The following is an 82692-nucleotide window of genomic DNA, read 5'->3' as shown; positions in this document are numbered from 1 at the left end:
GACAACGCACTCGCCGAGTCGTTCTTCGCCACCATCAAGAGGGAACTGCTCGGCGCCAGCACCTGGCCCAGCCGGGCCGCCGCCCGCACCGCGATCTTCGATTTCATCGAAGGCTGGTACAACTTGCACCGTCTGCACAGCAGCCTCGGCTACCGCAGTCCCGCCGAATACGAGACCACACTCGCAGCCTGACCACCACACACCGATGGTGTCCGTCAAAGCGGAACAAGCTCACTCATAGGACCAGATCGTAAGCAAGTGCGGAAGGCTCGTGGTGCCCGTGTCCAGGACATCGGCCGGCAGGGTGGCCAGGGTGTCATCACGCGGTCGGGCGCGCGGGCGAGTGGTGTGGCGGGAGCTGACCGGGAAGCCCCCGATGCTTATGTACGGAAACAACGAACGTCCACGACGTCCATGCCGCCGGCCTCGGCCGCTTGTACGCCTTCGGTCGAGTCTTCGTAAACCAGGCAGCGGGCTGGTGTGACGGCGAGACGCGCCGAGGCGAGGAGGAACAGCCCCGGGTCCGGTTTGCCCCGAGGGGCGTCTTCGCCGGTGATGACGTCCGTGAACAGAGGGCGTAGCCCGGTGGCGCCGAGGCCGGCGTGGACGGCACGGCGTGCACCGCCCGAGGCGATTGCCATCGGAAGGCGGCCGTGCAGGGTCTTGGCAAGCTGAACCACTGGCCGGTATGTCTGCAGTTCGGCGATCTCGTCGAGGATCAGGTCGAGACACTGGGCGACAACGTCGCCGATCGGCACGTGGGTTCCCGTGGTGGCTGCCAGTTCACTGATCAGCTCTGCTCCGGAGGTCCCGATCCTGGACGTGTAGAACGACTCGTTCAGAGTGAGGCCCCAGCTGGCGCAGGCGCGGGAGAGGGCGCGGAAATTGAGCGGATGGCTGTTGACGAGCGTTCCGTCCCAGTCGAAGAGCACCGCGTCGTAGCGGTCCAGGTCCGGAAGATTCCCATGGTCGCAGGTGCCGGGCGCCAGGCATCTGGCGTCGGACGGCGAAGCGGTGCCGAGCGGGTCGCGTTCGAGTGGTGACGTGGGCGAGTGCTGGCCGGCCGGGGGACCGATGTGGGGGTCACGTGCCTGCATTTTGTCCTCGCTATCGCGTCGTCAGATGGTTTTCGTGATCAGGTCTTGTGCGTGTCGCTGGGCAGCCGCGGGGTCGGGCGGGGTTGCGGTGACCGCTGACATGAGACGTCCGAGCAGGTGTACGGAGCGGTAGGCGGCCAACGCGTCCTGCGAGTGCGCGATGCCGTGATCGGCGAGGAGTCGGCTCAGACGGACCGGATGGACAGCGAAGGCATGCGCGGCCCGCGCGTAGTCGAGGTTCGGATCCCCGTAGATCGCCAGCTCCCAGTCGAGGCCCGCCGTAGCGGCTGGCCCGAACAAGAAGTTCCCGGGCTCCGGATCGTTGTGCAGGAGACGAGGTGCGTCCGGCTCAGGCAGGGGCGCACCCGCCAGCGCCTCGGCTGTGGCGGCGGCTTCGCGGAATCCGCGGCGGGCGAGGGCAGCCTGATAGGAGACGAGTCGCTCGCGCAGGTATTCTCCCCAGCTTGTGGCCACCGGGTCGAAGAGACGACCGAAGCCGGGGCCGGTGATCTCGTGGACGCGGTGCAGGTAGGGGATGACTCGCCGTACGGCCTCCTCTCCACTGCCCGGCGCCGTGCCGCGCAGACGTCGCAGGACCAGCATCTGACGGCCCCGGATGGAGCCGTCCACAAGTACGGACGGGGCTCGTATACCGGCTTCGGACAGCCGCTGCAGAGCTGCCTTCTCGGTGTGTGCGCGCCAGGGTTCGCGGTAGATCTTGACCACGGCGCCGGGCAGGTGGAGAAGCCGGTTGAACGGGGGGATCACTGTGGCACTCATAGGCGTGCGGACGGGCTGGTGAGGGCCGCGCGCACGGTCTCGGTAACGGCGGCGTACGGGGTGCGGGTACCAAAGCGCAGGCTGACAGCTGGTCGGTCGGCGACGGCGTCGATAACACGGGCTCCGTTGCTCGCCAGGTCGTCGGTGTTGCTTGTGTGGATGTCGAGCCAGTCGCTGACGTAGACGTTGTCGCCCGGCGACATGCACTGGGCGCGCAGCAGATCCCGGACCGGTTCGGGGTGCGTCGCCTGCAGATGGAGGTCGTGGGAGCCCTGGATGACATGCGGGAAGACGACGAGATCCACGGTTGCGGACGCAGCCAGGGGCGTGCCGGTGCGCTCATGCCATTCGGAGGGGAGGATGTGAAGTTTGTTGGCGCCGCGGAAGTTCTGCCAGTCGGTGTCCGTCGTGGACTGGGGGCGCGTGAGGTCCCACCGCTCGGCGCTCGCGTAGCCGAGTGCTTGCAGGGTGCCGCCGTTGAGCCGGATCGGGCCCGGCATGGCGACAGCCCGGGGAGCCGCGCCTGGGGAAGCGGCCAGCATGGTGCGGTCGTTGGAGAGGAAAGCGCCCGTTGCGGTCGCGGCCAGCGCGAGCGCGAGCGTCGACTTGCCGGCGCCGGAGTCGCCGACGACCAGGATGCCGCGGCCGTTCATGGTGGCGGCCGACGCGTGCAGGCACACCCAGCCGTTGTCCTCGGCCCGGCGGTAGCCGATCTCCCTCAGATGCCGGGCGGCGTTCATCGTGGCATCGGTGTCGTCGCACGTGATGACGGTGAAACTACCTGGGTGGCGGACGACGATCTGCGGCGCGATCCCGGCATCAGGGTCGGTCAGGAGCACCGGGCCGCCCGGCATCTGGTGCCATGTTGCCGGGGCACCGACATGCATCCGTACGTGGCGTGGTGCTCCGGTGCCCCGTGAGCGGACACGTTCGGCAAGAGCGGCGACGCAGGCACGGGGCAGGGCGAGACAGCGCATCGTCGCGGTGATGTTGGTGGCTGCGGCGTCGGGGCGCACGACGTTCCACAGGTCGTTGGGCGGCGTGAACAGGCGCTGTACGTAGGTCGTTGCCGTGCTGGTCGACGCGAGTAGTTCGATCGTGAGACCGCTGAGCTGGACGGTGATCTTCTCGGTGCACCACGCGTCGAGGGAGGTCACATTGGCGTCGCCGTCGAGGAAGCCGGCCAGCACGGGTATGACCTGATCAGTCGCGGGCATCGGCGGCTCCGGCTGCGAGGAAGTATTCGATCTTGCTCCGGCCATTGCGGGAGTGCGGGATGTGGTGAGTCGTCAGGACGGCGGCGACGGTGTCGGCGGTCTCGGCCACGGACTGCCGGATCCGGGAGGCGGTCGCGGTGACAGGGGCGGCGGTGAAGCATGCCCCGTACTCGATCTCGACCTGCTGGAGGGTGCCGGGGTGCGGAGCCAGGGCGGTGGTGTCGACGGTGACAGTGGACCAGTGGCCGTCCGCGTCGGTCGGCGAGGGCAGGTCCCAGGTGGCGCGGTGGAGACTGCCGATATGAACGAGGCGCGGGTGGCCGAGGACTTCTGCCGCGTGGGCCAGGGCCTTCTCACGGGTGGCGGCGGGGCGGATGCTCTTGTGGAGACGGCCGTCCTTGAGGACTTTGGCCTTGGCCCACCAAGTTCCGTCGGAACGGGGGGTCAGGGCGGCGTACTCGCGCCGCCCGGTACCGGGCGGCAGAAAGATGTCCGAGCGTAGGACCCGCCGGTGGATGCTGAGGCCGAAGACCGGCGCACCGGTAGCGGGCAGATGATCGCGCAACAGACGTGCGACAGCGGCGGGATTGGCCGGGACGGTGAGGGTGATCTTCTCCTCGGCCTCCGGGCCTTGTCCGGAGCGATGGCCGGGGCGGGGCAGGGGGAAGTTCACCGCAGCACGCTCATCGGCGATGGCGCAGGCCCAGGCCGTGAAGTCTCCGGACGCGTCGGCGGGCGCTGTGGTGCGGTGGAAGGCGGCCAGGACGACGGCGTCTGGGCGCCATTCCACGGTGACGAAGAAGACGGCCTCACTGGTGGATTGGTCGATATGGCAGGCCCATAAGGGTACGTTGATCACCCCGGGGGCCGCCTGTTTCGGGCGACCGCTGTCGGGCCCGTGCCACAGCTGACGGCGCAGGGTCGGCTCGTCAAGGACGAGGGCGGGGCCGGCCATGGGGACGCTGAGGTGGGTATAGGCGACGCTCGAGTCGGTCGGCGAATCGGTGGTGGCCGCGACGAGAAGCACGAGTGGTCCCTTCAGATGAGCTACGGCCGGGTGAGGGTCGCGCGCCATACCGAGCGCTGCCCCGGGTCTCCCGGGCTGAGGTACTGCACGGCTTCCCCACCTGGGACGAGCCCTGAGGCATGGATGAAGCAGAGGAGGTCATCGGGGGAAATGAGCGTCATGTGCTGGCCGTTCGGCAGCGCGTACCGGTCGTTGCCGAGGGGAGCCAGGCACGGGTCGAGGTGACCAGCAGTGAAGAGGTTCAGCGACAGTGTTCCGCCGGGGACGAGGACTCGGTGCAGCTCGCGTAGCGCCCTGGCGAGAGCGTCACGGTGGTGGAGGTTATGCAGGACGCCGTGGCACACAACGAGGGACGCCCGCTGGTCGCCCACCGGGAGGCTGGTGACGTCGGCTTCGACGAAGATGGTCCGGGGCCCGGTGCGGCGGCGGGCCTCTTGCAGCATGCCGGGGTGCAGGTCGATCGCGAGCACCTGGTAGCCCGCTGCGGCCAGGGCGGGCAGGTTCCGGCCGGCACCGCAGCCCGCGTCGAGCGCGAGAGCGGCTTCGGGCACCGGGGCGGTGAGCAGCTCCGCGAGGTAGGGCGGTACGGCCAGCGCGGCGAAAGCGGTGACCGTGGCACGGTCGTTCCAGTATGTGCCGGTGGGGGCCGGTCCGGTGTGGGTCATTGTTCCTCCTGGCCGTGGAGCGTGTACCCGCTGTTCCACGGCTGGCAGCGCAGGGTCCGCAGTCCCGCGTCGGCGAATGCTTGCTCGCACCTTTCGGGGGTGCGGGTGAGGGCGGCGAAGGTGGGGCCGACGGAGGAGAGGGTGAGGACCTCGGCGAGGCGGTCGGTGAAGATGTGTTCGACCTTCTCGCCCGTGGCCAGCAAGTCGGGGTGGGAGAATGCGCAGTTGGCGAGGCTGCCCATCCGGAAGCGGTAGTCGAACAACAGGCTGCCGAGCGGGCGGAGGTCGCCGTCGATCAGGGCGGGCCAGGCGTCGTGCAGGAGCCGGTAGGCGATCTCGGGGCCGTACGTGCGGCCGGTTGCGGTGAAAGCGTCGAAGTGGCGGGCCTCGGCGGCAAGGCTGTCCCGGGCGTCCCAGATCACCGGGTCGTGGGGCATGCCGAGCACGATGTGCGTCTCCTCGGGCAAGGCGGCTTGCAGCAGCGGCACCTGCGCGCCGGCGACCACCTGGACCGCGCCTGTTATGAGCCCGGCCGCCGCGGATCCGCCCAGGCACTGGACCGGCAGAAGGTGACTGTCCTCGTGGTCGATTTCCTCACCGTGGTTGAGCGCCAGGAACTTGACGAGCTGACGGGCGGCGACGGGCCGCCCGTAGAGCTCGTTGACGGCCGCGGCCACGGCGGCGATCTGTCCACTGCTCGATCCGAGCCCGAGGTGCGCGGGCATGTCCGGGGCGCTCACGCGTACCCGCAGCCGCTCGTGGGTGCAGAGCGCCGCACGCATCAGCAGCGCGGCGTGCCGGGCCAGGACCGGGTGGTCGCAGTCCGGGGTGGTCTGCACGGCGGGGCCGTCGTCGACGATGTCGACCTCGACGCGGCGCATGAGGTCGCAGGTGAAAAGGAGTTCACCCGCTAGGTAGGCACCTTGGCCGGGAACGATCTTGCTGGAGTCCAGGGCCATGGCATTGATGCGGCTGGGGTAGGCCAGACGTACCTGGTCTGTAACCGGCTGCGGCGGCCTGCCGCTCGTAGGGGTGAGCGCGAGTGGGGAGCGTGGGGCGCCGAGCGGGAAGGGCGGAAAGTCGCTGTCGATGGAGGGGCTCATAGGGGGCTCCCGGGGCTGAGGAGGGCGCGGGCGCTGTCGGTGACGTCGAGCAGGTGGTCGAGGGCGCTGGTGGTGTAGCCGCCGCTGCCGAGGGATCCGTCGGCCCGGACGGCCATGTTGGCCCGGGCGAGTTGGCGGTGGGGCAGGCGGAAACGCAGCAGGTCGTCGATGAGCAGGGCAGCGGCCGGCCGCAGATGGGGACGACGGTGGGCGAGGCGGGCCAGACCTGGAGTTCGGCGTCCCGCGTCGACCAGGGCGCGGTGGTGCGGCGGCAGATACAGGACGTTGTCGGTGACGTACTGCTCGTACCAGGCGGCGAGTTCGCCGGTGGCCGCCTGGCTGAGGATCACCACATCGAGCACGAGCAGCGGCATCTGGGCACCGCCCGGCGCGTAGTAGGTCCGGCCGTCGATCTCGAGGGGCGGGTAGTACGGGCGCAGGAGACCGGTGAAGTAGTGCGGTGTCAGCGTGCGTTTGACCGTAAGCAAGCGGGCGGCGAAGTCTCGCAGCCGCTCATGGACGACAGCGGCGAGGGCGTCAGCTGTGTTCCGGTCGGCAGCAGCAGGAAGGCCGGAGCAGTGCCGGATCGCGTCGTCGAGCGCGTGGCTGGCAGCGGTGACCTCGTCGATGAATACGTGCTCGCCTGGGGTGTCGGTGAAGGAACGCCTTCGGGGACCGCGGGGGTTGCGGGTGGCGTAGGAGTACACCGTCTCCCGGGGTACCTCGTCGGCCGCGGCACCGAGGCGAAGCATGGCCGCTTGGACGGCGGGTGGCGGGACCGGGTGGCCGGTGTGGCGGGCGAGGGAGGCGGTGATCATGCCGAGGTCCCGTAACGCCGCCCGGGCGGGGGCGGCGTCGCGGATCGAGGCGGCGTGCCGGGAGAGGTGCTCGGCTCGGGTACGCAGCCAGGTGGTGTCAGCTGCGATGTTGGCCTGGGGCAGGGCCCTCATCACCGCGTCGGCGCCGAGCGGGTCGAGCGCGGCCGTGGTCGAGTCGAGGTCGCGGGTGAGCGTCATAGGTCCTCTCCCTGCCCCCCGGGGCTGGTGCCCCGGGCGCGGTTATTCGATGGGCTGGTCGTCCCGGTAGGACCACACGCGGCCGGCGCTGAGGCTGTCGAGGTAGTCCAGCAGGGGTTCGATCTCGGGTCGGGTCGCACTGGAGGACGCCAGGACGGACTTCGCCTGGTCCAGCGGCAGCAGGACCGCGCCGGTCACTTTGCCGTCCGGGTCGTGCACCGCGATCTCGCCGTCCCACTCGGCGCAGTCGAAGGTCGCGACCACCGTGGAGGGATACCGGGCGGTCGTGGTGTTGACGAGGTAGGCCAGTGGGCCCACCGTCGTCAGGTTTAGACCGGTCTCTTCCCTGACCTCGCGGACCAGAGCCTCGGCGAGGAGTTCGCCGCGCTCGACGCCGCCGCCGGGGATGGACCACATCTCCTTGCCGTCACGCTGTTCCTGGACCAGGACGATGTGGTCGCCGCGCCGCAGCAGTGCGGCGACGACCTGGACGCCGGGCCCGCTGACCGGTGCAGCCGGGGCGGCAGTGGCGGTTTCGCTGGCAGTCATGTTCGCTCCAGTTCGGTTTGCAGGGCCGTGATGCACCCGGGGAGCTGGGTGGGGTCACGGCCGTGCCAGTACAGGAAGTACGACAGGGTGATGACCAGGCGGTGGAAGGCGAGGCGCTGCTCGAACAACGGGTCGGCCGGCTCCCCGCGTTGCTGCCAGTAGGCGTCCAGCAGCTCTTGCCGGTCGGAGGCGGAGGGCAGGCACCAGCGGTCGAGTTTGACGAAGTCGCTGGCGGCCTCCGCCGGGGTGGCGTGGTCGAAGTCGAGCAGGGCGATCTTGCCGCCGGGTCGGATGAGGATGTTATCCGGGTGGATGTCCTGATGGGTATTCACGCACTCCTGATGTCTGAGCTGTTGGGCCAGCGGCAGACCGCGTCGGCGAGTGGCCTCGGCGAGCGCGGTGGGGATCAGCCGGTGTCGGCAAAGAGCGTCGACGAGGTCGGAGAGCTGGCGGGCACGGGAGGCCGGTGTCGCCGTGAGGGGGGAGGCCGGCTGGGTGGAGTGCAGCAGGGCGATCTGGTGTCCCAGCCGCGGCCACAGGTTTGTCCCGATGGCGTCGTCCTGGCGGGCTTCGGTGAAGGTGCGGCCGTCAAGCCATTCCTGGAGCATGAACGGGCCCAGGTCCGGGTCGGTGCCCACGCGTAGGACCTGCGGGACCGTGACCCCGCTTGCTGCCGCGTCGCTCATGGCCGCGGCCATCTGACGCAGATGGGCCTCGCCCTCACGGTCGTTGAGCTTGAGGAGGTAGGAGCGGCCGGCACCGGTCAGTTGCCAGCAGGTGTTGAAGCGGCCCTGGGGCAAGGGCCGGGCGGTGAGCGTTCCCGCGTCGGGGAGGAGACGGCTGACGGCGGCGTGATCAAGGACGGCTGTGGTCATTGGGCAGCTCCCGCGATGACGAGGCCGGAGGGCAGCCCGTCGCGCGTGAACACCTCATGGACCTGCTCGGCGAATTCGACGACCTGCTCGATGCCGAGCTGTAGCGGATCTCGGACGTCCAGGCGGGGCAGGGCATCGTGCAGATGCCGGCCGAGGTCGAAGGGAGCGGAGAGTTCGATGGCTTCGGTCCTCGGCTCGGACAGCGGGGTGAGTGCCAGGTGCAGGCCGCTGTCGCTGATCCTGCCGTCCACGGTGCACAGTCCGGCGGTGGCGGAGCGGGCCGCCAGGATGGTGCCGATGTCAGTGGGGGCGAGGAGTTCGGCCAGGTAGGCGGTGCCCTTCCAGGTCTGGCCGGCCTCAATGGCCAGTTCTGTGTCGAAGAACCGGTTCGGGAAGCGCCGGAACTGCTCGCGTCGAAGGTGCCTGCGGCGGGGCAGCAGCACATCGGCGTTGTGACGGGCGGTCAGGACGACGGGTGCGGCGGCGGTCTCGGTGCGGGCCACGCTGATCTCGGACGAGGTGTCGATGGAGAAGGAGTAGTCGTCGCTGTGGGGGCGGAGGAATCCCGCTGCGTACTTGCCGATCTTGGCGGTGATGGCGTCGGGGAAGATCTGCAGTTCATCGGCTCCCTGCTCACCGAGTGCCTTGTACTCGGCGGAGCGGAAGGTGCCGTCCGGCTCGAAGTTCAGCAGGACGCGCAGGGAGCCGGGCAGCAGCATCGTGGCGTGGATCGCGCCGACGAGGGACAGCTGCTGCTGGTGGAGGTCGAGGACTTCGAGGAAGTAGTGCTCGGTGCGTACACCCATCAGCTCGTTGGCGAAGGGGTTCTTCAGATCGGGGGCGTAGACCCACAAGTCGCCGCCGGCCCGTGCCGGGCCCCAGCGAGTGTCCTGTATCTGCTCGCCGGTGGTGCGCCGGTGGGTGAAGGTGTGGAAGGAGTAGCCCGAGATCTGCGGGTCGCGGCGGCCTTCGGGGTGGACGACGAAGTGACGGAAGCAGTCGGTGTGGGTGCGGGTGTCCGCGACCACTTCGGAGGTGATGCTCCGGCTGCTTCCAGGGCCGTCGGAAGCAATCGCGCGAGCTTGGGCTATGGCATCGGCCAGGTGGTCGGCGAATGCGGTGATCTGGGTTTCGGTCAGGGAGCCGGAGGCGTAGAAGTGGTAGAAGAGGCGTGTCCTTCCGTCCCCGCAGGGGTCCGGGAGGGTTAAGGGGACGAGCCGGTAGCGCTCGCACAACTCCGGCGGCAGCCGTCCGCCGGGGTGGCTGAAGGCGGCGGAGACGACGGGCGCGTGCAGGGCGGGCACCAGCAGGGCGCTGGGGTCGGCGGCCTGTACGGCCGCGGTGAGCTGGTCGCGGCGTTCGAGGCAGCGGGTGGTGAGGGCGGTGTAACCAGTGCGGCCCAGGGTGTGCAAGGTGGCCCACAGGGCAGCCGCGGTGGCGCCGGGACGGGAGCCCAGGACGGTCTCGTCGGGGATCCGGGTGTGGGGGTCGATGCGGGTGACGTGTTCGAGCAATCCCTTGCGGACGAGCAGGGCCCCGCACGCGTAGGGCATGAGGCCGGCCTTGTGAGGGTCGACGGCCATGGAGTGCACGCCGGGGCTGCGGAAGTCGAAGGGCAGATCGGGGGCGGTGAAGGGGAAGACGAATCCGCCGTGCGCAGCGTCTACGTGCAGGAAGCAGCCGACCTGTTCGGGGCGCTGCAAGGCGAGGTCGCGCAGGTCGGCGGCGATCTCTTCGACGGGGTCGGCGAAGCCGCTGTTGTAGTACCCGGCAGCGGCCACCACGATGATGCCGGTATCTCCGGCCGCGATGGCCTCATCGGCGGCCCTGTGGACTTGTTCGCGGGTCAGGGCCCAGGTGGGCCCGGCGGGAAGGCGTACCAGGTCGATGTCGAGGATCTCGGCAGCTTTGGCGACGGAGGCGTGGCACAGGTCCGAGGTGAGCACGCGTATCCGGTGGCCGTCGGTACGCAGCAGGTTGCGGGCGATACGCAGGGCGGCGAGGGTCGCTTCGCTGGCGCCGCTGGTCAGGTGCCCGTCGAGGGCTCCGCCGTGGTAAAGGTCAGCTAGGACGGCCAGGGCTTCCTTCTCCAGCCGCCGGGTGCCGGCCTTGCCCTCGCCGAAACGGGTATGGACCCCGACGTTGTTGGTGTTGACCGCCGACCAGTCGCCCAGGACACGTACGGCCTCCGGGTGGGGGGCGGCCATCGCGAAGCCGAGCCGGATCTGCTCGGGGTCCTCCCAGGCCGTTATCTCGCCCCGGGCCTCGGCAAGGTGCTGGTCGATGGACTCGCGGGTCCAGCCGGTTTCGGGGAACTCGGTGGGCACGGCCCAGCCGATGTCCAGATCACCCATGAAGCGTGCCTCCTCGGGGTTCGGGGGCGATCTCGCCCAGGTGCTCGGTCTTGGTGAACCGCAAGTCCCGGCCGGTGAGTTTGGCGGCGCTCGCGCGCAGGGCCAGCAGCCACGGGCCGAGCGCGCTCACCGCGGGCTGGGGCAGGAAGGTGGCGATGGCCGCGAAGGCCGGCGGCTGCTGCCAGCCGCCACGGGCCTGGCCGGGCGTCCGGAAATCCTCAAGGAGCCGGCCGCGCAGCCGGTACGCCACGACCGGCTCGATGACCCCCGCTGCCAGCGCGGCCACGGCCAGCGGTGAGAGCTGCCGCCGGGCGGCCAGATGCACGGCTGCGGCCGTCATCACCACTGGCCCCAGAGCCCAGGCGGCGCCGTCGGCGAGAGCCCGGGCTGCCAGCAGCCGCTGGCCGGTGCGCGAGAGCCGGGTGGGCCGGGCAGCGGCGAAACGGTAGTCGTGGCGGGTCGCGGCGTTCGCGAAAGCCACGCTGCTGAACGCGCGGGCCATGGCCCCAACGCTCTGGTACGGCTCGACGATGTTGACCGAGGGCAGGACCGCGATGGGCTCGCCGGCCATGCTCAGACGGTGGCCGACCGCGAGGTCGTCGTGCGGTTCCTGGAAGAACCCGATGTCCTCGATCTTGTCGCGGCGCACGATGAGCCCGGAGCCCACTCCGTAGACCATCGGGCGTGCCAGCGCGGTCAGCAGCCGGGGACGTCGTCCGGGAGCGCACAGGCAGGCCACCTTGATGCGCCGGTATTCGATGCCGAGGGTGCGGCGGAACGAGGCAAGGTCCTGACCGGACATCACTGCCGAGCGCCGCCCGCGGCCCGCGGGGAAGGCGGGCAGCATCGGCTGCTGGATCATCGCGGGCCGGCCAGCGGCGGCCTGGGCGAACTGGGAGCGCAGCCGGGCGTCGGGAACCGCGTCGGCGTCAAACACCGCGATGTAGTCGTCCGAGGGCGGCAGCAACACCTCCAGCGCCGCGACAGCATAGTTGAGCTGGGAAGCCCGGCGTCCCTGGCCCGGATAGGACACGACGTGGAAGACCTCCCTGGCCAGCCGCTCGTTGTGTCCCCGTGCGAGGTCCCGGCACAGGTCCTCGGTGGTCTGCCGGCCGCTGGGTGTCTCGGCCGACTCACGAGCGGCGGTGACCACCAGGACGCGCAGCTGCGGCCACTGGGCGGCGAGCTCCGCGAAATGCGCCAGCGAGCGGGGGATCACCGCCTGTTCGCGCAGCGCCGGGATGATCACCGTTAGACCGGTCGCCCCGCCGGGCGACGCATGTTCGGCCTGGTTGGCCTCGGAGCGCAGGCATCGGTAGGACAGGGCCATGGACGCGGTCATGTACAGGGACCGGACGGTGTAGGCGGCGGAGAGCAGGCGGCTGACACGGATCACGGCGACTCCTGTTCGGCTAAGCCCAGCTCGCGCAGGCACCGCTCGGCATCCTCGAAGTAGAGGGGACGGGCCTTGGGGCGACAGGTCAGGATGCGGTCGCGGGCGGTGGCGGGCTCCCATCCCCGCGCGCGCAGGATGGCGTAGGCGGCGGCCGGCGAGCGGTTGACTCCGGCCGCGCAGTGGCAGTACAGCCGGGCCCCGTCCTCGCGCGCAGCCAGCTCGGCGAAGGACACGCAGGCGGCGTACCAGTCGGCCCCCCGAGAGGCGCCGTCGTCCGCGGTGGGCGCCGTATGCCACACCAGGTCGGGGCATACGGCGGCGAGAGGCGGCACCGGGCGCGGGGTCCGGCAGTCCAGTACGTGTGTGACACCGAGTTCGAGAAGGGCCCGGACGGCGGGCGGGCCCTCCGGTGCGGCGCCGACCAGAAGCCACTCGGTCACCGGCTGGGCATCCAGCGCAGGTTCAGCGCGCATCGACGGCCCCCACAGTCGTACGGGGAGCCGTGTAGATCCGCTCGGGGGTGCCGTGCGCGAGCCGTCGGGCGATGTCCTGGCCCATGGTGACGGCGTGATCCATGTTGCCGATCTCGTAACGCCAGGTACCGAAGCGCCCGCGTGAGTAGATTCCGTGCCTCTCCAGCCACGGCTGGATGAGCGTCAGCGCCGCGTCCCGGCCTGTGGTCGGCACCGGGTAGGCGTAGGGGATCAGCTCCACGTGGCCGCTGACACGTTCGGCGCGCTCGGGGACCAGGCCGCAGCGACGCAGCGCCGTGTCGCAGTCCTCGACCAGTCCGGTCCGGTCCAGCAGGGTACCCGCGGACAGCGACGTTTCGGTCATCCAGGCCGAGTACCGGCTGGGGGCGGAGTCCGGGACATTGGCCGGCGCGTATCGGGAGAAGTTCGTCGCCCGGTAGAACGGTGCCTCCCCTCCGGGGAAGTACAGCCACGAGCGCCGGTCGGTCGTCGGTGACCGGTAGCCGAGTCCAGCCATCGCCACGGTGGTGTGGCGCAGGGTGCTGGCTGCGTGGCGCACGTCCTCTGGTGCTCCGGCTGTCATCGCAACGAGCCTGTCGAGCGCGCCGGTGGCGACCAGGTGGCCGTAGGTGAGTACGGTGCCGTCGGCTGTCAGCAGGGTCTTTGCGGCCTCATCGACGTGGACGACGCTCTGACCGGTGCGGACATCGCCGTCCAGGCAGGCGGCGAGCCGCTGCCAGATCGCGCCGGTGCCGCCCACGGCAGGGAACGCGAACTGCGCGTTGGGGCCCCACGCTTGCGTGCCGGTGGAGCCCGTCTTCAGCGCGTGCTGAAGCGCGCCGGTGTCGGCGGGCGCGACCCGTTCCGCAATCCATGAGGCGGACATCTCGCTCAGGCTGGTGGCCCAGATTTTCCGGTTGTAGGGGGCGAAGAACTCCTCCACCAGGGCCGGACCATAGGTCGCCTCCAGCCACGAGGCGAAGTCCGTCCCAGCGGGAGCGCGGCCTCGATCCTGTGCTGCGGTCAGATCGTCCAAACACCTCCGGGCTGTTGCCCGGCGCAGGTGGTGCAGGTGTTGCTGGAAGGGGTAGGGCACCCAGCTCCCGCCGTGCCGGATGAACGAGGAACGCTCGTGGTGCAGCAGCTCCTCCGGCTCGAACAACTCCGCAAGCAGCGCGTCGAAGCTCTTCAACTTGGAGAACACGACATGACCGCCGAGATCCCAAGTGAAGCCGGCCTCGTCGACGACCGAGGAGCCCAGGCCCCCGACCGTCGGCGCGGCTTCCAGCAGCATCCAGTCGCGGCGACCGAGACGCTGGAGTTCGTGCGCGCATGCCAGCCCGCAAGGCCCTGCCCCCAGGATCACCACCGGTACAACGGGACGTGCTCGGGTTGTGCTGTTCCTCACGACACCCTCCTCATCGCACAACGGCTGCGGCAGCTGATAACTGCGAGGTGCCGCCCCCGACTTCGGTGGGAACCGGCAGACCGGGCCGAAGTGGCCTCCCGGGCCGTAACGGGAGCCGCCTCATGTGGCCTGCAGGTGCAACTGGTACGTCTGGCGTGTGCCGTCGGCCGAGACTGAGTCTGTCGGCTCGAAGCCGAGACGTTCGTAGAAGCCCCGGGCACGTCGGCCTGGGTGGTCCGGCCCGAAGGTCGTCACCTCGACGGTTCCTGGAGCAGCAGTGAGGTCGTGCAGTGCGGACCGGACCAGGAGGGCCCCGATGCCTCTGCCCCGAAACGCGGTGCTGACGGCCAGCCAGCTGATCTCGTACCGTGGAGGGCGCACCGACATCAACAGGCCGCCGGCGAGCGCCGCTCCGGGCCCGCCCTCCGCATCCCGCACGCACAAAGCGGTGCCGCGCTCCACGTTGCGTTCCAAGGCCGCCCGGAACTCTGGATCGTCGACCAAGGGGCCGAACAGATCTTCGACCTGACCCGCGAGGCGTAGCCAAGCGGGAAGATCGGACCGGACGGCCAGGACAGCCTGCATGCATGTACTCCTGGAAGAGAGGGCGGACGATGCCACGTACTAGGCCGGACACACCGGATCTTCACCCCTCGCCGCTGTGACCTCCTGGAGTGGCCATGCCCGGGCGGGGATAAGGCGTCCAGGCGTCCCGGTAGGGCACCGTGGCCGGACTGGAGGATGTGCCTGGCTTCCCGCACGGCAGGCCCCCGATGCCCGGCGAATGCCTGAGTGTAGATATTGGGGCTGGAGGTCCCGCCAGTCCGGAATTGGCCGAACTGACTCACCGTTTCCGGGAGATGCGCCGTGCTCCGACGGCCGTTGGTCGGTCAGCATCGCCCCTCCTCGTTGGCGCCGGAGGAGGTGTGGCTGAGCCGGGACCACACCTGCTTGCCCCGGGTGAGCTGGTGGACTTCCAGCTCCTCGGCGAGCTGCGACAACAGGAACAGACCCCGCCCGCCTGTCCGGTCCTCCATGGGTTCCTTGACGACCGGTACCGCCCCCACCACGACACCGTCCGGCGCCTCACGCACCAGCAACTCACCGTTGCCGGCGCATGGACCAGGACGTTTGTCAGCAGCAGTGACACCGAGCTCGGCGGTGAGCGTGAGCTCCTCCACGGACCACAGCCGCAGGTGGATGCGGGTGACCTCGCGCTGGGCCGCGAGTGCCTCGGAGCCCAGGACCGTCAAGACCGTTTGGTAGCGCTCACCGGGCTGGTGACAGACATTGACCCCTCCAAACGGCACAGCAGGCAGGCACGACTGGGTGTTGGTGTCCTTGGCGGGCACGGTTGCCTCCCCGGGTGGGGTGCTGCGGTTCAGGTGTGCGTGATCAGGTAGGCGGGGCCCTCGCCGCGCCGGGCTCGTTCGATGGCGTCGAGGCGGGCGAAGGCGCGAGGCGCCATCAGTTCCTGCCAGGTCGCGAGGTCGTGGACGGCCCACATGTCGTGCTCGGCGGGATCGAGTCGGATCCGGCCGAGCTGGTCGGCGGTCAACTGGCCTCCGTCGAAGATGAGCCCCACCTTGTTCAGCGGCAGACGCGGCCCGGCGTGCAGGAAGTGCGTCAGGAGCAGCTTCGGCGTGTCCAGACCGAGTTCGAGGCCCGTTTCCTCGACGGCCTCTCGCCGTGCGGTCTGTAGCGGGTCCTCGCCTGGGGCGTCGAGGTTGCCGCCCGGGAACTGCCAAAGTCTCGAGCCGTAGACCGAGCGCAGTTGGACCGGCCGGTCGTGCTCGTCGCGGACGTAAAGGCAGCCGTACACCGTGTGGTGGGGGACGGTCTGCGCGTACTGCGTGGGCGTCATCGGCATAGGGCGGCCCGGTCGTGCAGGGCGGTGGTCGAACGCGAGGGCGAGAACGCCGAGGGCCTCCTTGGCGGGCGGGTAGATGCTGCGGAGGTTGGCGAGCAGCTCTCCGGGCGGCCCGTCCGGGTCGATGCGCGCGGCGTCCTCTGAGCTGAGCAGGTCCTGGAAGGAGTGGTACGGGCTGATCCGCTTAACAATGACGTCGAGTTCCCGCCCGGTGTCCCGGTCGTGGAAGACGACCGTGTCGCCGACCGCAACGGCGCGCTTCCGCGCGGTGGCCACCCTCACTTCGATCGTTTTGCGGCCTGCTTCCAGTTGGCGGTAGTACCGCCCGAGCAGGTGCATGTGGTGCTGTTGTGGTTCACCTCCGGTCGCTGGGTTCGGGACGGCTGGGATCGCCTGCTGGGTGTCGTCAGGCACGCGTGCCTCCGTTCGATGTGTTCCGTCCGTCGCTGCCTGGTCAGGGTGCGGTGGCCGCGCTCCTGTCCGTCGGGATCGGTGTGGATGGCGAGGAAGTGGACGAGGATGCCGGCGCGCTAAGGCAGCTCGATCGGTCCATAGCGCGCGTCCGGCTCCTGTCGCATCAGCGCGTCGTACCGGTCCGCTACCGAGAAGTGCCAGAACTCGGTCGCATAGTTGGTAAAGCCTGCGTTCTCCATGGCGTTGAGCAGCACTGTGCGGTGGTGGCGCGCGCCTGCGATCCTGCCCAGCAGGGCGATGTTGGCGCCGCGCGCGGTGTCGTGTTCTCTGAGCACGTTCCGGCGGATCACGTCCTGGCCCACGATCGCGATACCGCGGCCGTAGTGATCGCAGGCCCTGGGCCATGCTGGACTTGCCGGACGCCGAGTTGCCGCGGATCACCACCAGACGGGTGTTCTCACGACCGGCCGCAGTTTCAGTGGACAGACGACGGTGTGCGCCGCTCGGCGTGCCGGTCATGCGGGCCAGCCCGTCTCGCTGTACAGGTCCCCGCTCTGGATCTTCTCGATGGCCACCCGGGTGTAGGAAACGAGGTTGTCGGGCAAGGCGGCGGGGTCCCAGAACCTCCACTGGGTGCACTTGTCCGGCTCACGCAGTTCCGGCTCGCCGCTCCAGGCGCGAGCGCGGAAGAACAGGCCCACGCGGGGCCGGTCCCCGGCCTTGTCGATGTGGTGGACGACGTGGACGAGTTCGACGTCCTGGTGCTCGATGTGCAGGCCGGCTTCTTCCCGTGCCTCCCTGATCAGGCAGGTGATGGCGCTCTCCTGCTCGCAGTGGCCGGCCAGGGCGTGCCAGGTGGACGGCGCGAACGCGGAGTCGGGGTGACGCAGCCCGAGCAGCACCGTCCCGTCGGGCCGCTCCAGGTAGAGGTGGACGCCGATGACGTTGAGGACTGTGCCGTGCGGCGAAGCTGGGCGGCGCTCCTCGTGCGATGAGAGCCCGCTCCGCGGCGCGGTGCTGGACGCGATGGCCGGGCGGCTGGCGGCGTGACGCCGTACGAGGTCGCTGGTGGTGTCTGCGATGCGCAGGCGGTGGAGGTCGTCGGGGGCGAACCAGGCCAGCATCACCCCTTCCGTCAGGCGGAGTTCGCGGGGATCGCCGTTCCAGCGGCCGGCGTAGATGGCGATGGGCACGGTCGCGCCGGCGTCGTCAAAGGCGTACTCGGTGCCGAACGGGGTCAGGTCGGCAATGTCGAGGCCGGCTTCCTCGGCCAGTTCGCGCCGCACGGTGTGTTCCAGGGTGGCGTCCTGGGGCTCTCGGCCGCCGCCCAGCAGGGACCACATGCCCGGCTCCCAGATACGGCCGGGGAAGTAGTCGCGCAGGTGGAGCAGGTACTCGCCGCGGTCGTTGTAGATCAGGGCGGAGGCATTGGCGGTCTCCGGTTCGGTCTTGGGCGTGAGCTTGAGCAGCTTCTCGCGCAGGGAGGGGGAGGTCACCCTGTCCACGGGACGCCACTCGATGCCGCCGACCTCTTCTTCCTGCAGCACCACCGGCGCCTCGGTCGCGGTGTGCTGGCGGAAGAGGAACCGGAGGTCGAAGTGCTGGTGGCCGGGTTCGCCTTTGCCTGGGCGGGCGTCGATGTCGTGGGTGTCGATGTCGAACGGCACAGTCTCGTAGCCGGGCCACGGTGCCACGGCCTGGGGCGGGATCCCGGTCTCCTCGTGCAGCTCCCGCAGCGCCGCTGCTGCCAGGGACTCGTCGACGGACTCGGTGTGTCCGCCGGGGGCGAGGACCTTCCCGCTCGCCAGGTGCAGCACGTGCAGGACGCGGCCGAGCGGGTCGACGACGATCGCGCCGCAGGTGACGTGCCCGGTGAAGGTGGAGCGGCTGGCGATGTCGGTGGGCCGGTCGAGGGCATCCAGGAGACCGCCGAGCTGCATGCGCTCGTGAGGGTGGCGAGCGAGGTAGGTCTCGACGATGGTGCGGATGTGGTCGTGCGACAACGGCATGGGGCTACCTCAGAGGGGCGTGGTTCGGGACGAGTCGAGGCGGGGGATCGGTCGTGTCAGCTCAGCCGCATCCCCTCCGTAGGGATCTCCACGATGACGGCGGTGCGCGCGAGGGGCAGGCCCCACCGCTCGCGTGCCGTCTCCGCCGCGAGTTGGGCTTGCCGCGCTCCGGGCGGGCCCCATCCCAGCAGGGCGGCTGCCTGGGCGGGGGTGGCGAGCAGGCGGGCGAAGGGGTGACCGGTGGCGGGGTCGACGGCCGCCGGTCCGATGGCGGTGACCCGGGCGGCCAGGCGGAGCCGGGCGTTGGGGCCGATTCCGCCGTAGACCTCGCCGGTCTCGTCCAGCACCCAGCCCAGTCGTACCGTATCGGTCAGGGTGAGCTGGGCCTCCTCGGCGGCTTCGCGGTGCAAGGTGTCCTCGGGCGTCGCGTCGGTCGTCTCCACGGTGCCGCCGGGCAGCATCGGCAGTGCGCCCCGGGGTCCGGGGTCGGCCACGAGGACGACCCGGCCGTCGGGGACGAAGCACCACGCCCAGGCTTGCTGCACGGGGAGCCGCTCGGGGACGGGGCCGTGGTTGAGAGGGCTGTCCCACAGGGGCCGGTAGCGGACGTGGACGTCATGGCGGTCCAGCGCCGGGACGTCGAGGATGTGCCGGCCGTCGGCGAGGTGAGCGGTGGCGGTGTTTCCGAGCCGGGCACGGTAGGCGGCGAGCATGATCTGCCCGTCCACGGGGCGCAGCCGCTGCACCGCGTCCCGGGTTTCCAGGAAGGCGTACTCGGACAGCTCCTCGCGCGGCAGGCGGATCGCCTGCACCCGGTCGGGGGTGAGGGTCCCCCCGTCGAAGACGAACCGGACCTCTCCGGGGCAGGGCGTGCCGGGCTGAAGGTCGGGGTGGGACGGGGAGAAGGAGTGGACGGCGAGCACGGCCGACAGGGGCAGGTCCGACAGGCCCAGTTCCTCGGTGATCTCGCGCCGGCAGGTGACGTGCGGGTGTTCGCCGGGTTCGACGACGCCTCCGGGCAGCAGCCACGAGTCGTCCTTGCGGTAGGTGGGGTGCACCAGCAGGACCCGGCCGACCTCGTCGGTGATGATCGCGGCGGCGCCGAGCCACGCCGCATGCCGGGATGCGGCGTACTGCGCTGCGGGCAGATCGGCACACGGTGTGACGTGATCCGAAGGGGACATGGGAGAGGTCACGTAGTTGCCTTTCGCGTCGGTGGACGGGCGAGTGCGCAGCGCGGACCGGCCAGTGCTGATCAGGAGCCACCGCCGTTCATCCGGCGTCGCAGCTCCCGGGGTCGGTGAGCAGGGCAGCGCTGCCGGGCACGATCGGCCAGTCCACGGTGATACGGGTGTGCTTCTTGGCGAACACGTGCGGTTCGTGGTCCGTGCCCGCCGGAGCGCAGCCGGCTGCCGGGCGGGCGGTGATGACGGGGCAGCGGGCGCCGCGGTGGTTGCGCTGCCAGTGCTCGACCTGCTCGGCCATCTCCTGCGCGGCGAGGCGTCCTTGGTCGCCATAACCGTGGACGACGAACTCGTACAGGCCCTTGCCGTCGTCTCCGTCACTGATGCGTTCGGTGGCCAGCCGGGCGAGGGAGGCCCCGCGGACGATGGCGGCGCCGGGCCAATGCTGGGGCGGCGGGTTCAGGACTCCGTTGTCGCCGTCGGGGTCGACCTCTAGGCGGCAGAAGCCGGGCAGGGCGCCGGCGAGGTAGAGGGTCAAAGCATCGAAGGGCTCCTGACCGCCGACGGTGACGTGGGTGCGGGTGACGGTCGGCTCGCGGGTGAGGGCTGGGGCGAGTTGGCCGACGGGCAGCGGCGTGCCGTCTTCCCAGGACAAGTGGACGCCGGTGCCGGGGACGGTGCGACGGTTCGTCTCCCAGGCGCAGTCGCCCTGCATGGCGACGAAGCCGCAGACGATGAGCGGCTCGTCGCTGTGCAGTGCCCCCTTGACCTCGCTGAAGCCGATGGCCCAGTGGTAGCCGTGCAGACGCAGCGGTGCGACGAGACGGCCGCCCTCGGCCAGGGCGCGGATCCAGGGCAGGTCCCAGGTGTCGACGGTGACCACGATGGCGTCGAATCCGCCGTCCGGAACGACACTGGTGGGCAGGTGCTCGGCGTCCGCAGTGACGACGCGGACGCGGCCGTACCCGGCCTTGGTGAGGAAGCGGGTGGCCCTTTCGGTGACGGCAGGGTCGATGTCGAGGGTGGTGACGTGCCCGGCCGGGCCGACGAGTTCGGCCATGAGGGCGGCGTTGTAGCCGCCGGAGCCGATCTCCAGGACACGGTGGCCAGGCCGCATGCGAGCGGCTTCGAGCATGTCGGCCTGTAGCCACGGCGCGGAAACGGAGCTGATCACCCGGCCGTCGGGCGCGTGGCGGGTGGGGACGATGTCGTTGGCGTACGCCGCTTCCAACGCGGCGTCGGGAGCGAAGACGTGCCGGGGCACGGTGCGGAAGGCGCGCTCGACAGCGGCGGTGCGGATGTGGTTGTCGGCGCGGAGTTGCTCGACGAGCTGTTGGCGAAGCTCGCTCACGTCGCTGACTTCGGTAGCCGGTGGAGTCGTCACGGTATTCCTTCCGGGGCTAGTTGGGCGGGTTCGGACGTGGAGCGAGGGGAGCATCGGGAGCGGTCCTGCGTCTCTGCCTGGCGGAACGGTGGCCTCGCTCGGCTGGGTGATCAGGGGGTGTCGCCGCTCATCCGGCGCTGCAGCTCCCACAGGGTCCGGAAGAGACCTGGCTCCTGGGTGAGCTGGGCGTAGGTGCCCTTCTGGACGATCCGTCCTTCGTCCAGGACCACGATCCGGTCGGCGACGGCCACGTTGGTTAGCCGGTGCGTGATCAGCAGGATGGCGCGGTCCTTGGCCAGTTCGCGCAGACCGGCGAAGATCCGGTGCTCGGCCCGGGCGTCGAGGGCGGCCGTGGGCTCGTCCATCACCAGTAGCGCCGCCTGCCGGTGGAACGCGCGGGTGAGGACCAGACGCTGCCATTGCCCGCCGGAGAGCTGCTGCCCGCCGAACCACTCGCTGGTCAGGAGGGTGTTCAGGCCGGAGCGCAGGCCCGGCAACATCTCCGAGGCACCGGAAGCCTCGCAGGCGGCGAGCAGGGCCGCGTCACTGGTGTCGCCCTGCCCGAAGGTGATGTTGTCGCGCATCGTCAGCGGCAGGTAGGTGAACTTCTGCGGCACCAGCGCGACGTGCTCCCACGACCCCCACGGGTCCAGGTCCGCAGTGGAGGCGTGGTCCCAGGCCACGTTTCCCTCGGTGGGCAGAAGCAGCCCGCACAGCAAACGCGAGAGGGTCGTCTTGCCGGAGCCGTTCTCCCCGACCAGCGCCACGATCTCCCCGCGCCGCACGTGCAGGGAGACGTTGCTCAGGCTGTCCTTCGGGGCGCCGTCATAGCGGTAGGTGACGTCGCGGACCTCGAAACGCTCCGGGGCCGCGGTCACGGGCGCGGTGCCGCGTGAGTCGGTCATGGCTTGGCCGTGGGCGTTGTCGAGGAAGTTCTGCCAGTCCTGCACGTACCAGCCGGTGCGCACCAGGCGGGCCCCGCCGTTGATGATGCCGCGCACCGAGCCGGTGGCGGTCTGGAGAGCGAAGACGGCGCCGCCGCCAGCCGCCAGGCTCGTCCGACCGGAGGCCAGGAGCCACAGCAGCGCCGCCCACACCGCGGTCGAGGCGATCCCGCCAGCCACGGCTCCGGCCAGTCCCATCCAGGCACCAGTGTTTGCGGCCTTGCGTTCGGCCGCGTTGACCGAGGCGGCCAGCTTCCGATAGCGGCCGATCAGGAAGGGACCGGCCAGGCAGGCGCGCATCTCCTCGCTTGATTCCATGTAGGCCATGTGCCAGCGCAGTTTGCCCAGCATCCGGCGCCGCCCGGAGGTCTCCAGCGCGGCGAGGTAAAGCACGCGTGCGGAGCGGATGTAGGCGGCAGCTTGCGGCAGGCACGCGAGAAAGAGAAGGGGAAGGAGCAGCGGGTGCAGGACGGTCAGGACGGTGGCACCGGCCGTGAGCGTGGCGGTCGCCGCGAGGACGTCCTGCGCTTCTTCGACGAGGTCGGGGGTGACCTGGGCGCCGCGGTCGGCGATGTCGTAGGCGTCGTTGTAGCCGGGCTTGTTGTTGGCGGCCAGTTCCGCGCCGAGCGCGGCCTCGATCATCGTCAGCTCCGCGGCCCGGCCGAGCACCGGGCGTAGACGGCCGGTCAGCCAGACGACGGCGATGCCCAACAGTGCGCGCAGACCGGTGGCGCAGGCGATCACAGCCAGCTGCGGGGCGGCGTCCCATAGCCGCTCGGTGATGTCGCCCGAGGAGATCAGCGCGGTGATCGTGCCCGTGACGGCCAGGAGGCCCAGGGCCGCGAGGACGCCGGTCCCGATCTGGCACACCAGCAGGCCGATGGTCGCGCCGCGGTCCACGCGCCAGGCCATCTGCACCGAGCGCCGCACGAGCGAGGGCAGCCGCCGTGCCATGGTGCGGGAGGTCAGCAGGGAGCCGGCCTGGAGCCTCGACTCGTCGCGGTAGAGGTATTCCTCTTCTCGAACATCAGCTTCCTGCAGTTCGTCGTCCGGCGCGGTCCCCTTGGGTGGTTGCGGCGGCTGGTCCTGCGTAATGGCCGAGGTCATCGTTCCCCCTAGGACGGTCGCTGCGGCAGAGTCGTGAGGTCTAACGACACGACTGCGATATCGAACACACGTCATTCGGTCGTGCTGGGAAGCCCGCTATTCCCTGCGTCCGCGGACCCCGCAGGCGCCCGATCCCTGGTCTGGCTTGGAGCGGCTGCGAGCGGGAAATGGCCGAAACGCCGACACCGCCAAACCGCGTGGGGATGTACGGCCGGGCGCCACGGGTCGGCCCCTCCTAACCGGGATCCGGATCGGCCTGCAGCAGCCTTTCCAACTCCCTCTCGGCGTGGCCGACCGCGCCCGTCAGGGCCTCGTGGTCGTGGGCGGACAGGGCGCCGGCTCCCAGTCCGGCCGCGGCGATCACCGCGGTCAGCGCGACTGTCGCCTGGTCGTCCAGGGCTGACGCGGCGACGGGGTGGTGCAGAGCGTCGCGTGCTGCGTAGGCGTCGAGTCGGGCGACGCTGACGAGGGCGTCGAGTATCCGGGCGGCATGGCGGCCGGCTCGGTCCAGTTCCAGGGCCGACAGGCCCGTCCGGGTCTGGAAGGCGGCGGTCGGCGGTTCGGGGTGGGCAAGGAGCTGGACGGCTTCATCAAGGGTGCGGTCGAGGTCAGCTTCGGGTACGGGGGCGTCTGCGGGCTGACAGTGGGCGTGCAGGAGGAGGGCGACGGCTTCCTCCCAGGGCTCGGCGGGCTGGGTGGCGTCGATCAGGTCGCGGGCCTGCTGGTCCAGGCACTGCTCCATCAGGGCCATGATCTTGATCTGGCGGCCGTCGAGGAGTCGGTTGCCGATGCCGCGGTGCTGGGCCATGGCGTCGGCGGCCTCCGTCCATCGCCCGATCTGGGCGAGGGCGCGGGCGCCGTCCACGAGCAGGGTGACGTACAGCTCCTGGCACACCGTGCGGTGGTCCTCGTCCGTGCCAGTCAGGGCCGAGAGGTCGACGGTGCGGCCGTCGATCTCGGTCTTCTCCCGATGCCGCGCGACGTGGCTGAGACGGACCAGCAGGTCGTAGGCGGCTTCCCCTTGGCCGGCGCGAGTCTGCAGCCGGGAGAGGTTGACGAGCGGCATCAGCGACATGACGGCGATCCGTCCGCTGAGGCGTCCGGCGTTGGCGAAGACCTGGTGCTGGCGCCAGCACAGATCCTCGGCCAGATCGGGCAGGCCGACGTCGGAGGCGATGAGCGCGGCGTAGTTGAGGACCCCGCAGGCGCGGGCCACCAGGTCGTGGTGGCTCGCACCTGCGGGCGCGACGGTCAGCCCGCTGAGGTGGTTGATGCGCTCCTCCAAGGGGAGCGCGGGCGCCTTGGTGCGGCGGACCAGGGGAATGCGGCTGGCCATCGCAGGGATCATCGGCTCAGCCCTTGCGCGCCCAGTCGACGACCAGTCGGCTGTAGGGCTTGTCGACGACGAAGCGCGGGTCGTCCGCCGTCAGCCGGTCACGCGAGTCGGCGACGGCCATCCGGAAGCCCGGTTCGGGGGCGTCGTTGCCGCCGGTCGCGTCCCAGGCGCGGATCTCGCTCACGACGCGCTCGGCGATGTCGGCGCGACCCTCGCCGTGGCCGATCACACCGACCTCCCAGTACCGGCCCTGCTCGTCCTCGCCCTCCCGGATGGTCAGGTACGCCAGCGACCCGCCGTCGAGGGCGGCCATGGAACCCCACCCGAAGTGTGGGGTGAACCCGGGGCGCTGCCCCGGCAGCCGGGACAGGCCGTTGGGCAGCACGCAGGCCAGGTACAGGTACAGCCACTCCCACGCCGAGCCCTGCCGGAACTTCACCCCGGTGTAGATCTTGGTCTGCTGCTCGTCGAGGACGGAGCGCAGGGCCTCGCGGTCGACGTCCTGCTCGCTGAACGTCTCCAGGCGCACGTTGCCCTCGCCGGCCATCGGCACGAGGGTGTACACGTCGTCGCAGACGCCTTTGCGCAGCGGGATGAAGGTGGCCATCTCGCAGGAGACGGTCTTCCACGTGTCGCCGTCGCGTTCGAAGGCGAAGGAGCGGGAGATGCTGCCGCGGATGCGCATCGGCAGGACCAGGCGCCCGCCGGGGGCGAGCTGGTCAAGGATCTTCACGGGGACGTCGCCGGCGCCGACGGTGAAGATGATCCGGTCGTAAGGGGCGTGCTCGGGCAGCCCGGCCGCGCCGTCAGCCATCACCGCGGTGGCGTTGTCGACACCGGCTTTGGCGAGGTGCTTGCTCGCGCCGGCGACGAGGTCCTGGTCGACGTCGAGGGTCCACACCTGCCCGCCGGGGGAGACGATCTTGCCGAGGAGGGCGGCGTTGTAGCCGGTGGCGGCTCCGGCTTCCAGGACCTTGTGACCGGGCTGGGCGTCGAGCTGTTCGAGCTGGGTGGCGACGATGGACGGCGCGGAGATGCAGGAGATCATCTCCCCGTGTTCGTCGTGCTTGATCGGGACCGCGTCCTCCTTGTACGCGCTCTCCAGGTCGACGCCGGGCAGGAAGGCGTGCCGGTCGGTGCTGCGGAAGGCGTCGATGGCCGCCTGGCTGCTCAGGTGGCCGCTGTCGACGAGCCGCTGGACGAGGGCTTCGCGCAGCTGCTTGGGGTCGGTTACGGGTGTCACGGTGGTCTCCATCCGAGGGAGGCTAGGGTCCGCGGAGGCGGATTTGCAGGTAGACACGTCAGCTCCTTCTCCGGTGGAGAAGGCGACGTGACGGCCGAGCCACGCGGTGGCGGCCTGCACGCCAGCAGGCACGTCCGCGCGGTTGAACGCGAAGATCGCGTGATGGGCGATGACGCCCCGAAGCCCGCGTATCAGTCGGCCGTCGGCGGCGAGTCGGCGCAGGCGTCGGCCGGCGTCCTCGAACGTGGCGACGCGCTCGACCCAGCCCGCCTCCGGCCCCGGGCGCAGGGCGGCGTCCGCGTTCATCAGCCGCCGCATCGCGGATACGGCTTGCTCCAGCGCGGGCCCCTGGGGCGGGGTGACAGGGGGCCGCAGGGCGGCCCACCGCGCGTACACGTCTCCGGCTTCGAACGGGTCCAGCCCGGCCTCGCGGATCATGGCGGACAGCAACATCACGCTGCGCTCGCGGGCGCCGGCGGTGCCGGTCTCGGCGAGCGCGGCCGGGCTGTCGGCGCAGAACACGTCGTGCGCGACCTCCATACCTTCAGGGCCGCCGAAGGCATGGGTCTCCGGCTCGTAGATCCCGCCTGTCCAGCCGGTGATCACCCGGTCGGCGACGAGCTGGTCCAGCAGGTCGGGGAGGGGCTGTTCGGTGCGCAGGCGCACGCCGGCGTCCTTGCGTAAGAAGTGGAAGCGGCGCCCGGCCAGCGTGGTCGCCAGGGCCTGGGCGGCGTCCGAGTGCAGGTCGGGGAAGGCCACGGAGGCGTGCCACCAGGACGTGTCCGGGGGGATCGGCAGGTTCTCGTCGTCGAAGGCCATGGGCAGAAAACTCCTTGCGAGGTGGCGGGGAGAGGATCAGGTGAGCAGAAGGGCGCGGGTCCAGCCGGTGGTGTCGGTGGTGTGCAGGGCGAGTTGGGCTCCGGCGCGACCTTCCATGAATCCGGGTTTAGGCAGGTGCTCCCAATCGGCGGCCAGCCGTTGGCGCAGGTCCTGGATGATCGGGGTGAAGCGGGCGGGTGCGGGGCTGTCGGCGGCGACCGCGCGGGTGAGCATCAGCAGCCCGGCCCAGCCGTGGCAGAGGGTCGAGTCGGTGATGCGGGCGAGTCGCGCCGGGTCAGTCAGGATGGTCTCGACGGTGTCCTCGGCCGCTTGGCGCCGGGCGGTGTCGCTGAGGGCGAGCGCGGCGAGTTGCTGTGCGCGGGCGATGCCGGGCTGGCCGTAGCACCAGGATTGGCGGGCCGGTTCCGCCTCGGGTGGCTGCTCGGCGTCCAGGTGTGCTGCGGTGGACCAGTAGTGGATGCCGTGACGGTCCAGCCAGGTCGCGAACGTGCCGACGGCTTCCTCCTGACCGGGGACGCTGACTCCGGCGCGCAGGGCGAGGGAGAGCACGGCCAGGGGCCCCGCGATGCCGTGGGCCATGCCGTTGTTGCCGTGCCCGCCGACCATCTCCTTCCCGTCCGGGCCGACCGGCGACCACCACCCGGGCAGCATCCGGCCGTCACCGCGGGCGGGGTGTGCGAGCGTGACGAGGCAGGCGAGCACGTCGGGCAGCCGGGGCGCGAACGGGCGGCGGGACAGCAGCAGTGCGGCGAGTCCGGTCAGGCCGCGGATGAGGTCCCATTCGGCGAGGTGGGGCAGCGCGCCGGCCGCCTGGCGGCGGTGGGCGGCGGCGAGCCGGGCGTCCACGACCCGGTCAACGGCCGCGCGGACGTCGTCGCCAGCCCCACGGGCGCGGTCCAGGACGAACTCCAAGGCTGGTGCGCCGTGGAAGAGGCTGGCGTTGCTGCCGGTGCTCACCCCCCGGACGGTGGCCTGGGCCAGGTGGCGGCGGGCTGTGGACAGGTCACGGCGCTCGATGTCGAGCAGGGCCATCCCCAAGGCGCCCTCGGACAGGTCCTGCATACGGGGCACGGTCGTCGTGGTCATGAGCGCCTGGCCATGGGGACGACGATGCTGTGGGCCCGGCCGCCGATCCACCCGTCGGCGTCCGGCGGGGGCGCGTCGTGCAGGGTGGCGATGCCGAAGGGGCTGGCGTCCAGGTGCGCGCGCAGCAGGTCCAGGTCGACGTCGCGGGTCAGGTCGAGGGCGAGCTGCTGGTCGTCCTCGGCGAGCAGGACCCGATCCGGCACCCCGAACCGGGCACGCCAGCCATGGAGTTGGTCTGCCCACAGCTGGAGTGGGGCGGTGCGGGCAGGCATCATGCGGCTGCGGATCTTCCACCGGGCGGCGGTGAGGATGGTGCGCCGGTAGGAGAGGGCCGGGGTGAAGGGCAGGGTCCAGGCGGCGCCCCAGTCGAACCAGGTCACCTGCGGGGACACGGCCCGGCTGATCTCGCCGAGGAAGCGGGCCATCGGCGGGGTGTAGTTGTTCCACAGGAAGTTGATGGCGGTGGGGGCCAGCAGCTCCAGTGGCTTGCCCGTCGCGGACTCCACCAGCTGGGGGCGGCCGTCCGCGACGGTGACCGCAAGGTCGCGCGGGAAGAGGACATGCGGTTCGGGACGGCGAAATTCGCCGACGCTGACGATCCGGGGCAGGGCCTGGGGCGCGCGGGTGAGCAGGTCGGCTGGCACACGTCCGGCGTGGAAGGAGAGCTGCGCGAGTTCCGCCTCCGGATCGACGGTGGGCAGGTTCGCGTACGCCGCCTCGGTGCCGGGGAATAGGTGCCAGAACCGACCGGTCATCGATCCGGCCGAGCGGGAGACGGTCAGAACGCGCAGCCGGAAATCGCCCCGGTCCAGGGCCGGGACGGAGGTGGCGTGGACCTGTGCGGCCAGTTCGAGGTGGGGCGCAAGGTCGTGAGGCTTGTCGCCGGCCGCTGCTTCCAGTTCCTCGATCATCGCCCCGGTCACCGCGACGGTGCGGCTGCCCTCGGCGGCGGCGGTGCCGGCCAGCTCCAACAGCAGGCGGTCACGCCGGGACATGGGCCGGGGCGGTTCGCTCGCCGTGACGAACCCGGCCGGGAAGCCCACGCCCCGGTCGTGATCCGTGGCCACGTCCACCGGCACCGTGGTGTTCTCGCCGTAGCGCTCGGAGAACTGCTCGATCCACCGGTGCCAGGTTGGTGTCCCGGTCGGATGGGTGACCAGGCGGGCCAGGATGGTCGCCGCGGTCTCCGCTTCGGTCAGCACCTGCTCGGGCAGCCGCACGTCGGCGTCCAGCCGCAGGTCGCACGCGGTCCGCAGGCCGGCTGCCTGCTTGCGCGCCGCGGGCGGTAAGACGTCGGTGGGGTCGGCGACGGTGGCGGGCGCGCGCAGCGAGGAGCGCAGCAGCCGCACCCGCAGCAGTTCACCCAGAAGCCGGTCGCGCGCCGTGTCGCTCACGGCTGGGAACTCCGCGGCCAGCTTGGCGGACAACTGGCGGTACCCGATCGGCGAGCGTGCCAGGTCGAGTACGAGACGCAGTGCGGGGCTGAGGGCGAGGCGGAACTCGGCGTCGCCCTCGGAGGGCACGTGGATGTGCTGATCGCGCTGTCGGATCAGGGTGTTGACGCAAACCTCGGCGCCTACCATGCGGGCGGTGTCGCTCTCCCAGGCGCTGAGCATCTCCTCGAGCCCGACCGGATCGGGGCGGGCCACAGCCTGATGCTCCTCGCCGAAGCGGACGGACGTGGTCTGGTCGAAGCCGAGCGGGGCGACGCCGGCGAACAGGCCGTAGGGGGTAGAGCGGCGGGCGTAGCGGATCGCGTAGCGGGAGGTGGCCAGAGCCGCCCGGCGCATCCGGCGCACCTTCGGTGTGCGGCCGTCGATGATGGCCTGCACTTGGTCCGCCAGGTGAGGGCTCGCCTGCGACACGGTATGGCGGAAGTCGGTGTCGGACCACACCGTGCTCAGCCACGCGCGCCACTCTTCCACGGGCGCCGTGGTCGTCGGCCAGGGCGGCATGGCGGGCTCGGTCGTGTGGACCGCGGCGCGCAGCATGGCCTGTCCAGCGCCCTCGTACAGGCGGGGCCGTTGCCGTGTCATCAGGGCTCTCCTCATCTTCTGCGTGGCGGGCGTGGCGGGCGTGGCGGGCGTGGCGGGCGGGGCGGGCCGGATGGGGAGAGCCCCGTCCGGCCCACGCTGCTGGGATGCTCCGGCTTACGAGGTGGTGCAGGCGCTGGGGCAGGAGCTGCCGCAGGTGTCGCCCGTGCTGCACATCAGGACCGTCTCGGTCGCCGGCGTGCCCTCGATGAAGGTGATGTCGAGCCCGAAGGGGTCGTCGTCGGTCTTCGCGAGGTCCGCCTGTGCGGGAACGGTCGGCCTCTCGGCCTGGATGGCGGTCATGCATGCCTCCTAGGAGTGGTGGATGGTGCGGGATGCCGAGGCCCGGTCGGGCCCCGGGGTCTGCTGCCAGACGGCGGTGGCTGGGGGAGTCGCATGAGCGGTCGCGCGTCTGGGGGCTGGTGTGTGGTGTCGTCAGGCTCCTGCGGGCTGCGCCTGCGGGTGGTTCTTCGCGGCCTGGTCCAGCACGCGGGTGAAGTGCTCGGCCCGCTCGTCGCCCTGGGCCTCCTGAGCGCGGAGGTCGCCGAAGCGGTTCCAGTACCGTCGGCAGACGTCGCTTTCCATCAGCTTCGAGGCGTAGAACGGCAGTTGCCCGTTACGGACGAAGCCGAGGCGGTCACGCAGGCTGAGGGTGCAGATTTGCTGGTTGGCATGCAGCAGCTGCATGTACTCCTCGACGTCCATGTCCTCGGGTGCCCAGAGTTTGGCAAGGTCGGCGTTGGTGGACATCTGTGCCAGCCAGTCGAGCTGGTTCCGGGCGAGGACCGCCTCGTTCTGCGCAGCCTGGTGCCGCGCGTCCTGCCTGAGCCGGGCGGCTCCGACCAGGGCGGTGGTGAGGGAGACAGCGGCGCCGGCAGCGAGGATGGCGGTCGTGAGCTTCATGGGGCAACGTTCCTTCCGTAGCGCGGGGTTGCGGGCGAGCGTCTGGCTGATGGAGAGCCTGGGTTCTGCTTCTTCATGCGGCCTCCGCGAGCGCGCCGGTCAGGGCGTCTTCCGCTCTGTGATCCGAGGCGTAGCGGTGGTGCACCGAGCTCAAGGCGACGGCGACGGGAGGCAGCCCGACGCTGGCCCTGCGCTCGTCCAGCGATTCCGGGGCGCGCAGCGGACAAAGTTCGATACCGCTGGCGTGCAGGAGGAGTTGCGTTCCGTACTCCTGCTCAAGTCCGATGTTGATCAGGGCTCGGTCGTGCAGGTGCGCCCAGTGCTGGATGAGTGCATCGCCGGCCTGTACCGCCCGCTCCAGCAGAGTGGTGGCAGCACGCTGAAAGTCGGGTTCGTAGTCGCTGTGAAGAGCGATGCTCCAAGCGGCGCGGGCCCCGTCGGGGCCGACGAGGCTGTGGCCGGGCCAATCGTGCTCGGCCAGGATGCGGCGCAGCACCTTGGTGTTGGCGTGGTCGGCGTGACGGCCTTGGCCTAGTTGGACGGCATCGAGCTGGTTGCGTACTCGTTTGGCCCGGTGCTCGGCCGACTCGGCTGCGCGGGCGATCAGCTCGCGGGCGAGGTCGGGCCGCTGGGGTTCCACGATCGTCACGCGCTGCCCCGATCGTCCGAGGATGCCTGCGGCTCGTGGACGCGGCAGCCGATCAGTGCGCTCAGCCCGGACCGGCGCTCGGCGGCGAGTTCGAGGCGGGCGACCCGGTCACCCTCTCGCCCTGTGCCGGAACCCCGTACATCCCAGCCCATGTCAGTGAGCCGACACAGAAGGGCGGTGACGGGTTCGGCTTCGAGGACCTGGCGGGCCATGGCCTCAGTTCGTACGAGCGGGAGGTCAAGCCGGGCGGCAAAGTCGGATGCCCACAGGGTGATCAGCCGCGTGATGTCGTCGGGCTGGTCGGGCAGGGTGTGGACGCAGCCCAGGAAGAGGCACGGGCCCTCGCCCCATCCGAGGTCGGGGTCGCGCTCGGGGATCATGCAGGCCAGCAGCTTCCCGTCCTCGTACAGTCCGGCTGGCCTCATCTGCGAGTCGCGGAAGAGGACTGTGATGTCTGCTTGAGCGGGCACAAACAGTCCGCGCATGGTGAGCCAGCGTTGACGGTCCTGGACGAGGGTGGCAGCTTCCTCGCGCTCGGCGTCCGTGTGTAGCGTGCGCACTTCGTATATGGCGGTCAGGGGCGCCGGGGCGAACGAAGCCGAAGCCGGTCGCTCCTCGCGGGCTAGGGGAGTCGAGGGCCTGCTCACTGGCCCGCTCCGCTCCGCGTCGCGTGGGCCCGCTCGGCCGCCAGCAGCTTCCAGCCGTGCGCCAGAATCACCAGCTGGGTGGGGTCCTGTGCGTTCGTGTCGGCGAGGAGCTGGTCGAGCGCGGCGGGCAGGTCGGCCGGGGCGATCTTGGCGGCGACGGCGATGTTGCGGGTATCGCTGTGCTCAGCGACGGCTCGGAGCAGCAGCAACTGGTCCGGGCTGAGTTCCGGCGTTGGCCTGTCCGTCGTGGGGGAGGCCAACTGCTGGGTGGTGAACAGGCGGTGCACGATCACCGAGGGCTTGCAGCGGGGCGGGCAGTGGAGGCTCTCGCGGATGTCGCGGATGTACTGGCGGACGGTAGCGACCGACAGTCCGGTCTTCGTGGCGATCTCTGCGGGCGTGAGGCCGTCTGCTAGGTGTTGGGCGACGCGCTGCAGGGTCGGTGTCAGGGGGGTGATCGGTGCGCTGGTCGTCACGGGCGGGGTCACGGTGTCTCTTTCTCGGCTGGGATGGATGGTCACCGGGAGATGTGCCGCCGGTCCCCGCGGGGGACGGGGGCCGGCGACACGGGCCCGTGCACGGCGGTGTGGATTCACGGGGTGCCGCGCACGGGGGCTCATGCGGCGGTCGGGTCGGGGCGGGCCCACGCGGCTTCGGCGGCGAGGCGTTCGGACCACTGGATGTGGTTCTCGTCGAAGGCGGCGTCGGCCAGGCGTATGCGCTGGACTTCGCCGGTTCCGGCCGGTGGGTAAGTGTGCTGGATGTCGCGCCACAGGCGTTGAAGGACGTAGTCGCGGTCGAGGGCATGGGCGCCATGCAGTTCCATGGCGTCCTGGGTGGACTGCACGGCCCACTGGTGGCCGAGGTACTTGGCGTTGATCAGGTCGGCGTCGCAGGGCAGCCCCTGGTCGAGGAGGTGCACGGACTGGTAGGCGAGTATCCGGCCGGCGCGCAGGCGGGCTTCCATGCCACCGATGCGGTCCCGCAGTACGGGCAGGTCTGACAGGGTGCCTCGGTAGCGAGGACGGGTCTTGAGACGAGCAGTTGTGGTGGCCACGACCGCTTCGTGGATGCCGAGGCTGACGGCGGCCAGGTTGGGTCGGCCGTACAGGATGCTGCTGCTTTGGGCGACGCTCAGCCCTTGACCGATCTCTCCAACCACGTGGTCTTGGGGAACACGGACGTGGTCGAGGTCGAGTCGGCCGGCGGAGAAGCCGTGCAGGCCGAGGCCGGGGCGGTGGTCGGAGACGGAGAGCCCGGGGCGGTCGGCTTCGACCATGAATGCGGTCAGTGCCTGGGAGGTGCTCACGCCTGCCTCGGCGGTTCGGGCGACGACGAGGTGGGCTCCCGCGAGGTGGCTGTTGCCGATATGGATCTTGCTGCCGGTGACCACCCACTCGCTGCCGGCGCGCTCGGCGGTGGTTTCGATGCCGCCGATGTGTCCGCCAGCTCGAGGTTCGGTCACAGCGATCGACAACAGCAGTGAGCCGTCCGCGACTCGGGGCAGCCAGCGGCCCTTCTGCTCGTAGGTGGCGAAGTGCAGCAGGGCGCCGACGGGGATCAATGTGGCCTGCAGGATGGACGCGGCAGCCGCCGAGACGCAGGCGAGGCGGTGGACCAGGATGGTCTTGGCCACGTGTCCGGCACTCAGCCCGCCGAAGGCTGACGGGACGGTGACGGCGAACCAGCCCCGTGCGGCCATCAGATCGGCGACCTTGCGCTCTACCCTGCACGGAGCGGCCTCCATACGCGCGGTGCGCGGCGCGACGTGCTCGGCTGCGAAGGAGTCCGCCTCGTCCCACAGCAGTTCATGGCGGGCAGTGAGGTAGGGACGCAGCGCCGGTGGCGGTGTGGTGGGGGTGGCGGACATGGTCTCCCTCTCCCTGGGTGAAGGTCGCATCGTGGAGCGGCCGGGGATCGCCTACGGCTCCCGGGTGGGGGGTGTGGAACGGCCTAGCGGACGGAGGCGCGAACGATGTGGTCCATCACCTGCGCGCCGGCGTTGATGACGATGTCTCTGAGCCGTCGGGCTTCGCTGAGGGGCCGCTTTTCGGGGTCGATGACGCATACCGTGCCCAGCACGGTGCCGCTGTCGTGGATGAGCGGGGCGCCGAAGTAGGAGCGGATCCCGACCGCGTCGACCACATGGTTGCCGCTGAAGCGGGGGCTGGCGTGCACGTCGTGCAGGGGCAGGGCCTTCTTGCGGGCCATGACCTCTGGGCACCAGCCGTGGTTGCGGCTCATGGTGCGGCCGACGATGACGTATCCGGTGTCCGCCGACGGCTGGTGCAGTCCGACGAAGGTCTGCTCCTCCAGGAAGAGGTTGACGAACCCGTACAGGAACCCGGCATGTGTGGCCATGTCACGGGCCAGCTCGTCGAAGTCCTCGCTGGCCACGGTGGGCACGCCCAGGCGGTCGAGCAGCTCGTACCGCTGCGTCAGCTCCGATGGCTGCTGGGCCTGCGGACCGGTGATGGCGGTGGCGGGCGGGGTGATCGGCCCGCGGGCGGCGTCCCGCATGTCGCGCCGCGGTAAGGACAGGGCGGCTGGGGTGGTCGACGGTGCGAGGTATGGGGCGCTGGGGTGCTGTGACATCAGGCGTCCTGGAGGGTGGTAGGGGATGCGTGATGAACGCGGCTCGCGGATGCGTTCTTCACGGCGTGGTCGACGAGGGTCAGCAGGACGCCGGCGACGTGGATTGGGTCGCGGGCGTCGCAGGCGACCACCGGTACTGAGGTGGGCAGTTCGAGGGCGGTGCGGACCTGCTGGGGTTGGTAACGGTGCGCTCTGTCGAACTGGTTGATGGCGACGACGAAGGGCAGGCCGATGTCTTCCAAGAAGCTGACGGGGGTGAAGCTGCTTTCCAGACGGCGGGTGTCGACCAGGACGACCGCTCCGACGGCTCCCCGGGAGAGGTCGTACCAGAGGTCGACGAATCGATCCTGGCCGGGCGTGCCGAACAGGAACAGCTCCAGGGGCACTGGCGCGTCGGGCAGGCTGAGGCGGCCGAAGTCGAAGGCGACCGTAGTGGTCTGCTTCGCCTCGACGCCCGCCAGGCTGTCGAAGTCCGCGCTCGCCTCGGTCAGGTACTCCTCCGTGCTCAGCGGCGTGATCTCGCTGACCGCGCCCACAGCGGTGGTCTTGCCCGCGCCGAAGCCCCCAGCGATCACGATCTTCAGCACGGTCGGGGCACCCTTGTGCCGTGGCGGCGCAGTCCGCAGCACCACGGCCGGGTCATCCGGCCTGGGGGTAGGCAATGGCATCGGGCCACTTCCTCTTCAGGCCCGCCGAGAGGGCCGCCAGTAGCTGGGGGGAGGGACCGGCATCCGAGTCCGTGTCGGATGCGGCATAGGGGGCGGTGACGGGGACGACCAGGGCGTCGGTGTCCAGCAGGTCCGAGACAAGGATCTTCACGGCGGTGACGGGGCGGCGCAGTCGGCCCGCCAGTTCGGTCACCGAACGCCGACGCTCTCGGCACAGGGCGAGGATCTCCTCGCATTCCTCGGCCTGCGCCGGGCCGGGCCGCCCCGGTCCGGCGTCCAGCACGGTTTCCAGACCGAGCAGGTGCCGCGGCTTGGTGCGCCCGCGCGTCAAGGTGTAGGTCCGCACGAACGTCGACTCGTCGACCGCGCGGCCGTGTGTGCTCACCGGACTTCTCCGCTCGTGCCGACGCGGACGGGGATCAGCATGTAGGGGGCGAACTTCTGGACGAGGCGACCCATCTCGTACCCGACGGTGCCCGCGTCGGCGTCCGTGGTGGCGATGACGGCGAGGATCGTGTCCACCTCACCGCGTTGGTTGCCGGGGTGATTGTCGAAGGCCGCGCTGCGCCCGGCGCTCTGAACGAAGAACAGGCAGTCGTCTCGCTCGATGATGACCTGCCGGGCCGGCCTCTTCTCGTGGCTGGGGCCGGTGATGTTCGTCGCGAGGGAGGCAACTCCGCTGAGTGCGGCCGACAGTTCGTCTGCCCAGTCCTTATCGACGTCGCTGTCCAGCAGCCGCAGTCCGTCGCGCGACAACAGGACGGCGTGCGTGACGCCCGGGACGTCGGAGGCGAACTGCCGCAGCAGCCACGCCATGTTGTCCCGCTGTCCGCTTGCCGTCGTCTCGGTTGCGGGCGCGTCGCTGGATACGTTGTTCATCGCCGGGTGCGTGCTCATAGGTGTTGCTCCAGGAGGGGGAGGGGCCGGTGGATGTAATGGGTCACCGGGAACGTGGAAGGAAGGGGCGAGGTTCAGGGCCCGGACTGCTCTGGCGAAGCGGTGGGAGAACCGGCTCTCTCGCTGGCCTGGATGCCGTTGCGGAAGGCGGCTGCAAGCCCTGGCGTCGCTCCGGTCACGGGGGCTTGCTCTCGCTCGCGCGGTGGACGGAACGAGCCGTTCTGACGTCTACGCCTGGGAAGTGCGGGCGCATCAGCAGAGTGACCCGCTTCTGCGGCCTCCGGTGCCCCTACAGTGCCGGAGTGTGTGACCTGGCCTGCCGTCGCGATGGTAGGAGTCGCGGCAGCCAGCTGCTGCGGCGGCGCGGAGGGGAGGGTTCCCTTGGGCGACGCGTTCGCATCGTCGACGGAGGGAATCGCTACGAGGAGCCGTGCTGGGATGACGACCAGGGCAGTAGTGCCCCCCGTCACGTTCTCCTGCAGGAGAACGGACAGCCCGTGCGACTGGGCGATCTTCGCGGCGACCAGCAAGCCGAGCTGGCCAGCTCGGACTTGGCCGCTGACGTCGACCTCGTCGGGGGCTTTGAGCAGGTGGTTCATCTGTGCCCGCGTCCGTGGGTGCATGGGGATGGCTCGGTCCTCGACCTCGACCGCCAGCCCGTTCGCCACCCGCTGGGCACGCACCATCACCTTCGTCGCCGGATCGGAGCACTCACAGGCGTTCTCAATCAGCTCGGCCAGCAGGTGCGTCAGGTCCGGACCCACATGGCCGGGAAGACCCAGCTCGGCGCCCACGGATCCGGCCGCGACGGCCACACGCGGATACTGCACGACCTCGGAGACCGCGCCGCGCAGCGCCGTCGCGACGGGAACCGGGCGGCGCACGCTGCGCAAGGACTGCCCGCCCAGTACCGCCGTGCTCTCGACCTGGCGACGCATCCGCGTTACGAGATGATCGATCGCGAAGATCTTGGCCAGCAGCTCCGGGTCGTCGGTCAGCATCTCCAGCTGGCTCAGTGCCTGAAGCGCCTTGCCGACCAGGGCGTGCTCGCGCATGGCCAGGCGGCGCAGCACTTCCAGGAGGACTACGGACTGGGACTCGTCGTGCACCCGTAACAGCGACGCGATGGCCTGCACCTGGAGGGCGCTCAACGCCTTGTTGATCTCGGCATTCGGACCGGCCGATGGTGGTGCCTGCAAGTCCGGCAGCGGCGGGCGTCCCCCGCGGCACAGTTCGTCCGCCGACCACTGCACCGACTTCTCGACAGCTGCCGCTGCCCCCGCGATCGCTGCCAGTGCCGCTGACCGGTCTTCCTCCGCGGCCGTCTGCACGGCCCCTGCGACCGTGCGCGCTCCGCGAGCCGCCACCGTGGCGACCCCAGCCAGCCCGCATACCAGGCCGGCCAGGAGCCAGCCGGGGCCTACCGCGGACACCGACCAGAGAGGGGAGATGGCACCCAGCAGCGCGGCCAGGAGCACCAGGGGCAGTGCCACGGCGCGGCGGACATGGTGCAGCGTGAACGCGTCGACCGGATGCCGCCGTCTGCGGTGGCCGGTAGCGGCCGGCCGTGCCGGGAAGGCGCTGTCAGGCATGGGAATCCTCGTCAGGGTGGGTGGCTAAGCGTGCTGCGGCGAAAGGTCTGCGCAGGTCTGGCGTGTGCTGCGTGGGGTCGAGCGGGACGCCGGAACCGCGACCGCGCCGCGGTGGTGGGAGGACTGCGTCGACAGGAACTGAAGGAGCCGGGTGCTCTGGCCTCGCGGCGTCCTCGTCGGCTCCTGCAGGACCGGCCGCGCGCTCGCCGCGAAGAATCAGCCAGGCCATCGGCCCGAGGACCAACCCGATGATGACGGCCCCGGTCACGGTCATGTCCGCGGTACCGAAGCGGCGAAGACCAGACAGGCCAGGGCGACGACGAAAACCGCCGCGCGCAGCACGTTGATCTTCGGCTTCCACCAGCGCCGCTCGCGTTTCGATCGGATCGGCCCGGGACCGCCCCGTTCCAGGTGTGCCATCAGCTCCTTGGTGGCTTCGGCGAGCTTGACCAGGTGCACCCGGCTCGGCATGTAGCCCTCGGGAATGGCTTCGGAGGTGAGCTGTTGAGCTCGCATCAGAACAGGGCTGCCTATGGCAATCCGTGCTCCCAACTGGGCGACATGACCGCGCAGAAGTCGAACGAGGTCCTCCACATCGGCAGCGCTCTCGGGCAGCGGCGAATCCGCACCCAGCACGAGCGTTACCGTCTCCGACGCGGCCACCAGGTGATCGCGCTCTGACGACAGCGTTACGCTGACGGACTTTCGCCGCCCTCGCCCGTCTACGAGCTGGCTGTCGCCTCGGCGAGGGTCCAGCGGAAGACGCATGACACAACTCCTGTTTGGATCAAGCCAAAGTGAGCCCAAGTCGCCAAGTGACACCGGCCACTGGCGTGCGAAGTGAGTGACCTGGTCGCTACGTTGAGCGAACCGTGAATCACGGCCCAGCGGTATGCCCACACCGCCCGTAGGGCCGTCAAAGGCGTCAAAGATCATTTCGGAACCGAGGGGCAGTCCATGGCCCGTGAACGCAACGTCGCCCTCGCCGCACTTCTGCGCGAAGCAGGCTGGTCCCAGCCACAAGCAGCCGCTGCGGTGGCCCGCGTGGCCGCGGAGAGCGGAGTGCGCGAACTCGACGCGATCTCCCGCTCGCACATCGCCATGTGGGTCCAGGGCACAAAGCCCAGCGGCAGAGCGCCGCATATCCTGCGCGAGACGCTGTCCCGCAGACTCGGCCGCCGCCTCTCCCTGGCTGATCTCGGGCTGGAAGAAGCGCCAACAGGCACGACCGACACCGGATCCGACTGGAGCGTCGACCCTCTGACCGCACTGGCCGAGCTGGGAAGCGACGATCTCGATATGCACCGACGCAAGCTGCTGGCCACCGCCGCCTACTCCGCGGCTGGCCTTGCCCTGCCCACTAACTCGTGGTGGGCAGCCGCCCCCGCTGCAGCGGCGAACCGCCGACCGGCCTCCTCGCGCTCGGTGACTCAGGCGGACATCGACGACGTCCGCGATCTCACGGTCTACTACTCCGCGCGCGATCAGCAGCGAGGCGGCGCATCCGGCCGCAAGGCCCTCGCCAGCCACCTCCTCGATGGTGCGGTACCGCTGCTCGGCGGCCGATTCCGTACAGATCAGCTTCGCCGCGACACGTACTCCGCCGTGGCGGAGATGACTTACCTCGCTGGTTGGATGGCCTTCGACGCCAGTGAACACCGCACTGCTCAGCGCTATCTCACCATTGCCGCCCGCATTGCGGCGGAAGCTGGAGACGGACCGCTCGGTGGTCACGTCCTGCGCGCCCTCGCCCACCAGGCCGTGGACCTCGGGCATCCACGCCGGGCGCTGGCCCTGGCCGACACCTCGATGTCCCGCGACCGCTACGGCCAGGCCAGCCATCGTGAAAAGGCGCTGCTGGCGATCGTCCATGCACGCGCCCTCGCGTCCGATGGCGACCGGGTCGGCACCCTCGCGGCCATTAGCCGCGCGGAGCGGGACCTCGCCCGTGCTGACGCCACCGAGGCACCGGCCCGCGTCGGCTTTTTCCAGGAAGCCTCCCTCGCCCACGAGACGGCCTGCGCTCTGCGTGATATGGGCCAGCCTCGGGATGCGGAGATCCACTTCAAGCGCAGCGTGGCCACGCGCCGACGCCAGCAGTTCGCCCGTACCCACAGCGTGACGCTCGGCTACCTCGGCGCCGTCCAAGTCCAGCAGGGACGCCTCGACGAGGCATGCGCAACCTGGAACGAAGCACTCGACGCCATGGCCGGTATCCAGTCCGGGCGAGCCCGCGACGTCATCGTCCGAATGCAGAGTGATCTCTCGCCCGTCCGGCAGCGCGGTGGTCGCCAAGTCGCCGAACTGGACCGTCGCGCGCGAGACATGCTGCGCGCCATAGGCTGACCACAGAACAGATCCGCGGCGCCGACCGGAGGCCGCCGCACACGCTACGCCCAGGGAGAGGAACGAGCGCTGATGCCGACCTACGAGGTCAAGTCGATCGCAACGGTCGTCGGCGGCCACACCCGCGTACAGGACGACTACCAAGGCGGGGTCGAATCGATCATCAGGCTCGACGACGCGTACCCCCTCGAAACGCTGCAAGGAATCGAGGAGTTCTCCCACCTGACCGTGACCTGGCGCTTCCATCTGGCCCGACCCGAAGACGTCCAGCTCCACGCACGCAGTCCAAGGGGAAACCAGAACTGGCCGGCGACCGGTACGTTCGTCCACCGCAACCACCGGCGCCCCAACCAACTGGCGGTCAGCTACCCGCGGTTGCTCAAGGTCGAAGGCAGGGACCTCCTGGTCACCGATCTCGACGCCGTCGACGGGACGCCCGTGATCGACCTGGCACCGTACTTCGAACAGATGGGGCCTCAGGGCTTGATCCGTCAGCCCGCATGGCCTGGCGAGATGCTTGAACCGAACTATTGGGCGAAGGCAAGCGAACGGCCCTCGGAGCGTCCCTCGTAGGGGAAATGGTTGAGCTGCCCGACTCGTCAACCGCATGGCCGGGAACCAGTCGGAAGTCTCGCTCAACCCGCAGCCCTCGCGTACCGGAACTCACACCACGTCTCCTCGCCGCTGCTCTCCCACGCGTCTGAGATCGCATCGACAAGCCGGATCCCGCGACCGGATTCACCGCCGGGTCCGGTTTCCTTGAGTACAGCTGGGGCCGGATTGTGATCGGTGACCGAGACGCGCACCACGTCGACGGCCACCGTGATCCGGAGCACGACTTCTCCCTCACCGTGAACCACGGCGTTGGTGACCAGCTCCGAGACGGCCAGTACGACGACCCCCGCCACTGGCTCCGAAACACGGCACCGCCGCAGGAACGCCCCGGCTGTCTGCCGCATCTCCCCAACTTTCGCGAGATCAGGGAGAAAGGCGGCCTGACAGCCATGGGATGCCGCCGGTATGCCTGCCCTCGCCGATGTGCTGTGCCGGTCATCGTGAACCGACCTCGCGCATGACACGCCTGCCACGTCGGCAAAGCTACGGATGCCCCCGCCGGGCGGGGTCTCCTCTTGGAGCCTGGTCATGGGGGCTATCGCACCGTGTGGCGACGCCGTCGACCAGGGGAATCTAGAGGGGGAAATATCTGTCAAGGGGGAAAGCTGGAGGGGGAATCAAGGCCATGATTGGATTCCACCCACCAACAGAGGTCACACTCATGCCAGATCCGTTCGCCGACCTGCTCCTGCGGCTTCGGCAGGATGCGGGCCGCACGCAGGAGGAGCAGGCAGAGGCGATCAACGCTGTCTCCGGCCGGGACACCATGACCCGCCGAGAGATCAGCCGCTATGAGAACTTCGAGAACGTCCCTACCAATCACACAATCGGTCACATCGCGGCGGCCTGCGGTGTCCCCTTCGAGGAACTACAGCGGGAGGCCAAGGCTGCCCGCGCTCGGAAGAGAAAGGGGCATGCCAATGCAGGGGAGGACCAGGACGCCGTGAAGCGTCGCACGCTGCTGGGTGGCGCCGCTGTCGGCGTGAGCGCGGCTGCCGAGCCCTGGGGGCGCCTCGCCATTGCCCTCAGCAAGGGGTCCAAGATCGATTCGCCCTCCGCAGGCGCGCTCATCGACCGGGCTGCTGAACTGCATGTCCAGGAACTCAACCTCAGCGCCCGGCGGCTACAAAGCACAGTCGAATCGCATCTTGATGCGATCACCGCAGCTCTGCCGCGTGCTGGCGAACACGAGCGGGCTCTCACTATCGCCGCCGGAGAAACCGCCGCCCTGGCCGGTTGGGTGGCCTGGGACCTGGGTGAGCACGACAAAGCCGACGCCTACTACAAGGTCACGTCGCAGTGCGCGACGACCGCTGGGCACCCTCCGCTCCGAGCCCTGGCCCTGACCTACAGCAGCTACGGCGCCTCGACGCCGAAGGCGAAGTTGGAGTTTCTTTCCCAGGCGGCCAGCGATGTGCGAGGCCACGGCAACGCTACTGCTGCCGCCTGGGTCCTCGGCAGGCACGCGGAGGAGGCTGCGTCGGCCGGCGACGAGATGGGGGCGCTCCGGGCGTTGGAGCGAGCGCGCTTCGCCTACGACTTCGCGGATCACACCAGCGAGCAGGCGTGGGTCCGGTTCGTGACCCCGTACCGCATGGACTCGCTGGCCCTCTCCGTATATGGGCGGTTGGGGCGTCCTGAACTCACCGCTACTGCAGACACCGCAGTCGACCGCCTCGGAGACGAACTCCCGGACGGAGGCGTCGTGGTCCTGGGTGATCTCGCTTCGGCCCTGCTGCGTGGAGGTGACGTCGATCAAGGGGTCTACGTGTCACGCCAGTTCGCAGCAGCGGCACAGGCCAAGCCCAACACGATGGGCAAGGAGCGCGCATCGACAATCGCAGCGTCGCTCCCCGACAGCGAGCAGGAACTCAGTCACCATCTACGGCAGTTCGGATCCTGAGTTCCCGCGCGGCACGGACAAGCCCAGGACGCGAACGTAGTCGTAGGGCTGGTCCGCCGCTCCGCAGACCTATGCCGTCTCCTCGACAACCCAGGACAGGTACGCCTCCGAACCGCCTGAAACGGGCAGCGTGATCCACTGGGGGACGTCGTACGGGTGCTTCTCGTGCAGCCACGCCTCCAGTGCTGGCAAACGGTCCGTCGTCGTCATGTACGAAATGCGCCACTCCTGCGCCGTCGCAACCTCCCCCTTCCACCAATAGAAGGCGGTGATTGGCGCATCGATGTGAACTCCCGCTGCCAGCTTGCTCTCGACCGCGCCCCGGGCCAGCGCCTTCGCCTGATCCTCGTTGTCGCTGGTCGTCTGCGCGATCACAATCTCGTTGGCCATGCAATTACCTCTCCAGCTCGGGTACGGCTTCTGCCGCCTCCCCCTCGACCGCGCCAAGGACATGGGGATCGCCGCGATGTCCCGCAGCGCTATCCGTCGCCTGCTCGGCCGCTGTCAGAGCCACGCCTTCTGCGATGCCGGGCCCGTGGCCGGCCCCGCAACTCGAGCCCAGCCAGCAGCATGCGGGGAGCATCGTCAGCCGGCACCCGTGCCCATCAGCCACCAACTGCCTGGGCCGCCCGGGTCAACGCCATCCAGGAAATCAACCCGGATATCCTCGCCCTGCATGAAGTCGTCACCGACGAGAGCACCACCATCCGGGTGCTCTGGGAGCGACAACGGCTAACACAAGAGGTGGATTGGCTCTGCTGACTCCTGAAGGCTGAAGCCGACGTGTCACACGGGCCCGCGGCGGCGGACCAACTGCAGGGGCGTCTCCTTGCGGCCCCTGTATGCGGGGCGGACCCGAACATCGATCACTTCCTCTTCCGCGGACACCAACAGCCACTCCTCCGGCGGGTGCAGACGCCCAAGAGCGAAGACGGCCGGCTTCAGCCACTTGGGATCCAAAAGACCCATCAGGCCACGCTCCACGCTGAGAACCCACATCTGCAACACCACTTGGTCCGCAGCCTGAACTGCCCGCCACCTGCCGGAATGCCCGTCCCCCGCGGCCGTCACCAGAGCATCCTCCAGGAAACTCCCCGACAGGGCTTTCGTAGAGAACTTTCCCTCGCGGGTGAAGGTGTAACAACAGCTATTTTCCACTGCGTCGCCGCCCACGCTGAGCTGCCAGGTTCCCACCAGCAACTCCTGCCATCGCTCTAGCATCAACACGCTCTCCCCCAGTCGTTTTTGCCGTGACCCTCAGGTCTTGCTACCCGCTGCCGCCCACCAGTAACGTTTTGTAAATACGTCGAACGGAGCCAGGATGTGGTGGTTGTTGATTCCGGTGGTCATGGAAGGACGCGACTACCTGGAGGAAGTCGACATCCGCAAGAGCCTTGAGAAACTGGCCGCCGCACACTTGTGCGATGACGACGGAATCCTCGCCCCTGGAACGGCCAAGACGAGCGACTGGGTCCTCGTCATCAGGCGGCTTCCGGACAGCCGACTCATCCTCCATGCTCGCGCCACCGCACGAGACGGCGCAAGGTCCTCCGACGCAGTCCGCGAATACTACTGCGACCCCCACACTGGGTCCCTCAAGAACCGCACGCTCCGGCAAGCCTTCGGCTGGAAAGCCAACTTGCGCTACTGACAACGGTTAAATAAAGAGTTGAAAGGCGCTGATGGCCGTGTCCGGAGCGGGAGTTAGCTGTGGGACAGCTTGGGGCCGTTGCTCCGCAGCGAGAGCGGCGCTTTCGCTATCCGGGTCGCAAGCCGTTGCCGGACCGGGAACTGTTGTGCGGGATTCTGTAGGTGCTGCATGCCGGGATCCCGTGGGAGTATCTGCCGCCGGACCTGGGCTTGGCTCAGGCATGACGTGCTGGCGCAGGCTGCGGGACTGGAACGAGGGCGGCGTGTGGCAGCGGTTGCACGAGGTGCCGCCGGCCGAGCAGCCGCAAACGACGGCGATCGTTATTTCCGTAGGTACGTCATGCAGGTCAGACTGAGCGTGGACCTTCCACGGCTATCCTGATCAAGTGGTACGGCCCCCGGATTCGCTCATGCGCTGTCGTCATGGAAGAACGGAATCGGCCCAAGTAGAGGGGGCCACCTGTAGGTGAGTCCCAGAGCCTTGTCCTGCCTCTGTGCCCGCTTCGCAATAAGCGCGCACAGGCCTGCAGCCGCTGCGAAGGATTTGCTAGCCGCTGGTTCCGGTATGCAAACAGCCATGAGAGCCGCGGCCGACGCACCATCCGCAATTGCGTCCGTCTCTTTCTTGCTGAAGTGGATCTTCGCCGTTTTGAAGACCTTGCCAGATACTTCATACCTCGGCATGGTGCCCCCTTCTCGTTCTCGTGAGCGAGCATTCCCATACACGGCGCCTCCAACTCAGGACCTGCGCGCCGAACCAGTACGGCGCCCAGCTCCGCGTTCTTCCCACCGACGAGAACGCTGCCCCTTCCCATCGAGGGCCGCGAGGACGCCGAAACCCGCCGCGCAGTGACAGGGTGGAGCCTGTCCGGCACGTGGTGACCGCGCAGCCGTGCGGCGGGCACGCGAGCGAGGGAGCGGCTGAGGCGGGCAAGGTGGCTGACGCGGGTGCAGTCGAGCGGGTGGCCGTTCCACCAGGCGTCAAGACGAATGAGGTTGATCGCAACGGCGGAAAAGACGTGCTCCAGGTGGGTCTTTCGGAGACCTGGGTAGCGGGCACGTCTTATCCCGGTGACTTCGGGCACGGAATAAGCCAGCAGGATCGTCATCAGCCGAAAACGGCGATTCACCGGCCGTCACGTCACCCGTTCAGGTGAACGGAAAGTCATCCCGCTGCGGCGGTCGAGGACGCCCCGAGACGATCGGCGACCGTGGCACGGGTGCCGATGGGTCTTGACGAGCTGGCAGTGGACTCTGCCGAAGGACGATTTCGATCAGTAGCCAGGGTGCCCAGGACGAGCCGGACGGCCACTCCCCGACAACGTACGGAGACCCGATGGACCCGGAAGCACTGAACGACCTCGTCCAGACCGGAGGCGCGGCGATCGTCGCGGCCATGGTCACCGATGCCTGGCAGACTGCCCGCGTCCGGACCGTGCGGCTGTTCCAGCGCGGTGGCCGTGACCCCCGGGAGATTGAAGCCCAGCTGGACCGCAGCGTCGCGCGCGTGACGCGCGAAGGGACCGAAGCTGCCCGGGTGGGCCAGGTCACTCGTTGGCGGGACGACCTGGAAGACCTTCTGAGTGAATACCCGGACGCTGCGGACGACCTTCGGGCTCTGGTCCGCGAGGTCGATGCGCAGCTGCCGCGAGTCCAGCAGCAATTGGTGCAGACCATCACCGCATCCGCCCCCGGGTCCATTGCCCAGGGCGCGTACAACATCATCAACCACCCCGGCAGCCTCTCGGAAACCGCCGCTACGAGCAGCGGGGCGGACAGCGCCGCCGAGGACAGGCAGGGCAGGAGAGCGTGAGCGCGACAGACGGCCCGCAGCCGCAGTTTGTACAAAACGTCACGGCTGTCACTGGGTTCGCGTACGGTGCGATCGGCGCCGACATCCACGTTTTCGGCGACGGCTCACCGGTCTACCTGCTCCAGAACTGGCAACCCGCCGCCCCCGCCGACCCTGCGTGGCTCCGCGAGCTGCCGAGCCGGATGCTCAACTCCCGCTTCGAAGTGGTGCCGTTCACCGGCCGGGAGACCGAGCTCGCCGAGCTGAGGGCGTGGCGGGACGGTGGACCGCGGCTCGCGGCGTGCTGGATCCACGCCCCCGGCGGGCAGGGCAAGACCCGCCTCGCGGCCCGGTTCGCCGACGAGACCCAGAACGACGGCTGGCGCGTGGTCACCGCCGTGCACGGACCCAGCTCCGTCCAGCCCCCGCCCGGCAGCCAGGACCTGACCCTGGACGGGCACGGCGGGGTGCTCCTCGTCGTCGACTACGCGGACCGCTGGCCGCTCACCCACCTCACCTGGCTCTTCAGCAACGCCCTGCTGCACCAGGACCTGCCGACGCGGATCCTGCTGCTCGCCCGTACCGCCGACGCCTGGCCCGCCGTCCGCGCCTCGCTCGCCAACCACCGGGCCACTGCCTCCAGCAGAGCCCTCGATGCCCCGCCCGACGGACCCGCCATGTACCGGGCTGCCCAGGACGCCTTTGCCGTACGGTACGGGATCCCGGTCGGCTCCGTTCCGGGCTCGCCGCCGCCGTACGAGCTGACCCTCGCCCTCCACATGACCGCGCTCGTCGCCGTCGATGCCCAGGTACATGGTCGTCGCGCTCCCACCGACCTGGCCGGACTGACTGTCTACCTGCTGGACCGGGAGCACCTGCACTGGGCCACGCTGCACGCCCGTGGCGATGCCGGCGCCACTCCGCCCGCCGCCATGAACCAGGCCGTGTTCGCCGCCGCCCTGACCGGAGCAACCGACCGCACGCACGGCACCGAAGTCGTGCGCGCGCTACGGCTCGGCACCCCCGTCGACCGCGTCCTCGACGATCACGCCCACTGCTACCCGCCCGAGCGGGACGGCGGGGACACCGTCCTCGAACCGCTTTATCCGGACCGGCTCTCCGAGGATTTCCTCGCCCTCACCCTCCCCGGTCACCAGGCCGACTACCCGGCCATGGAATGGGCCGAGGAGGTCATCGACGCCCTCCTCGGCCGGCACGCCGGCCGGGGCGTCACCTTCCTGGCCGCCGCCGCACAGCGCTGGCCCCACGTCGGACCTCACCACCTCTATCCGGTCCTCGCGGCCGCGCCGGGCCTCGCGCTCGCCGCCGGGAGCGCCGCTCTCAGCGCGCTCGCCGCCCTGGACGACGTCCCCATCAGGCTGCTCGCCGCCGTTGAGGAGCGGTTCCCCGTCGGCCGCCACGTCGAGTTGGACGCCGGGATGGCGGCCGTGACCCGGCGGCTCGTCACCGAACTGCTCGCCCTGGACGACAGCCCCCTCGCCCGCGCCGTCGGCTGCCACCACCTGAGCACCCGGCTCCTGAACGCCGGGCTCGACGCCGAGGCCCTTGAGGTCGCCCGGCGGGGCGTGACCGCCGCGCGGGAGCTCGATGACGACGTCCCGGTGCTGGCTGCTGCCTTGGGTCGACTCGGCGACTGCCTGGCCCACAATGGGCGCCCGGCCGAGGCCCTGCGGGCCACCGAGGAGGCCGCTTCCCTCGCCCGGCCCTTCGCCGAGGCCGAGCGTGCCCGGCATGAGCCCCTCTACGCCGGTATCCTCGCGGACCTCGCCGTACGGCTTACGGAGGCCGGCCAGCACCAGGACGCCCTGGACGTCGGCGAACGCGCGGCGGCGGCGTGGCGCCGGCTCACCGCCGCCGACCCCGCCCACGAGCCGCGACTGGCCGACGCCCTACACGCTCACGGCCGCCAGCTCTCCCACCAAGGACTTCAGGCCGAGTCCGTCGTAGTCTCCCGCGAGGCACTTTCCCTCCGGCTTTCACTTGCCGAACAGGACGCGGCGGCGCACGAGCCCGGCCTCGCCGCCTCCCTCCTCACCCTTTCCGCGCAGTTGGCCAGGGAGGGACGGAGAGCGGAGGCTTTGGCATGCTCTCAGCAAGCGGTGGAAAGCATGCGCGCCCTGGCCCGGGCCGACCCCACCGCCCACGACGCCGGTCTTGCACACGCCCTGCAGGCCCTCGGCGCCGACCTGGCCGAGACGGGACAGCTGACGGAAGGGATAGACACGACAGCCGAATCCATCGCCGTCTGGCGCCGCCTCGCCCGGGACAACCCAGCCGCCCACTCCGCCGAACTCTCGAAGTCTCTCTCCAACCTCGCCCTCCTCCGCCTTTTCACGGACCCGCCCTCCCAGGCACTGCCCGCCGCCGCGGAAGCCGTCCAGCTCATGCAACTCCGCCACGCCCAAGCGCCCGAGCTGCACCGGGCCGACCTCGGCCGGTGCCTGTCGATCCTGGCCGTCTGCCTGAACGCGGCCGGCCATCGGCAGGAACGCCACGGGGCGGCCGTCGACGCCGTCAGGCAGTACGAGGCCGCGTGGAAAGCCGACCCGGTGCGGTACGCCTTCGACCTCGCACGGGTCCTCGACCAGATGGGCCGGTACCTGGCGGACGACGAGCGCTGGGCGGACGCGCTCGACCCGCTGGAAGGCGGGCTCGCCCTCGCGGAGGCGTACATGCACGTCGACCCGACCGGGTACGCCCCCCTCGTCTCCGGGCTGCGCACGGCGCTCGACGACTGCCGGCGGCGGACGGGACAACGGCCACCGTGGCGGAGACGCCGACGCCGGCGCCGCTTGGGGTGACACCCGCGACACTGTCCTCGCGGCCGCGTACGGCACGGCGGCTGCTGAGGTCGGCATGCCGCTCCTCCTCCATCGACCAGAAGGCGTTGCGGCCTCCACGCCGTCGGGATACTGCCGTCATGGCCGTCACCCAACAACTCGCCCGCGTCCCGGCGGAGTTTCTCGCCGCCTGCCGCCAGTCAGCCCGAACATCGACCGATGGAGATCCCCACTGGGATCCACCGTCGACGGACGTCCTGGACCTGGACTGGGCGCCGGCCATGTTGGAACGGGTATGCGAGCTGGCAGGTCTCGACCGCGTCCACCTGAATGCTCTTCGGCAGGCCACCGAGGGGGACTCGGCGATCGATCTCGGCTTCCTCAACACGCACCCGCATGCCATCGGTCCCTTCGGGCCACCTCCCACCGCCCTTTCCGCAGCTCAAGTGGCCCGCGTTTCGGAACTGCTCGGTCAGATCGACTTTCCGGCCGTCCTGGCCGGCCTGCCGACCGAAGACACCGAGGCCGCTTCTTTGATCGGTCATGGAGCGGACAAAATTGTCGGTGGCCCGAGAAAGTACCTGCTGGGGCACTTCGATGCCCTGCGCGAGTTCTGCCTTGCCGCATCCCGACAACACCTTCTCCTCGTGCTCTGGTGGGACTGACCCAGGACTTCATGGTCAGCTCATGACCCGGTAGACCGAGCTGCCCTCGCCCGCGACCAGCGAGGCCTCGCCACGGAACGGTGGTGACGATGGCATCGCGACCGGAACCGCGTCTCCTTGCCGAGGGCGGGACACACGACACCTGGTACACCGGCGAACCCAACGTGATCTCGGTTGACCCCCGCCCCGCCGAACCCCCGCAAGACCTTCATGATCCGGAGACATCATGGCCCTCTAGACTCCCTGCACAATCCTCAATCCTCTGGAAGGGCACAACGTGAAGATCGCAGACACCGGCGGACGGCCGGTGCTGACCCGTCACGCCGAGGGCCCCGTCCGGCGGGCTGCCCTGGAGGTCTCGGCGTGATCGACCCCACCTTCCCGGTCCGGGTGGCCCGGCCCTCGCGGGACCTCGCCGCCGCCGAACGCTTCTACGTGGACGGCCTCGGCTTGGCCGCTCTTTGGCGCACGACGAAGCGCGTTCCGGGCGAGCACGACCTGCTGATGGTCGGTCCGCCCGGCGCCGCCTGGCATCTCGAGCTGACGTGCGACCCGGAGCGGCCGCTGGAGCCGACCCCGACGGTGGACGACCTGTTCGTCGTCTATCTCGGCAAGCCGGTGGAAGACTCCCTGGTCGACCGCCTGGTCGCGGCCGGCGGTACCCGTGTCCCCGCGCACAACCCGTACTGGGACGAGCATGGTGTGACGATCGCCGACCCGGACGGCTACCGCCTGGTGCTGTGCTCCCGCACCTGGGCCTGAGCAGCGTCCGGGCGGTCATGTACGCGGCCCGGGCCGGACGGGACGACCGAGGCTTCCTCGCCGACCGCAGCCCCGGCCGGACGGGACGACCGAAGCTTTCCTCGCCGACCGCAGCCCCGGCCGGACGTGACGACCGAGGCTTTCCTCGCCGACCGCCGTGCTCGCCTGGCCTTCGGCCTCCTGTCCCACCTGGAACGCCGTGGTGATCCGGGCTTGCGCGACGGTCCCGGACGCCCGGTCGAACTACCCGCGGCGGGCGGCCAGCGGCTTCACGCCGAAGACCCGGAGCCCGTCACCGGCCCTTGCGTTGGAGCGCTGTCCAGCATCTAGCGTCTCCGCCATGACGACACCTCAGCGCAAGATCGGATCGGGTTTCGGCGCCCGGAGCACCGCGGACGACGTCCTGAGCGGGATCGACCTGTCGGGCAGCACCGCGATCGTCACCGGCGGGTACTCGGGCCTCGGTCTGGAGACGACCCGTGCCTTGGCGGGCGCCGGTGCCCGCGTCGTGGTCCCGGCCCGGCGACGGGCGGCCGCGCAGGAGGCGGTCGAGGGCATCGACGGCGTCGAGACCGACGATCTCGACCTGTCCGACCTCGAAAGCGTCCGCGGTTTCGCCGAGCGGTTCCTGGCCTCCGGTCGCGAGATCGACATCGTGATCAACAACGCCGGGATCATGGCCTGCCCCGAGACGCGGGTCGGCCCGGGGTGGGAGGCGCAGTTCGCCGTCAATCACCTCGGTCACTACGCGCTGATCAACCATCTCTGGCCGGCCATCGCCCCCGGCGGCGCACGCGTGGTCGCCGTGTCCTCCGGCGCGCACGGCATCACAGGTGTGCGCTGGGACGACGTGCAGTTCGAGCGCGGCTACGACAGATGGCAGGCGTACGGGCAGGCGAAGACGGCGAACGTGCTGTTCGCCGTGCAGCTCGACGCGCTCGGCCGCGACAGCGGAGTCAGAGCGTTCGCGCTGCATCCGGGCAGCATCCTCACCCCCCTGCAACGCCACCTGGCGAAGGCTGACATGGTCGACGCGGGCTGGATCGACGAAAACGGCAACCCGACCGACCCCACCTTCAAGACGCCCGAACAGGGCGCGGCGACGCAGGTATGGGCGGCGACCTCCCCTCAGCTGGCGGACATGGGCGGCGTGTACTGCGAGGACTGCGACATCGCCGAGCCGGCCTGCGAGGACTCGGAAGGCGGCGTGCACGCACACGCGACCGACCCCGAACAAGCCGCCCGCCTGTGGGCGCTGTCGGCCGACCTCACAGGCGTCGACGTCATCGCGGCGGCAACCTGAAGTGGGCCGGGCAGCGCGTCCAAGACCCGATCCCGATGCGCCTCATGAGGTCGCCCTGCAAGGAGGGCCGGTCGCGGCTTCGTCAGCGCTCCGTGCGTATGGCGCTCAGGCAGCGGGCGGCGTGCGTGCGTAAGGCGTCGGCGAGTTCGGGGGGCGTGTCGGTGAGGGTGAAATCGGCGTCGACCGAGGTGATCATCCAGGCGAGGTCACGGGGGTTGTCGGCGCCCAAGTGCAGGAGGCAGCTTTCGTCGTCGACGGGTTCGACGACGCCCATGCCGGGCCAGATGCGGTCGGTGACCGCTGCGGCCGGCTCGTGCAGGGTGACGATGGCCTGGTACGGCCAGGTCCGTGACGACAGTTGGTGGGCCAGATAGGTGGCCACGTCGGTGTCGGGGAGTTCGCGGGGGCTGAACCGCGGTCCAGTCGGCGTGCGCGGCGTGAGCCTGTCGACGCGGAAGGTGCGCCAGTCGGTGCGGTCGGTGTCCCAGGCGATCAGATACCAGTGGCGGTCGAAGCTGACGAGGCTGTGCGGCTCGACCAAGCGCCTGCTTCGGCCGTGGCGGGGGCTCGCGTAGTCGAAGCGCAGTTGCTCGCGCCGACGGCACGCCTCGGCGATGGCCATGAGGGTGTCCGCGGAGATCTTGGGGGCCGGGGCGGTGCCGGCCCGGACGGTGGCGGTGTGCAAGGTGCTCACTCGGTACCGAAGCCGGGGCGGGAGCATCTGCTCGAGCTTGCCGAGCGCGCGCAGCGAGGACTCCTCGATCCCGGCGACGGAGCCACCGGCGGCTGTGCGCAGGCCGACGACTACGGCGACGGCCTCGTCGCCGTCGAGCAGCAGCGGCGGCAGCGTGGTCCCGGCCCCGAGCCGGTAGCCCGCGGTGCCCTGACTGGCGTTCACCGGGTAGCCGAGCGCGCGCAGCCGCTGCACATCACGGCGCAGGGTGCGTCGGCTGACGCCGAGGCGTTCGGCGAGTTCGGCTCCGCCCCAGTCGCGGTGGGTCTGCAGCAGGGAGAGCAGTTTCAGCAGCCGCCCGGAGGTCTCCAGCATGCGTCAAGACTGCCGGAAGGTGAGGACCGGAACTGACCTAAGCGAGTCCTAGCGTCGCAGCCATGGAGAACACGACACCCAGCGCCATCCGCTCCTTCCGCATCGACATACCGCAGGCCCAGCTCGATGATCTGCACGTCCGCCTGGCCGCCACCCGCTGGCCGGATGAGCTGCCCGGCGTCGGCTGGGACCGTGGCGTGCCGGTGACCTACCTGAAGGACCTGGCCGAGTACTGGCGCGCCGCCTACGACTGGCGGGTGCACGAGGCGGAACTCAACACCTTCCCTCAGTACATGACCACCATCGACGGGCAGAACATCCACTTCCTTCACGTGCGCTCCCCCAGGGCCGATGCCACGCCGCTGATGCTGTTGCACGGCTGGCCGGGCTCGGTGGCGGACTTCCTCGATGTCATCGGGCCGCTGTCCGATCCCAACGCGCACGGCGGTGATACGGCCGATGCGTTCCACTTGGTCATTCCCTCGCTGCCGGGGTTCGCCTTCTCCACCCCGCTGGCCGGGCCCGGCATGGGCGCGGCACGGATGGCCGGGGTGTTCAACCGGCTGATGGACCGCCTCGGCTACACGCGCTACGGCGTTCACGGCTACGACACCGGCTCATGGGTCGCTCCGGAGATGGGCAAGCAGGCACCGGACCACGTGATCGGCGTCCACGTCAACGCCATGGTCGCATTTCCCGCCGGGGCGGAGGGCGAGATGGACGGCCTGACGGAGGCCGAACAGCGACGATGGCATCGGATGCAGACCTTCAACGACGCTTACCTGCAGTGCAATTCCAAACGTCCGCAGACCGTGGCCTACGCCCTCACCGACTCCCCTGTCGGCCAGCTGGCTTGGATCGTGGAGAAGTTCAAGGAGCTCACGGACCCTGAAGACGCACTGCCCGAGGTCAGCGTCCACCGGGACCGCATCCTGACCGGGGTCTCGCTGTACTGGCTGACCGCCACCGCCGCCTCGGCCGCCCAGGTCTACTACGAGGAGATCTCCGCGAACGCCTGGAGCGAAGCCGCAGCCGACGACTGGACGGCCCCCAACGCGGCGCACGACACCGGGTGGAGCGACGGTCAGGGCGACTGGGCAGCCGGCCCACGGGGGACCGTGCCCACCGCGGTGCTGCTCTCCGCCCACGACGTGACCGTCCGCCGCTGGGCCGAACGCGACCACGACATCGTGCGGTGGACCGAACTCGACCGCGGTGGCCACTTCCTCGCGATAGAGGCCCCCGAACTGCTCGTCAGTGACGTCCGCGAGTTCTTCGACAAGATGCGCTGACAGGAAGCGCCCCGTCCCCTCAGCGGCCGGGCGCAACGTCAACGTCCACGAAGGCGCCGGCATCGAGCTGGGCTGAAGCGACCGCAGCAGGAATGACGGCACCCCGGTGCAACGGTGCTCCAGTCAGCGGTCCAGGGCGGCGGTGCGCCGGGCCGTCACGTCGATCAGGCTTTCGTGCAGGCCGCATCATTGACGGCCGGTGTCGGTTGCGTTCGCGCCGCGCCGGCCGTCGGTTGGTGCGTCAGCAGGAAGCCGAGTGGTCAGTCGTGTCGATGGCGCCCGTGCTGGTCGAGGAAGCGCCGGCCTGGCGCTCCCCTCGCTCGTGGGCATCGGCCTCCGCTGACACCCCGACGTCACTCAACCGGATTGCGCTTCCACGGGTTGCCGCAGGATCGTCCTGAGCTTGGCGGGGTCGGTCCTGCGTGGGTCGCTGAGGTAGATCTCGTGGTGCAGCCCCGCCTCCCGCAGGTTGTTGGCGGGTAGGTACTCGTGGTGCAGCCTGGTCAGGATCGGTGTCTCGTCGTCGTAGGGGCCGATGTGGAGGACCTGGGCGCTGGTGCCCTCGCGCAAGGTCTCTGACCGAACGTTCGGAACGGCAGGAAGGTTCTTCTTGGTCAGGGCGGTGTGCTTGGCGTCTTCGACCATGTCGCTGGTGATCCAGTCGGGGACGTTGATGAGCAGTCTCCATCGCCAGTTGTCCTTCAGCCTGGCCAGGAAGTCGTCCATGTCGTCCGCCCACCAGAGTCCCTCGAGCGGGCCCACGACGAAGTCCTTGCCGAGGGCGCCTTTGCTCGCGAACTTGACGGTGTAGGCGACCGCGTAGAGCGCCTCGACAGCGCGACGGTACGCGGCGCTGGTGTTCGGGTCGCCGTGCCCGTCGATGGCGAGGAAGCGGAGCTCGGGGATGTCGACGAGCTGCCAGTCAGTGTTCTTGGGCGAGTAGCACTTCTTGAGCTCGCGCTTGACGTCGTACTTCTCGGTCATGCCGCATGCCTTCTCGTGAGTGATGGTCATTACAGCTTCGCGTGGCTGCCCATCGCCTTGGCCGCTGTCCACGCCGTCCCGGCCGCCGAGATCCGCACCGCGCCGACCTGAATTTTTCGTCCGGGAACTCTAGAACTGCGCCGAGGCCTGCTGCGACACCCCCTCTCCCTGGAGGAGCTCACCCCCCGCTCGCCGCCGACTGTCTGGCCGTCTTACCGCCACCGACGCCCGCCCGCCGCTGACCGCCTGGCTGCTGAGTGAATCACAGCGACGGACGGTGCGCGGAGCCGTGCGCCACTACGCCGTGAGCCACCCCCAGTCTGAGCGACGACTTCTCTGTGGCTGCAGCTCTTCCTGCACCTGTCCCGGACGAGATGCTCCTGGCCGCCTTCACCCTGTTCACAGCCGCCTTCTGGCCCACCACCGCATGACACCCCGTGAGTCGCTTGGCTGGCGCTCCGTGTGCGGGCCGGACCCAGTTGGGTACTCGGCACCGACACCGCGTGCTGGTCCGCATGACACCGGCGCGCGTCCCCGACCAGCCCGACCCGTTTCTGGAGCCTCTATGTCCCCTCTTCGTCAGCAGCAGGTCCCGCCCGGCGTGACAGCCGAGATGACGCCCCGGCCCGATCACGGCGAACACAGTTACCGGGGCTCCGGGCGGCTGGCCGGCAAGGCCGCGGTGATCACGGGCGGCGACAGCGGGATCGGGCGGGCGGTGGCGATCGCCTACGCCCGTGAGGGTGCGGACGTCCTGCTCTCCTACCTGGACGAGCACCAGGACGCGGAGGAGACCGCGCGGTGGGTCCGGGATGCCGACCGCACCTGCGTACTGGTGCCCGGGGACCTGGCCGACCCGGCGCACTGCCGCTCCGTCGTCGACAAGGCCGTCCAAGAGTTCGGCCGGGTCGACGTGCTGGTCAGCAATGCCGCGTACCAGATGACGCGCGACTCCCTCACGGACATTCCCGACGAGGAGTGGGACCGCACGCTGGCGATCAACCTCAGCGCGTTCTTCCACCTGGCCAAGGCCGCGGTCCCGCACATGCGGCCGGGATCGGCGATCATCGGCAGCACCTCGGTCAACTCCGACAGTCCGCCGCCGCAGCTGCTGCCGTACGACGTCACCAAGGCCGGCATCGCCAACATGGTCGGTTCGCTGGCCCAGATGCTGGCGCCGAAGGGCATCCGCGCCAACAGCGTCGCCCCCGGCCCCATCTGGACGCCGCTGATCCCCGCGACCATGCCGCCCGAGCAGGTCGAGAGCTTCGGATCCGAGGTGCCGATCGGCCGGCCCGGTCAGCCGGCCGAACTGGCGCCGGTGTACGTCATGCTCGCCTCCGACGAGGCTGGCTACGTCTCCGGGGCCCGCGTCGCCGTCACAGGCGGACAGCCGATCCTGTGAGCGCAGAGGGGACGACGCCGTACCCGTTGCGGCTGACCGTCACGGCGAAGCCCCTGGTGTTCGGCGGCCACGCGATCGCCCGCCGCCTGGGCAAGACGGGGCTGCCGGACTGGAACGTCGCGGAGACCTGGGAATGCAGCGACGTCGAAGGCAACCGCAGTGTGGTGACCAACGGCCCGCTGGCCGGCCGGACCCTGCCCCAGGTGCTGTCCGACCACCCCGAAGCCCTCATGGGCGCCGGCTTCTCCGGTACGCGCTTCCCCTTGCTGACCAAGTTCATCGACGCCACCGGCACCCTGCCCGTACACCTGCACGCCGACGACGAGACAGCCAAGTGCCTGGAAGGGCAGGCCAACGGGAAGACCGAAGCGTGGCACATCCTTGACGCCGCCCCCGGCGCCACCGCCCTGTGCGGCGTCAAGGACGGGGTGACGGCCGACCGGCTGCGTGCCGCGCTGGAGGCACAGGACTTCGACGCCGTGCTGCGCCGTCTGCCGGTGCGCGCGGGTGAGACCCTCTACGTGCCGGGCGGTACCCTGCACAGTTTCGGGCCCGACACCCTGGTCTACGAGATCGAGCAGACGTCCGACATCCAACAGCACGCCATGCGCTGGAACATGGAGGACGGCTCCCAGGTAGGCCACGCGGAACACCGGTCCAACCTCGACATGCTGATGCGGCAGGCCGACCTGGAATCCCGGCCGGACTTCCACCCCGGGCTGAGCATCACCGTCGGAGACGGAGTGGAACGGGTCTTCTTGTGCGCGGGCCCGTACTTCGCCCTGGAACGCTGGCGTGCCGGAACGGCGGAGCCGTTGCGCCGGTCCTTCGCCACCGCGCAGATCTTGTCGAACGTCGGCGCCCCGGTGCAGGTCCGGAGCGGGACGTGGAGCGAGGAGCTCGGCCGGGCGGAGACACTGCTCCTGCCTGCCGTGTGCGGTGACGTCGAGATCAACGGACCCGCCGACGTCCTGTTCGGTTACCTGCCCGACCTCGACCGCGACGTCCGCGACCCGCTGCTCGCCGCCGGCTACCCACTGCCCCTCCTGCGGCGGTTCATCGCATCGCCGACTTGATGGATGGGTCAACCGCGTCGCTTGGCGGCGCACAGGGCGCGGAACGTCTGAACGAGCCGGACGCCGTGCGGGTGCGCGCCGATCATGGAGGACATGCCAGGCATCCCGTTTCGGTGAACTCGGGCGGCCCAGCCCGGCCCTCTGATCCTCACAGACTCGACAGGATCTGGGGGGACAGCGTCTTGACCATGGTGTTGGTCCAGCGCATCTGCCGCAACGTCTGCGGATGGCACGCCGAGGCGAGGGCGAGGAGTTCGTCGTTCTTGGTGGCTTGCGCGGCTTGGGCGAGCATCTCCCAGTGCAGGGAGTTCTCCGTGGCGCTCAGGTGCAGCTCCCGAAGATCACGCAGGAGCAGCAGACCGGGCTCGGGGCGGTGTCCCACTGCTTCGGCGGCCTTCTCCCTGAGCGTCGACAGCAGGCCCGCGGCAGACGCCCCGACGGAGTCGCCGAGGTCGACGCCGCGGGCCTGGGCGGCGTCAGCCAGGCGCTGAACGTGTTCTCGGGACCAGCCGGCGAGGTCGGTGGAGACGTGGTGGACCTCGTGCTCGGTGCGGTGGCGCTCGGCCACTGCCGTCAGCTGCCTGGCGAGGTGTTTCTCACCATGGTGGAGACCAGATGGCTGGTCCCGATCCCGGCACGGGCGAGGACCGCGAGCGTGTAGTACTCCTCCAGGAACAGCTGACCGGAAGTGTAGAACCCGATCGACCCGGGACCGCGTTCCTCAAGCAGTTCCCGGGAGCGGCTGCACCAGATCCGGTTCAACCCCCGCCTCCAGGTACGCGTCCACCCGCACAGGCCACGGCTCGTGCCGACCATACGGAGTACGGCTGCCCCATGGCCGTGAGATCCGGTCCACCGGAGCGTCCATGGCTGCCTCCCAGCGACCCGCCAGCGGCACGTGAACACGCCGCGCGTCATCGGTACCCCTTGTCACTCCGGTCTAACGCCTCCGGCTGGTCGCCGAGGGCCGGGGACCAAGAGGAGCGGCTTACCCAGGACCGTCGCGGAGTTGCGGGTTCAGTTGCCGTTGGTCGTCCGGGATCCGATGTCGCGGCGGCCTGGCAGCATCCCGTATGCGCACGACATCCGGGCCGGCATCGGGGCAGCACGCCTCGCCCTCGGTCGTCCGCACCTCGGTGATGTCCAGGGCGGTATCCGCAATGTGCCAAGCCGACCCTGACCCGTGCGGCGTCGTCGTCCAGGTCTGCCCGGGACCGCTCCTGCCACCTCACCTGCAAACGGAACCGGTCGTCCGCGGTACGAGGGAAGACGTGCACATGGAGGTGGAAGACGGTCTGATCGGCTGCCTCACCATCGGCGAGGAACACGTTCACTCCCTCACACGGCAGCCCAGAGCGCCGACTGAAGGTCACGCTGGTGCAGCCCGAGCTGACGGTGAAGGCGGCCGCCGCGTGCCGCGGGCCACGGCCTTGTGATGTGCGACCGACCACGAGCCCCTGAACCACCCTCCCGTGTGCCGGCATGGTGGCCGCACGCATAGCCGACCCTCGAACTATGTTGCCCCGCCACATGTGCGCCTGACCTGCGTCTTTCTACGGTGTGGCGACACGCAACCGTCCCCGTCACATCCCAGGAAGTGGTGCCGATGTCGTCGCCCGCAGCCGCTCCACCAGCCCCGAACAACCTCAAGCGCATCGTCACCGCCAGCCTCATCGGCACCACCATCGAGTGGTACGACTTCTTCCTGTACGGTTCCGCCGCCGCGCTCGTCTTCAACAAGCTGTTCTTTCCGGACTCCGATCCGCTCGTCGGCACGCTGCTCTCCTTCCTCACCTACGCCGTCGGGTTCGCGGCGCGGCCGCTCGGGGCGTTGGTGTTCGGGCACTTCGGGGACCGGCTCGGGCGCAAGAAGCTGCTGGTGCTGAGTCTGCTGCTGATGGGCGGGGCGACCTTCGCGATCGGCCTGCTGCCCACCCACGCGAGCGTCGGGACCGCAGCGCCGGTGCTGCTGACCCTGCTGCGGCTGGTGCAGGGCTTCGCGCTCGGCGGTGAGTGGGGCGGGGCCGTGCTGCTGGTGTCGGAGCACGGCGACGCGCGGCGGCGCGGGTTCTGGGCCTCCTGGCCGCAGACCGGTGCGCCGGCCGGGCAGCTGCTCGCGACCGGCGTGCTGTCCCTGCTCACCGCCGCGCTGTCGGACGCCGACTTCGTCAGCTGGGGCTGGCGGATCCCGTTCCTGCTCTCCGGTGTGCTGGTGATCGTCGGACTGTGGATTCGCCTGTCCGTCGACGAATCGCCCGTCTTCCGGCAGGCGTTGGCACAGGCCGAGGCCCGCAAGGCCACGCAGGCGCCGGCCGACGCCGAGAGGCTGCCGCTCGTGTCGGTGCTGCGTCACCACTGGCGTGACGTGCTGGTGGCGATGGGCGCGCGTATGGCGGAGAACATCTCCTACTACGTCATCACCGCGTTCATCCTCGTGTACGCGACGACCTCGGCCGGCGTCTCCAAGCAGACCGCCCTCAACGCCGTGCTCATCGCCTCCGCCGTGCACTTCGCGGTGATCCCGGCCTGGGGCGCGCTGTCGGACCGGATCGGACGGCGTCCCGTGTACCTGGTCGGCGCGGTGGGCGTCGGACTGTGGATGTTCCCCTTCTTCACGCTCGTCGACACGGGCCGCTTCGGCAGCCTCGTCCTCGCCGTGACGGTCGGTCTGGTGCTGCACGGGGCCATGTACGCGCCCCAGGCCGCATTCTTCTCGGAGATGTTCGCGACCCGGATGCGCTACTCCGGGGCTTCCATCGGCGCCCAGTTCGCCTCCGTGGCCGCCGGCGCGCCGGCGCCTCTCATCGCCACCGCGCTGCTGGCCGACTACGACAGCTCCACACCGATCGCCCTGTATGTGATCGCGGCGGTCCTGCTGACCGTGGTCGCCGTGGCCTCGGCCAAGGAGACCCGGCTCCGTGACCTGGCCGACGTCGGCCCCTCCGCCGGCGCGGAGGAGAGCGAGGAGGCTCCCGCGGCGGACGTCCGCGCCGTCTGAGCGTGGGGCCGGTGACTCGGCTCCCCTCGCCCGGTCGACCTCCGTGCGCCACCCGCGCGCACGGGGGTCAGCGGCGTGCGGGGTTGGCCAACGCGTGCAGTCGGAGGGCCAGTTGTATCTCCAGGGTGCGGGCCGGGTTCTGCCAGTCGCATCCCAGGAGCCGGCCCACGCGTTCCAGGCGCTGGGCCACCGTGTTGACGTGGACGTGGAGCCGGTCCTTGGTGCGGGCCGGGCTCATGCCGCAGGCGAAGTAGGCGTCGAGGGTGCGGACGAGGTCGGTGCCGCGCCGTTCGTCGTAGTCGACGACCTTGCCGATGGTGCGGTCGACGAAGCCCGTCACATCCCGGTCGCCGGCGAGCAGCAGCCCCAGGAAGCCGAAGTCCTCGGCGGCCGCCCCGTCTCCCGAGCGGCCCAGCAGGCGCAGCGCCTGAAGGCAGCGGCGGCTCTCCTCGTACCCGGTGACGACGGCGTCCGGACGGGCGGCGAGGTCGCGCACGGGTGCGGAGGCGCCGACGGTGACCGCTTCGTGGACGGCGGTGCCGAGGTGCCGCGCGGTGCGGCGGGCCACCTCGGTCGCGGTGTCGCCCGCGTCCAGGGGCAGCAGCAGGACGGTGCCTCCGTCGCGGGCGGCGGCCAGGCCCTTTCGGGTGGCGGCTAGGTGGGAGGCGGCGGACCACAGGCGGCGGCGGGCGGCCGCCTCCTGGTCGGCGTCGGCCGCGGCGGTGTCCAGGCGCGCCGCGAGGACGACATGGGTGGCGTCGAGGTCGGCGCGCAGCCGGGCGGCGCGGTCGCGCAGCAGGCGGGGATCGCGGTCGCGGGCGTCGAGCAGGTCGTCCAGGAGTTCGCCCCGGACGCGCTGCTCCGCCTCGGCGGCGGAGCGCCGGGCGAGCAGCAGCAGTGAGGTGACCATCGCGGCGCGTTCCAGGGTGCGCTGGTCGACGGGGTCGAGTCCTGGGTGGCCGCGCAGGACGAGCGCACCGAGCAGTTCGCCGCCCGCGGCGACGGCCGCGATCCAGTCGTCCTCGTGCCGTACGGCGTGTCCTTCGGTGCGGGACGCCTCCACAGCCGCGGCCGGCGCGGTTTCGGTGAACTCGACTGCCCCGCCCAGGACTTGGGAGACGGCGGCGGCCACGTCATGGACGCCGCCACCGCGCAGCACGAGTTCGGCCAGCCGGTCGTGGACGTCGGAGGCCCGCTCGATGACCGCGCTGCGGTCCTGGATGATCTCGTTGGCCCGCTCCAGTCGGGCAAGGGCGGAGCGGGTCTCCGTGAGCAGGTTGGCGGTGTCCAGTGCGGCGGCGGCGAGTGCGGCGAAGGAGCCGAGCAGGGCGATCTGTTCCCGCTCGAAGACCCGCGCGCGCCGGTCGGCGGCGAACAGCACCCCGATGACGTTCGCGCCGAGGGTCAACGGCACGCCGAGGATGGCGACCAGGCCTTCGTCGTGCACGCCCGCGTCGATGGTCGTCGTGTGCCGGAAGCGGTCGTCCCGGAAGTAGTCGTCGGTGACATAGGGGCGGGCCGTCTGGGCCACGAGGCCGCCGAGCCCCTCGCCCATGCCGAGGCGCAGTTGCTGGAAGCGGGCGGCCACCGAGCCCTCGGTGACCCTCATGTAGGTGTCGCCGCGCGCGGGGTCGTTGAGGCTGAGGTAGGCGACGTCCGTGCCCAGCAGCGAGCGGGCCCGCTGCACGATCGCCTGGAGGACGGCGTCGACGTCGCGCAGGCCGGCCAGGTCGTGGGCGGTCTCGAACAGCGCCGACAGTTCGGCCTCCCGCCGGCGGCGGCCCTCCAGCTCGGCACGCACCCGCAGCGCGAGCAGTTTGGCGTGTTCGAGGGCCGCGACCCGGTCGGCGGTGTGTCCCTCGGCGCGCGCCAGGAGCACCGGCCGTTCGTAGGCCTCGGCGGCCGCGCCCCGGGCGAGCAGTTCGAGGAACGGCGCCTCGACGCACTCGGCTGCGCCGGGGGCGCCGGAAGCCGGCGCGGCGGCGCCGGAGATGCCGGGCGCGGCAGCCTCCGCCTCGGCGCCGGTCGCCGGCACGGCGTCGACGGCCGGATCGGCGTCGGTGACGGAGCGCTCGATCGGCTCCACGTGATCGCGGGACATGTGCACAGGATTGCTCATGAACGGGCCGGCTCGTCAGGCCTGTGGACAACTTCGGGAACCGCTCGCGGCCGGCTCGCTCAGTGCGCGGTCCAGCCGCCGTCGAGGACGACGGACGCGCCGGTCATGAAGGACGCCTGGGGTCCGCACAGGTAGGCGACGGCCTCGGCGACCTCCTCCGGTTCGATGAGCCGTTTGACGGCGCTGTCCCGCAGCAGCACCTCCGCGAGCACGCGCTCCTCGGGCAGTCCGTGGGTGCGCGCCTGGTCGGCGAGCTGCTTCTCCACCAGCGGGGTGCGCACGTAGGCCGGGTTCACGCAGTTGGAGGTGACCCCGTGGGGCGCGCCTTCGAGGGCGGCCGTCTTCGACAGTCCCTCCAGCCCGTGCTTGGCCGCGACATAGGCGGACTTGTAGGCGGAGGCACGTAGTCCGTGGACCGAGGAGACGTTGACGATGCGCCCCCAGCCCTGCCCGTACATGTGGGGCAGCGCGCCGCGGATGAGGCGGAACGGCGCCTCCAGCATCACGGTGAGCACCGTGTGGAAGACGTCGGGGGGGAACTCCTCCAGAGGCCGCACCAGCTGAAGTCCGGCGTTGTTGACCAGGACGTCGGTCCCGGCGGCGGCCCGCTCGGCCGCGTCGAGATCGGTGAGGTCCAGGACGTGGGGTTCGACCGTGCCGGGCAGGCCGTCGGCGCTGCCTACGAGGTCCTTCAGGCCGGCGGCGTCCAGGTCGACCGCCCTCACCTCGGCCCCGGCGGCCGCGAGGCGGAGCGCGCAGGCACGGCCGATGCCGCCGGCGGCGCCGGTGACGAGGGCGGTGCGCCCGCCGAGGTCGAGCGGGGTGGCGTGGGGGGCCGGAGGGGCGCTGCGAGCGGTCATGCCCTGACCCTAGGCAGCGCCCCTCCCCCACCCCATATGGTCAGAAGCCATACTTCACTGGGAACCCATGGTGTCGAACCATGTAGGTGCGTCGGTCAGCGCCTGCTTGATCCGCAGCAGGGCGAACTGGTTCAGCTCCGGCAGGGCGTCCACCTCGAACCACCCCACCTCCAGCGACTCGTCGTCGTTGACCCGGGCCTCGCCGCCCACCGCCCGGCAGCGGAACGTGATGTCCATGTACTGGCAGACGTCGCCGTTGGCGTACCTGACCGGCTCCAGCGCCTGGACGAGGACGACCCGCTCGACGACGCAGTCGACCGCGGTCTCCTCCCGGACCTCCCGCACGGCGCAGACCGCAGGCTGCTCACCCGGGTCGGGGATGCCGCCGATCACCGCCCACTTGAGGGTGTCGGAGCGGCGGCCGAGCAGCACGCGTCCCTCGTCGTCGAAGACGACCGCCGTGACGCCGGGGAGCCACAGCAGCTGGTTCCCGGCGGACGCCCGGAGCGTACGGATGAAGTCAGGAGTAGCCATGGCCCGACCCTAACGGGCGGCCGTGACACCGCCCGGCCGCTCAGGGGAGCGGGCGACCGGCGTACGGCTACACGCCACCGGCGCGCCGCCCGCGCACCGCGGCGCCGGTCGCCCAGGCCAGGCCGCCCGCCGCGACGAGCACCAGGGCGATCTCCGGGAGGACGCCCAGCCGCGTCGCCGGCGTCTCGGAGGTGCGCAGCGGCACCTTCTGCACCAGGGAGTCGGCCACGAACATGCCGGTCTTCTGGGTGATCCTCCCGTCCGGCATGATGATCGCGCTGACGCCGCTGGTCACCGGCACGGTGACGGTCCTGCTGTGCTCGACGGCGCGCACCCGGGACATGGCGAGCTGCTGGTAGGTCATCTCGCTGCGGTCGAAGGTGGCGTTGTTGCTGGGGACCGAGATCAGTTGGGCGCCGTCGGCGACCTCGGAGCGCACGGCCCAGTCGAAGGCGGCCTCGTAGCAGGTGACCAGGCCCACCCTGGCCTCGCCCATGTCGAACACGCCCGGCCGGGTGCCCCGGCTGAAGTCCCGGCGGACCATCGACGTCCATTCGCCGTTGATCGCCCCGATCAGCGAGCGCAGCGGCAGGTACTCGCCGAACGGCTGGATCTGCCGCTTGTCGTACGTCTGCGTGGGGCCCTTCACCGGGTCCCAGAGGATCTGCTCGTTGTAGAGCTTGCCGTCGCGTTCGACGACCCCGCCGACCGAGATGGGCGCGTCGATCGCCTTCGCCGCCCGCTCGATGACGGCGGCGGCGTCCGCGTTGGCGAAGGGGTCGATGTCGGAGGAGTTCTCCGGCCACAGTACGAAGTCCGGCCGGGGCGCCTTGCCGGCCTTGACCTCTGCGGCCAGCCGCTCTGTCTCGCGCGCGTGGTAGTCGAGCACGGCCCGACGCTGGGCGTTGAACTCCAGACCGAGGCGGGGGACGTTGCCCTGGATGACGGCGACCGTGGCGGTGCCGTCCTGAGCGGTGTCGCTGACGAGCGGGCGGGCTGCCACGGCCGCCACCACCGGCACGGCCAGGCTGACCAGGGCCACGGCGGCCGCGGCCCGGCGTACCTCGCGCGTGCGGCGCCGTTCGAGACCCACGCGGACCGCTTCGTACAGCCCGAAGCCGCACAGGACGACGGCGAAGCCGAGCACCGGGGTGCCGCCGACCGCCGCCAGCGGGAGGAAGACGCCGTCCGCCTGCCCGAACGCGATCTTGCCCCAGGGGAAGCCGCGGAAGGGCACCCGCGCGCGTGCCGCCTCGCCGGCGATCCACACCGCCGCCGCCCACACCGGCCAGGCCGGAAGCCTGGACACGGCGGCGATGCCGACGCCGGCCAGCGCGACGAAGACCGCCTCGATGACCACCAGGGCGAGCCAGGGCCCGGGGCCGACCTCGACGCCCGTCCACACCAGCAGCGGCAGCAGGAAGCCGAGGCCGAAGAGGTAGCCGAGGCCGAGGGCCGCCTTCCAGCGGCGCCCGCGTACCGCCCAGCCGAACCCGGCGAAGGCCGGCAGGGCCAGCCACCACAGGGTGCGGGGCGGGAAGCTGACGTAGAGCAGGATGCCGGAGAGCGCCGCTACGACGGCGGGGACGAGGCGCAGGAGCCGAGCACGGAGCGGCGGCGCGGTCGCGGGCTCCACCTGGTCCGGTCGGCCCACGGAAGTTGCGGTGACGGTCACTCCGGGAGTGTACGGCGAGTGAGCTTTTGGCCGACAGCACGGTCCACGGCAGGGCAGCGCACACCTGACGTCAGTGCGCCGCCCCCGGCGTGCTGCCCTGCCGCAGCCGGGCCCTGATGGCCTGGACGGCGGATTCGGCATCGTCCACGGTGATGGTGAAGGTGTGCCCGTCCCACAGTCGCAGCACCACGCCCTCCCCGCGGCGTACGACGACGGCGGTGCCCTTCTCCGGACGCCAGCGGTAGCCCCAGCCGCCCCAGTGGCGCGGGGTGACGTGCGGCTCGAAGTCCGCTCCGGCGACATGGGACAGCGGGATACGGCGACGCGGCAGCCCGATGTGACCGCAGCGCACTTCCACGGACTCCTTGTCGAGCTTCAGGTCGACGTGGACGAAGGCCAGCGTCCCGAAGAGGACCAGGAGCCCGGCGGCGATGCAGCCGACGACGGACATGACGAGCGGCGCGGCCCCTGAGGTCCACGCGGAGTCGAGCGCCAGTTCGATGCCGAGCGCCATGCAGGCGGCCCCGGTGAGCGCGAGCAGCCACTGGAAACGGTTGGTGGCCCGCCCGTGCCAGACAGGGGCATGCGGGGCCTTCTCGTCCTGGGGGTGGTCCCTCATAGGGACGAGGTTACTCAGGTTTCGCTCCGCCGGTACTCCGTAGCGCAGGGTCACTGCGCCGACGGGACGAACCCGCGGAGCGAAGCGTGAGCCGCCGTCAGCGCGCGGGGCTGACCTCTTGGAGGAGCCGGCCCTCGGCGTAGGCCAGCGCGGGCGCGGGAAGCGTGCCTTCCCGGCCGCTGAGCAGGACCGTCACCGTGCCGAGGGTCTCGCTCTCGGGGTGCAGGCCGGCGCCCACGCGGCGCAGGGCCTGAGCGGCCACGGCGCCGGCCGAGCCGTGCAGGACGAGCGGCGGGCGGCCGGGACGCTGCACGGCGGCGCGGATGCGTTCGGCCACGAGCTCGTAGTGGGTGCAGCCCAGGACGACGGTCGTGACGTCCTCGGGCGTCAGCGCGGCGGCCGCGGCGACGGCGGCGCCGATCGCCGTCTCGTCCGCCTGCTCGACGGCCTCGGCCAAGCCCCAGCACGGCACCTCGGCGACAGGCACGCCGTCGGCGAAGTCCCGGATGAGATTGCGCTGATAGGGGCTGCCGGTCGTGGCGGGCGTGGCCCAGATGGCGACGGGACCGCCGCCGGCCGCGGCCGGCTTGATCGCGGGGACCGTGCCGATCACCGGGATCTCCGGTTCGAGACGGGTCCGCAGGGCGGGCAGGGCGTGCACGGTCGCCGTGTTGCAGCCGACGATGAGCGCGTCGGGCCGGCGGGCCGCGGCGGCCTCCGCGACGGCCACCGCGCGCGCGGTGAGGTCCTCGGGCGTGCGCGGCCCCCAGGGCATGCCCTCCGGGTCGAGGGACAGCACGAGATCGGCGTCGGGTCGCAGGCGCCGTACCGCGGCGGTGGCCGCCAACAGCCCGATTCCGGAGTCCATGAGCGCGATCTTCACCCGGCCACCATAGACGATGTGCTCTTGCGGCCCCCCTGCGGTGGGGCAGACTGCGGCCGTGAGCGCCATCGTGTGGATCGCCGCCGTCTCCCTGTTCGTCTGGCTGTGGCTGCTCTGCTGCCAGGGCTTCTTCTGGCGTACGGACGTCCGGCTGCCCCCGCGCGAGACGCCCGCGGACTGGCCGGACGTGGGCGTCGTCGTCCCGGCCCGAGACGAGGCGGCGGTGCTGCCCGCGAGCCTGCCGTCCCTGTTGGCGCAGGACTACCCCGGCCGTGCGGAGGTCTTCCTCGTCGACGACGGCAGCTCGGACGGCACCGGGGAGCTGGCGCGTGAACTGGGGCGGCGGCACGGCGGGCTGCCGCTGACGGTGTGCTCGCCGGGTGAGCCGCCGGCCGGCTGGACCGGCAAGCTGTGGGCCGTGCGCCACGGCATCGCTCTCGCACGCGCGCGTGGGCCCGAGTACCTCCTGCTGACGGACGCCGACATCGCGCACGCGCCCGACAGTCTGCGCGAGCTGGTGGCGGCGGCACGCGCGGGCGGCTTCGACCTCGTCTCCCAGATGGCGAGGCTGCGGGTGGAGAGCCGTTGGGAGCGGCTGGTCGTGCCGGCGTTCGTCTATTTCTTCGCGCAGCTGTACCCGTTCCGCCGGGTCGGTCGGCGCGGGGCGCGGACGGCGGCCGCGGCGGGCGGCTGTGTGCTGCTGCGCACCGAGGCGGCGCAGCGGGCCCGGGTTCCGGACGCCGTCCGGCACGCGGTCATCGACGACGTGGCGCTCGCGCGCGCCGTGAAGAGGTCGGGCGGGCACATCTGGCTCGGGCTCGCCGACAAGGTCGACAGTGTGCGCCCGTACCCGGGGCTGCGCGACTTGTGGCGGATGGTGTCGCGCAGCGCCTACGCGCAACTGCGCCACAGTCCGCTGCTGCTGGCGGGCACGGTGCTGGGCTTGGTCCTGGTGTACCTGGTGCCGCCGCTCGCCGTCGCGGCAGGGCCGGTGTTCGGCCTCCCGGCCGCGGCGGTGTGCGGCGCGCTCGCGTGGCTGGTGATGGCGGGGACGTACGCGCCGATGCTGCGCTACTACCGCCTGCCGCTGTGGCCGGCTCCGCTGCTGCCGTTCACCGCCGCGCTGTATCTGCTGATGACGGTGGACTCCGCGGTGCAGCACCACCGCGGGCGCGGTGCGGCCTGGAAGGGCCGCACCTACGCCCGCCCGGACCCGGTGCCCGACGAGGGTTAGGGCCTGTGCGGGTCGGCGTCTACTTTCGGCCGGGTGTCCAGTTCATGCCCCAGCCGTAGGCGTGGTCGACCGTGCGCTGGGGGCTCACCCCGCGCTGCGGCACCAGGTAGCGGGCTTCGCGCTGGACGACGAGGTCGCCGCCGGTGTGGGTGATGAGCGCGAGCGCGCACACGGTGGAGGGGACGGTGCACTCGTCCAGGGAGAAGTCGATCGGGGCGCCGTGCTGCGGGTTGAGGGTGACGGTGGCGTGCAGGTCGGCGAAGGAACGGGCGCCCTCGTAGATGGTGACGAAGACGAGGATGCGCTTGAAGTCGTCGCGGTGGTCGAGGTTGATGGTGAGGTTCTCGCCGCTCGACAGCGCACCGGTGCGGTCGTCACCGTCCAGGTGGATGTACGGCGGCTGGTGCAGGGCGCCGAAGGCGTTGCCGAGGGCCTGGACGACTCCCTTGCGGCCGTCGGCGAGTTCGAACAGGGCGCACAGGTCGAGGTCGAGGTCGTTGTGGAGCGCGACGGCGCGTCCGCGTTTGCTGCCCCACCCGGAGAACTGCTTGCGCACCTCCCAGTTGAGGTTCACGCGCATGGCGCCCGAGGTTCCGCCCTGCTTGGTCAGCGACACCGAGGGAGCGCTCTTGGTGAGCGTCACCTTGGTCAGGCGGACCGGCGGGGCGGCGGGCGGTGCGGGCGGCGGCGCAGGCGCGGTCCGGTGGCCGGGCGGGGGCACGGTCGCGGGGAAGGCGGGCGGCGTCGGCGGGGGCGGCGGTGCGGGGGCGGCCTGGGGCGTCGACGGGGGTGCCGGGTGGGCGGGTTGACGCCCCGTGGGCGCCGGCGTGTGCTGCGGTTCGTCCACGGCGATGCCGAAGTCGGTGGCCAGACCCTCCAGTCCGCTGCCGTAGCCCTGTCCGACGGCGCGGAACTTCCAGGCGCCCTGGCGTCGGTAGAACTCCCCGAGGACGAACGCCGTCTCGACGGTCGCCCCCGTGCTGTCGAAGCGGGCGACGACGGTGTTCCCGGCGTCGCGCACCTCGACGTAGAGGCCGGGCACCTGCCCGAACGCGCCGCCGTCGGCCGAGGCGGCCAGGACGACGGTCTCGATCGCGGGCTCCACGCGCGCGAGGTCGACGAGCAGTGTGTCGGTGACCTGGCCCCCGGTGTCGCGCTTGCCCTCGTGGCGGACCGCTCCCGAGGAGTGCGTGGGCTGGTTGTAGAACACGAAGTCGCTGTCGGAGCGGACCTTTCCGCCGACCAGCAGCAGCGCCGACGCGTCGGCGTCGGGCACCCCGGGCCCGGACCGCCAGCCGACCTCCACCCTCAGTGCCGCCGTGGGCACGGGAGTGTTGGAACCTTTCGCCATGGACATGTCCGCTCCCCCATCACCTGTGACCGGGCCGGCCCGGCGCACCGCTCCGGCGCCCGCCGGCTTGCTTGTCGAGTCAACTTATTCGTCCCGTCAGTGAACTCCCCTCCACGACGCGTGAACAGACCCCGCCCGACCGGGGGTAACCGCCCCGGATCTCGGCTTTTACACGATTCACGCGGCGTTTGCCGCCCCTTTTCACCGACTTCGCTCGCATTGGGGAGCCAGAGGTACCCCCGACACGGAAAACAACCCTCTTATCGGTCTCCCCAACCAGCACATCGTGGGCTTAACTTATGTGCCATGACCTCCCCCCGCTCCACCTATGGCGGCGGCTACTACTCCGCCTCCTTCCCGGACACCCCGATCTATGACTCGCTCGTGGCCGAGCGGGGCACCCCGCAGATCGCCCCGATCCGGGTCCCCGCCGCGTACGACACGAGCGGCAGCAGCCTGCCCGCACTGCCGTCGGCGCTGCCCGCCCTCCCGTCGGCCCCGTCGCAGCCGTCCTACGGCTACCCGCAGATGCAGCAGCCCGCCCCGCTGCAGCAGGCGCCCGCGGCCTACATCCCGCCGCAGGCCTCCGCCCCGCGCGGCTACCCCGGCCCGCAGGCGCAGCAGCAGCCGCGTCCGGCCGGCCCCGTCGCGGGTTACGAGGCGATGCGCCCCGCGGCTCCCCGGCCCGCGGCGCAGCAGTACCAGGATCCGTACAACAACCAGCAGCAGTACCGCGGCTACTGAGCCGATCCGCGTTCGCCCGAGTTCGTCCTCACCGGCATATGCGTCATGCGCCTCTCACCTCACCCGGCGCCGGCGTCACCTGGCAGGATGAGCGCATGGGGAACGCGGAACTGCTGTCGATTCACATCCATCCGGTCAAGGCGTTCCGGAGCGTGTCGCTCCGGAAGGCCGACGTGGAGCCCTGGGGGCTGGCCGGAGACCGACGCTGGGCGCTGATCGACGACGGGGGAAAGGTCGTCACGCAACGCCAGCAGCCGCGCCTGGCGCAGGCCGCCGCCGAGCTGTTGCCCGGCGGCGGCCTGCGACTGTCCGCGCCCGGCCTCGAGCCGCTGACCGTCGGGGTGCCCGAGCCGCTGGCGACAATCTCCATGGAGATCTTCAGCGACAAGGTGGAGGCCGTCGTCGCCGAAGAGGCCGCTCACGCGTGGTGCAGCGCGTACCTGGGCGCCGACGTGCGCCTGGTGCACATGGACGACCCCGCGACACGCCGCCCGGTGGATCCGGAGCACGCGCTGCCCGGCGAGACCGTCTCCTTCGCCGACGGCTATCCGCTGCTGGTCACCGCCGGCGCGTCCCTCGACGCCCTCAACGCCCTGATCGCCGCGGGTGAGCACGCAGCTGAGGGACCGTTGCCGATGGACCGCTTCCGGCCCAACCTGGTCGTGGCGGGCACCGAGCCATGGGCCGAGGACGGCTGGTCGCGGGTCTCCGTCGGCGAGGTCGACTTCCGGGTGGCCAAGATGTGCGGCCGGTGCGTGGTGACCACGACCGACCAGAGCACCTCCGACCGGGGCAAGGAGCCCCTGCACACCCTGGGCCGGCACCGCCGCATCGACGGCAAGCTGATGTTCGGTCAGAACCTGGTGCCGGTGTCGGGCGGCACGATCCGGGTCGGCGACCCCGTCCGCGTCACCGGCTAGCGGCGGCCGAAGACCGCCCTTGCGGGGGGAACCTCCGCGCACCCCCGGTCCGTTGTGTCTTTCGTGAGCAGTTCATGAGAGGTCCCGGTTCCGGGTGATTTCGCTCTCTCTTGGCCCCGAAGGGCGCGTGAACGGCTCCACGGGGAGTTATCACGGAGCGGGAAGGGGGTGGGGCACCGGTGCGAGCGATCCGTGGAATCTGGCGCTGGCGGCACAATCCGCTGCGGCGTACGACGGACCTGGTCGAGGCCTGGGTCGCCCTGTCGGCGCTGTTCCTGGTGCTCCTCGCCGCTCCCTTGGTGGGCGCGGTCGTCGGCGCGGTCGCCCAGAGCGCGTTGCAGCAGGCGGTGCGCGACCAGCGCGACTCACGACACGAGGTGACGGCCGTCGTGGTGCGCAGACTGGGCGGCTCGCCGTTCGAGGCCGACCCGGACACCGGCACCGGACGCGACACGCGCACCCGTGTGTTCGCCGACTGGAAAGCCCCGGACGGCACCCCCGCGCACGGCGCCGTCATGTCCGGTCTGCAGACCCCCCATCGGGGCGACCGGTTCTCCATATGGACCGACGTGCACGGCCGGCTGGTGGCCCGTCCGCTGGACTCCGCCACGGCGACGACACACGCGGTGCTCGCGGGAATCGGCGCGGCCTTCGCCGCCGCCGCCTTCGTCGAGGGCGGACGGAGAATGATCCTCTGGCGCATGGTCCGCCGCAGGTACGCGCGTTGGGACCAGGCATGGGAGCGCGTGGGCCCGGACTGGGGCCGGACCGGTACCGGCAGCTGACGGCCTTCCCTCACTTGTCAACCGAGCGCCTCCGCGCACGCTACGGTGGACCGGCCGAGCCACTCGGCATCAACCCGCGCGCGAGGGAGCCGGAGGGGCATGCCGCCCGCCGGCGAACGAGCCATGACTACCACGAGGTGGGGGCACAGCAACGCCATGGCACAGGGCACGGTCCAGGTGACGCACACCGGCACATCGAGGTGGCGGCGCCGCACGGGTGAGTACGCATCGCTCGCCGCCGCCCTGGAGGCCGCGGCCGAAGGCGACGTGCTCACCGTCGCTCCCGGCACCTACCGGGAGAACCTCGTCGTCCAGCGGGCGGTGACACTGCGCGGTCCGGAGGGCGCCTCCGGTTCCGTGCGGATCGCACCCGTCGACGGGGTGCCGCTGACGGTGCGCGCCTCGGCGGTGGTGCAGGACCTGCACGTGGAGGGCCAGGACGCGGCCGCGCCCGCCGTGCTCGTCGAGGAGGGCACGCCCGAGTTGCTGGACCTGCGGATCGTCACGCGGTCCGCGGCCGGCGTCGAGGTGCGCGGCGGTGCCCGCCCAACGGTCCGGCGGTGCACCGTCGACAACCCGGCGGGCATCGGCATCGCCGTGGTCGACGGCGGCGGCGGGGTGTTCGAGGAATGCGAGGTGGTCTCGGCCGGGCAGGCGGGCGTCGCGGTGCGCGGGGGCGGCCACCCCCGGCTGGAGCGCTGCCGGGTGCACCGCACCTCCGGCGCCGGGCTCAGCGCGACCGGCGAGAACTCCGCGCTGGAAGCGGTCGGCTGCGAGGTGTACGAGGTCCGGGGCAGCGGCGTGCACATCACCGCGCGCGCCACCGCGCACCTCACCGACTGCGACGTCCACCGCACGACCGCGGACGGTGTCACGCTCGACACGGACGCCGTGGTGACCCTGGCGGACTGCCGGATCCACGAGATCCCGGAGAACGCGGTCGACCTGCGCTCGCGGTCCGTGCTGACGCTGACGCGCACGACGGTGCGTCAGTTCGGGCGCAACGGGCTGTCGGTGTGGGACCCGGGCACGCGGGTCGACGCCAACCAGTGCGAGATCTTCGACAGCACCGGCGACTATCCGGCCGTCTGGGTCAGCGACGGCGCCACCGTGGTCCTGGACTCCTGCCGGGTCCACGACGTGCCGGACGCGCTGTTCGTCCTCGACCGCGGCTCGCGCGCGGACGTCGTCGACACCGACCTGACGCAGGTGCGCAACACGGCGGTGTCGGTGAGCGACGGCGCCACCGCCCAGCTCGACGACTGCCGGATCCGGGACGCGGCGACCGGCGCCTGGTTCCGCGACCACGGCAGCGGCGGCACCCTGAACGGCTGCACGGTCGAGGGCACCCAGACCGGAGTGATCGTCACCAAGGGCGCCGACCCCGTCGTCGAACGCTGTGTGGTGGGCTCGCCCTCGGAGGCCGGGTTCTATGTGTCGGCCGGGGGCCGTGGCAGCTTCCTGAACTGCCGCGTCACCGACAGCGGGGGCTACGGCTTCCACGTGATAGACGGTTGCCGCACCACCCTGCGCAAGTGCCGCACCGAGCGCTGCGCGCGCGGCGGTTTCGAGTTCGCGGACAGCGGCGCGGACGCCGCGTCCGGCGCGGGCCCCGTGGTGGAGGACTGCACGAGCGACGAGAGCGCGGCCCCGCGCCCGCCGTCGGCGACGCGGGAGACGGCCGTCCAGACCGCGGACCGCTCGGGTCTCCTCGGTGCGATGCCCGAGCAGCGTGCCGCCGAGCAGCACCCCGCTGCGGGTGCCGTCGAGACGGAGGAGACCGTGCGGACCTCGAAGGACGTGCTCGGCGAACTCGACGCGCTGGTGGGCCTGGAGAGCGTCAAGCGCGAGGTGCGGGCGCTGATCGACATGATCGAGGTCGGCCGGCGCCGGCAGCGGGCGGGGCTGAAGGCGGCCTCCGTCAAGCGGCATCTGGTGTTCACCGGTTCCCCCGGCACCGGGAAGACCACGGTCGCCCGCCTGTACGGCGAGATCCTCGCCTCGCTGGACGTGCTGGAGAAGGGCCATCTCGTCGAGGTGTCCCGCGTCGACCTGGTCGGCGAGCACATCGGCTCCACCGCGATCCGCACCCAGGAGGCGTTCGAACGGGCCCGCGGCGGCGTGCTGTTCATCGACGAGGCGTACGCGCTCTCCCCCGAGGACGCCGGGCGGGACTTCGGCAAGGAGGCCATCGACACGCTGGTGAAGCTGATGGAGGACCACCGGGACGCCGTGGTGGTGATCGTCGCGGGGTACACGGCCGAGATGGAGCGCTTCCTGTCGGTCAACCCCGGTGTCGCGTCCCGTTTCTCGCGGACCATCACCTTCGGCGACTACGGTCCCGGGGAGCTGCTGCGGATCGTGGAGCAGCAGGCCGAGGAGCACGAGTACCGGCTCGCGCCGGGTGCCGCCGAGGCGCTGCTGACGTACTTCACGGCGATCCCGAAGGGTCCCGCCTTCGGCAACGGACGCACGGCCCGCCAGACGTTCGAGGCGCTGGTGGAGCGGCACGCGAGCCGGGTCGCCCAGGTGCCGGACCCGAGCACGGACGATCTGACGCTGCTGTACGCGGAGGACCTCCCGCAGTCGCGGTAGAAGCTCTTGGCGTCGTGTCGGCGCGCTTTCAGGCCTCCGCCGCGGCGGGAGCCTGGGGCTCTTCCGGCCGGGGGCGCTGCGGGGGCATCTCCGGGCGCAGACGGCCCAGGAGCCGTTCTCGTTCCTGGGCGAAAGCCGGGTCCGCCTGGTAGTCGGAATGGCCTAGGACCGGAGCGGGCAGGGGGTGCCGCGCCGTGCGGCCGTAGGCGAGCGGGTCGGCCAGGGGCGGGTGGTCCACCTGGGGGCCGCAGTCGTCGCCGGACAGCCGTACGGGCCCGCCGATGGGGTCGGTGAGCCGGTGGAGGTTGCGCCAGCAGGCGATCTCCTCGTGCAGGGCGGTCAGCGCTGCCGGGCCGAAGTGGGCGGGGAACCACCGGCCGTAGAGACGCTCGATCGGGGAGCCGTAGGTGAGCAGTGCGACCCGTCGGCGGTCGGCGGGCTGCAGCTGCCAGGCCGCCGCGGCGGCGAGGACGCTGCCCTGGGAGTGGCCGGAGATGACCAGCCGGCCGCCGGTGGCGCGGGTCCAGGTGGCCATGCGCCAGGTCAGGTCGGGCACGGCGCGTTCGGCGTAGCAGGGCGGGGCGAAGGGGTGGGCGGCGCGCGGCCAGAAGGTGCCGACATCCCAGAGGATGCCGATGGTGCGGCGTGCGGAGGCGTCCTTGTAGGCGCGTCTGCCCCAGGTGACGAACAGCAGGAAGCCGAGCCCTATCAGCCAGGAGCCGAGCGCCTGCCCGGTCTCGGCGGCGCCCCGCACCAAGGGGTGGGCGGACACTGCGGCCCGCTGAGGGGTCGTGCCGGTGCTGAACGCGCCGACGAGGGCCCCCGCGCCCAGCAGCAGTGTGGTGGCGGCGGTGACGGCGACGAGGAGTGGGCCCTGGTCCGTGAGCGTGGCCATCGCGCGGGCGCGGGCGATCCGCCGGGTGCGGGCGGGATCGCCGGGTCCGGTGTCGTACTCGCGGGCCACCGCGGCTTGCTCGGCGCGGGTGAGCAGCCAGACGCGGCGGCCGAGCAGGGCGCCCAGTGCGAGCTGTACGAGGAGCAGCGCGGGGATGACGGACGCCTGCCAGGTCAGCAGGACGGGCGGGCCGGCGAGGGAGGCGCCGGTGCCGTCCAGCCAGTCCGAGACGCGCTGGGAGACCCCGCCGGACATGACGCCGCCCAGGGCGCAGGCGAGGGTGGCGACGGCGGGCCCGCCGAGGCCCCGCAGCGCGGTGCGCCCTCCGGGGTCGCCGGTGGAGCCGCGATGCAGTGCGGCGGCGACGACGGCGAGGGAGATCACCAGGACGCCCTGGGCGAGGGCGATGCCGCCGAAGGTCAGGTCGCCCGGCAGCCGTCCGGAGGACGTCCAGCCGGGGCGCTCCCAGCCGGCGTAGACGAGGGTGAGGACGAGCAGGGTGAGGGCGGCCAGCGGCAGGCGTCGTACGAGGTGGGCGTCGAGCCGGCGGTCGAGGCGGTGTTCGCTGCGGCCGCGGCGGCACACCACCCAGACCGTGGCGAGGGCGCCGGTGGCGAGGGCCGTCTCCAGGAGCCGGCCGAGGATGTCGAGGAGGGCGGGGCCGCCCGGCCGGGCGTCGTGGCGGGCGGCCGCGGCGCCGACGGCGGCGGCGACGGTGAGCAGGCCGGCCGCGGTGTGCGCCGCGCGCAGCCGGGCGACCAGGCGACGGCCGTACCAGAAGCCGGGGCGGCCGAGGGCGGTGTGGCCGAGCGCGTCCTCGGGTTCGGGCCGGGCGTTCAGCGGTTCCTGGGACTCGTAGGCCCGCCAGGTGCGGTGGGAGAGGTACCACAGCAGGCCGGTGAGGGCGGCCGGGACCAGGGCGGCGAGGGCGAGGCGGCGGCCGGGCAGGGTCCACCAGCCGCCGTCGCGGACCGACGGGGACAGGAAGCCCAGCCAGGTGTGCCGCTCGGCGCAGGCGGCCGTGCCGGCGCACTGCCAGGCCGTCAGGTCGAGGGCGACCTCGCAGGCCGCGGCGACGAGCAGCACCGTCAGGCTGAGCCCGGCGAGCCGCACGAGCAGTCCGTAGCAGCGGACGGTACGCGTGCGTGCGGGTGCGGCGGGGCGCATCCAGTGGGCGAGGTTGACGACCATGAAGGGCAGCAGCAGGAGCCACAGGGCGCGGGTGCCGTTGCCGGAGGTGAGGTTGCACCAGACGTACGCCTCGGGGACCGGCCGGTCCCGGGGTCCGCCGGTCGCGGAGACGGCCCCTTGCCCGCCCCTGTGGTCGGCGTCGACGTCGGCGGCGCGCCGGAACACGGCAGCCGTGTCGTCGCCGGTGATCCGCACCGTGCGCGGATCGTTCAGCATCTTCTCGGGCGTCGCGCCGCCCACGCCGTGGACCAGGAGTTCCAGGGCGGCCGTGGCCTCCCCGCCGGTCAGGGCTCGTTCCTGCGCACGTTCCACCGTTGTGCCACTTCCCCCGTGACGCGCTGTCGACCTGCGTGCGGGCACCAGGATCGCCGCTGGAGGGTCCGAACACACCGGTTGTGACCGAATTTCCCCCGATCCGTGTGACGGACGGAATCGACGCGTGTCGAATCTGTGACATGACCGCGTCGGACAGGCGGTGGCGCGACCGGTGCCCGCCCGTGCGAGGATGGGACGCCCGCGTCCCGCCGACCGGCAGAACGCCCACGTCGGCGCAGGTGCGCGAGGCGTGTCGGACGGAGTGGATCGGCTTGAGTCGAGAGGACCGGAGCGTACGTGAGTGAGAATCAGAACCTCCTCGCGGAGCAGCGCCGCACACTGATCCTGGACGAGGTCCGGCGCCGGGGCGGCGTCCGCGTCAACGAACTGACCCGCAAGCTCGGCGTGTCGGACATGACGGTACGCCGTGACCTCGACGCGCTGGCCCGGCAGGGCATGCTGGAGAAGGTGCACGGCGGGGCGGTGCCGGTCGTGGAGGCGAGCACGCACGAGCCGGGTTTCGAGGCCAAGTCGGGGCTGGAGCTCACCGCCAAGGAGGACATCGCGCGGGCGGCCGCGGAGCTGGTCGCGCCGGGCAGCGCGATCGCCCTGTCGGGCGGCACCACGACGTACGCGCTGGCGCACCGCCTGGTCGACGTGCCCGACCTGACGGTGGTCACCAACTCGGTGCGGGTGGCCGACGTGTTCCACGTGGCGCAGCGCACCTCGGGCCCCCGGCAGGGCGCCGCCACGGTGGTGCTGACGGGCGGGGTGCGCACGCCCTCCGACTCCCTGGTGGGCCCGGTGGCCGACCAGGCGATCGCGGCGCTCCACTTCGACGTGCTGTTCCTCGGCGTGCACGGGATATCCGCGGAGGCCGGCCTGTCGACGCCGAACCTGGCGGAGGCCGAGACCAACCGGCGGTTGGTGCAGTCGGCGCGCCGGGTCGTGGTGGTGGCCGATCACACCAAGTGGGGCGTGGTGGGCCTGAGTTCGTTCGCGTCGTTGGATCAGGTCGACACGCTGGTGACGGACGCGGGACTGCCGGGCGCGGCCCGCGCGGAGGTGTCCGAGCACCTGCGGCGGCTGGTGGTGGCGGGCGAGGCCGACGAGGACGCAGACATCTGACCCGGCACTGGCTAGGGTGACGCACCCGTTCGTCGTGCTGGGAGGTGGTGTGCGTGGCTCACCGGTTGCGGCCCGAAGGTCTGGGATTCCTGACGGCGGCGCCCGTGCGGCTGGTCTTCGCACGGGAGGTCGCCGCTCCCCCCGAGCGGGTCTTCCGCGCGCTCGCCGAGGACGTGCCCGGCTGGGCCGCCTGGTTCCCGGCGGTGGCGTCCGCGAGGCCGCTGGACGGCGGCGCGGGGCGCGATGTACGGCTCCGGGGCGGGACGCGTTTCCGGGAGACCGTGCTGGCGGCGACCGAGCCCGAGGTGTACGCCTACCGGGTCGACGTCACCAACGCGCCGGGGGCCCGGGCGCTGGTCGAGGAGTGGCGGCTCGCGCCGGCGGGTGCGGGCACGCGCGTGTGCTGGACGTTCGCGGCGGACGGCACGGCGGCCTTCCGGGGCGTGCTGCGGCTGGCCCGGCCGGGAATGGGACGGACGTTCCGGGACGCGGTGACGCGACTGGACCGGCGGCTCACGGAGCTGCCGTAGCCGGGCGGCGAAGGGCGGACGAGGACGGCTCAGGGCCCGGTGCGGCGAGGTGTCGGCACGGGGCGTGCGGTGAGGGGCGGCCTCATTCCGGCCACACGCCCGTCGCCAGCAGCGTGTCGATCGCCTCGGTGTACGGGGTGATGTCCAGGCCCTGGTCGGCGAGCCAGGCGTCGGAGTAGTACTTGTCGAGGTAGCGGTCGCCGGGGTCGCACAGCAGGGTGACCACGCTGCCCTGCCGCCCCTCGGCCACCATCTCGGCGACGATCTTCAGCGCGCTCCACAGCCCGGTGCCGGTGGAGCCGCCCGCCTTGCGCCCGATGCCCCGCTCCAGGGCGCGCACAGCGGCGACGCTGGCCGCGTCGGGCACCTTCATCATCCGGTCGACAGCGCCGGGCACGAAGCTCGGCTCCATCCTGGGCCGGCCGATGCCCTCGATCCGGGAGCCGCAGTCGCAGGTGACGTCCGGATCGCCGGTGGTCCAGCCCTCGAAGAAGCAGGAGTTCTCCGGGTCGGCGACGCACACGCGCGTGTCGTGCTGCATGTAGTGGACGTAGCGCGCGATGGTCGCCGAGGTGCCGCCGGTGCCGGCCGTGGCGACGATCCACGCCGGCTCCGGGAACCGCTCCAACTCCAGCTGCCGGAAGATGGATTCGGCGATGTTGTTGTTGCCGCGCCAGTCCGTGGCCCGTTCGGCGTAGGTGAACTGGTCCATGTAGTGGCCGCCGGTGTCCTCAGCGAGGCGGGCCGACTCCTCGTACATGGTGCGCGGGTCGTCGACGAAGTGGCAGCGGCCGCCGTGGAACTCGATCAGGCGGATCTTCTCGGCGCTCGTCGTGCGGGGCATGACGGCGATGAAGGGGACGCCGATCAGCTTGGCGAAGTACGCCTCGGACACCGCCGTCGAGCCGCTGGACGCCTCGATCACCGGGCGGTCCGGCCGGATCCAGCCATTGCACAGGCCGTACAGGAACAGGGAGCGGGCCAGGCGGTGTTTGAGGCTGCCGGTGGGGTGGGTCGACTCGTCCTTGAGGTACAGGTCGATGCCCCAGTGCTCGGGCAGCGGAAAGCGCAGGAGGTGGGTGTCGGCCGAGCGGTTGGCGTCGGCCTGCACCTTGCGGACGGCTTCTTTCAGCCAGGTGCGGTAGAAGGCGTCACTGCGGTCGACGTCGAGGGTGGCGCCGGTCCTGGTCTGCTGGCGGGTGGTCACGGAGGGCTCCTTCGTACGTCGCGTCGGCAGGCGGCAGACGCTTGCCGACACCTCGATCATAAACATCTGTCACACCACTTCCCACCTGCATAAACGCATCTTTGGGGGGCTCAAAGGCGGCCCTGGGTGCGCGCGGCGCGCGGGTGGGGGCGCATTCGTGCGAGTGCTCCGGGCGTCCGGCGTCCGCGTGTCGCGCGCACTGGTGCTCGCCGCCGTGCGGGGGCAGACTGCACGGCGGCGGGACAGAGTCCCGGACGGGGGCGCACACTGGACCACGACACGAGCCGGTTCCCGGCCCACGGGGGGGAGCGCGGGCCGGCTCACCCACGCGCAAGGGGGCGGGATGGCGGAGCCGGAGTTCACGGCGACGGGCGTGCGGATCGGGAAGCGGCTGCGCTCGCTCACCCGGGCCGGTCAGGTCCGGATCAGCGACGGCAGGCTGGAGCTGCTGACCAGCTACGGCAGCGAGATCGACAGCGCGCCGGTGCAGGCGGTCCGCGCCTCCCGGCCGTGGTTCGCGCCGGATGACCGGGCACTGGCCGACCTCAACGGCAACCGGTACCTGTTGACGCTGGGTGAGCACGACCCGGCGCCGGGCGAGCCGGGGCCGCCCGCGGCGCGCCGGTTCATCGAGGCCGTGCGCAAGGCGGCGGGACGCGGGGACTGAGCCGGCCGAGCAGGATGACGGGACGGCGAGTTGCGGTCCTCGATCCCCTGCGTCACGCTGTTCTCACGTCACTCTGGGTTTACCGGCGATAACGCTGCGAACCAGCCCGCCGGCCACGACAGCAGGCGGCCGCCTCGCGCAGACGCACTGCTCCGATCGATCCGAACTCCGTGTTCTTCCGGACCTCATGTCGGGGAGTCGCAGCCGTGATCAGTAACCCAAGCAGGCACTGCACGGTGGAGCTTCAAGCCCTGCCGTCGCGGATCGGCCAGGTCCGCAGAATCGTATCGGCACAGTTGCGCTACTGGCATCTGGACCCGTTGATAGACCGGGCCTCGCTCGGTGTGACGGAGTTGCTGACCAACGTCCACCTGCACGCGCAGCCCGACAAGACGTGCACGGTGGAGATGGAGCTGCTGCTCGACCGGCTCACCGTCTCCGTCCACGACCGCGACCCCCGGCTCCCGGTGCTGGAGGCCGCCGACGCGTTCGCCACCTGCGGGCGCGGGCTGGCGATGGTGGCGGCGGTCAGCGAGAGCTGGGGCGCTACGCCGGACGGCGAGTCCGGCAAGGTCGTCTGGTTCACGCTGCCCGCCCCGCTGCCGGTGCCCGAGCGGCTGGCGCGGCCCACCCGGCGACTGGCCGCGGACCGGCTGTTCCCCGAGGTGGTGGGGGTCGACGACCGCAGGCCGGCGCACGCTCCGGCGCGATCTGCGGCGGTCGGCTGAACACCGCGCGCCCCGCCGACTGAGGGGGCCCGGGGTGCGCACGGGCGCCTTCGGGTGAGCGCGCGGGAGCCCGCTCTGCGTCTCGCCCGGGGGTCGGCTCGGCGTCTCCGGGGGTCGGCTCAGCGTCTCGTCCGCGGGTCGGCTCGGCCGGCGATGGGCGTGCCCTTGTGGGACCTGCGCGCCTACCTCTGGTTCGTCTTCCTGTCGTCTCCGGGAGCCCGCTCGGCGTTTCTCGTCGAAGCCGGAGCAGCACGCCGCGGCCATCTCCTCGTCCGCGTGGCCCTGTGCTGCGGTCCGCTCCAGCCGGGCGGCGCTCGCGGCCGCCACGTCGAGCCGGACGCCGTTGCCGCGGCCGGTCTGAACGATCAGCCGGACGTCCTTGGCGGCAGTGGCCACGCCGGACCGGGCGGGCGTGTCATGACGTCACCTTCCCGCCGCCGCACCGGTGTTTCCGGTTCCTCCCGCGAGTGCCCTCAGCGGGTCGTCCAGCACGGGCTGCCAGGCCAGTTCCGCCGCGCCGACCAGACTGTTGTGGTCGAGCGAACAGCCGAGGATGGGCACTCCGTCGTTGCGGCCCCACAGCCCGCGGTCGGCGACGACCGCGTGGAGGCGTTCGGAGTCGGCGTCCAGGAGCGTGCGGTGCAGCCCGCCCAGGATGATGCGGTCGGGGTTGAGGATGTTGACCAGCCCGGCGAGGCCCAGGCCGAGCCGGTCGACCAGCGTCTCGACGGCGGTGCGCACGGTGGGGTCGGCGTACTCCTCGCGGATGAGTTCGTTGGCCTGCTGGAGCAGGGACCCCTCGGGTCCGGGATCGCGGCCTGCGGCCGTCAGCAGGGCCAGCGGGTCCGCTTCCACGTCCAGGCAGCCGCGGCTGCCGCAGTGGCAGGGGCGGCCCTCGGGGTTGACGGTGAGGTGACCCACTTCGAGGGCCAGGCCCGAACTGCCCGTGTGCAGACGGCCGTCGAGCACCAGCGCCCCGCCGACGCCACGGTGGCCGGTGGCCACGCACAGCAGGTCACGCGCGCCGCGCCCGGCGCCGTGCCGGTGTTCGGCGAGAGCGGCGAGGTTGACGTCGTTCGCAGCGAACGCCGGCCCGCTCACGCCGGCGGCCCGGACCCGTTCGGCGAACACCTCCCGCACCGGCGCGCCCGCCGGCCAGGCGAGGTGGAGGGGGTTCAGCGCCAGGCCCTCGGGTTCGGTGACCGCCGACGGCACGGCCAGCCCGGCGCCCACACAGTGCCGGCCCGTCCGCCGCAGCAGGTCGGCGCCGGCGTCCACGGCGGCGCCCAGCACCTTGGCCGGGTCGGCGTCGACGGCCTCGCAGCTGGGGGTCGTCGCGACGATACGGCCGCCCAGGCCGACCAGCGCCGCGCGGAAGCCGTCGGCGTGCACCTGCGCCGCGAGGACCACCGGGCCCTCGTCGGCAAGGGCGAGCCGGTGCGAGGGGCGGCCCTGTGAGCCGGCGGCGGCGCCGGGGCGGGCGTCGACCCGGATCAGGCCGAGCGCCTCCAGCTCCGCGGCGACCGCGCCGGCAGTGGCGCGGGTGACGCCGAGCTCGGCGGTGAGCACCGCGCGGGTCGGCGCCCGCCCGGTGTGCACGAGCTCCAGCGCGGGTCCGAGGGCACCGCGCCCCCGGTCCAGCCGCGCCCTCGACGTGGTCCCTTCCCCCGCATGCCGGGGGTCCGCGTTGCCGGTCATGACGGCGATCCTC

77 protein-coding genes and 4 pseudogenes are annotated in these 82692 nt (G+C 70.9%); 25 read left to right on the top strand and 56 right to left on the bottom strand.

Going from position 1 to position 82692, the window contains the following annotated elements:
• Positions 1 to 192 (top strand): integrase core domain-containing protein (locus tag EV567_RS16370; protein WP_242620837.1); only part of this gene is annotated, 192 nt, incomplete at its 5' end.
• A gap of 188 nt (positions 193 to 380) precedes the next feature.
• Here the strand turns inward: EV567_RS16370 and EV567_RS16365 are convergent.
• The 37 genes from EV567_RS16365 to EV567_RS16185 form a co-directional block, all read right to left on the bottom strand.
• Entirely contained in the window at positions 381 to 1097 is a 717-nt protein-coding gene (locus EV567_RS16365) for an HAD family phosphatase (RefSeq protein WP_130440590.1), read from the bottom strand.
• Positions 1098 to 1118: 21 nt separating this feature from the next.
• On the bottom strand, positions 1119 to 1877 hold the full coding sequence (locus EV567_RS16360; RefSeq protein ID WP_130440589.1) for a phosphotransferase: 759 nt from the start codon (positions 1875 to 1877) through the stop codon (positions 1119 to 1121).
• The gene (locus EV567_RS16355; protein WP_130440588.1) at positions 1874 to 3067 is read right to left on the bottom strand and encodes a hypothetical protein; all 1194 of its coding nucleotides are present in this window, start codon (positions 3065 to 3067) and stop codon (positions 1874 to 1876) included. The genes EV567_RS16360 and EV567_RS16355 overlap by 4 nt, the downstream gene beginning before the upstream one ends.
• Positions 3068 to 3080: 13 nt before the next feature.
• Positions 3081 to 4121, bottom strand: a complete 1041-nt coding sequence (locus EV567_RS16350; RefSeq protein WP_130440587.1) for a hypothetical protein — start codon at positions 4119 to 4121, stop codon at positions 3081 to 3083.
• A gap of 20 nt (positions 4122 to 4141) precedes the next feature.
• A complete protein-coding gene (locus EV567_RS16345) occupies positions 4142 to 4786 on the bottom strand; it encodes a bifunctional 2-polyprenyl-6-hydroxyphenol methylase/3-demethylubiquinol 3-O-methyltransferase UbiG (RefSeq protein WP_130440585.1) in 645 nt (214 codons plus the stop codon).
• A complete protein-coding gene (locus EV567_RS16340) occupies positions 4783 to 5889 on the bottom strand; it encodes a hypothetical protein (RefSeq protein WP_130440583.1) in 1107 nt (368 codons plus the stop codon). The genes EV567_RS16345 and EV567_RS16340 overlap by 4 nt, the downstream gene beginning before the upstream one ends.
• The gene (locus EV567_RS16335) at positions 5886 to 6905 is read right to left on the bottom strand and encodes a monodechloroaminopyrrolnitrin synthase PrnB family protein (protein ID WP_130440581.1); all 1020 of its coding nucleotides are present in this window, start codon (positions 6903 to 6905) and stop codon (positions 5886 to 5888) included. Before EV567_RS16335 ends, EV567_RS16340 begins: the two co-directional genes overlap by 4 nt.
• A gap of 42 nt (positions 6906 to 6947) precedes the next feature.
• On the bottom strand, positions 6948 to 7454 hold the full coding sequence (locus tag EV567_RS16330) for an NUDIX domain-containing protein (RefSeq protein ID WP_130440579.1): 507 nt from the start codon (positions 7452 to 7454) through the stop codon (positions 6948 to 6950).
• Positions 7451 to 8329: a phosphotransferase family protein gene (locus tag EV567_RS16325; RefSeq protein WP_130440577.1), complete on the bottom strand. Its 879-nt coding sequence runs from the start codon at positions 8327 to 8329 to the stop codon at positions 7451 to 7453. Before EV567_RS16325 ends, EV567_RS16330 begins: the two co-directional genes overlap by 4 nt.
• Complete coding sequence (locus EV567_RS16320; RefSeq protein WP_130440575.1) at positions 8326 to 10683, bottom strand: pyridoxal-dependent decarboxylase; 2358 nt, start codon at positions 10681 to 10683, stop codon at positions 8326 to 8328. Before EV567_RS16320 ends, EV567_RS16325 begins: the two co-directional genes overlap by 4 nt.
• On the bottom strand, positions 10676 to 12079 hold the full coding sequence (locus tag EV567_RS16315) for a glycosyltransferase (RefSeq protein WP_165430396.1): 1404 nt from the start codon (positions 12077 to 12079) through the stop codon (positions 10676 to 10678). The genes EV567_RS16320 and EV567_RS16315 overlap by 8 nt, the downstream gene beginning before the upstream one ends.
• Positions 12076 to 12552 (bottom strand): dual specificity protein phosphatase family protein, encoded by a 477-nt coding sequence (locus EV567_RS27860; protein WP_165430395.1) that lies wholly within the window; start codon positions 12550 to 12552, stop codon positions 12076 to 12078. The genes EV567_RS16315 and EV567_RS27860 overlap by 4 nt, the downstream gene beginning before the upstream one ends.
• A complete protein-coding gene (locus EV567_RS16310; protein WP_207228782.1) occupies positions 12542 to 13921 on the bottom strand; it encodes an NAD(P)/FAD-dependent oxidoreductase in 1380 nt (459 codons plus the stop codon). Before EV567_RS16310 ends, EV567_RS27860 begins: the two co-directional genes overlap by 11 nt.
• Positions 13922 to 14080: 159 nt before the next feature.
• Entirely contained in the window at positions 14081 to 14545 is a 465-nt protein-coding gene (locus EV567_RS16305; RefSeq protein ID WP_130440571.1) for an N-acetyltransferase, read from the bottom strand.
• 305 nt (positions 14546 to 14850) lie between these two features.
• The gene (locus EV567_RS16300; protein ID WP_130440569.1) at positions 14851 to 15213 is read right to left on the bottom strand and encodes a hypothetical protein; all 363 of its coding nucleotides are present in this window, start codon (positions 15211 to 15213) and stop codon (positions 14851 to 14853) included.
• 128 nt (positions 15214 to 15341) lie between these two features.
• Complete coding sequence (locus EV567_RS16295) at positions 15342 to 16244, bottom strand: NUDIX domain-containing protein (protein WP_242620836.1); 903 nt, start codon at positions 16242 to 16244, stop codon at positions 15342 to 15344.
• Between the two features lie 116 nt (positions 16245 to 16360).
• Positions 16361 to 16606, bottom strand: a complete 246-nt coding sequence (locus tag EV567_RS28215; protein ID WP_242620835.1) for a M15 family metallopeptidase — start codon at positions 16604 to 16606, stop codon at positions 16361 to 16363.
• Positions 16607 to 16759: 153 nt separating this feature from the next.
• Positions 16760 to 18253: an NUDIX domain-containing protein gene (locus EV567_RS16280; protein WP_130440567.1), complete on the bottom strand. Its 1494-nt coding sequence runs from the start codon at positions 18251 to 18253 to the stop codon at positions 16760 to 16762.
• Positions 18254 to 18309: 56 nt separating this feature from the next.
• The gene (locus EV567_RS16275; RefSeq protein WP_242620834.1) at positions 18310 to 19437 is read right to left on the bottom strand and encodes an NUDIX hydrolase; all 1128 of its coding nucleotides are present in this window, start codon (positions 19435 to 19437) and stop codon (positions 18310 to 18312) included.
• Between the two features lie 88 nt (positions 19438 to 19525).
• On the bottom strand, positions 19526 to 20788 hold the full coding sequence (gene fxlM, locus EV567_RS16270) for a methyltransferase, FxLD system (protein ID WP_165430394.1): 1263 nt from the start codon (positions 20786 to 20788) through the stop codon (positions 19526 to 19528).
• 143 nt (positions 20789 to 20931) lie between these two features.
• Positions 20932 to 22872 carry an ABC transporter ATP-binding protein gene (locus tag EV567_RS16265; protein ID WP_130440561.1) on the bottom strand — a complete coding sequence of 647 codons (1941 nt, stop codon included), beginning with the start codon at positions 22870 to 22872 and terminating at the stop codon, positions 20932 to 20934.
• Positions 22873 to 23107: 235 nt separating this feature from the next.
• Complete coding sequence (locus EV567_RS16260) at positions 23108 to 24208, bottom strand: hypothetical protein (protein WP_242620833.1); 1101 nt, start codon at positions 24206 to 24208, stop codon at positions 23108 to 23110.
• A 16-nt stretch (positions 24209 to 24224) separates the two neighbouring features.
• Positions 24225 to 26270 (bottom strand): methyltransferase, FxLD system, encoded by a 2046-nt coding sequence (fxlM, locus tag EV567_RS16255; protein ID WP_130440557.1) that lies wholly within the window; start codon positions 26268 to 26270, stop codon positions 24225 to 24227.
• A 36-nt stretch (positions 26271 to 26306) separates the two neighbouring features.
• A complete protein-coding gene (locus EV567_RS16250) occupies positions 26307 to 27377 on the bottom strand; it encodes a lanthionine synthetase C family protein (RefSeq protein WP_130440555.1) in 1071 nt (356 codons plus the stop codon).
• Positions 27374 to 29413, bottom strand: a complete 2040-nt coding sequence (locus tag EV567_RS16245) for a lantibiotic dehydratase family protein (RefSeq protein WP_242620832.1) — start codon at positions 29411 to 29413, stop codon at positions 27374 to 27376. Before EV567_RS16245 ends, EV567_RS16250 begins: the two co-directional genes overlap by 4 nt.
• Before the next feature lie 114 nt (positions 29414 to 29527).
• Positions 29528 to 29713: an FxLD family lanthipeptide gene (locus EV567_RS16240; protein WP_130440553.1), complete on the bottom strand. Its 186-nt coding sequence runs from the start codon at positions 29711 to 29713 to the stop codon at positions 29528 to 29530.
• Positions 29714 to 29845: 132 nt separating this feature from the next.
• The gene (locus EV567_RS16235; RefSeq protein ID WP_130440551.1) at positions 29846 to 30313 is read right to left on the bottom strand and encodes a DUF6082 family protein; all 468 of its coding nucleotides are present in this window, start codon (positions 30311 to 30313) and stop codon (positions 29846 to 29848) included.
• Positions 30314 to 30386: 73 nt separating this feature from the next.
• Positions 30387 to 30962 (bottom strand): DUF6624 domain-containing protein, encoded by a 576-nt coding sequence (locus EV567_RS16230; protein WP_130440549.1) that lies wholly within the window; start codon positions 30960 to 30962, stop codon positions 30387 to 30389.
• Positions 30959 to 31531 carry a hypothetical protein gene (locus tag EV567_RS16225; protein ID WP_130440697.1) on the bottom strand — a complete coding sequence of 191 codons (573 nt, stop codon included), beginning with the start codon at positions 31529 to 31531 and terminating at the stop codon, positions 30959 to 30961. Before EV567_RS16225 ends, EV567_RS16230 begins: the two co-directional genes overlap by 4 nt.
• A 74-nt stretch (positions 31532 to 31605) precedes the next feature.
• Complete coding sequence (locus EV567_RS16220; RefSeq protein WP_242620831.1) at positions 31606 to 32085, bottom strand: helix-turn-helix domain-containing protein; 480 nt, start codon at positions 32083 to 32085, stop codon at positions 31606 to 31608.
• A gap of 140 nt (positions 32086 to 32225) precedes the next feature.
• Positions 32226 to 33479, bottom strand: coding sequence for an acyl-CoA dehydrogenase family protein (locus EV567_RS16215; protein ID WP_130440545.1), 1254 nt, complete (start codon positions 33477 to 33479; stop codon positions 32226 to 32228).
• A gap of 83 nt (positions 33480 to 33562) precedes the next feature.
• On the bottom strand, positions 33563 to 34204 hold the full coding sequence (locus EV567_RS16210) for a GAF domain-containing protein (RefSeq protein WP_130440543.1): 642 nt from the start codon (positions 34202 to 34204) through the stop codon (positions 33563 to 33565).
• On the bottom strand, positions 34204 to 34791 hold the full coding sequence (locus EV567_RS16205; RefSeq protein ID WP_242620830.1) for an ATP/GTP-binding protein: 588 nt from the start codon (positions 34789 to 34791) through the stop codon (positions 34204 to 34206). The genes EV567_RS16210 and EV567_RS16205 overlap by 1 nt, the downstream gene beginning before the upstream one ends.
• Before the next feature lie 52 nt (positions 34792 to 34843).
• Positions 34844 to 35257 (bottom strand): DUF742 domain-containing protein, encoded by a 414-nt coding sequence (locus EV567_RS16200; RefSeq protein ID WP_130440541.1) that lies wholly within the window; start codon positions 35255 to 35257, stop codon positions 34844 to 34846.
• Positions 35254 to 35769, bottom strand: a complete 516-nt coding sequence (locus EV567_RS16195; protein WP_130440539.1) for a roadblock/LC7 domain-containing protein — start codon at positions 35767 to 35769, stop codon at positions 35254 to 35256. The genes EV567_RS16200 and EV567_RS16195 overlap by 4 nt, the downstream gene beginning before the upstream one ends.
• Positions 35770 to 35843: 74 nt before the next feature.
• A complete protein-coding gene (locus EV567_RS16190) occupies positions 35844 to 37361 on the bottom strand; it encodes a sensor histidine kinase KdpD (RefSeq protein ID WP_130440537.1) in 1518 nt (505 codons plus the stop codon).
• A 270-nt stretch (positions 37362 to 37631) separates the two neighbouring features.
• On the bottom strand, positions 37632 to 38129 hold the full coding sequence (locus EV567_RS16185; protein ID WP_242620829.1) for a DUF6415 family natural product biosynthesis protein: 498 nt from the start codon (positions 38127 to 38129) through the stop codon (positions 37632 to 37634).
• Positions 38130 to 38318: 189 nt separating this feature from the next.
• Here EV567_RS16185 and EV567_RS16175 point away from each other — a divergent pair, with 189 nt between their 5' ends.
• Positions 38319 to 39707, top strand: a complete 1389-nt coding sequence (locus EV567_RS16175) for a Tat pathway signal protein (RefSeq protein ID WP_207228781.1) — start codon at positions 38319 to 38321, stop codon at positions 39705 to 39707.
• 72 nt (positions 39708 to 39779) lie between these two features.
• The gene (locus tag EV567_RS16170) at positions 39780 to 40280 is read left to right on the top strand and encodes an SAM-dependent methyltransferase (RefSeq protein WP_130440533.1); all 501 of its coding nucleotides are present in this window, start codon (positions 39780 to 39782) and stop codon (positions 40278 to 40280) included.
• A gap of 62 nt (positions 40281 to 40342) precedes the next feature.
• Here the strand turns inward: EV567_RS16170 and EV567_RS16165 are convergent, their stop codons facing one another.
• Positions 40343 to 40852: an ATP-binding protein gene (locus EV567_RS16165; protein ID WP_130440531.1), complete on the bottom strand. Its 510-nt coding sequence runs from the start codon at positions 40850 to 40852 to the stop codon at positions 40343 to 40345.
• A gap of 131 nt (positions 40853 to 40983) precedes the next feature.
• On the opposite strand from EV567_RS16165, the gene EV567_RS16160 reads away from it, so the two are divergent.
• Positions 40984 to 42225 (top strand): helix-turn-helix transcriptional regulator, encoded by a 1242-nt coding sequence (locus EV567_RS16160; protein WP_130440529.1) that lies wholly within the window; start codon positions 40984 to 40986, stop codon positions 42223 to 42225.
• A 69-nt stretch (positions 42226 to 42294) separates the two neighbouring features.
• Here the strand turns inward: EV567_RS16160 and cutA are convergent, their stop codons facing one another.
• Both cutA and EV567_RS16150 read right to left on the bottom strand, forming a co-directional pair.
• The gene (gene cutA, locus EV567_RS16155; protein WP_130440527.1) at positions 42295 to 42615 is read right to left on the bottom strand and encodes a divalent-cation tolerance protein CutA; all 321 of its coding nucleotides are present in this window, start codon (positions 42613 to 42615) and stop codon (positions 42295 to 42297) included.
• Between the two features lie 396 nt (positions 42616 to 43011).
• Positions 43012 to 43419, bottom strand: a complete 408-nt coding sequence (locus EV567_RS16150) for a hypothetical protein (RefSeq protein WP_130440525.1) — start codon at positions 43417 to 43419, stop codon at positions 43012 to 43014.
• Between the two features lie 127 nt (positions 43420 to 43546).
• On the opposite strand from EV567_RS16150, the gene EV567_RS16145 reads away from it, so the two are divergent.
• The 8 genes and pseudogenes from EV567_RS16145 (at position 43547) to EV567_RS16105 (ending at position 51198) form a co-directional block, all read left to right on the top strand.
• The gene (locus EV567_RS16145; protein ID WP_130440523.1) at positions 43547 to 43876 is read left to right on the top strand and encodes a hypothetical protein; all 330 of its coding nucleotides are present in this window, start codon (positions 43547 to 43549) and stop codon (positions 43874 to 43876) included.
• Positions 43877 to 43935: 59 nt separating this feature from the next.
• Positions 43936 to 44162: pseudogene (locus EV567_RS16140) on the top strand (transposase); the annotation flags it as partial.
• A gap of 1049 nt (positions 44163 to 45211) precedes the next feature.
• Positions 45212 to 45688, top strand: coding sequence for a hypothetical protein (locus EV567_RS16130; RefSeq protein WP_130440521.1), 477 nt, complete (start codon positions 45212 to 45214; stop codon positions 45686 to 45688).
• A complete protein-coding gene (locus EV567_RS16125) occupies positions 45685 to 48489 on the top strand; it encodes a tetratricopeptide repeat protein (protein ID WP_130440519.1) in 2805 nt (934 codons plus the stop codon). Before EV567_RS16130 ends, EV567_RS16125 begins: the two co-directional genes overlap by 4 nt.
• 119 nt (positions 48490 to 48608) lie before the next feature.
• Positions 48609 to 49133, top strand: coding sequence for a DUF1877 domain-containing protein (locus EV567_RS16120; protein WP_130440517.1), 525 nt, complete (start codon positions 48609 to 48611; stop codon positions 49131 to 49133).
• Between the two features lie 363 nt (positions 49134 to 49496).
• Positions 49497 to 49895: a VOC family protein gene (locus EV567_RS16115; RefSeq protein WP_130440515.1), complete on the top strand. Its 399-nt coding sequence runs from the start codon at positions 49497 to 49499 to the stop codon at positions 49893 to 49895.
• A gap of 126 nt (positions 49896 to 50021) precedes the next feature.
• Positions 50022 to 50141 (top strand): annotated as a pseudogene (locus EV567_RS28210) (transcriptional regulator); the annotation flags it as partial.
• A 94-nt stretch (positions 50142 to 50235) separates the two neighbouring features.
• Positions 50236 to 51198 carry an SDR family NAD(P)-dependent oxidoreductase gene (locus EV567_RS16105; RefSeq protein WP_130440513.1) on the top strand — a complete coding sequence of 321 codons (963 nt, stop codon included), beginning with the start codon at positions 50236 to 50238 and terminating at the stop codon, positions 51196 to 51198.
• An 82-nt stretch (positions 51199 to 51280) separates the two neighbouring features.
• Here the strand turns inward: EV567_RS16105 and EV567_RS16100 are convergent, their stop codons facing one another.
• Positions 51281 to 52246, bottom strand: a complete 966-nt coding sequence (locus EV567_RS16100; protein ID WP_130440511.1) for a YafY family protein — start codon at positions 52244 to 52246, stop codon at positions 51281 to 51283.
• A 62-nt stretch (positions 52247 to 52308) separates the two neighbouring features.
• On the opposite strand from EV567_RS16100, the gene EV567_RS16095 reads away from it, so the two are divergent.
• Positions 52309 to 53538 carry an epoxide hydrolase family protein gene (locus EV567_RS16095; protein ID WP_130440509.1) on the top strand — a complete coding sequence of 410 codons (1230 nt, stop codon included), beginning with the start codon at positions 52309 to 52311 and terminating at the stop codon, positions 53536 to 53538.
• A gap of 357 nt (positions 53539 to 53895) precedes the next feature.
• Here the strand turns inward: EV567_RS16095 and EV567_RS16090 are convergent, their stop codons facing one another.
• Positions 53896 to 54522: a GyrI-like domain-containing protein gene (locus tag EV567_RS16090; protein ID WP_130440507.1), complete on the bottom strand. Its 627-nt coding sequence runs from the start codon at positions 54520 to 54522 to the stop codon at positions 53896 to 53898.
• Positions 54523 to 55087: 565 nt separating this feature from the next.
• Here EV567_RS16090 and EV567_RS16085 point away from each other — a divergent pair.
• Positions 55088 to 55927 carry an SDR family oxidoreductase gene (locus EV567_RS16085; protein WP_207228780.1) on the top strand — a complete coding sequence of 280 codons (840 nt, stop codon included), beginning with the start codon at positions 55088 to 55090 and terminating at the stop codon, positions 55925 to 55927.
• The gene (locus EV567_RS16080) at positions 55924 to 57003 is read left to right on the top strand and encodes a type I phosphomannose isomerase catalytic subunit (protein ID WP_130440505.1); all 1080 of its coding nucleotides are present in this window, start codon (positions 55924 to 55926) and stop codon (positions 57001 to 57003) included. Before EV567_RS16085 ends, EV567_RS16080 begins: the two co-directional genes overlap by 4 nt.
• Positions 57004 to 57151: 148 nt before the next feature.
• Here the strand turns inward: EV567_RS16080 and EV567_RS16075 are convergent, their stop codons facing one another.
• The 3 genes and pseudogenes from EV567_RS16075 to EV567_RS28205 all read right to left on the bottom strand — a co-directional run bounded on the left by EV567_RS16075 (position 57152) and on the right by EV567_RS28205 (position 58487).
• Positions 57152 to 57571 (bottom strand): hypothetical protein, encoded by a 420-nt coding sequence (locus tag EV567_RS16075; protein WP_242620828.1) that lies wholly within the window; start codon positions 57569 to 57571, stop codon positions 57152 to 57154.
• 44 nt (positions 57572 to 57615) lie between these two features.
• A pseudogene (locus EV567_RS16070) lies at positions 57616 to 57871 on the bottom strand (hypothetical protein); the annotation flags it as partial.
• A gap of 46 nt (positions 57872 to 57917) precedes the next feature.
• Positions 57918 to 58487, bottom strand: coding sequence for an HIT family protein (locus EV567_RS28205; RefSeq protein ID WP_242620849.1), 570 nt, complete (start codon positions 58485 to 58487; stop codon positions 57918 to 57920).
• A 122-nt stretch (positions 58488 to 58609) separates the two neighbouring features.
• Between EV567_RS28205 and EV567_RS16060 the strand changes: the two genes are divergently transcribed.
• A complete protein-coding gene (locus EV567_RS16060; protein WP_207228779.1) occupies positions 58610 to 60001 on the top strand; it encodes an MFS transporter in 1392 nt (463 codons plus the stop codon).
• Between the two features lie 67 nt (positions 60002 to 60068).
• Here EV567_RS16060 and EV567_RS16055 read toward each other — a convergent pair whose 3' ends face one another.
• The 6 genes from EV567_RS16055 to EV567_RS16030 all read right to left on the bottom strand — a co-directional run bounded on the left by EV567_RS16055 (position 60069) and on the right by EV567_RS16030 (position 66691).
• Positions 60069 to 62102 (bottom strand): helix-turn-helix domain-containing protein, encoded by a 2034-nt coding sequence (locus EV567_RS16055; protein WP_242620827.1) that lies wholly within the window; start codon positions 62100 to 62102, stop codon positions 60069 to 60071.
• Positions 62103 to 62179: 77 nt separating this feature from the next.
• A complete protein-coding gene (locus EV567_RS16050; protein WP_130440497.1) occupies positions 62180 to 62980 on the bottom strand; it encodes a 3-hydroxybutyrate dehydrogenase in 801 nt (266 codons plus the stop codon).
• Between the two features lie 54 nt (positions 62981 to 63034).
• A complete protein-coding gene (locus EV567_RS16045; RefSeq protein ID WP_130440495.1) occupies positions 63035 to 63514 on the bottom strand; it encodes an NUDIX domain-containing protein in 480 nt (159 codons plus the stop codon).
• 67 nt (positions 63515 to 63581) lie between these two features.
• Positions 63582 to 65189, bottom strand: coding sequence for an apolipoprotein N-acyltransferase (lnt, locus tag EV567_RS16040; protein WP_130440493.1), 1608 nt, complete (start codon positions 65187 to 65189; stop codon positions 63582 to 63584).
• A 70-nt stretch (positions 65190 to 65259) separates the two neighbouring features.
• Complete coding sequence (locus EV567_RS16035; protein ID WP_130440491.1) at positions 65260 to 65808, bottom strand: hypothetical protein; 549 nt, start codon at positions 65806 to 65808, stop codon at positions 65260 to 65262.
• A gap of 97 nt (positions 65809 to 65905) precedes the next feature.
• Positions 65906 to 66691 (bottom strand): glutamate racemase, encoded by a 786-nt coding sequence (locus tag EV567_RS16030; protein ID WP_165430391.1) that lies wholly within the window; start codon positions 66689 to 66691, stop codon positions 65906 to 65908.
• Positions 66692 to 66707: 16 nt separating this feature from the next.
• Between EV567_RS16030 and EV567_RS16025 the strand changes: the two genes are divergently transcribed.
• Positions 66708 to 67925 (top strand): glycosyltransferase, encoded by a 1218-nt coding sequence (locus EV567_RS16025; protein ID WP_207228778.1) that lies wholly within the window; start codon positions 66708 to 66710, stop codon positions 67923 to 67925.
• 19 nt (positions 67926 to 67944) lie between these two features.
• On the opposite strand, the gene EV567_RS16020 is transcribed toward EV567_RS16025, so the two are convergent.
• Complete coding sequence (locus EV567_RS16020) at positions 67945 to 69276, bottom strand: TerD family protein (protein WP_130440689.1); 1332 nt, start codon at positions 69274 to 69276, stop codon at positions 67945 to 67947.
• A 306-nt stretch (positions 69277 to 69582) separates the two neighbouring features.
• On the opposite strand from EV567_RS16020, the gene EV567_RS16015 reads away from it, so the two are divergent.
• From EV567_RS16015 to EV567_RS16000, 4 genes are all read left to right on the top strand, one after another.
• Positions 69583 to 70020 carry a DUF6643 family protein gene (locus tag EV567_RS16015; protein ID WP_130440485.1) on the top strand — a complete coding sequence of 146 codons (438 nt, stop codon included), beginning with the start codon at positions 69583 to 69585 and terminating at the stop codon, positions 70018 to 70020.
• 95 nt (positions 70021 to 70115) lie between these two features.
• A complete protein-coding gene (locus tag EV567_RS16010; RefSeq protein WP_130440483.1) occupies positions 70116 to 70940 on the top strand; it encodes an MOSC domain-containing protein in 825 nt (274 codons plus the stop codon).
• A gap of 179 nt (positions 70941 to 71119) precedes the next feature.
• Entirely contained in the window at positions 71120 to 71725 is a 606-nt protein-coding gene (locus EV567_RS16005) for a hypothetical protein (RefSeq protein ID WP_207228777.1), read from the top strand.
• Between the two features lie 156 nt (positions 71726 to 71881).
• Positions 71882 to 74320 (top strand): right-handed parallel beta-helix repeat-containing protein, encoded by a 2439-nt coding sequence (locus tag EV567_RS16000; protein WP_165430400.1) that lies wholly within the window; start codon positions 71882 to 71884, stop codon positions 74318 to 74320.
• A 28-nt stretch (positions 74321 to 74348) separates the two neighbouring features.
• On the opposite strand, the gene EV567_RS15995 is transcribed toward EV567_RS16000, so the two are convergent.
• Positions 74349 to 76718, bottom strand: a complete 2370-nt coding sequence (locus tag EV567_RS15995) for a hypothetical protein (RefSeq protein ID WP_130440477.1) — start codon at positions 76716 to 76718, stop codon at positions 74349 to 74351.
• A gap of 300 nt (positions 76719 to 77018) precedes the next feature.
• Here EV567_RS15995 and EV567_RS15990 point away from each other — a divergent pair, with 300 nt between their 5' ends.
• Complete coding sequence (locus EV567_RS15990; protein WP_130440475.1) at positions 77019 to 77849, top strand: DeoR/GlpR family DNA-binding transcription regulator; 831 nt, start codon at positions 77019 to 77021, stop codon at positions 77847 to 77849.
• Between the two features lie 53 nt (positions 77850 to 77902).
• Positions 77903 to 78379 (top strand): SRPBCC family protein, encoded by a 477-nt coding sequence (locus tag EV567_RS15985; RefSeq protein ID WP_130440473.1) that lies wholly within the window; start codon positions 77903 to 77905, stop codon positions 78377 to 78379.
• Between the two features lie 82 nt (positions 78380 to 78461).
• On the opposite strand, the gene EV567_RS15980 is transcribed toward EV567_RS15985, so the two are convergent.
• Positions 78462 to 79586, bottom strand: a complete 1125-nt coding sequence (locus EV567_RS15980; protein ID WP_130440471.1) for a PLP-dependent cysteine synthase family protein — start codon at positions 79584 to 79586, stop codon at positions 78462 to 78464.
• A gap of 343 nt (positions 79587 to 79929) precedes the next feature.
• On the opposite strand from EV567_RS15980, the gene EV567_RS15975 reads away from it, so the two are divergent.
• Both EV567_RS15975 and EV567_RS15970 read left to right on the top strand, forming a co-directional pair.
• Positions 79930 to 80253: a hypothetical protein gene (locus EV567_RS15975; RefSeq protein ID WP_130440469.1), complete on the top strand. Its 324-nt coding sequence runs from the start codon at positions 79930 to 79932 to the stop codon at positions 80251 to 80253.
• A 206-nt stretch (positions 80254 to 80459) separates the two neighbouring features.
• On the top strand, positions 80460 to 80981 hold the full coding sequence (locus EV567_RS15970) for an ATP-binding protein (RefSeq protein WP_130440467.1): 522 nt from the start codon (positions 80460 to 80462) through the stop codon (positions 80979 to 80981).
• A 228-nt stretch (positions 80982 to 81209) separates the two neighbouring features.
• Here the strand turns inward: EV567_RS15970 and EV567_RS28200 are convergent.
• Together EV567_RS28200 and EV567_RS15960 are read right to left on the bottom strand one after the other, a co-directional pair.
• Positions 81210 to 81395: pseudogene (locus EV567_RS28200) on the bottom strand (NAD(P)-dependent oxidoreductase); the annotation flags it as partial.
• Positions 81396 to 81404: 9 nt separating this feature from the next.
• Positions 81405 to 82679: an ROK family protein gene (locus tag EV567_RS15960; protein ID WP_130440465.1), complete on the bottom strand. Its 1275-nt coding sequence runs from the start codon at positions 82677 to 82679 to the stop codon at positions 81405 to 81407.
• Positions 82680 to 82692 lie beyond the last annotated feature (13 nt).

This window comes from Streptomyces sp. BK239, from assembly GCF_004217285.1.
Classification (GTDB): domain Bacteria; phylum Actinomycetota; class Actinomycetes; order Streptomycetales; family Streptomycetaceae; genus Streptomyces.
Note: the sequence above shows the minus strand (reverse complement) of the source record. Positions and strands in the feature narration are given on the sequence as shown.

What these genes read in the sequence shown, in the direction of transcription:
- EV567_RS16060 (WP_207228779.1), top strand. Translation starts at nt 58,610, where the DNA reads ATGTCGTCGCCCGCAGCCGCTCCACCAGCCCCGAACAACCTCAAGCGC.
- EV567_RS16330 (WP_130440579.1), bottom strand. Translation starts at nt 7,454, where the DNA reads ATGACTGCCAGCGAAACCGCCACTGCCGCCCCGGCTGCACCGGTCAGC.
- EV567_RS16020 (WP_130440689.1), bottom strand. Translation starts at nt 69,276, where the DNA reads ATGGCGAAAGGTTCCAACACTCCCGTGCCCACGGCGGCACTGAGGGTG.
- EV567_RS16250 (WP_130440555.1), bottom strand. Translation starts at nt 27,377, where the DNA reads ATGACCACGACGACCGTGCCCCGTATGCAGGACCTGTCCGAGGGCGCC.
- EV567_RS16100 (WP_130440511.1), bottom strand. Translation starts at nt 52,246, where the DNA reads ATGCTGGAGACCTCCGGGCGGCTGCTGAAACTGCTCTCCCTGCTGCAG.
- EV567_RS16245 (WP_242620832.1), bottom strand. Translation starts at nt 29,413, where the DNA reads ATGACACGGCAACGGCCCCGCCTGTACGAGGGCGCTGGACAGGCCATG.
- EV567_RS16025 (WP_207228778.1), top strand. Translation starts at nt 66,708, where the DNA reads ATGTGCTCTTGCGGCCCCCCTGCGGTGGGGCAGACTGCGGCCGTGAGC.
- EV567_RS16345 (WP_130440585.1), bottom strand. Translation starts at nt 4,786, where the DNA reads ATGACCCACACCGGACCGGCCCCCACCGGCACATACTGGAACGACCGT.
- EV567_RS16185 (WP_242620829.1), bottom strand. Translation starts at nt 38,129, where the DNA reads ATGCGTCTTCCGCTGGACCCTCGCCGAGGCGACAGCCAGCTCGTAGAC.
- EV567_RS16210 (WP_130440543.1), bottom strand. Translation starts at nt 34,204, where the DNA reads ATGTCACAGCACCCCAGCGCCCCATACCTCGCACCGTCGACCACCCCA.
- EV567_RS16035 (WP_130440491.1), bottom strand. Translation starts at nt 65,808, where the DNA reads ATGAGGGACCACCCCCAGGACGAGAAGGCCCCGCATGCCCCTGTCTGG.
- EV567_RS16360 (WP_130440589.1), bottom strand. Translation starts at nt 1,877, where the DNA reads ATGAGTGCCACAGTGATCCCCCCGTTCAACCGGCTTCTCCACCTGCCC.
- EV567_RS16105 (WP_130440513.1), top strand. Translation starts at nt 50,236, where the DNA reads ATGACGACACCTCAGCGCAAGATCGGATCGGGTTTCGGCGCCCGGAGC.
- EV567_RS16120 (WP_130440517.1), top strand. Translation starts at nt 48,609, where the DNA reads ATGGCCGTCACCCAACAACTCGCCCGCGTCCCGGCGGAGTTTCTCGCC.
- EV567_RS16095 (WP_130440509.1), top strand. Translation starts at nt 52,309, where the DNA reads ATGGAGAACACGACACCCAGCGCCATCCGCTCCTTCCGCATCGACATA.
- EV567_RS16335 (WP_130440581.1), bottom strand. Translation starts at nt 6,905, where the DNA reads ATGACGCTCACCCGCGACCTCGACTCGACCACGGCCGCGCTCGACCCG.
- EV567_RS16055 (WP_242620827.1), bottom strand. Translation starts at nt 62,102, where the DNA reads ATGTCCCGCGATCACGTGGAGCCGATCGAGCGCTCCGTCACCGACGCC.
- EV567_RS16130 (WP_130440521.1), top strand. Translation starts at nt 45,212, where the DNA reads ATGGACCCGGAAGCACTGAACGACCTCGTCCAGACCGGAGGCGCGGCG.
- EV567_RS16090 (WP_130440507.1), bottom strand. Translation starts at nt 54,522, where the DNA reads ATGACCGAGAAGTACGACGTCAAGCGCGAGCTCAAGAAGTGCTACTCG.
- EV567_RS16265 (WP_130440561.1), bottom strand. Translation starts at nt 22,872, where the DNA reads ATGACCTCGGCCATTACGCAGGACCAGCCGCCGCAACCACCCAAGGGG.
- EV567_RS15975 (WP_130440469.1), top strand. Translation starts at nt 79,930, where the DNA reads ATGGCGGAGCCGGAGTTCACGGCGACGGGCGTGCGGATCGGGAAGCGG.
- EV567_RS16195 (WP_130440539.1), bottom strand. Translation starts at nt 35,769, where the DNA reads ATGAGCACGCACCCGGCGATGAACAACGTATCCAGCGACGCGCCCGCA.
- EV567_RS16085 (WP_207228780.1), top strand. Translation starts at nt 55,088, where the DNA reads ATGTCCCCTCTTCGTCAGCAGCAGGTCCCGCCCGGCGTGACAGCCGAG.
- fxlM (WP_130440557.1), bottom strand. Translation starts at nt 26,270, where the DNA reads ATGGCCTTCGACGACGAGAACCTGCCGATCCCCCCGGACACGTCCTGG.
- EV567_RS16045 (WP_130440495.1), bottom strand. Translation starts at nt 63,514, where the DNA reads ATGGCTACTCCTGACTTCATCCGTACGCTCCGGGCGTCCGCCGGGAAC.
- EV567_RS16275 (WP_242620834.1), bottom strand. Translation starts at nt 19,437, where the DNA reads ATGTCCCCTTCGGATCACGTCACACCGTGTGCCGATCTGCCCGCAGCG.
- EV567_RS16240 (WP_130440553.1), bottom strand. Translation starts at nt 29,713, where the DNA reads ATGACCGCCATCCAGGCCGAGAGGCCGACCGTTCCCGCACAGGCGGAC.
- EV567_RS28205 (WP_242620849.1), bottom strand. Translation starts at nt 58,487, where the DNA reads ATGCCGGCACACGGGAGGGTGGTTCAGGGGCTCGTGGTCGGTCGCACA.
- EV567_RS16175 (WP_207228781.1), top strand. Translation starts at nt 38,319, where the DNA reads ATGGCCCGTGAACGCAACGTCGCCCTCGCCGCACTTCTGCGCGAAGCA.
- EV567_RS16215 (WP_130440545.1), bottom strand. Translation starts at nt 33,479, where the DNA reads ATGTCCGCCACCCCCACCACACCGCCACCGGCGCTGCGTCCCTACCTC.
- EV567_RS16280 (WP_130440567.1), bottom strand. Translation starts at nt 18,253, where the DNA reads ATGCCGTTGTCGCACGACCACATCCGCACCATCGTCGAGACCTACCTC.
- EV567_RS15960 (WP_130440465.1), bottom strand. Translation starts at nt 82,679, where the DNA reads ATGACCGGCAACGCGGACCCCCGGCATGCGGGGGAAGGGACCACGTCG.
- EV567_RS16340 (WP_130440583.1), bottom strand. Translation starts at nt 5,889, where the DNA reads ATGAGCCCCTCCATCGACAGCGACTTTCCGCCCTTCCCGCTCGGCGCC.
- EV567_RS16160 (WP_130440529.1), top strand. Translation starts at nt 40,984, where the DNA reads ATGCCAGATCCGTTCGCCGACCTGCTCCTGCGGCTTCGGCAGGATGCG.
- EV567_RS16235 (WP_130440551.1), bottom strand. Translation starts at nt 30,313, where the DNA reads ATGAAGCTCACGACCGCCATCCTCGCTGCCGGCGCCGCTGTCTCCCTC.
- EV567_RS16320 (WP_130440575.1), bottom strand. Translation starts at nt 10,683, where the DNA reads ATGGGTGATCTGGACATCGGCTGGGCCGTGCCCACCGAGTTCCCCGAA.
- EV567_RS16010 (WP_130440483.1), top strand. Translation starts at nt 70,116, where the DNA reads ATGGGGAACGCGGAACTGCTGTCGATTCACATCCATCCGGTCAAGGCG.
- EV567_RS16015 (WP_130440485.1), top strand. Translation starts at nt 69,583, where the DNA reads ATGACCTCCCCCCGCTCCACCTATGGCGGCGGCTACTACTCCGCCTCC.
- EV567_RS27860 (WP_165430395.1), bottom strand. Translation starts at nt 12,552, where the DNA reads ATGCGCGCTGAACCTGCGCTGGATGCCCAGCCGGTGACCGAGTGGCTT.
- EV567_RS16190 (WP_130440537.1), bottom strand. Translation starts at nt 37,361, where the DNA reads ATGCCTGACAGCGCCTTCCCGGCACGGCCGGCCGCTACCGGCCACCGC.
- EV567_RS16325 (WP_130440577.1), bottom strand. Translation starts at nt 8,329, where the DNA reads ATGACCACAGCCGTCCTTGATCACGCCGCCGTCAGCCGTCTCCTCCCC.
- EV567_RS16145 (WP_130440523.1), top strand. Translation starts at nt 43,547, where the DNA reads ATGTGGTGGTTGTTGATTCCGGTGGTCATGGAAGGACGCGACTACCTG.
- EV567_RS16305 (WP_130440571.1), bottom strand. Translation starts at nt 14,545, where the DNA reads ATGCAGGCTGTCCTGGCCGTCCGGTCCGATCTTCCCGCTTGGCTACGC.
- cutA (WP_130440527.1), bottom strand. Translation starts at nt 42,615, where the DNA reads ATGGCCAACGAGATTGTGATCGCGCAGACGACCAGCGACAACGAGGAT.
- EV567_RS16170 (WP_130440533.1), top strand. Translation starts at nt 39,780, where the DNA reads ATGCCGACCTACGAGGTCAAGTCGATCGCAACGGTCGTCGGCGGCCAC.
- EV567_RS16165 (WP_130440531.1), bottom strand. Translation starts at nt 40,852, where the DNA reads ATGACCAGGCTCCAAGAGGAGACCCCGCCCGGCGGGGGCATCCGTAGC.
- EV567_RS16000 (WP_165430400.1), top strand. Translation starts at nt 71,882, where the DNA reads ATGGCACAGGGCACGGTCCAGGTGACGCACACCGGCACATCGAGGTGG.
- EV567_RS16050 (WP_130440497.1), bottom strand. Translation starts at nt 62,980, where the DNA reads ATGACCGCTCGCAGCGCCCCTCCGGCCCCCCACGCCACCCCGCTCGAC.
- EV567_RS16365 (WP_130440590.1), bottom strand. Translation starts at nt 1,097, where the DNA reads ATGCAGGCACGTGACCCCCACATCGGTCCCCCGGCCGGCCAGCACTCG.
- EV567_RS16260 (WP_242620833.1), bottom strand. Translation starts at nt 24,208, where the DNA reads ATGGCCAGCCGCATTCCCCTGGTCCGCCGCACCAAGGCGCCCGCGCTC.